The sequence below is a fragment of the Bacteroides sp. OM08-11 genome, assembly GCF_003438665.1.
GTDB classification, from domain to species: Bacteria; Bacteroidota; Bacteroidia; order Bacteroidales; family Bacteroidaceae; genus Bacteroides; species Bacteroides cutis.
In genome coordinates this window covers 587,739-669,410 of sequence record NZ_QSTJ01000002.1, presented here as the reverse complement: position 1 = coordinate 669,410, position 81,672 = coordinate 587,739, and the positions used below count along the sequence as shown (strand labels likewise).

Sequence of the window (81,672 nt, the reverse complement as noted above, 5' to 3'; positions counted from 1 at the left end):
GAACTACAGGATTACTAACTCGTATTAATATGTATATTATTACTGCCGCATAATGATTACAAAATTACACAAAAAAAATATATCTAACAAAAGTTGGAGGATTTTTTAACTTTCCTTAATTCCGCAACACTATAATTTAACTTTATTTATAAGTTCCTGAGCAACAAAAAGTTGCCCAGGATTTTGCCATGTCAGAATTTTCACTTATCTTAGTGTTGCAAAAAGAAAACAAGCAAAACTCTAATATGACATGGCAAAAATACAAATTAAATCTGAGAAACTCACACCTTTTGGAGGATTTTTTTCAATCATGGAGAAATTTGACTCCATGCTTTCACCCGTTATCGACTCAACACTGGGTCAGAGATGCAGCAGTATCTTCGGATATCAGTTCAGCGAGATAGTCCGTTCGCTGATGAGCGTTTATTTCTGTGGCGGCTCATGCGTGGAAGATGTAACGTCACAACTGATGCGCCATCTCTCGTATCATCCTACCCTTCGTACATGCAGCTCTGATACCATCCTCAGAGCCATCAAGGAACTGACACAGGAAAACATCTCCTATACTTCCGACCAAGGCAAGACCTATGATTTCAATACTGCAGACAAACTCAACACATTGCTTATAAACGCTTTGGTTTCTACAGGCGAGTTGAAGGAAATTGAGGAATACGATGTTGACTTTGACCATCAGTTCCTTGAAACGGAGAAGTATGATGCAAAACCGACCTACAAAAAGTTCCTCGGCTACAGGCCTGGCGTATATGTTATCGGTGACAAGATAGTCTATATCGAGAACAGCGATGGTAACACGAATGTGCGTTTTCATCAGGCAGACACCCATAAGAGATTCTTCGCTCTTCTGGAATCCCAGAACATCCGTGTAAATCGCTTCAGGGCAGACTGCGGTTCCTGCTCGAAGGAAATCGTCAGTGAGATAGAGAAGCATTGCAAACATTTCTACATCCGTGCCAACCGATGCAGTTCGCTCTACAATGACATCTTTGCTCTGAGAGGATGGAAGACGGAGGAGATTAACGGCATCCAGTTCGAACTCAATTCCATTCTCGTTGAGAAATGGGAAGGCAAGTGCTATCGTCTTGTCATCCAGAGACAAAGACGCAACAGTGGCGACCTTGACCTGTGGGAAGGCGAATACACTTACCGTTGTATTCTGACCAACGATTACAAGTCATCGACAAGGGACATTGTTGAATTCTACAATCTGCGTGGCGGCAAGGAACGTATCTTTGACGACATGAACAACGGATTCGGTTGGAGCAGGCTCCCCAAGTCATTCATGGCGGAGAATACTGTCTTTCTTCTGCTTACTGCATTGATACACAATTTCTACAAGACCATCATGAGCAGGCTTGACACCAAGGCTTTTGGGCTCAAGAAAACGAGTCGCATAAAGGCTTTTGTCTTCAGATTCATCTCCGTACCTGCCAAGTGGATCATGACAGCAAGGCAATACGTGCTGAATATCTATACTGAAAACCGCGCTTATGCAAAACCCTTCAAAACAGAATTCGGATAAGAATCCTTTCTTTCCGGTTAGAATCTGCGTATTACCTCAAGTCGCATCGTGGGGTAAGGGGATGGTGGCTACATATTGATGTTGTGCTGTTGCTTTTTACTGAAAGCTGCTACTAACGATTCATAAATCTACCCTTAATCGTGTATTGAATGATAGTTGCGGATTTTAGGGTCATCTTTTTTCAGACTCACCGCATAGCGCAGCATGTCTTTCGGGGAATACTGCATATATGCCCATGCCGCCTCTCTGGAACAAAGGCGGTCTCCGGCAAAGCAATTCACACGCGGATGGGAAAGATACTCCAACAACCCTTCGGCATCCTTCTGTTTGAAATTTCGAATGATAATTCGTTCGGTTTCGATATATATTTCCTTGAAAAAGACTTTCTTGCCCTTGACAGTGCGAAGGACTTTCTGCTTGGGTATGAAATACTCTAAGCCATACGTTTCATTAGAGAGCCGATCTTCGGCAGTATTCTCGTTCTTGTAGGCCCGCATGACATACCACAGTATCTTATCCTTGTCCAATACATTCACCATACTGTTTTGACATGTGTTTTTCGAGAAAAGAACGTACTCATGGTTCATCCCGATATGCGTATCGGTCTGTATATCAGCAACTTTCTATGTGTTTCAACTACAATAGTCATCTATTCTCATCTTTCTGAGTCCACCCCCTGCAAAGCCCCTCTTTACGACATAAAAATTCGGTCGGAAAAGGTATGCAAAAGATGTTTCTCTCTTTAAGAGAAATATCGTTTTGCTAAACAGTTGATATTGAGGTATCATTTTATCGTAAAAGACATATTTGCTCAACAATTGCTTGACGGAAATCAACAAATTTTAGCATTTTTGTAAAAAAGTCGCTATATAATTTGGTGAATTGGAGTTATTTTCATATTTTTGCATCCCGAAGAGTTTCTCTTAAAGAGAGAAACACCTTTTTGCTCAACAATCCCCGACTTTTTTATTATAGTTGCGGTATCACACCGCAATACAATAGTTATAAATATTGAAATAAAGGTGCAGTGAGACGCTGCACCTCCTAAAGAGAATTGATGATGAGATTGTTGGCGTTGTCAACGACAGAGGTGTCCAATGAGGAGAGGTATATCTGTGTGGTTTTCTCGGAGTCATGCCCCAATGCCTCGCTGATAGTAGATACGGGCACGTTCTTGCTCTTGGCTATGCTTGCCCAGGAGTGGCGGGCTACGTAGGTGGTCAGGGGTACGGACAGGCCTATCATTTCTCCGATTTTCTTCAACTGCTTGGTGATACGGCTATAGGCATTCTTGTACTGTCTCCAGAATATGGCTCCCTCTCCTTTTGCTATAGGGAGCAGGTAGGGAGAATCATCTGTTTTGTACTTCGCCACTATCTCCTGCATGGCAGGTTCCCATTTGATGTGCAACTGTTGTGAGGTCTTCTGACGGCGGTAAATGAGCGTACTGCCATGCAGATTGCTTGGTGTAAGTTGTGCCATATCGATGAACGACATCCCACGGGTATAGAAACTGAACAGGAACATATCCCTTGCAAGCTCCAAACGGGGGTTCAGACTCAAGTCCAGCTCTTTCAGTTGCTTGATGATTTCCAAGGGGAGTGCCCGCTTGACGGTCTTGTCGATGCCGGTATATACATGCTTGAACGGTGAGGAAGAGATGACCAGTCCGTCATCTACGGCATGATTGTAGATGGTGCGCAGGTTGCGGATGTAGAAAGAGGTGGTGTTGCGGCACAGTCCGCTGTCTTTCAGCCACTGTTCATAGCCTTGTATCGTTGTCCCATCGACTTCCTCCAATGGCACATCGCCTCCTTTCAGGTAACGCTGGAGGCTGTTGAGGGTGGTTTTGTACCTTGCTACCATCCGCTTCTTGCCGATGCGTCTCAGTTTTTCGTTCAACTCCAGCGTATAGCCGATAATGCCATGTAATTCTTTTCCCTCATGGAAGTTGTCAACGACGGTGTCTGCTGTATATGACTGCCCTTCCTTGTCCAACCGTGCAATGACCAACAGCAGTTTCTTCCTGTCAGCATCCAATGTATCTTTCAAGGAAAGAAGATAGGCTTGACGTTGTGGAGTGACGGAAGTTGGCAAAATGATGTTTGAATGGTCCGCATCCCACTCTGAGGAATAGATTCTGTACTCTGTATGGATCTGACGTGCCACACGATTGTGTATCACCTGATAATACAGGCGACCCTCTTTCTCTTGAACAGATGATGTTCTGAACTTTAATTTGATGGATGCCATAATGCTCTGACTTTAACATTGAAATTGCAATTATTACCTTTATATATAATATAAGTGACAGACAAACAGGTATAGGAGGGATGGTGCCTCACCGCTCGGCATACAACAGCTGATATTCCACCCACCTCCGTTTCCTAATGGATGCCACTGCTTTTCCCCTCCATTTGCAATAGCTCAGATAGAGTGGCAGGATGTCCCTGTCGCCACGTTCCAATCGGGTGAGCAGGGACGCTTTCGGGTATCGTCCATTGCCTAACAACTTGGCTGGTCCAATCTGGTACGAGAGGGTGGCAAGCAGATAAGCATCCCTGCCATAACGGGCATATAGGCGCAGGTGCCGGAGGAGGTCTGTCCGTAACAGCAAATCTGCACGCTGACGTGTCAGTGTTTTCGGGAAACGCTCTCCCTTCTGTAGCTGGTGACCATAGCCCACATAGCCCGGTGTGGTCTTTGGGTCGTGCCAACCCTCGAAGTGTTTGGTAATGGCTACCATCCGTTCAAACAGTGCCCTGTCAATGGTTTGGCTTTGACAGGGCACGCTACAGATGGCCAACATGCTCAATAGTACGATGATGTATCTTCTCATTACATTATTTTATATAGGAGGTGCGATGTCTCACCGCACTCTAATCAATATCACTACATCATAGTGCGGAACTGCTGAATCTCTTTAATCATGGCTTTCACGTCCTCCCCAACCTGAACGAAGTTCTTGTAGAGGATGCGCTCTCGCTCTTCTTTCGACTTGAACTTATAGAACTTAGGGAGAGGGACATACTCCGATTCCTCCTTCTTTATTTCCGTCATATCGAAGTCGGTCTTGCAGTAGAACTTGGATGTCTTGAACTCCTCGCTCTCCTGGATGTTCATGCTTCCGTTCATCCCGGTCTTGGTGACTACGAAGTCACGGGCGGTCTGTCCACATATCCAACCTGTGGGCATATCGGAGATTTTGCTTGCAGGCACCAGGCTGTCCATATTCTCATTGAGGTTGATGGAGGTCTTGTCACGGTCGATGGTCACGCCCTTTTTGAGTTGCACTACTTTACCGAAGATGTCACTCGACAGCCATTCGAGGGTTTCCTTGGCTCTTGCCGAACCGCTCACCACATTGCCCACGGTGGTGATGATTTTCTGCATACCCACCTTGCCATAATCGGCTTCCAACTGCGGAAGTTCCTGAAAGCCAAGTGCCACGCTCACCTTGTTGCTTCGGGCTGTGCCTATCAGTCGGTCTATCTTGTGGAAATACAAGGTCGGCAACTCATCGACGATGATGCTGACAGGAACGTTCTTGCCCTGTCCTGTATTCACCCTCGTTACAAGGCGGTTGAGAATCAAGGCATTCAGTGCACCGATGATGCTCTCCATCTCGGGGTCGTTGGCAATGAGCAGATAACTTGGATTCTTCGGGTCACTGACCTTCAGGTCGAAGTCATCGCCGTCCTTGTGGAATATCCAGTAAGATTCCTTGGTGGCGAGACGGGAGGTATAGACACGTAGCGTGCCAATCATACCTTCCAACTGCTCCATGGCTTTGTTGGCAAAGGCAGTCTGGAACGGGCCAAGCAAGGGGGCTACCTCGTTGTCGGTCTGAAGTACCTCGAAGATGGTCTGATAACTCTCATTGAGGAACGATAGGATATGTGGCATGTCGCTGTACTTGCCCAACCAATAAGCGGGCTGCACCTCCGCGCCCGAATGGTCGAACACCCGTCCTGTGGGTATCAGCCTTTTCGTCTTTGGGTCTTCACGCCGCTCGGCAATCAGCATCTTTCCGTCCTTGTCGTAGGGCTCCTTGCCGTAGTTGCAGAAGAAATAGATGCAGGCGGCAAGGAAGTTGACGGCAGAGGTCTGGAAGAACTGGTCGCTGCCACCGCCGCCTTCCTTCTTGCCTTTTTGCAGGGATTCAAGCAGGGTCTCGGCGGTCTCGCTCGCTGCGGCAAGGTTGTTGATGTACTTCAACTGGATGGGGTTCACACGGCGCGAATACTCCACATCCACAAAGTTGATGATGTTGAACTTCATGCCATGGGGCATCTTGCTGTCCTTGGCATTCTTGTTCTTCAAGTAATGATAGTAGAGTTTGGTGGCGAGAGTGGGAAACTTATAGTCGTACACCACCATGGCAAAGCCCTTCTCGCTGTGCTGCCTGATAAACGGCTCGATGATGGAGAAGGTCTTACCAGAACCAGGAGTACCCACAACCCATGTGCCACGGAACGGATTGACGATGTTCACCCATCCCTTGCGGAACTTGCCCTTGTAATAATAGCGCATAGGGATGTTCACGCTGTACTTGTTCTCCTGCAACTCCCTGCATTGCTCAAAGCTCTCATTCTCGAAGTTGAAGCGGTCTTTCAGCAGCCCTTCCTTCAGGAACTTAGAGATATTGTCGAGGGCGATATGCACCAATACGACACCGACGATGGAAGTGAGCATATAGAGCCAAGTGTTCAAACGGAGGGTATAGAAACAGGGCATTATCGAATGACCGAACAGCCATACGGACTGCACAATCAGCAGCACTCCCGACAGCAGCGGATAGAGCACCTGCCTGCGAGCGTCAAACTCCAGATGCTTCTTGTTGCGCGTTCCCACACAGGTGATACATATCAGCAGGAACGTAGCCACCTTGCTATACACGAGGTTGCCGTCATGGTAAATCATCCACCGCTTGATGCGAGTGTGGATATCCGTCACTACGCCGCCCAAGAAGTCCAACTGCTCCGGCTCCAGTGCGTAGGCGAAGAACTCCATCAGGATGGAGACATAAATCACCGCCCTGAATATCTTGTAAAAACCCTGTAACTCTTTGCTTTCTTCCATTTACTTTACGATGATGTTGGGTGATAATGAGAAAAGATGAAGGATGCCACGGTGGACACCCTCCAATCCTCTTATGAGTTTTATTCGTAGCCGTTGATGGTCTTCTCAGACTCTACTGTCCACGGAGAAATAGTTGCAGATATGACCTCCAAGGTGTTGCGTACAGGCTTCAATGAATAGCTGTAGGAATGACCCGCTTTCCACGTGTCGTTTGTGAGGAATACGAAGTTCTCCCCATTGCTGAGTTGCAATGTCATGTCTGGCATAACCTGTGCAGGAACATAAAGCGTATATTCCATGTGGTCACTTTGTGGGTCGCCGAAATAATAGGTCGTCACCGACTCGTCACTGCATTCTACCTTTCCGGTCTTGATGTTGAAAGTACCGCTGTCAAAATAACCGACGAACGTGAGTAGGCTTCCTGCAAAATCATTGGTGGTGAAACCGTATTCTGGTGAGGTATAGACCTTGATGATGACACGCACCATCTGATGGGTGAAGTTCAATGTAAGGCTCGGATTGGCGTATGATGCCGCTCCACTGGCAAACAGAAAATCATTGACCTTCTGCTCACTCTGTACAGCTGCCTCCGGCACTTGGAACTCTATGAGGTCGTTGGTAGGATTTGCCGTATAGGGATAGTAGGCATTGAAGGTGTGAGTGTCTGTGTCCGTGAAAAACACCTTGTTGGCTGACACAAACTGATTCGTGCCGCCGCTTCGGGTGAACTTCATATTGTTGATCATCCCTGTGGAAGAGATGCCAATCATATCATTGAGTTCCCACTGGTTGTCAACGGCTCGTGTGGAAACGGCAGGTTGCAGCATCTCCAGATTGGTGAATACCTGAAGCTGCTTGGTTGATGTGCTGTCGGTCACGACCACAGAACCTCCGCCACCGGGCAGGTAAATCTCATTGACGATGTCTTGGTCACAGGACGTGAGGAGCATGGCTCCAAGTCCCAACATTAGAAACAAATTCTTTTTCATGCTTTTTCTTTTTTAATTGTTGTACTTTGATGATGATACGGGTGATACTCGATGTCTGTATATGGGCTAATCCATAATCGTGATGATGGGTCTCGCCTTATGCGGCTGCCACTTGGGAGTCTCCTGTATGGCACCGCTTCCCAGTGAGTAAAGCCATGCCTTGGCGGTCGCTTGTCCTTCTACCTCCGTTGAAGTCCAATACCAACAGTCATCATCCTCATCGGGGATAGGTGTGCCGCCGCATTTCAGGATGTATGGGTTGATGATGTCCTTGGCATGATAGAGCAGACGCATCTGTGCCACACTGGGGATATAGGCACTTTGCCCGTAACGCCACATGTCGAAGACACGCTCAGCCAAAGGCGACTTCACATCGGTCGTGCCATAAAGGGCAAAAGTGTTCTTGTTGCCGTCGTAGGCGGTGAGGTCACAGGATGTGTCCTGTTCCACACCGATACTGTCAGCAAAGGCTTCGGGAGCGATGTCCCACAGATAGACGGCATATCCGTTTCCCTCCATTTCTTCCCTCTGATTGACGTTGAACACCACTGCAATGGCTTGCTTGCACGATTGCTCGTAGGTTTCGTAGGGCATCACCTTGCCGTCAGTGGTCAAGATATGGGTGACCTTCATGGCTGTGTCGGGAAAGTCCTGATGCTCGTCACAGGCAGTCAGCAACACCGTTGCCGCAACTGCCAAGATTGAAAACAGTTTCTTCATACGCATAGTCATTTTACAGGAAGTTTCACACCCAGGACAATACCCGTTCTGAACAGGTCTTCACCCTTGATCATCACATCGGTCTTCACCTGCCAGAAGAGCTTCCAGCCGTGTCTGAGTGTATAGTTTTGCTCATAGCCGAGGTGGATGCCACCCAAGAACCTGTCAGTATCGCTACCTGCCGATGCTCCTATGCGCATGTTGCCATGGTGGTTGCGTCCTCTTGCCACACAGGGCTTATAGGCAAAGCCGAAACCATAACTGCGGTAGTTGTTCCAAAAACTCTCAGGACAGACATGACCGCACGATGCGCACTCGTTCCACTTGATATATCCGTTTGCAAAATACTCCCACGCATTGTGGTACTTCGTCTCATACTCGTAGGACAGCGTCACGTCCAGTCCTCGCTCATACAGGCATCCGAACCCCAAGGATATGCGGTCGCTATTCTGCTGCGCCATTGCCGGAGTCATGCTTGCCATAAAACAGATGACAACGAGTAAGGTATGCACAAGCCAATTCCTCACTCCTAATTCCTCATTCCTAATTCTCATTATTCCTCCTCCAACAGTATATGGTTAAACGAATCGGCAGACAGCACATCCTCATAGTCGATGCTGAGCGAGATGGTGCGTCCACTTATCTGTTTTTCCGACAGCTCGATGGTCAGCACCTTGTCGTTGGGGAAGGTCATCTTCTTCACCACAATCACGTTGCGATAGCCATACTTGAAGGTCTTCGCATCGTCCAACACAAGAGATGGGGTCAGTTCCACTATCTGCGCATTGGTAGCCTTGCTCTGCTTCTTGTCCGATAGTTTGATGCGCATCTCGTCGATGTCGAAGCGGATGTTGGTCTTGTTCTCCACGGAGAAGTCGATGAAGAAATATTCGCCCACGCTGTAGATGTTGTTCAGGCGCATTACCATGCGGTGCATCTTCGTCGCCACGTTGCGGTATTTGGCAGACGATGACCATATCTGACGTGCATACTTGGTCATGTCGGCAGTGGACAGGCTTACAGCGGGATTGTTGTAGGCATTGCGCTCCGAGCATTCTATTTCCTTATCGGTTACTGCCTCCTGCATCCTCGTGGTATAGAGCAGTGCATACTGCGTGCGGTAGCGTTCCGTCACGATTGTCACTATCGCCAACACCTCACCGTCGGCATACACGTTGTCCTTCGGCTTCAGGCGGATGGTGTTGTTGATGGGTTGGTCGCCCACCACCTTGTCTGTGGATATATCGACAAAGCGGATGGGTTCGGAGGCGGTGATGACGGTGGTCACTTGGTCGTTGACCGTCAGCTGCTCCATCTCCATGTAGGTGGTCTGCGCCTTGGCTGAAAGCACGCTCAGCGAAAGCAATGCACAGACATTCATTTTCTGAAAACAATTCATATTAGTTGATTTTTTGATGTTTATACTCTATGAGCCACCGTTCCCGACAATTCCGTTGTCGGGCAGTGTCTATTTCCTTTTCTCTTTCCCATTTACAAGGTAAACAAACGTCCCATACTTCAGCTTCACTTTGTTCTTCTTGATAGCCTTGCTGATGGCATTGCTTGTCTTCTGGTAGGCATTGGTCACGGCTTGCATTCCCCATTGCGAGAAACTGTTGTTCGCTCCACTCTGGTCGATGTTCATGTTGCTCTGCATAGCACCGCTCGCCACATCTTTCGTGGTCTCACGGAACTGGCTGCCGGGGACATACAGTCCCTCCAGTCCGTCCGTGTCATAAAGCGAAAGCGAAACCTTTATCAGCTCGTCATCCACAAGGATGGAGTTGATGCTACCCTTCACTCGCTGCGAACCGAAACCGCTCATGGTGGCATAGAGGTACGACCCTTTCTTCACCACGGTCTCACCAATCTCAATATCGTCCAACAGTCTCAGCCGCACCCTCGACCCGTCCGTAGCCTTCACGTCCTCGTCAATGATGGCCTTGATGAGCTTTGGCTCATGCTCGTTCTGCGTCAGGGTGTTGAAATAGTCCGAAGTCACCTTCACCTTCTTCACCACCTCCTGTGCCTTGTCCTCCTCGTCCAGTGCCTTCACCGCCTTGCTGTCCTCGGCAATCTGACCTTTCACCTCAATCTGCTCCTTGGGAGGCCCAGCCTGTGTGGTATCCTGGGCCACGGGGGCAACTGCCGCCTGTCCTCTCAGCCTCGCTTCGGCGAGTGCCTTGTTGAGTGCTTCGAGTGCTTCCGCTTCTCGCGCCTTGGCATCGGCCACTTCGGCTGCATCGTCCTTCTCTTCTGCCTGACGGACGAGTTCCGCAAGGTCTTCTTCTGTGTACTTGGATTCATACGCTTCTTTCTCTTCTTCGTTGTCACGCTCAATGTTATCAACAGCCGAATAGTCTGCTATGCGACCATACGACTTCGCCATGTTCTCATACTTGCCACCGATGCCGTCACCATTCTTAATCTGCGCTCCGGGCAGGTTGGGGTTCAGAAACTCGGTGGTCTGCAGGTTCTTGTCCTGCGTTTCCGCCACCTCCGTATTGAACATGTCAAAGACAAAATAGCCTGTGGCAATCAACGGGATGTACACGATGGCTGGCAGCATGTACTTCGGCTGACGGAAGTTTATCTTATCTGTTATTCTCATCGCTGTCTGATTTTGATGTTACTGACTTGTCTCGATTCTCCTCGTTGGTTCGATGCGTCACGGGAGGAGTGATGCAATGGGCTGCATTCATCATCTGCTTCATGCGCCCTTCCTGCCGCTCGATGGCACTTGCAGCCTCCGTCCGATGACCGTAATACCGCACCATCCTGTAGATGTTGATGCCGAAGCACGTGGCGACAAAGCCGAAGACGATGACGAGAAACAGCGTCTTGTGGGCATTGGCAAAGCCTTGCACCTTAGCCGCCGCACGGTCTATCCTCGCGGTCTTGGCAAACTTGCGCCCTGCCGCCACCTCCTTCTCATACCGCTTCTTGTACTTGGGGTCGTTCTTGTCGGGCATATCCTCGCCCACAAGCATCCGTCTGATTCCTTTTACACTCATACCGCTAGGATATTAGAAGTTTGACTTCGACTTCTGCTCAATATCCTTGTTGAGCAAGGTTCTCCAGTTCGTGATGAGCAGTCCATGAGGATTGTTCTCCGTCCTCGGCACGCGCTTCACCTGTCCCGCCGTCACCAATTCACGCATCAGAATATTGCTCCTTCGCTCTATCCTTTGCCTACCGTAGTAGGTGAACTCCATCTTCTCCTTGTTGAACTTGATGCTGTCGCAAAAGATGCTGAACACGGCACTCGTACCCATGATATTGTTGTAAAAGCCCTTTTCCTTCAGCGTATTGTACTGCGCCAAACCAGTTTCATCGACCAAATACATCGCCTTCTCCATCGAATAGCGGATGTACTTGTCATCGGGAGCAAGCGTAAAGAAGTAATGGTGGAACATCTCGATATGGCTCTTTGCCTCCACATCCAGCGTTTCCTCCATCGTGGTGCGGTTCACCAGTATGGGCACGTTGCCGTCCAATACATACACCTTTTGCTGCGCGTCCGTCACCATGCAGCGCGCCGTCCAGATGCTCGACACCGAGATGATGATGCAGCCCATGAGGAACGCAGAGCAGATGATGCCCACCAGCATGATTTTGTTTTCTAAGTTCTTGATTACCATACGTTACTGCTTGTTTGAGGTCTGATTTCTCTTCATTCTCACATATTCACGGTGCAGGATGGTGTATATGTCCTTCTCAACTTCTTCCACCAGTTTGGCGTAATACTTGATGCAAGCCTCTACGTAGATGCCTTCGTATTTCAGTTGGATCCACACCCACCAGATGTCACGTTCACGTCTCCGTCGATTTCTGTAGATTTTGGCACGATGCAAGCGATAACTCAGGTAATCTACCATAGGCACTACATACTCGTCGTTATCCTCAAAGCCTTCTGCCATCTCCTCATACTGTGGGTCGATGTAGTTGTTTTCGGAATTGAAAAACTCTTCCTTTGCACGCTTGTTGGCAAACGCCATGAATTTCTCATCTTTGAGCCAACGCTCAATTTCATTTTTTGCTTTCATTTTTCTTGATGGTTACTTTTATTTGTTTCAATAGGAGGTGCGGTGACTCACCGCACACTCACATGTTATCTCATCACGGTCGCCATGGTTCCCGTAGCCGTCATCTTGGCTTGTTGTGCCACGCCCTCGCCGAAGTTTCGGGTTGAGAAGGCGGTGTCGCCCTCTGGTATCATCCATGCCGCAAGGTCGGGCACGAGGTTCAGGCATTTCAACGCCACGATGCTCGCTGCCATCAGATAGCCTGCCGAGAAGAACGAGTTTTGCAGATAGGCTGCCATCGTCTGCTCACTGGCGGTGATGGCCGTCAGGTTCTCTACCTGTATGCAGAGCACAATATCAAACAGCAACAGGACGTAGAAACCGACGAAGTAGAGCATGGCTCCGTAGAAATGAACTGTCAAATAACGGGTTAGCCACTTCGCCCACGCTCCTTCCCACTTGGGCAGCAACGAAAATGCCCATTGTATTGGACCGAATATAGTGAGCATTCCGAGCAATATCTGCTGACAGTATATCGTCGCCCACCAACCGATGCGGAACACGATCAGGGCTATCAGCATCACTATCTTGTCGATGCCCACCACGGCCCCTGCCGTCAGTGAGGTGAACCACAGTTTGCTGGCATCCTTCTCCATGTTGGTCACTTCGTCCACGCCCGTCTGCTCCATCGTCGCCTCTATCAGGTTGGGGTCTGATGTGCCCTTATGCGCCACGTCTGCCTGTGCCTGGAGGTCAGTGTACATCGAGTCCCTGACATATACAAACTGCTGCACCTCCTCAAACTTGTCGGAAATTTGGGTCGCCTCTGCCTCATAGAGGTCGTGGGTGTAACTGCCGATGCAATTGGGAATATAGGATAGAAAATCCAATACGCACCAGCTGCTGCCGCTGTTGGTCATGCCTGTGTCAGCAGGTGGGTACCACCAACAGAGGATGATGCTCACCACCAAGGGCTTGAACAGTTTCATCACGTCCAACGGTTCGTTCTTCACCATCATCTTGTAGGCCATGCTTGCCGCCACGATGATAGAGAACAGTGCCGCCAATGCCATACACATTTGGAGGATCCACCAGAACGGCCCTTGTGAGCCTGTGAAGGTGGCATCGGTCAGGAACTCGTTGGTCTGGAATATCACATCGTCAATCTCCTCTTCGAGGATGTTGATGCCGAAATCGCTGAGTATGTTGTCTGCCATCAGTGCCTGGTTCTATTGTTGATAATCTCTTTGATAAACTCTATGCCTTTCGGTGTCCATGACAGATAGAAGTGGTAGAAGCAGCGCATCCTGCCTGTGACATATACCGCAATGCCCTTGTCCTGAAGGTCTTCACGCAGTTTCCACATTCCATATTCCTTGGTGATGATGCCTTCCTCTTTGAGGGTCTTCACAATCTTGCCGTAGTAACTTCCGACATATTTGTGAAGCTTTGACATTGAAACTACCTCTAAATCAGATGGCATATAATGCTCATCAACGATGGGTGTCCTGCCGATAACGCTGATTCGCTTCGGCATCCTTGACATCTCCAACTGCCACTTGCCGTTTTTCCTCTTGGCGGCATAGAGACGTAACTGTATTTTTGATATTGATTCCATAGCTATTTCTTTATTTTATGTTCTTTCGATAACAGGAATGACTCCCACGCTCTTCAGTTTCTCATAGAGGAAGCGGCGACCTTTCTGTGTCCATTTGGTGTTCATGCGCACATCCTCCGTACCGTCCTTGTGTTTAATGAGGTAGGTCTCGCTGGTCACATAACCGCAGTCCTTGTAGTCGGCATACAGAATCCACTGCTTGCCACGCTGATACTGGATGTTCATCTCCTTCAGACGTCGGTTGAAGCGGATGGACGACTCGCCATAGTCCTGTGCTATCTGTGTGACCAGGACACTGCTCTTCGTGGCAAGGATGATGTCAAGGTAACTCACCTTGTCCTTCATCTCCGTCACCTCCTGTTGCAGGTCATCCACCTTGGATCCCAACTCAACGATGCGTGTCCTTTGGTGTTCACACTCCTGTTCGACAAGCAGACGCTTTTGTCGTTCTTCCTTCAGATTGACTGCTAACCGTATCAGGAAGTCTGGCTCTGCCAATGCCTTCTCGATGGTCTGCTGTGTCATATAGGCACCATGCTTGCGGATAGAGGGGAGCACCTCCGATGTCACCCACTTGCGGAAACGTTTGGCTTCGGGTTTGCGACTGTCAAGGATGACATCATACAGTCCGTCTTCATTGATAAAGTTTGTAACCTGTTCTCTTCCAAGACTATCCGAGATGGGGTACTTTGAAAGTACATCATCCGAAAGTCGTTGTACCAACTTGCTGGTTTTTAGTCCAAGAACTCTTGCCACATCAGCCAAACAGAACAAGGGTTGCTCTGGTGTTCCTGTGGTTCGGACTGCTCCAAATTCCTCGTTGTTGAAAATCTGAATATCGTTCATATCTCTATGCTGTTTTGTGATTATTTCTTCTCTTCCCTTATTTCTATCTGTTCACACTTTCTTCACCCTCACCGCTGTTGGCATCATCGCCGTCAGTGCCTGTCGAGCTCCTCACGCCCTTCATGTTTTCCTGCCAACGGCTCTTGGCATCGCTGATGATGCTGCCTTTATGTACTACACGGTCGTTGGTGGCTGCCAAGAGGGCGGTAGTCTGGCTTTGGGTGTTGAGCTGCACAAGGTATTTCAGTAGTGTCTCGTTCTGTGTCGTCAGGTCGGCATAGATGCTAAGATACTGCCGCTTTCTCTGTGCATTGGGCATATAGGCATCCTTGGTGGCTTTCACGGCACACTGGTACATATTGTACAGTTCCTCCCACCGACGCTTGTCGTTGATGGTGCCTCCTGTAGGGATGATATGGTCTATGTTCGCCTTCATCTTGTCCAACTGACCGTTGATCTTGCTGCTTTCGGCAAGCCAGGCGAGGTCTATCTGTCGGTCGGCTACGTTCAAGGCTTCCACCTCAGCACGCTTGGTGAGGGCAGAGTCTATCTTCTCCGCATCATCTACTTGGTTGTAGAGGTTGATGCCGGCAAGAGTGCGGAAACCTAACTTGTTCTTCTCTGCCGCTGTCTTCTTATAGTTGTTATGTAACAGCCAATAATAGAACTCAGGGGTGAGAGAACCGCCACCTGTCTCCATCACCGTTATCTGGTTCTGCTTGGAGGAGTCGTGGTTGTAGGTCACGCTCTGGGCTGTGGCTTTGATGGTGGTTGCTACCGCCATGATGAGTATCATTGTCTTCTTCATGTCCGTTCTTCTTTTGTTTACAATCCGTCAATAGTCAAGTTTTCCTGCCACTTTCCATCGGCTGAAGGCATCTTCCAGTATCTCTTCCTTCGTCCTCGTCCGATACACCTTCTCCTTCCAATAGCCCATGCGCAGCTGCACATACCGCCATGTCTGGAAGTAGGCTTGGTTCAGATGTTTTTCTATCAGGTCCAACGAATTGTTGATATTGTCCAACACCATCAGCAGGTCGGAAGTTGAACAGGCTGCCGCTCCTGTGGCATACAACACGAGGTCGTTGACGCTATGGTAGAGTTGGCTTCCTTCGTTGTATATGTTGTCGATGGCTTTCTTGTTGATGCTGATGAGCATCGTGTCAGTCAGTTCGATGTGTTTCCGCTTGATGACCTTATCATTGAAGTCCTCCAACAGGTTCTTGTAGTCACTGATGCGGTCGCTCACCGTCTGGTAGGTGCTCTTCACGTTCAGCACCGTGCGCAACGACTGGTACATCACATCGATGATGTCGAAGGCCCGGGTGTATTTGTCCAAATCCACATTCAGTTCCTTGTATTTGCCCACCTCTTCACTGCTGTATTCATGCAGCAGTTGATTGCTGTACTCCAAAGTGCTGCGTGCCAGCAAGAGGCTGCGCTGCTTCTTGTGGTCGTTGATGTATGCTTCCACCGATACCGCATCGAATCCCCATTGCGCCAAGGCTGTATTGGGGAAGAGGGTAATCAGCAGGAGAGCTATGATGATGGTATGTCTCATTCTCCGTTCCTCCCTCAGTTTTCGTTCTCGTTATCTTCACCATTCCCTCTGTTAGGGTCTGCATTCTCTCTCCATCGCTCGTAGCACTCTTCAATGAGTGTCCTTCTGCGACCTTGGTCTGCGTCGATTGAAGGAAGAATGTCCTTCAGCACGTCAATGATGCTGCGCTTGTAGTGCATCATTTTTTCTAATGATACCAAGTCGGCGTAAATCTTGGTGATACGGCTATCTACTTCACGGGCTATCTCCAGACGGTCGCTCGACCAGAGCAGGTGTATTACATCGTCATTGTCGGCGGTCTGGGTTGCCTCGCTCTTGGCATATTCTGTGGTGATGCTGCACGACGGGAACTCCTGGGCTATCTCCGAGATACGGCTGTTCACCTGCCTCGTCTTCTCCTCGTCAGAGGCATTCGGGTCAAGGGTCAGCACATCCACCACCTGTGTGTCGGTGTATTCCGAGGTCAGCTCCCACGATATTTGCAGTATCGCACGGTGTATCTTGATGCCAAGGAAGTACTTGGGCTTCCTTGCAATGGACAGTGTCGCCTTGAAGGTGATAATGCCGTTGATGTTGGGCATGGTGGCAGTTCGGACGTAGGTGTAGCCGTTCCACGAACCGGCACCTTGCCACGTGAGATTGTAGGCTGACTTCACATCCTGCATGATGGCAGGGATGCGGTAGTAGTCATCGGTGGAGGTGGCATTGTCGTTAGCCGCCTCGCTCTTGGCATTCTGTATGTCTGCCAACTGCTGCTGCCATGTCGCCAATTCCTTCTTCAGGTTGTCTATCTTCGTCTTGTTGACATTATGTTGCTGCCGCAAGGCAGGGGCTTCCTCCACAGAGGCATTGGCTATCTGCGTGAGCAGGTTCCTGTTCTCTGTCTCCAACTGGCTTATCTGCGCCTCCAACAGGGCTATCTTGCTATTCGCCTCACGTTCCTTCTCGTCCAGTTCCGATAGGTCGAGATTATTTTCTGATACGCTTGTCCTCATGGCGCATTCCTTGCTGTGGGCATTGAGCGAACCGCCGCACTCACGGCACTTGTACTGCGTGCTGCCCTGTCCGAGGGTGACACCGTCCGAACAGGTGACGCTGATGGTCACGCTCTCCACGCCCTTCAGTTTGGCGGCATCGGTGGCTTGATAGTAACGGCGTGCGTCACTGCCGATGTAATAGACATAGCCCTCCTCGTTGTCGTTATACTCCGAGAGACGTGCCTGCAACTGACGCTTGAAGGTATTCAAGTCCATGCTGTAGGAGTCGAAGACATCCTCATACACCTCTTCCACGTTGTTCCAGCTCTTGGTAACGTGTATCTCGTAGGCGTAGGCCTTCTTGGTCTGCTTGCCGCCACGGCTGATGATGTACGACGACATCCAATAGTTCATCGTATAGGTGAAGCCGTCGCTCTGGGCGTTGAGCTGCTGCACACGGCTGCGGCTCCATCCGGCATGGTTCTCCGAGTTGGCCAGTATCTGCTCTCGCTGCGTGCTGTTAGGGTAGAAGTTGGGGTCGGAGGTGTTGATACGATACCAATGGTCACCGTTCAGAATACTGTTGTCATCGGTCGGCGGATAGTAGTCACAGAGGCTTACGCTGCCTTGGTCTCGTCGGGCAATGTACCAACGCTGTGTATAGTAGTTGCCCTGCGTCTCGCTCAGATAGTCTGTCATCCACGAGGTGATGTTGTAGTTGGAGAGGTCGAAGAGGGCTGCCACGTTGTCCTCGCCACCCACCAGACTAAGGAGTGTGCTGCCGATGCCGTTCTCTGCCTGTTCATAGAGGTCATGGTAGTTGTCATAGATGTCGATGATTTTACTCACCTTGCCATTGAAAAGGTCGTTGAAGGCACTCTGCTGCAAGAGTGCGCCTGATGCCCCGTTGATACCTGCCGTCGCCAACGATGCTCCCATATTGTAAAGCGTCTCGATGTCGGCGGTGAGGTTCTCCACGGTGAAGTTGCCGGGCACACTGGCGATGTCATCCAACAGCTGCTGCCAATCTACATTGCCTATCTCCGAGAGTTTGAGGATGGCGGCTATCTCTTGGTTGATTTCCAAGAACTGAATGTCGGCAAAGGTCAAGCTACTGTTGGTCACGACACTCTCAAACTGCATACACAGCGACTTTGTGTCGGCGCATATCTTCATCAGGTAACTGCCCCAGTAGAGGGCGGTCTGCGGACTTTTCAGCATCATTCCTGCCACCGTCCATATCTTGGGCATAATCTTGTTCGCCACCATATTGTGGATGCGGCGGTAATAGTAGTTCTCCGTGCTACTGCTCCAAATGCCGAGGTCGGTGAATGCCTTGCGCTCCAAGAACTTGGCAGCGAAGATGCCGGCAGTGGCAACCTCTGCGGCATTGTAGTGCTTCAAGATTTCGCCCACCTGCTCGTTATAATAGCTCTCTGCCATAGCTCCAGCACCGAATGCGGCAGCCATGGCGGCAACGATCTGCTTGTCGTAGTTCACGCTGTAATACTGCGCATGAACCCTTCCCACGACAAGTGTAAGACACATATATATTATAATAAGGTATAAACGTCTCATTGCTTCACTACTTTACGTTTTTACTACTTTCAGTTTCTACTATTCCACTACTTTACTACTTGTAGTATTTACTATTGGTAGTATTCACTACTAATCGTATTTACTACTAATCGTAAATACTACCCAGCCACCGTTCCCGAAAGTTTTGCTTTCGGGCATCTGGGCTTTACGTCTATTCCGGGATTTCCGTTTCCATCAATCAGCCCCCGTGCTCGCCGTGTCAGCGGCGAGTGGCTCCATCGTCCGTCAAATTGAGCACATGCCCCGCCTCATTGACCTTCTGCGCAAATGCCAACGACTTCCCGATGCCACTGGCATCCCAATCTCTGCAATACCGCTCGATAGCCTCCTGATGTCTGCACTTCAGTTCATGCTTATAGAGTTTCAATGCCTCCTTCTCAGCTCGCTCGGTGGTGTAGGTCATATAGCACTCGTGCGGCTCCTCCACACCATACACTCCGCTCGTCGATCCACGTCGGATAAACACCTCACGGAAGAAACTTCTTCCCTCCTTGTTATCCAAGCGGTTGACAGTGAATATCTTCTTGCAATCCACATCCGTCAATCCTAATATCGCCTTGATCTCGTCGAATCGCTCACGAAATTTGCTTTGGTCGAGCAGCATCACCACGTCGGAGTTGTTGATGATGGCTTCCTTCACGATGGGACTGCCGATGATGTCCTGTATCTCCTGTGTCACTACGCCCACGCTCGCCCAGAACTTTCGGGCTGTCTTGTATAGGTACTTGATGTACTCGGCCATCAGCGGCGAGGCGATGGCTTTCCATGCCTCCTCGATGACAAGGCACTTGCGGTTCTTCTTCAGGCGCATCTTCTGCAGGAACACGTCCATGATGATGAGCGTCACGATGGGGAAGAGCTGCTTGTTCTCCTTGATGGCATCCACCTCGAAGACGATGAAGGTCTCGTCGAACAAGGTGCTATCCACGTTCTCGTTGAGAATCTTGTCGTACTTGCCGCCACGGTAGAAGTTTTGGAGCATATAGGCGAAGTTGTCGCAGTCGATGGTGGTGATGTTGTTCTCGATGCAGATCTGGTCGAGACGCTCACAGGCGAACTCATAGAATGAGTCGAAGGAGAGGGTCTTCACGCTCAATGCCATGCGCCGTTCCTCCAGTCCCTTGATGAGTTTCTCCACCTTGTCGTGTATCTGCGTCAGCTCCGTGCCGCGCCGCTTCTCCATGGTGGAGAGGTTTTTTCTCAGTGTCTCCTTCTGTGAGGAAGGATAGGGCTGCACACCGTTGAAATAGAAATCGTAATACTCCGTCACCAACTGCTCCACGACACGGAACTCCAGTTCGGGTATCTGCGTCTCCGAGCCTTTCCATATCAGCAGTATCAGGTTCTTCAGGAAGTCTATCTTCTCAATGTTCAGCTCCCGCTTGCTGATGTTGAAGGGGTTCATGGTGATGGGCTTGTCCTCCGTATAGGCGATGTACTTGCCGCCCACATACTCGCAGAGTCCCTCATACGAGTTACCCGTATCGACCATGACGATGTCGGTGTTCTGCTCCCACAACTGACGCACCACGCTGTTCATGTGGAAGCCTTTATATATAGCATAACATACTGAGCCACAACACTTTCATAAAAACAATAAAATCTAAACGGTACAAATATTGAACAAGGGAAAAATAGTCATTCAAAGCACTCACCAAAGAGAAAAAACTATGACAGGGGCAAAAAGTAGATTTAAGATTATTTATGAAAATATTTTGGACGATTTTGACTGATTGCTATCCAAAGAGCGCATTTTTGGTAAAAAGTACCATTCTCATTATCCATAAAGAGTGAGACAGTCGAAAAAGAAAAAGAGGGGTATGAGTGCCTTGCAGGAGGACTGCAAAAAGGGTCAAAAGTGGGTGTCTTGTACCTTGGTTGTATTTCAGTCGGCATATATGGCTGATATACAATGCAGGTTAATAATTCGGCGGCAATAGAATAGCGTTTGAAAGACGTATTCATTGTTTAGTAGTTTTCCTGATAAAATGTTAAATTTAGGGTAGTTAGATTAGTTTTTCTTCCAATTGTTTGGTTTTTTGGAATTGAATGCCTACCTTTGCATTGACAAATCCCGCTCGCTTCCCATAAGAACAGCGTACCCAGCGGGACATTTTTTAAATTGTAGGTATATGAAAGTTATAAAGAACAAGACAATAGATTTTGCAACCGCAGTTCAGGCTCCCGTCATTAACGGAAATAGAGCTGCACGGACAGGTTATGTCCGTTTGGTTCGCCTTATCACTGACGAGCCTGTTCCTCAACAAACTTCATATACGGGAAAAATTGAGTTGAGGTAGGAATGGCTGTATATACAAAAGAATACGAATCCCAGCCAGAGGCTATTCTTACAAACGTCATTATCTGTCCAGCCGTAGATTTGTCGGCAAACGTGGCTGTTCCTGTTCATTGCCAAGTTGAAAATGTATTGTGGGACACAGGAGCGACCAATACATTGATTTCACAGGAAGTTGTAAATGCTTTAGGGTTACAACCGAAGAACAAGGCTCTTATTTCGAGTGCAGGAGGTGATGTCGAATCCTGGACTTACCTTGTTCATGTTATCCTTCCAACAGGAACAGCAGAGTTGAATGTTCAGGCTCTGCTTAACGACAATTCAGACTATGATGTGGTGATTGGCATGGATATTATAAATTCATGCGACTTCTGCTATACAAACAAAGACGGCAAAAGTACATTCTCCTTATGTCATCCAGCAAAGGAGAAAATCATTCTGAAATAAACCAGCCATAGGCTTTCTTTCAAGAAAGACATGTGCGACAACAATAATGATAGATGTGACATTCGCATCTGTCTTTTGCTTTTTACGCCAATAAGAGGCCATTTCCTTACACAAAATATACGAGATTTGAGCAAGAATTTAGTTAATTATGGTTAAATTTAAGGTTTATACATACTTTTCCATAACAAAATGAGGTTGTATTGAGATTTTCTTTGTACTTTTGCAGCGGACTATTATCGCCATGTTTATAGCCATTGAGGTTAGACGTGTTCTTTCGTGATGGCATACAAGGCAGCCTACGCCGTGCTGAGTATGGCGGAGTCATAATGACAAAGCGGTACAAAGCGGGCATTGGGTGGGAAAGATAGTCCAGACATAATGAAGGCGTTTACTAACGCTCTGTTTAAGACAGTCTGTAATCTAGCAAATTAACAGTTATCATAGTCTTGAGCAAAGCCAACGGTAGATGTCCCGGGTGTGATAATATCGCTCCTGCGGAGACCTGTAAGCACGGATTGTACCTTTTCGGGCACAACAATTGTTTATTATGGTCTCCTAATGGAAATGATTATTCATATCGGCGTGGGCTCTGACGTTGTCTGTTCAACTATGATAGGCAATTGCTAGAGCCTCAGACTGTGGAATAGACAACAGACGTTTCCACGCTCTTTTTATGTCTATATTGCTATTAACGAGCAACGACATATAAGCCGATATGAACGCATTGCTTAATGCGCATACCAAACGAGGTTGCGATTCACCTCCTCACATTGGATTTGCCTCCAATGTCTCCCCCGAAGCCCAAAGCTCACAAACAGGGGTGTCCTCGGAATATGTCCAGCAGGAAGGTTACAACTGGTTTGTTCTTCGTGCTACTTATAACAGGGTAAATGCAGCCGTAGAGAAAGCAAAGAAGAATGATATTAAGACATACGTGCCGATGCACTATGTACTAAAAGTGATTGCTGGGAAGAAGAAGCGAATACAACAGCCTCTTCTTCCCAACTTTCTTTTTATATACGCCACAAGGGAACAATCAGACAGTTTTGTGAAAAAGACAGTTGATGCCCCAATCTCTTTTATAAAATATTATTTGGATAAGACGCTTCCTCCAGAGGCAAACGGTAAAAATCCTCCGCTTATTATACCATACAATGCAATGATAAATTTTATCAAAGCAACAAGTACTGATAGTGAGCATGTACGCATTGTTACAGCGGAACAGTGTCACTATAAAAGTGGAGATAAAGTACGAGTAATAGCTGGTGACTTCAAGGGAGTGGTTGGAAAAGTTGCCAGAATAGCAGGACAACAAAGAATTGTTGTTGAGATCTCGGGATTGTGCCTTGTCGCTACTGCGTATATTCCTACTGATTTTATTGAGATTGTCAAATAATGCCGAAAGGCATATTGTTTAATTTAAATTTTTTATTTTATGAAGAAAAATGGTAAGAATGAAGAACTTCAGTCTCGTCGTGAGTTCTTTAAGAGAGCCGCTAAAGGTGCTCTGCCTATTTTGGCTGGTGCAGCTCTCCTGTCAAGTCCTATCTTGTCAGAAACTGCAAATGCAATGTCATGCGCAGGATGTAACAACCGTTGTATGAACAGTTGCTTCAACACATGTCATGGTACTTGTAGCAGAACTTGCTCCGGTACTTATAAATAAAGTTAAATCAAAGTGTTGCGGAATTAAGGATGACAAAAAAGAAATTGCCCGTTCGTTTTACGGGTCAGCACTTTACTATTGATAAAGTGCTAATAAAAGATGCAATAAGACAAGCAGATATAAGTAATCAGGATACGGTTTTAGATATTGGGGCAGGCAAGGGGTTTCTTACTGTTCATTTATTAAAAATCGCCAACAATGTTGTTGCTATTGAAAACGACACAGCTTTGGTTGAACATTTACGAAAATTATTTTCTGATGCCCGAAATGTTCAAGTTGTCGGTTGTGATTTTAGGAATTTTGCAGTTCCGAAATTTCCTTTCAAAGTGGTGTCAAATATTCCTTATGGCATTACTTCCGATATTTTCAAAATCCTGATGTTTGAGAGTCTTGGAAATTTTCTGGGAGGTTCCATTGTCCTTCAATTAGAACCTGCACAAAAGTTATTTTCGAGGAAGCTTTACAATCCATATACCGTTTTCTATCATACTTTTTTTGATTTGAAACTTGTCTATGAGGTAGGTCCTGAAAGTTTCTTGCCACCGCCAACTGTCAAATCAGCCCTGTTAAACATTAAAAGAAAACACTTATTTTTTGATTTTAAGTTTAAAGCCAAATACTTAGCATTTATTTCCTGTCTGTTAGAGAAACCTGATTTATCTGTAAAAACAGCTTTAAAGTCGATTTTCAGGAAAAGTCAGGTCAGGTCAATTTCGGAAAAATTCGGTTTAAACCTTAATGCTCAAATTGTTTGTTTGTCTCCAAGTCAATGGTTAAACTGTTTTTTGGAAATGCTGGAAGTTGTCCCTGAAAAATTTCATCCTTCGTAGTTCAAAGTCGGGTGGTTGTCAAGATGATTTTTTTGGTTTGGTGTCGTCTTTTTTTAAGCTGCCGCATAACGGCTGGCAAATTGGCGATGGAGCCGACTTTTAGCACAAATGTTGAATAGAATTACTAATCTTCAACATTGCACAAAAGTTCAACCTCAAATCCGCAACTACGCGCCTAAATGATACAGAAGCGAAAAGAATCTGCATCGTTAGTAAAAGGGGGCACAGTGCAGTCACCATAAAGACATATAAATGCCCCTTACCCCACCATGCGACTTGAGGCAATACGCAAAATCACGACCATAAGTTGTCGGTGTCATCCAAAGTCATTCTGGGTAAGTTCCTTTATGGCTCTGAGAATCGTGTCGGCACTGCATGTGCGAAGTGTCGGATGAAGCGAGAGATGGTACATCAGATGAGTGGTGACATCCTCTATGCATGAGCCGCCACAGAAATAAACGCTCATAAGCGAACGGTTTCGTTAAGCCAGATGAGCAATGATGAGCTTGCTCGGGCATTGTCATGGCGAGAAACGGTCGGATAAAATCCAACGGATGATTTCGCTGTATTGATAACCATACAGCCTGCATCTCATACCGAGGGTTGAGTCGATTACAGATGAGAGATTGGAGTCAAATTGCTCCATTATTGAAAAAATTCCTTCAAAAGGAGAGAGGTTCTCAGATTTTATTGCTACCTTTGCCATGTCTGTCGGGTTTGATACATATTTTGATTTGCAACACTAAGATAGGTGAAAAATCTGACATAGCAAAATCCTGAGCAACTTTTTGTTGCTCAGGTACTTATAAAATAAGTTAAACTAAAATGCTGCGGAATTTAGGATATCTTGAAGAAGAACGTAATGAACAAATTAGAAAAGAAAATGAGAGACGATTCCAACAAGAGCAACAAAGGATAAACAATCAACGTCTTCATGAGATTAATGAACGTAATCGCATTGCTTTAGAACGGGAAAATGCGAGGAGAAGAGCAGAGGAAAAAAGAAAAGCGGAACAAAAGCGAAAAGAAACCAGTCGCACAAACACAAATGTTCCTCCGTCGCAACCGAAGAATAATCGTTGGTCAATAGGCTCTAATCCAACTCTTCTTCCACGAGCAACCTCATCAAAAACAGCAACTACAAAAACAAACTCATCTAATAAAACCGATGGAAAAGAGGGAAAGTAAGTAATCTTATTGCAAAATGAATTGTATATGCAGTCAATCGCCAGTCGGTTGGCTGCATTTTTTCTGTGTGCAAGGATGGTCTATTCGCCACCGATGGAGGGGCGGTTAGCACCGCTCGCCTCCAGATAGTCGTTTACTGCGTCACGCATGGTGAACTCTCTCATGCCTGTCTTTGCCCAGTAGATAAGGGCATCAACAGCGGCTTTTCTTGCCTTGCTGTATTCGTTGTCTGTCATGATTCTGATGTTTTGAGTTTTCTAAAAAAGTGTGATGCATATCCAAATGGTGATTTCAACAAAGATGATAGACCAACTTAGGAAAGCCAAGCCGAACATCCAGGCATAGGTGCTACCGTTGAAGTATGCACCCTCCTCGATATTGCGGATTCGTTTAAGCTCTTTCTGCTGGTGAGTGAACAGGTCGTTTATCCGCTTCTCATGCTCGTCAAGGGCTTGCTTGAAAGCAGAAATGGCGGTGTTGTTCCGCTTATCCAACTGGGCAACTCCTTCATCGTTGATGCCGACTTTGAGGTTGCTCTGCTCTGCCTTGACTATGGCATGGCATATACTATCCACGATGTTGTCCGTGCTCCTGTGGGCAGCCATAAGTGCCACTTTCGTTGATTCCAACCTCCGATAGGCATTGCCCAGTTCCTCCTTTGCCTCATAGAGTGCTTTCTTGGCTGATTCAATCTCTTTCAGGGTCACTTTGATTTCTTCCTTGCCACTCTCGATGTTCTCGTCCTCCTGCATCTGATTGTACAGGTTAAGCACATCCTGTGTGGCATCTTTCTTGTTTCTTCCCATACCGTTCTTGTTTGAAAAGTTATCGTTTCATGCCTCTCTTTATCGGCTTGCAGAGTGTGTTTGCTTGCATTGCGCAACGTCTTGCCCATTCACGGTCATCATCGTCCTTATCACGTCCCCAGCCACTGCCAGGACTGCCACCGCCACCACATGACTCAGACATCGATGTGGCAGCATCAAGGTAGTTCATGAAGAGCAGCATGGCTACATTCAGAATGTCAGTGTGGCTTGCGGATCCATTCTCGGGAACTTCGATACAACTGTTCATCGTGTCGTAAGCAGTTCTCGGCATGACTATGCTGAAACGCTCACCATCGACTTCAATAATCTTTCTCAATCCGGCAGGAAGGTCAGGTTTGGCAACATTGCTTGTACGAGACAGACCACCTTGCGATGCCGTATTTCTGCTGTCCAATGTGGTAGCGTTTGAAACAGAAGGAGAAGGTCTTTGACCAACTGCAACAGGTGTTGGCTGAGGGTGCAGCTTGCGGAAGGTATTCCCGATTTTCGATGCGGTGAGATTCCTTCCTACACCCAGTTCGGAAGCCTTGATGGTAGTTTTTCCGAACTTGAAGCGGTAGCCATGCACCCTGCCTTGACCATTCTTGTCACGGATAAGCTCGATGTCATATCCCTTTGCCCTCAATCGGTCGGCATATTCATCCCAATCAAAGAACGGCATTGAACGCAGCACATCCATACAGGCTTTGGTCACCTCTGCAATGCGTTCCTGACGAATATCCATGGCATCCTTCCAACCATGACGCTGATTGATGGCTTTCGCAGCCATCACGGCACGCTCACCGATGAACTTCACATCATTGAGATTACCGTCCATGTCGATGCGGTTCACCACCAGATGCAGGTGGGGAATGCCACTCTTGGAGTCACGGTGAAGGGCGGCAAAATATTGGGAGTTGGCTATGTTGGTCGGCTTGACCGAAGTTGCAGCCTTGCCTTTCTTCTTGCCGATGTGGTTCACCTTGGAGATACCATCCATCTCACGAATGAACTCGTCAAGGAATCTTCTCCAGTCCTCCATAGTCCAGTTACGTGCCTCCTCCTCAGATGGGGAAAGCTCAAAGCGGATGGACGTCAGTTCGATGGGCTTCTTGGCATACCTCTGCTTGAACATGGACTGATGCAGCACCATCTCGTCCCACATGCCCATCGGCGGCAGACCCTCGCTGAGATGGTTGGTCTTGACGATGTCCGCGCGATTGTTTTTGGTTGCGTAATTGGTCATTGCCTGACCATGCTGAATTGCTGACGCTTTTGCTATCATAACATATCCAAGAATTTGTCTCTAATGCGGCTCAATTCCTCTATCAGGGTGTTGATGCCTTGAAGCCAACGTTCCATGAAGTCGGCTCTCTTGAAGAGTTTTAGTCTCTCGGTCTGTGGCAGGGCATGAAGCGCATTGCGCACATAAACCAGTTCAGACCTTGCCCCGATTAAGCCCTTCAAGGCTTCCTCCTGCTCTGCGGTCATGGGTAGGGATGGCTTGTGTCCGATGCCTAAGTCATGAAGATATGTGCTCTTGCTCCTGCCTGACAGTCGGGCATTATGTACTACCAAGTCGTAGTGTTCTTCTGTGAAACGAACGTCAATGTGTCTGGTCTTCGGAGGTCTCTTCCTTGAGGTTTTCTCCGTGTTGTTATTCTTGTCTTTTGTCATTGTAGATGGGGTTTATAAAGTTTATACTTGATATAACAGGACAGCCAATGTGAGCCTGCGAACATTCAAGAATGCCAGTAGGAAGCGGTGGGCGAAGCGAAACCGTCTGACACTGGTACTTCTTGTTTAGACCTCCGAAAAAAAACTACGGCTAATAGAGGTAGCGGCTTCTGGATAGCTTGCCTGTCGGGAACGTCAATAGTCGAAATAAGGGAAAAGTAGAGATGACATCATGAGTGACTTGGGGTGATATGCGCGCCATGTCTCTCCGTGTGATCCTCGCATCGTCCTTCATGGGGCGGTGGCTGCAAGAGGTTGCCCTCGTCATCATAGACAGGAGACGGCAGCAACTCAATGGGTGATGCCCCTTCTCCTTGATTGCAGTCATCTTCTGACGGCTGTCCAACCTCATACTCAAAATGGTCATCACCTTCCTTTTCCCTTTGTTTGAAGTCTTGTGGTATCGGAGAAGGATCTGAAAGTCCATCCCCGATAACATGAGAATTAACGAAAGGGGAAGAGGTATTATAAGAGGCAGGAACATGGGGCTGCAGAATGTCAGTAGTGGCAGGATTGACGCTGCTGTCTTTCTGCTGACCTATGCCATTGGAAAGATTGCCTTCCGAAGAGCAAGCGGTATCGGATGGGACATTGGACACCGATTCCTCTTGGGTGGCGGAAGTCACGGATTGACGGTTGTAGAAGGGGTTCTTGATGGCTTCCTTGATGCCGTCAACGTACCAGAAGGCGATGCATAGTATCGTATGTATGGAGGTGCGGTTGTTCCTCTCGGTTGAGAGGATGCCCACCTGATTGAACAGTTCCACCACCTTTGCCGCTGTCTTGCGGTCACACTTCCAAAGGGCAGACAGTTCAACGGTTGAGATGGCAAACTGCCCGATGGAGAGTGAAGCGGAGAAGCCTGTCTTCTGATAAACACTTGGCTTGGTGGAAGCCATTGATACAAAAGTGTCGAAGGCAGTCATGCGGTGGAAACCCTGCCTGTCATCCTTTAAGAAATCGAGCTGTTCCTTGGTCAGCAGGATTCCGTATTTTATGCTTTGGTTACTCATCTTGAAAAACGGATTATAAGTGAAACGGATTACTCAGCAAAGAAAGAATGAATAGTTTCTCTTTTCCCTTTCGTAAAAAGTAGATTACATGATTCTCTTATCCGTCATGTCATTCTTTCCCCATTAGGAATTTTCTCATCCTTGTCCCTCTTCATGGAGGCAGGCTTGTTCTTCTTGCTCTTCTGTAACATTGCCAGATGAGCCTCGAAGTCTGCCTGTTCCTCCTGGGTCGGTTCGTAAGGCTTGTCCCAAGAGCCACCTGACTCAATCCACTTTATCAACTGGTCTTTGAAGAAGTAGAGCGTGTTGCCTCTCTTGTAGAATGGGATGCGTCTTTCAGATGTGTAAGCATAGAGCGATGAGACCTTCTTTCGGACGAAGGCACTTGCTTCTCTGATGTCCATAAGAACATGGTCATTCTCGCACGGAACATTGCCTATTCTCTGACCAATGTCATCAAGACGAGTCATCATCGTATTGACCTTGGTCAGAAGTTCGCCAACTGCAGTGGGCAGCTGGTCGAACGATAATGATTTGTTTTCTTCCATTTGTTATCCTGATTATTTTATTCACTTATGTCTGGTCACTCTCTGCTTTGGTTGGCATCTTGAGAGAGATACGTTCTGCTGCATCACGTTTAAGCTCGTCCACCACATCGGCATACACCTGAGTAGTGGCAAGATTGCTATGGGTAAGCAGCTTGCTCACAGTGTAGATGTCCGTTCCCTCTGCCAACTGCAAGGTGGCAAAGGTATGACGGAAGCAGTGGAAGGTGATGTGTTTCTCGATGCCGGAAGCCTTTATCCACGGTTTGAGATACAATGCCACTGTACTGTTCGTGAGATTCTTGAACACCTGTCCAGTGCTTCGCTCGCCACAGAGCTGCAAAGCCTCTTCGCTGATAGGCAGGATTGCAGCGGTGGAAGTCTTCTTTGTGATAATGTCCATTCCCCAGCCGCCATCAGCCAACTTGACGATATTCTCCCACTGGAGTCTGATGCAGTCAGAAAGGCGAAGACCTGTAAGGCAGGAGAAGAGACCTGCACGGCGAAGGACATCACTCTTGCAAGGAGTCTGAGACAACTGCAACAACTCTTCCTTGGTGAGGAACTGCCGCTTGTTGCCATGAGCCTTGGCACGCACAAGTTTCTTGGCGATATTCTCTTTGAGCAGTCCGTCCTCGTATGCGATGGCAAGGATGCACTTCAACTTGGTAAGGTTGTTGTTGGCTGTTGTTCCCATCATGCGCTTGCCGTTGTGCATACAGGCATCCGACAACAGGTAGTCGAGGAATCCCTGGCAGTACGGAACGGTAAGGTCGCAGAAGCGGCACTCGCCATGCGTGTAATTGTGGAAGTGCATGTAGGCGGTTGCCCAGTTCTGGCTGCTGCCACGCTCAATCATGAGGTTCTTGAAATATTCCAAGAAGCTCTCCTTGCCCTTGTTGCGGTCGAGGAAGCCATACTCCTCATTGATGATGGACTCAGTCCTGCGGCACTTGATGATTTCCGCTTTCTGAATCATACTTTTGTTGTACTCCTGCTGAAAGCGTTCAACAGGGTTGGTGTAGATGTAAAGACCAAGGTACTCCCTGCGTGAGAGCTTGCCTGTCTTCGGGTTGCGGATTGGAGGATAGAAATCCAGATAGAGGGAAGTCTGTCCGTTCTTGATAGGTCGTTTCCGCACGGTGACCTTTGTACAAATGTTTGTCATATTGTTACTATTGTATTATTGTTTATGATATATATCTGTGGATGCGAATAGCCTTCGCTGCAACGCTTTAACTCTCAAATCCGATGCAAAGTTAGATTGCCGTGAAAAGAGAAAAGCAAAGATGGCTTCAAATACAGCCAGAATTTAACCTGAATTTGCTTTTGAGTATGATTTTACGCTCAAAATCAGACTAAAAGCAGGTATTGGATGCGTTTTTTGTCTTATATCCGTTACTCTGCGTTGTGGGTTTGTTTCGACCGACATGGATGGGTGCTGCATAGCAATTGCAACGGCATGGGTCGTATATGAGTTTGTTTGAACCATCTCTTGACTTGTGTCTCACTTCCGTTTTGCCTTGGTCGTAGTACTGCTTTTCTCTGCCTTCTTGCGTGCAGCCTCCCAGTCTGCTTTCAGATAGTAGTTGGCTCTTCCGCCTTTGAACTTTCGGATTCTCACTCCATGGGTCTCCGCAAATCTGCGTACCTGTGTCTTGCCTAATCCGTAGAGTTTCATGATGTCGAAGCAGGTGTACCAGTCATCGGAAATGTTCTTACCCTGTTCTTCATTATAAAGCCCGATAACCCTTTCCACGTCTTCTTTCTTGAAGCAGGTCGTTCCCCATGCGTGAACTGACTGGAGTTGGTAACGATTGCGGACTTCATAGAATCTTCCATACTTGATATTAAAGGTGCTCAACACCTCTGCCATTGTGTAATGGGTGTCGTGGGTTACTCCATCAGGTGCTCTTTCACCAGCCCTGGGAGTCTTGCGACACTTTGCCAACTTGTTGACTGAGCCAGTCTCGGCATCTTTTAGCCTCTGTGCTTTCTTGGACGTTGCTCCTTCTAACGATAGGGAAGAAGGGAGAACCACCTGATAACCTTGTCCCTTGGCTATTTCAAGAAGGTCTTGCAAATAGATCCTGGTCATGCGTGTACCGAAATTTACGGCTCTTAGCCTGCCTTGACGAATAAGACTGCGTACTGTCTTGACGCTGATGCTTACTGCCTGCGCTGTTTCCTCTACGGACATCAGCACGATTGGAATGCGAGTTGTAGTATTCATTTTTACCGTTATTTTTGAATTTTGCAGTGACTCATGGGGGATGGTCCTTGACGGAAACTTTTAAGAGGAAACAAGGGGAAATAAGAGGAAATAAGAACCCTCATTAAGAACCGTGTGTCCCTCTGCCCATGGTACAACCGTGGTACAAAATTACTATAAACGGATGAAACTCGCAATAGGCGGTTGGAGCGTTATGTTAATGAATATGTATTGAAAATGAGCTATTTATGACGTTTCTCTAAGTTTTGTTTGGAGTTCTTTTCGATGCGTTTTAGTCCATATGACATGCATGTGGAACGACTTGCCGCTGCCCGAAGGACCCAAACAAAAAAAGTTCGAGTTGTCGGTCAGCTTCTCCTTTCCCTCCTTTCCTGTGATGTCGATGGCTACGGGCACACCTTGGCGGTCGGTATAGTATATCTTCAGCGGGGTGTCCTCATTATGCACGATGCGCTCCTTGTACATCAGACAGGTGGCGGCATCGCCGAGGGTGAGGAATCGGTCGTAGTCGGCATTCATGCCATAGCAGTTGCCGGGGAAAGAGTTGACGAACAGCTCCAACTGGTTGTAGGCCCGCTTGCTGATGTGGATGCCCATGCGCGAGAAGGAGTTTTCGAGATGGTTGGTGCATTTCTGTATGTCGGTGTCGCCGCTCACTGCCACCACGAGGTTGTAGTGGGTATAGACGAGCTGCTTGCTCTCACGGGCTATCACCTCCTGCACACGCTTGATGTCCTCTACAGCCATCAGGTTGCTGGGGTTGGGCATGGAGGCATGGCGGTTTTTCTTCTTGTCGAGTAGGGCAAGCTCACGCTTCTGGTTGGGCACGAACACCATCTGGTTGAACACCACGCAGTCGGCTCCGGGCACGCTATCGACGATGCTCACGAGATCAACGGGCATACTGGTGTTGTTCACCTCGATATTTGCGTAGGGACGGATGACCGACGGCAAGTTGGCATAATCCACATCCACAAGGCTATACACCTTGCAGCTACGGTCCCCCATGCCGATGGTCTCGTCATCGACCTTGAAGTTGGTCATCGACACCACCTTGTCACGGAAGTTCATGGAGAAGAAACGGTCCACATACTCGCAGGCTTCCGTTTTGCCGAGGAATCGGGACTTCACGCCGGCATCCCTCAGCTGGTCGTGCACCTTGCGTATCTTCACCAAGAAGTCACGCCATTTCTTGTTGTCGAACGACATCAGACGGCTCTTCTTGTTCTCCTGTGTGATGGTGAGGTAGCAGACGCTGTCGGTAAAGGGTCTGCCGTTGAAATAGCGGAAGTAACTCTCGCTCAGGAACTCATGATTTCCACCGTTCTCTTCCTTGAATGCCTTCCTCACAAACACGTCCTGCTTGTGCAGCGCATAGCCTTCGCCCAAGGTCTGGGCAAGGGCGGCGAAGAGGTGGGTGAACTCATAGTAGGCCTCGATGTTGGCGGAATACTTCTGCACAGGGTTCTCCATCTTCAGAACAGCGGAGTATTCGCCCGTCTTGGTATAGAGCACGCCGATGCCATCCACTTCCTCGATGGAGAAGTAGATGTCCTGGAAGATGCGCTTGCGCTTCCCTCCCGTGCCGAATGCCTTGACACTGATGGCCATGCCCACGCAGATGGCTGAGAATATGAGTATGATGTATAGGGTCATTGTTCTTTTTCTTTTTTAATCGCAAAAAGGCGGGCGCACCCTCATGCGTGATGCCCCCACCTCCATTCACTTACAATCATTGATAGCTTTCCACTTGGACATAATGGATTCTCTTTTTTGTTTTACACTTTCTTTGAATAGGCATAGATGAATATGCCGTTGTCACTCTTCTTGCTGTGCAAGCCCTTGCGCTGCTTCATGACGATGAGAACGCCACCGACAGCTACGGCGAGGACTAGCAGCACGAGTCCTGCCACGAAACCGAAGATGCAGTAGCCGAGGATGAAACCCGCAACGGCTCCTCCTGCGGTGGCTGCCGCCCAGTAGATGTAGCGTCCCTGCAACCCGAAGAACTCCAATGGACGTTGCAGTCCCTTGAAAATGGGATAATCCGGAAAACGCTCTTGCTTTGTATCTGCCATAACTGTCAGTGTTTTAACGTTCTACATACTCACAATCTCACGCTGCGTTTAACCTCCAATGCCGAAGAACAGAGGCAGTGCCTGGGCTGCTGCAATGAGGAAAATACATGCGCCGACGACCATCATGATCTTCTTTTTCACGTCCTGTTCCTCGTTGTTCATGGCGATGTAAACGCTTATGGCTCCGACAATTGCAACGACACCTGCAATGGCATAGCAGAGCTTCACCACGATAGGTACATACTTGGCAATCTCCTCCGTCACTGTGGTAAGCGCGGTCGTTCCTGCCGAGTAGTCGCCGGCTGCGTTCTGTGCCATTGCTGCGGTGGTGCCGACAAGCAACATCAGGGCGAGCGTTTTCATGCGCTGTGAAGAGAAGAATCCCTTCACCTTCTTGTTAATCCTTTCAAACATTCTTTTTACCTTTTAATTTGTTACACTTTGAGTTATCTTATCTCGTATCACCTGTATCTCAAATCTGATAACCGAAGAAAGCGGGGAAGACGATGGTCGCTCCTATGAGGAACAGGCAGGCTCCCACCAGCATCATGATGTTCTTCTTCACTCCTTCTTCGCCCGTATTCATCTTTATATATATCTGCAAGGCGCTGACTATGACCACGATGCCCGCCACTGCATAGCACAGATAAACGATATAGAGCATCATCGTCACGGCATAGTCATGGGCACTCGCAAGTGCGTCCGCTCCCCAGCTGTAGTCCACGTTGCCACACTTAGCACTGGCCAGAGCTGGGGTTAAAGCGGCATATAATGATAGAAATGCACTTCTTGTTTTTGACATCATATCTCATTATTGAGTGATTCCACCTTGACCATGTCACGTCCATTGTGACGAAGACCGCGGGCGATGATGGTGTTGTTCAATTCTTCCGAATACATGGGGTCGGAATAGGTGGTATTCACTTCCTCCATCTTCTTCTCGATTGCGCTTTGTATCTTTTCAAGCACATGAGGCTTGCTCTCTTCCGCAGTGGCGGCTGCCTCCTCTGTAGGCTCTGCAAGCTGCTTCTCCTCGTAGGCTGTCTCATATTGGTTGTCGCCTACGCTGAAACCACCGTCGCTCTCGCTGACCGCTATCGACTCTTCCTCGTCGGTCATGTCACTGACATCAAACGACTCGCCCTGTGACTTCTCGTCCTTGGGCTTTCCGTACAGATCCTGCACGATGATGACCGTATAGTAGATGACATAGATTATGGTCACGACAATGGCGAATATTACAAATGACTTCATATTTTCAAGTTTGATTTTACTATGGTTTGGCTTATTGCCGATGCAAAGGAACTACCTTTTCTTCAATCTTAAACCGAAATGACTTTCCGCGGAGCCAAATCTTAACTCTAATTTTGATTACACTCGCAATCATACTCAAAAATCAAACTCGAAAGGCACAAAAAAAGCCCTTCCGATAGGGAAGAGCTTGTAAAGAGGGTGGATGAAAAAAATGTGGATGGCTATATGGTCAGGTACTTGCCATGGGAGAAGTCCTGATGTTCGTTAGAGAAAACATAGCCCAACTGGTTGGACAAGCATTGGGTGTTGCCTATCCTGGCATCGATGTTGGTGTGCGAATGTCCGTATATCCAATAGTCTATGCCGCTATCGGTGATATAGTCCTCCAACTCTACGGTGAACGCCACGTTTGCCTTGCTGCCTTGAAACTTTGGGTGGAGCATACGGAACGATGGTACATGATGGGTGACAACAATCTTATGGGCTGCTTGCGAATATGCCACTGCATCCTTGATAAAGGTGAGGCAACGTTCATGCTCAGCATTGAATTGGGCATGGGTCATCAGCTCACCTTTATATAATATACGGCGGAAGTCGCTTATCACTTGCTCGGTGAAGTAAGCGTCCTCCAAAGGAATCCTCGACCAAAGGGTGGAGAGGATGATGTCGGTGTCGCCAATCCTCGCAATACCGTTGTAGTGGCTGAATACATTGGGACGTACCTCCAAGAGATAGCCGTCGGGCAGTGTCGCCACATCATAATATTTGTAGAACTCATGGTTGCCCATGCAGCAATGCACCTCCTTGTAGTTCTCCGATGCCCAGTCCCAAAAGGGATGCTTGGAGTAGTTGTCATCGCCGAGATAGCCGATGTCGCCGGCAAGCAGCAGTATGTCGCCCGTCACCTCCAAGGGGTGGGCTTTCAGATACCGCCAATTGTCGGCAAACTCCAGATGCAGGTCGGATGCGTATTGTATCTTCATATTGGTCATGCTTCTATAAACAATTCATCCAGTTGATCTAACAGTCCGGTCACAAATGCCTCGTCTTGACCGAGTGACTTTGACAATGGTTCTGCGAGAGTTGACCAGTCGGCTCTGATGGAGGCGACAAACTCCCTTATACATGCCACTATTGAAGCAGGAGCCTCAATGTTGTCCTCAGTCATTATGACCACATTTTTCAGGATGTCCGAACGGTGCTTCTTGATGTCTTTGGTGTTCACATGCTTGCCGTCCCGCTTGTCTGCCATGAGATTTAGGTAGGCTCTTGCCTTCAGTGCTATCAAGGCAGCGGAATTGGCATGGCGTATGCCATCAGTCAGTTGGCTGTGTGCGATAGTAAAGTGATAGTAATCATCGTCCATGATGATGGCACTAAGACTCGACACATCTTCATCGGTCGGGATAGGTTCTATGACAAATCCCTTTGGCTCTCCAAGCACGTCGGGGTGGCGTGACAGCAGTTCTATCATCTCGGGATAGCCGTCTTTACCATCAAGGAAACGATACATTTCATACCTTGGTGGCTCACCAGCCTCCTGTTTCCTCTTTTCAGGTCGATAGCCAGCCTCCCGCACAAACTGCCAGAAGCGATTGGCGAAAGCCTCGGTCATGTTCTCTACGATGACTATCATGTCGATGTCGTGTGTGGCGCGTGGACGCACCACGGTATTGGTCATGGTGATGTCACAGGCTGCTCCGCCTATCACCACATAGTTTTCTGAGTATTCCGCAAATGCTTCACGGAACTTGACTAATCCTTCCATTTCTGTTCACTGATTATTCGTTCTACTTCTTTTTCTACTCTCGGATCATCATCATCTCTCAACGAAAGGACAAGGGAAAGGCGATCAACCCACTGGCTTTTGTCGCCCATTTTGCTGACAACAGGGTATTTCCATACCTCTATGATATAGTTGCCGTCATAGATGTTGGGATTCTCCATGACATCAGCCGACTTGACGGCACGATATTCCTTGCTTGTCATCATTATCATCTCTTCCCGGTCACGATTAAGCATGGAATAATGTGCCAGGGCATTGATGCCGCATACGGGGTATTCCGCATCCAAGCGTATGTCATCGCAAAAGATGCGGTTCTCCACAGGTGACAGCAAGACGTTCTGAGCCTTGTCCCACAGTTCCTTGCCCTTCAACTCGAAGTGTACCACCTTGCTGCGCTGTCCGTTCTGAATCTTTTGACACAGTCCTACATCTTCAAGACAGGTGACACCCAACGTGACGCTTTCGTAAGAATATGGAAGCAACGGTGCAATATCCCTTGGCGACATTCCTTCAATACTGCCCACCTGTAGGTGATAGAGTAGTATGTATTGCGCCACAGGGGTCAATACTTCGGCAATCTTCCTGTTGCTTGTCTTCTCCAATGCTATGATGCCTGGCAGATGGGCATATTCCTCGGACATGACAAAGAAGACTCCTTTGTCTGCCAGTCTGTGTCGCTCGTAGGTGGGTCCGGGCGCAAGGATAAACACCGCAGGCAGTCCCAGGGCTTCGGTCAACCGCTTGCCCGTGATGGCGCAAGTCCGTGGAGAGGGATTGCCCTTCTTGGGCTCAACGAACAGCAGGGGCGTGCCTTGGTATGTGCCATCATAGAAACGGTATGAGAGTTTCTCGCCAACCGTGATGCCTTTCAGGCTTTCCTTGGCACGAGGTTCCACCTCAAAGCGTCTGCCCAATATCCTTATTTCTTTTTTCAATTCCATTCTGCTACATTTTAATAATGTATTAAAACGATGCAAAAATAAGGATAATAATTGAGAATCAAGCATGTTTGGGCGAAAAAGTGCAGATTTGATATGTAATTTCAATGCATTTGAGCCATTTTTGCATCAAATGATGGTGTTTTCGTCTTTATAATGTCATTCAGATGCCGTTCGTTTCTTCCTCATCAGATAGTCGTTGACATCCTTGTAGTCGGCATATCTGAAGGACTCGTCCGTCACCCTGTACTCGAATACATTGCTGATGCTCTCAACCGTCTTGCGTCCTGCCTGGTCGTTGTCGAGGAAGCAATGGATGTGGGTGTAACGGTCAAGGTAATGCAATGCCTGTTTGAGGTTGGCGACTGAGTTCAGTATCATATAGTCGCAAGGGCTTTCAACGACAAACCATCGGTCTTGCTGTTTAACGAGGGTCATATAAGCAAGGAAGTCCATGAAGCCCTCAAAGACCAGACAACCGTTTTGCCACTCGTTGAACGTATGGGCAAGCAGGGTGATGTCCTTATGCCCGATGCAGCCCTTGAAATAGGGATTGCGCACCTCATGTCCTTCACTCAGATTGCCAAAGGCAATGCCATAGTAATGTTTTTGCTCAACCTTGTAGTGTATCTCCCTGCAATACATCCTGCCAATGGTGATGTCTATCCGTCGGCTACTGAAATAGGACAGCAGAGAATGGTTGCTCAGTGGGAGCAGCTTCACATCGTTCATCTTGGTTGTCGTGTATTCCTTGGCTGCGATAGCGGTCTCGATTGCCTTATCCACAGTGGCAATACTCTTGGACGCAAGGTAGGCAAGGGCATCGGAAACGGATTGTTTGTTATACATACGCTTTACCAGCTCCACAAGGTCACCGCCCTCCTTAATGGCGTAGTCGTACCACAGGTTCTCCTTCTTGCTGACCTTGAACGATGCGGTCTTCTCGTCCCTGAAGGGTGACAGATACCAGTAGGCATTGCCCTTCTTCTTTTTCAGCGTTACATTCTCCTTGTCTAAGAAGTCTATAATGCTCAGTTTCTTCGATTGTTCAATATTCATTGTACTTTCATTTGTTCGGTTTTACTTTGTCCATGGAAACAGTTTACTTTACCCTTTCTCCTATATAGGCACACCCGTAAACTAAACCATTTGCTAAACTACTTTTCCGCTTCCCAATTCAGCCTCCGATTTCGGTTTACTTTGGCCTTATTTCTTATATATAGGTACGGACGTAAACTAAACTGGTTTCTGAACTGTTTTTATTCCTCTTCATGGAACAGGTCAATCTCGGCAGGTGTATATCCGAAATAGTAATGATTATCCCGCTTCACTATGAGCTTTTGCTCGTTAATCAGGTATTTCAGCATTTTGATGATGACGCTTCTGCCACGCTTAAAGCCAATGTCTGCATAGGCTTGCGTTAATTCCTCCACCATGCGATCGAATCCTTTGATAGGTTTCTCCTTGAATGCAGCCGTCAGCGCCTCGTTATGCTGTTCGGATGTCAAGTCTTGGTAAGTAAACCTTGACGGTTGCTTGTCACCTTCTTCCTTCTCCGGCGTGTGCTCGACAATCTCTGGCAACCCTTCCTCATTGACTGTAAAGGCAAACGGCTTGAACTCCTTCTCACGGATGTGCATCGCCTTCACCTCGCTGATGTCGGGATTGGTGGTGCTCTTGGTGATGACAAGCACCGTCTCTGCCTTGTTGTTCATCTCCGTACCGATATGCCCGCGCACGTTATTGTCGCCCTTGTTCTGATGCAATACGCAATGGATGTGCAGGTCATACTTTGATGACCATTCCATCATCTTGTTGATGACCTCGACCGATTCTCCCGCATTGTTGATGTCGAGAAGCAGGTCTCTGATTCCGTCGATGATGACCAGTCCATAGCTTTGGTCTTGGGCAAGCGCATAGTCTATGACCTCTATCCTGACGGAGGGCGTGTACTCTCTCAGACAGATAAAGTCAAGGTTCTCGTTGTCGATGCTTGTAGGTAGACCAGCGAGCTTCAGGATGCGCTCCAGCACATTATGGCAGTGATAGCGGCTCTGCTCCGTATCTACATACAGTATCTTGCGTTTCCCCTCTGGCAGACTGGCGCGATAGTTCAGTACCTTGCCGTTGGCGAGGGAAGCGGCTACCAAGGCAGACACGTTGAAGGTCTTTTTCGCCTTTGCCTTACCAGTAGAAGCACTGAAGTTGCCCAATGTGGCTATGCTGGAATTATCAACCCATATAATCTGAGGAGGTGTTTTATAAGTATCTGTTGCCTTTATCAACGATTCGCTCAATATGCGATTGAGACGCTGTACTCCTTCCTCTTTTGAGTTAGGCTGTACATGTTTGTTATTTTCTTCCATTTTCATTCTTTCGGATTATCAATTTCTATTTTCGTTACCATTCCAATGACCTCTTGTTTGTTTTGGAGCAGCCACTTGTCGATTTCTTCTCTATTAAAATACAGCATTTTTCCCCTTGGCTTATAGTGTGGAACTTCTTTTGCGGCTGTAAGTTTGTATAGCAGGCTTTCAGAAACACCAATATACTTACATGCTTCGTCAAACCCCAAGACGGTTTTGGTCTGCTTGACCATCTTCTCCAATTCCTCGATTCGCTCTATTAGTTTGTCAATAGGTCCCAAAGCCTCCAAACTGTCTTCTATTGCGACAATTCGCTCATAGAGTCTAAAATGTCTTTCATTCATGTGTCACGTACCTTAATTAAATTGTTTACAGACAGTAGCACGGTTATATTAGCCGTCTATTCTTTCTTTGTGTAGATAGTACATATTCCTCTGCTTCTCTTTGAATCTCGTTCTTCGATTTGCCCTTGGTTCCTTGAAGCCATTCATCTATCTCAGATTTGAGGAACATGATGCGTTTGCCTCTCTTGTGAAACGGTATTTCCCGATTGCTTGTCCAGCAATATATGGTATGCTCTACCGGATGTGTTGGGAGATAAGCACATAATTCAGCAACCGTAAACCATGTTTCTTCTTTTTCTGATTGAACAAGTTCATATATACCATCAATCTTGTCTTCTAATGATGACAGCTTTTTCAGTACCCCCGTTATAGCGTTGGGAATATCTTCAAATCTTATACTATTTTCTTCCATGCTAATTATTTTTTATGATTTTTGATGCAAAGTTATGGGGAGACTGTCACTAAATAGAAAAAGTAACGTGATAGTAAGGCAGTATCAACCAAACTATCACGTTTTTACTTTCATTTAGCAGAATTATTGTGATTTATTCCTCTCTTAATATCTGTTCGATGGATTTGCAGATGGCATATTGACTTGCTGTCATGGAAACGTTTCTTCTTATCCTTGAAAGAGAAGAGGAAAGACAACTTGAAGTTATGAATTTCTCTGTTCCATCCTTTTTGATACTGGTTAAGAAGCGACCTTCTCCCATGACATATTGCCAATTATTGTTTATCAAATGGTATTGAGCCATAGCGTCAAACAGTACGGCTACATTACGTACATTCTTTACACGGATAGATGCGTCCAAGTCGCACTTGAATAGGCGACACAACTCGCTACGCACATCACTGTTGTCGGCAAAATCAAATATGTCGTGACTTTGGACAAGTTCTACCAACAAATCCATCTGTCTGTCTGACAATTGGCATCCCAAAGTGAGGATGGACGATTTCTTTCGGGTAAGGATTGGCAGACCAGTACCCACATGTTGAAGAAACAACTCAATAAGTTCCTGCTTGGAATAATCTTCTTTTTTCTTGATTATTGACACACACTTAGAGTCTCTAAACAAAGTACCAATAATGCCAATTGCCATCTGTCGCGAGTTCTTACAACGTGCACAATCACAGTCAATATATTGGTGACTGCGCTCAAATAGTTCTATGAAGTACTCTGTCTTCATATGATTCTTTTCAGCTTGAAGATACCAACTTCTTGCGATCTCAAACAACTCATACAGTTCTCTGTAGAAGTCTTCTGTACACTCCACATGTTTGTGGACACGCTTGCTCTCTTCAAAAAGAGAGAAGCCAAAAAAGGCTGTCTTTTTTCATTTTTATCTGTTTATTGTTATAAATGTTTGGTTTCCACGAAAGGTTAAAGTGCCAAAACAATAGCATCATTACATAGAATGTTGAAAATGAAAGGCACTAAAAACCACCTGTACAATAAAGGACTTATTGATACAAGTGGTCTTCTATACTAAGTGCTTACAAATGATAATCACTATTCATCTATGTCCAACTTAAAAGCTTCTGTAGCTTCATCTTTCTTCTTGTCAATTACTTTTGCGTAGATTTGCGTGGTTTTTACATTGGTATGCCCTAACATTTTGCTTACGGTATATATGTCTGTACCGTTAGCCAATTGTAACGTTGCATAGGTGTGGCGGAAGCAATGAAAGGTGATGTGCTTGGTAATCCCTGATGCTTTTACCCACCGTTCCAAAGGCCTAGATATCCATGAAGGGTCAGGCAGTCCGGCAAACACCAACAGTTCTCCGTCTTTCTTGCGCTCACCGCAAAGATTGTATGCCTGTGGCGATATAGGCATGTATTCAACGCCCTTAGTCTTCTGCTGAGTGAAATTGAGACGGTACCCACCATTGTATTCTTCAACCTCTGACCATTTAAGCTTTTGAATATCGCTATGTCGCATTCCTGTCAGTGCAGAGAACAAGGCTGCCCGTTTTAGTATATCATCACACGGAGTCTTTGCCAATATATTAAGTTCTTCCAGTGACAGATACTCTCTTCGAGCACTCTGAAACATGATATTTTTAGCCTTGGCAGCAATATCACAATTCAGATAGCCATCCACGAAAGCTTGTTTGAGTGCCGCCTTGAAGATAGAGAAGTACGTCGATGCCGTATTCCTTGAAATAGTTCCTTTCTTAGAACCACCCTGCGGTGCCTTTATCAAGAAGGAACGGAATGCCTCAATATACTTCATGTCAATCTGCGAGAACTGTATGTAGTCACACTTGGCAAACATTGACAACAGTGTGTGCAATCTGCGCCAGTTGACAACTATCGATTCTGACGCAGTTTCCTCTCTTTCTTTGATTAACTTCTCAATATACTCCAGAACATTGCATTTTGAGCGTTCGCTTTGTTCTGCCATTTCCATTTGCTGGTCAGTAAAGAGAGCCATGTTGTCGTACTCTTTTTGACGCAGGACTCGAACGCCATCCGCATAAAGGCAAGTTTCCATATCTTGCTTGGATTTACACTGAATAACGCCATTGTCATCTCGCTTGGGCTTGTACTTTATTCTACCAGCAACGGCTCGCTCGCTTCGTCGTTTATCCCATATAGGGGTAGTAATAGACCTCCTGAGATATTCACGCACTCGTTTGGGTTTGTCATTTCCCGTCTCATAAACAGGATAAGCTTCAAGATAGATGAACCACTCATCTCTCCACTCACTTTTCTTTAATTTGACGGAGACTTTAGTATAATCTAATCTTTTCATAATGGTTTTATATCTTTATAAAGTTTGTCTATTGATTCCTTGTGAGCATACACATAATTACCGATTTGCCGGGTCGGTATTGAGTATTTTCGTATATGAGCATACACGGTGCTGTCATCCAGATGAAATTTCTTGGAAATCTCACCTATTGTATAGCAATCCTCTGGTTCCATGCGGTACATGGTAACTGGTTTCCTTGGCTTGGTGTCAAGCGGAGACTGTCTTAACGGAAACAGATTCATTAGTTCTCCTTTGCATACAAGTCGTATTCCTTTCTCTGGCTCAATGAAGGAAATCTTTTTCATGTAGATGAGCCTATAAATGGTTGAGCGGCTTGCACCAAACATAGCATACGCTTCCGTTATGCTGATATACTCTTTAGACTTGGGCATATTGCTTACAATCTTGTCCAGTTCAAGTTGGCGTTTTTCTTCATCATGCTTACGCTTCCACGCCACCTTGGAGCATTTGGGTGAACAATACCAGGACTCCAAAGTCCTTGCGAAGAACTCTTCTCCGCACACAGGACATTTCCGTACTATCTTATACTTTGCTACTGCCATAATTCATTCATTTTGTAGTTCTTAATATCTATTCTTCTCATCATATCTACTTTTTCTTACAGGTACAAATAAGGTACAGATGTTTATAATAATAACGCAAAGATAGCAATATTATTGTGTACGGCCAAAAACAAGAAAAGCGTGTAACTCATTGAGCTACACGCTTTCCATTTGATATTGTATTCTTATTTCTCTATGTGCTTATTTCACCTCCTCAAAGTCAGCATCCTGTACATTATCACCATGCTTGCTGTTATCCTGAGCACCACCTTGTTGTCCGGCATTCATATCAGGACCGGCTTGTGCACCACCCTGAGCACCACTCTGAGCATACATTTCAGCACTTGCAGCTTGGAAAGCCGTATTCAATTCTGCCATAGAAGCATCGATAGCAGTCAAATCCTGTGCCTTGTGGGCATCTTTCAACTTCTGCAAAGCAGCCTCAATCGGGGCTTTCTTATCAGCAGGCAACTTATCACCTAAATCCTTCAATTGATTTTCAGTAGTGAAGATCATTGAGTCTGCCTGATTCAACTTATCAATCTTTTCACGTTCTTTCTTATCTGCTTCAGCATTAGCTTCTGCTTCTGCTTTCATCTTTTCAATTTCTTCCTTGCTCAAGCCACTGGAAGCTTCGATACGGATTGCTTGTTCCTTACCGGTAGCTTTATCCTTGGCAGATACTTTCAAGATACCGTTGGCATCGATATCGAATGTTACCTCAATCTGAGGAACACCACGACGTGCCGGAGCGATACCTGTCAGGTTGAACTGACCGATTGACTTATTCTGGGCAGCCATAGGACGTTCACCTTGCAGTACGTGGATGGTAACTTCCGTCTGGTTATCGGCAGCTGTAGAGAATGTTTCACTCTTCTTGCACGGAATGGTTGTGTTAGCTTCAATCAACTTAGTCATTACACCACCCATTGTTTCAATACCCATTGACAACGGAGTAACGTCCAACAAAACAACACCCTTGATTTCATCCGTCAAAACAGCACCCTGTACGGCAGCACCTACAGCTACCACTTCATCAGGATTTACACCCTTGGAAGGAACTTTTCCGAAGAGCTCTTCAACCAATTTCTGTACAGCCGGAATACGGGAAGAACCACCAACAAGAATTACTTCATCAATATCAGCATTAGTCAGTCCCGCATCACTCATAGCTTTCTTGCAAGGTTCAAGACAAGCCTGGATTAAGTTGTGAGACAAAGCTTCGAACTTAGCACGAGTCAATGTCTTAACCAAGTGCTTGGGCACACCCCCTACCGGCATGATGTACGGTAAGTTGATTTCTGTACTGGTAGAAGAAGACAACTCAATCTTAGCCTTTTCTGCAGCTTCCTTCAGACGTTGCATAGCCATCGGATCTTGGGTCAAGTCTGCACCTTCGTCATTCCTGAATTCCTGAACCAACCAGTCAATAATTACCTGATCGAAGTCGTCACCGCCCAAGTGAGTGTCACCATTAGTTGACAAAACCTCGAATACACCACCACCGAATTCGAGAATAGAAATATCGAATGTACCACCACCAAGGTCGAAGACAGCAACCTTCATATCCTTGTGTGCTTTATCGATACCATAAGCCAAAGCGGCGGCAGTTGGTTCGTTCACGATACGTTTTACTTCCAGACCTGCAATCTGACCGGCTTCTTTAGTAGCCTGACGTTGAGAGTCAGAGAAATAAGCAGGAACAGTAATAACAGCTTCTGTCACTTCATGTCCCAGATAATCTTCGGCAGTTTTTTTCATTTTCTGCAAAATCATTGCAGAGAGCTCTTGCGGAGTATAAAGACGTCCGTCGATATCTACACGTGGAGTATTATTATCGCCTTTCACTACTTTGTAGGGCATGCGGGTTACTTCTTTCTGTACCTGATCCCAGTTTTCGCCCATCAGACGTTTGATAGAGGATACTGTACGAGTCGGATTTGTAATAGCCTGACGTTTGGCAGGATCACCTACTTTACGTTCGCCACCGTCAACGAATGCTACTACGGAAGGAGTAGTACGTTTGCCTTCACTGTTTGCAATTACTACAGGTTCGTTACCTTCAAAAACGGCAACACAAGAGTTTGTTGTACCTAAGTCAATACCAATAATTTTTCCCATGATCGTTATTATTTTATTATTATTATTCTTAAATAGGTGTCTGTCCCATCGGCAGACGCCAATAAAAAGACAAACGTCGTGCCAAATTGTTCAGGACACGCTCTAATTTATGTTTATGACAGTTTGTCTGTCAGTTTGGCAGAAGGAAGGCTGCATTTTCTGTCGGAAATTACCATTTGTTAATTTTCATTCCACACAAAAGCTCTACTTTTGCCGACCGATTAGTAAAAGAGAGAACAATACATGGGTAATAAATGTATGCAAGGAACTAGCCTTACCCCTTATAACGGAAATGATTGGTTTTCACTTATTAATAAAACAAGAATTATGGAAAAGATGAGAGACAGTATCGACTTCAAGAACACGGACATTGCAACATTATTCCGCAAGTTATTGCTCCCTACTGTTTTGGGAATGATTTTTTCAGCATTGTTCGTCATTACGGACGGTATATTTGTCGGTAAAGGTATCGGGAGTGATGCCTTGGCAGCTGTCAATATCGTGGCACCGTTATGGCTGTTCTCCACGGGTGTCGGATTGATGTTCGGCGTAGGTGCATCCGTAGTGGCATCTATCCATTTGTCGCATGGCAAGGTTAAGGTGGCACGTATCAATATCACACAATCGGTTGTTATATCTTCCTTGCTGCTGATGTGTACTTCCACTATCTTCTGTATTTTTGCCCCGCAAGTAGTACAGCTACTAGGCGGTTCGGAACGGCTTACTCCTCTGGCAGTAGAGTATATGCTTTGGTTTGTCCCTTTCTCACTGTTCACAGCACTGCTCAATTCGGGAATGTTCTTTTTGAGACTCGACGGTTCACCCAATTATGCAATGATGTGTAATGTGGTAGCTGCCATCCTGAACATCATACTGGATTATCTGTTCATTTTCCCCTTTGACTGGGGAATGCTCGGAGCTGCGTTGGCAAGTGCCATAGGTACCACAGTAGGTGCCTTGATGATAGTATTCTATCTGATACGTCCCCAGTGCACACTTCGTTTCTATCCTGTAAAGCTCAGCCATAACAGCATGAAACTAATTGGACGTAATATTGGTTATATGTGCCGTTTGGGTTCTTCGGCTTTCTTGTGCGAGATAGCCATTGCCTGCATGATGTTCGTAGGTAACCAGGTATTCATCCACTATCTGAAAGAGGAAGGGGTGGCCGCATTCAGCATTGCCTGCTATTTTTTTCCTATTATATTCATGGTTTACAACGCTATTGCCCAATCGGCACAACCCATTATCAGTTATAACTACGGCCTACAACGGACACAACGGGTACGTCACACGTATTTGCTTGCCTTGAAAACCGCCATCATTTGCGGTACTTGTTTTGCACTGGTTACAATATTCTGCAGTAGCGACATTGTAGCTATGTTCATTGACCGCAGCTATCCAGCATACGACATTGCCGTAGAAGGATTGCCGCTATACGCTACGGGGTTCGTGTTTTTTGCCGCCAATATCGTTTCCATCGGATATTTCCAAAGTGTGGAACGTGCAAAGTATGCTACCGTGATTACCCTATTGCGCGGTTTCATCTTGCTGACCGCCTGTTTCTACGGCCTGCCTCTTTTGATAGGTAATACGGGTATTTGGCTGGCTACACCGCTGGCAGAATTACTGACTACCTTCTTTATACTGATCATTTATATATATAGCAAAAAGAAAAAGAAGGAAAATTCGCTATCTTTGTCGCATGGAAACCATGATAAAGAAATTCTGCAAGAAGTATAAGTTACCTGAAAAAAGCCTGTTCGAACTTCTGTTTCACATGAAAGAAGTAAATTTTTCCAAAGGGGAACTTATTGTTGAAACGGGAACGCGAAATTCGAACTTTTACCTTATAAAGAAAGGCATATGGCGTGGATACTATCTGGCGGAAGGTACAGAAAATTCCCTTTGGTTTGTCGGCCCGGGAGAAGCAGGGTTCTCCTCGTGGGGTTATGTAAATGGAGAAGTTTCTCAGATCAATATCGAGTCGGTAAATAATAGTACTGCATACTGTATATCCAAGACCGAACTAGAAACACTTTTCTCCCGTTCTATCGAGATGGCAAATATCGGCAGACAAATTTTTGAACGTGAAATTTTGTCTGTAGACATTTCGACACTCGCTTATGGCGCTCCACCAACAGCCAAAGAACGATATCTGACGCTGATGGAAGAAAACCCCGAATTATTGCAGGACGTACCGTTAAAGTATCTGGCATCTTATTTGTACATCACTCCGCAATCACTAAGCCGTATACGAGCCGGGTTAAGAAAAAAATAGTCGCTCGTCACAGAAAAGGCTCTTAACAGATATCATCTGCAAGAGCCTTTATTTAAAAAGAATATTTTTACAAGAAAATAATCCTTATTTTTTCACCAATACCATCACTAAATTATTATCGGCATCATAAAAGCCGATGCCACCTCCCGCTAACTTACCAAAGGATTGAACAGAGTTCAAGGCTTGCATCACACGACTTTCTACTGTCATATCAGGGCATGCCATCATAGTACTGATGACCTGCGGGAAAGAGATGGAAGAGGGATTTTCGGCGTTCGTTTGGAAACCACCGTTGATTAAATTACACCCGGCATTGCCATGCAAACTCTTTTCTGAAATATTAAATTCAATAAACGGCTGTTTTTCCATACCTGTAGGAATAGCTACACCACCGGCTTCACTGATCATCCATTTTCCATTCAGTTCGGACAAACCCACTGCTGTTTCCTTTTTCTGTAGCACGATAATGGGGCGCTTTGATGAACCACACAGAGCGATATTCTCTTTGCCTAATTTCTTATACTTCTTTACTTGTCCCAAAGCAGTCAATATATTATTTTCTACCGTCATATCGGGACACGCCATCCGCGTGCTGGCCAAAGCGCCAAGATCAATCATCCCAGGTTTTGCATTGACATCAAAAGAGCCCATCATGCGGTTACAGCCACTGTTACCAAACACCTTTCCAGTCTTTGTATCAAAACCTATATAAGGAAATTGTTGTCCCGGAGCGGGAACTACCGCAGTACCATTAATTTCAATAATATTCCATTCTCCACTAATAGAAGAAATCGTAGCGGCATTCTTGGTCGAAGCACAAGATGACAAGCCTAACAACACACTTGCCATACAAAGAGAAACAAATACTTTTTTCATTGTTATTCGTTGTTTAAGTTAATTTTTTCGAGGGCAAATATAGTGTAAACTACTTGCAGAAACAAATTTATTCGCATAATGATGATACGGAGACTATATTTGCAAACCTATATATATGTGAAATAACCAAAATATGAACAGTTTGTTTGAGAGTAGAACTACTTTCTCCAAAGTATTTAGTAAGAATTTAATGTATATCTGAGAATTAAATCCTATATTTGCTCACCAAAAAAATTAATTATATCAAATCTTTTGTAAGTAAGAAGAAATGGGTAAAGTTCTTATTATCGGTGCAGGCGGTGTAGGTACCGTCGTGGCACACAAAGTGGCTCAAAATCCTGATGTGTTTACTGAAATTATGATTGCCAGCCGTACTAAATCCAAATGTGACGCTGTTGTGAAAGCCATTGGTAACCCTGCCATCAAAACTGCCCGGGTAGATGCAGACAATGTGGATGAATTAGTGGCACTCTTCAATAGCTTCAAGCCTGAAATCGTTATAAATGTAGCCCTCCCCTATCAAGATCTCACCATCATGGAGGCCTGTCTGAAAAGTGGCGTTAATTATTTGGATACAGCCAATTATGAGCCTAAAGATGTAGCTCATTTCGAATACAGTTGGCAATGGGCTTATAAAAAGCGTTTTGAAGATGCCGGATTAACAGCTATTCTAGGATGTGGTTTCGATCCAGGAGTCAGTGGCGTTTATACAGCTTATGCAGCTAAACATTATTTTGACGAAATTCAATATTTGGATATTGTAGATTGTAATGCGGGCAATCATCATAAAGCATTTGCTACCAATTTCAATCCGGAAATTAATATTCGTGAGATTACACAAAACGGACGCTATTACGAAAATAACGAATGGATAACGACACAGCCATTAGAAATTCATAAAGATCTGACTTATCCTAATATAGGTCCGCGTGACTCTTATCTACTTTATCATGAAGAATTAGAATCTCTGGTAAAGAATTTTCCGACCATCAAACGCGCCCGTTTTTGGATGACTTTCGGACAAGAATACTTGACACATTTACGTGTTATCCAAAATATTGGTATGGCTCGTATAGACGAAGTAGATTACAACGGAGTAAAAATTGTTCCATTGCAATTCTTGAAGGCTGTTTTACCCAATCCTCAAGATTTAGGAGAAAATTACGAAGGTGAAACTTCCATCGGTTGCCGCATACGTGGGCTAAAAGATGGAAAAGAACGTACATATTACGTATACAATAATTGTAGTCACCAGGAAGCCTACAAAGAAACCGGCATGCAGGGAGTAAGCTACACTACCGGTGTACCTGCTATGATTGGTGCAATGATGTTCCTAAAAGGTATTTGGAAGAAACCGGGGGTGTGGAATGTAGAAGAATTCAATCCCGACCCATTTATGGAACAATTAAACAAACAAGGCTTACCGTGGCACGAAGTTATTGATGGAGATTTAGAGTTATGATAAATATAGGAGATAAAGCCCCTGAAATACTGGGTACTAACGAAAGAAGTAAAGAAATCCGCCTTAGTGACTATAAAGGGAAAAAAGTTGTACTGTACTTCTATCCTAAAGATATGACTTCCGGATGTACGGCTGAGGCATGTAACTTACGCGACAATTATTCAGAACTGCGACAAGCCGGATATGAAGTAATAGGAGTAAGTGTAGACAATGAAAAGTCGCATCAAAAATTTATTGAAAAAAACAATCTTCCTTTTACTTTAATTGCCGATACAGACAAAAAACTCGTAGAGCAATTCGGCATATGGGGAGAAAAAAGTATGTATGGACGAAAATATATGGGAACCTTCCGTACGACTTTCATCATTAATGAGGAAGGGGTAATAGAACGTATCATTGGTCCGAAAGAAATAAAGACTAAGGAACACGCCTCACAAATTTTGTGACATGTAAATTGTTAAATCGAAAATATAAAGATGGCAAAAAAAGACGAATTGAATTTCGACAACGAAAATAAGGCAGCATCAAGTGAAAAGTTGAAAGCTTTACAAGCTGCCATGGACAAGATAGAAAAAAGCTTTGGTAAAGGTTCTATCATGAAAATGGGTGATGAAAAGATAGAAGATATCGAAGTAATCCCTACCGGTTCTATCGGGCTTAATGTAGCGTTGGGCGTAGGCGGATATCCTCGCGGACGTATCATCGAAATTTATGGTCCTGAATCTTCCGGTAAAACGACATTGGCAATCCACGCCATTGCTGAAGCACAAAAAGCCGGTGGTATAGCTGCATTTATCGATGCAGAACATGCATTCGACCGTTTCTATGCCGCTAAGTTAGGAGTTGACGTAGATAATCTGTTTATTTCACAGCCGGACAATGGTGAACAGGCATTGGAAATCGCTGAACAGCTAATACGTTCATCTGCTATTGATATTATCGTAGTAGACTCTGTAGCTGCTTTGACTCCTAAAGCCGAGATTGAAGGGGATATGGGCGAAAATAAGGTTGGATTGCAAGCTCGACTTATGTCACAAGCTTTACGCAAACTGACCTCAGCTGTCAGCAAAACTCGTACTACCTGTATATTCATCAACCAGTTGCGTGAAAAGATTGGTGTTATGTTTGGTAACCCGGAAACAACAACCGGTGGTAACGCTTTGAAATTTTATGCATCCGTACGACTTGATATCCGTGGAAGTCAGGCTATCAAAAACGGTGAAGAAGTACTGGGCAAACAGACCAAAGTAAAAGTAGTAAAAAACAAAGTAGCCCCCCCCTTCCGTAGAGCAGAATTCGATATTATGTTCGGTGAAGGAATATCCCGGACAGGTGAGATCGTAGATTTGGGTGTTGAAATGGGAATTATCAAGAAAAGTGGTTCTTGGTTTAGCTACAATGATACCAAATTAGCACAAGGACGTGATGCAACCAAACAGGTCATTGCTGATAATCCGGAACTGGCTGAAGAGTTGGAAGGACTTATTTTTGCAGAACTGAAAAAAGATAAATAACCACAAAACACAAATGGTGGACAATAAGCAATGATTGTCCACCATTTATTATTTTTTCTCCCTCATATCTTTTATTTCCAGGTTTTCCAATTGTTTATCAAATTAAACGCTTCCAAACTTTAGTATCAGCTAATTCTATACCTGGAATATGATAGACATTCCCATTCAATCTCGTATTTTGGTAGAGCATGATGTTCTGGATATCCTTTAAAGTCATTTCTCCCTCCAAATATACACATTTCAAAGTAGCGGTGCCATCAATAATTATTATCAACCCTTTTACTTTATCTCCTTTCCGGTTAATATAAAATTCAGAACTGGTAACTGTACTTTTCTGTTTCATCAACAACTCGTATTTGGAGTCGTATACCAATACACGAAATTCTTTCTTCAAATTGAGTTTTAAATTACTATCCATTGTAGAAAGTATGTATACACTATTCAATTGTCCGGCCACCTTACCTATATAGATATCTTTCGTAAAAAAATTTGGATTCATATCTATCATTGCCTACGAAATATACGAATGATATTCCTTTCACATCATTATATGTATTAAACAAATCTTTCTGTGCCTGACATAATACAGGCAACATTAACAGTAAACCTGCCCAAATCATTTTCATTGTTCTCATACGTATTTCATCTTTTAAATTCTTTGATTACCTCCTTATTTATCTTTCTCACATCTTTCTACGTTTCATTGACCTACTCTATACCGTTATTCGAGTTCGCAGAAACTTCCAACAGAGTAGCTTGAAGCACTTCGTAAGCATCCTGGATCCTGGGGATCAGAGAATGTATCTTCCGGAGTAGGTGGACACACATCATGTTTCCAGAGTGTAACTATACGTTGCCGCTCTTCTAGCAACTGGGTAATAATATGTCTTATTTGTCTTGCTTCATCTCGAAGTTCCAGATTATCTACCGGTTGAATATCATGTACAGCATTCAGTTCAACAGTCTGTCTATTTAATATATACTTACTCGAACGAAGTAAATCAAAATACATATTTTTTACCAAAGTAACACTGAATGCTTCAGAATTATTAATGACTGTCAGTCCCTCCCGTTTAACCCACAGTTTCAAGTAAGCCTCCTGTACTAAATCTTCCGCATCGGCTGCATTCTCCAATAGCTTATAAGCTACAAAATACAACTCACGATGATTAGGTAGGAACTCTTTTTTAAACTTTCAGCGTCCATGAACCTTTCTAATCTATTTATAATGCTTCTATTTGATAGACGTAAATAAAAGAATTTTGTTACACAAACAACAAAAATAAAGAAAAATATATGCCTTAAATATGAATTAATTATTCAATTTTTTATTTATTATATATTCACCTTTTATTTGTCAAATAAATAATTTTATAATACTTTTGTCTCAATAATCAAATAAGATTTAAAACCATGACACTGGTAACCTACATACTCATTGCAATTCCAGTTTGTATATTGGGAATTGCAATATGGACATATTGTGATTACCAAAAGTTTAAACGAAAAAAAGTATTACGCAAATAAACTAGCTATGACTGCTCAATATATAAAAGAAAACTTGGATAAACTACGTTCGTGGTATATCGTATTAACCAAACCGCATTCCGAACAAAAAACAAAGATTATATTAGAGAAGCAGGGTATAATTACGTATCTTCCATTTACTTCTATTCGTCGCCAATGGAAAGTGTCTACAAAAAAAATACACATCCCAGCTATGGCGAGATGTGTATTTATATATGCAACCAATGAGGAAATACAAATATTGAAAAAGCAATATCCTGTCCTTCCTTCGGAGGTCATTGTGAGGTAATATCAATGATTAAACTAAACCAGGTACTAAATACTTAGTCAAAAGATAACCACCTACCACTAACCAAATGTAGAGTAAGAAAGCCAATACGAATGGTTTTGCTCCAGCCTGCTTGAACTTGTCTATACTTGTATCAGTACCTAATGCTGTCATTGCCATTGTAAGCATGAATGTGTCAATATATTCAATTGTTCCATTCAAAGGGATATCTTTCACGGTTTCTGCACCGCACAAATATTGTAAAAAAGAATTAAGACAGATTATACCAATAAATCCAAATGCAAACCATGGAATTGTAATTTTACTCTTAACTACTTTTCCATCAGCATCGTACTTTTTACGCCCAGCCAAAGCAAGACTCATAATAACCAATACAGGTGCCAACATCATAACACGAATCATTTTTGTAATCGTTGCCGGTCCGGCAATACCTAACATATCAGTTGGATCCATTGCATTGCCAGCACCGGCAACGTGAGCCACTTCATGCAATGTACTGCCTGTATAAATGGCTACTCCCATATCGCTCAACCCACTCAACATACCGGCACGATACATAATAGGATAAAGAAACATGGAAATTGTACCAAAAATCACAACGGTAGATACAGCAATAGCTGTTTTATGCCCCTCGCACTTTATGACAGGCTCCGCACCCAATACTGCAGCAGCTCCACAAATAGCACTACCGGTAGAGGTCATCAAAGCCGTATCTTTATCAAGTTTCAATAATTTACCCAATCCGATACCAATAAAGATAGTACCTGCAACTATAATCGTATCAATTACGACAGCCGGTAAACCAACCTCTGCAACTTGGGTCAAGGTCAAACGGAAACCATATAAAACGATACCCGCACGCAAAATCTGTTTTGTACAAAACTTAATACCTGGTACCCAAGTTTCCGGCAAATGGTTCCGTAAACTGTTGGCATACAACATGCCTAAGATAATACCTACAATCAGAGGACTAAACGACAGACTTTTCACAAATGGAATTTCAGCAATATAGAAAGCTGAAAAAGAGAATAAGGCAATCAGTAAAATACCATGCATAGTATTGCCTCTGTTTCCGCGATTGAACATAGATCTTAATTTAGAGTTATAATATCAATTCTTTTACGGTCGCAAAGGTACGCTTTTCTATTACGTCATCCTATTTAAATCTTATTATGTATTATAACGGAAAGTAATAATACAATCTCACAATTTACTGTTATGATGCATCGCAAACTGCATAAACACCTGTGCTAATCCACTATCTTGTCCTTGTGGCTGTGCAAAACTGAAATCACGAAGCATCGGCATTCCCTTTATCTCAACAACCCGTAATTGCCCTGAATAGAGTTCACGAGTGATGGAACGGACAGAAACAATACCGAGACAATCAGTATGTTCTAAAAATAATTTAATACTTTCCGTACTTCCCAGATAGATCAACACTTGAAGGGAAGCTAACTTGATATTATGTTGAAGTAAAGCACGTTCAAAAACATCCAATGTACCCGAACCTCTTTCGCGAAGCACTAAAGGCAGGTTCAGCAATTCTTCCGGAGTAATCTCGTCTCCTACAGGAAGTTTACTTCCTGTACGAATTACAGCTACCAACTCATCTTCCAGAAACGTTGTATACTTTAGATTAGGCAAACGAAAAACGCCCTCCACCAATCCTAAGTCAATATTATGTTCCTGTAGGGCCGTTTCTATCTCTCTGGTATTACCATTTGTCAGCGACAGGCTGATATGGGGAAATTTCTTTATGAAACTAGCTAATAACGGGGGCAATACATATTGGGAAATTGTACTACTAGCACCTAGTTTCAACCCACCTTTATATTCGTTATGTAACAAATGCATTTCGTACTCCAACCTTTTGTAATCTTCCAAAATTCTCTCACAATGCTCCAGTAATAACTTTCCCGACTCCGTCAGACAAATTTTACTTCCCTGCCGGTCAAATAAACGAGTTTGATAAGTAGACTCTAACTCTTGTATATGTTTGGTTATAGCAGGTTGACTGATAAACAAATCTTGCGAGGCTTTGGTAAAACTCAAATTCTTCGCTACCGATTGAAACACTTTTAAACGGAAATCACTCACAGAAGTAGTAGATTAGAGATAATTAATAAAAATTACAATTCTTCACCCTTAATGCCCAAAGCTGTCATCAATGGATATCCTAACATTTTCCACAGATATCCTACCGGAGACACAGGTTCTTCCATTCTAAACTGAATAATATCTTTTTCAGACTCATTCCCCTCGGTCATCCTATCAATGTACTCTTTCAATATATCCTCAACATCTTCACCATATTCTTCATTAAAAGATACCACAACCATTTTCTCCACATCAGCGGAATTCAAGATTATTCGCAACAAATCAAGAAACAATTCACCCCGAGACACAAACCCCTCTGAAGGAACAGCCATAAAACTAAATTCACCCAATGAACCTCTGAAAGCAACTCCATCCAGCTCCTGTTTCACATCACATGGCATACAATGATGTAACTCTTCCGATTCCTTATCATATAGCAACAATATTTGCACATCATTTTCACCCTCTTCTATACCAGCATCCATAGCCAAATACATCGCGAAAAGAGCTAAATCAATCTTCTGTAGCGAACGCTCTAGTTTACGTTCAAAATAATTCTTTAAATCATTTATTACAAAATTCAGATAAGCGACATCTATCACCATCACTGTTTCGGAAAGTTTTATCTTGTTATCTTCCATAACCATACTCTTTATTGAGGGAGTAAAGGTACGAAAAGTTTTTCAGATAAAAACTATTTGCTGTAAATCAGCCATTTTGACATTCATTCTCTTCTCTTAACTGAAATTTTGGCGTAAATCTACCGTTGGCAAATCTTTTGCGCCCATTAAGGTGTTATTGAGAAAGTAAAAAATAGAAAGGAGAACAAAATATGAACTTTAACAATTTTACCATTAAAGCGCAAGAGGCTGTACAAGAAGCAGTAAATTTGGTACAAAGCCGAGGGCAACAAGCTATCGAGCCTGTACATCTGCTTCAAAGCGTAATGAAAGTAGGTGAAAACGTCACCAACTTCATCTTTCAGAAACTAGGCATGAACGGCCAACAGATAGCTCTTATTCTTGACAAGCAGATAGATTCACTACCAAAAGTTACAGGTGGAGAACCGTATTTGAGCCGCGAGACCAACGAAGTCCTTCAAAAGGCTACCCAATACTCGAAAGATATGGGTGACGAATTTGTTTCGTTGGAACCTATAATATTGGCATTACTGAACGTGAAAAGTACCACTTCCACCATTCTGAAAGATGCAGGAATGACGGAGAAAGAGTTACGGGAAGCAATCAATGAGTTACGAAAAGGTGAGAAGGTAACTTCCCAATCCAGTGAGGATACTTATCAGTCTTTAGAAAAATATGCCATCAATTTGAATGAAGCCGCCCGAAACGGTAAACTTGATCCAGTCATTGGACGTGATGAAGAAATCCGTCGTGTATTACAAATTCTAAGTCGACGTACCAAGAATAATCCCATATTAATAGGCGAACCGGGTACAGGTAAGACTGCTATTGTAGAGGGACTAGCACACCGTATTCTACGTGGTGATGTACCCGATAACTTAAAGAATAAACAAGTCTATTCATTGGATATGGGTGCATTGGTAGCAGGAGCCAAATACAAAGGCGAATTTGAGGAACGTCTGAAAGCAGTAGTCAACGAGGTAAAAAAATCGGAGGGAGATATCATCTTATTTATTGATGAAATCCACACGTTAGTGGGTGCAGGTAAGGGTGAAGGCGCCATGGATGCCGCCAATATCTTAAAACCGGCTTTGGCACGTGGTGAACTGAGAAGTATCGGTGCCACTACCCTTGATGAATATCAAAAGTATTTTGAAAAGGACAAAGCACTGGAACGCCGTTTCCAAATCGTGATGGTAAATGAACCGGACACATTGAGTACTATTTCTATTCTGCGTGGTTTGAAAGAACGTTACGAAAACCATCACCATGTACGAATTAAAGATGATGCCATCATTGCTGCCGTAGAGTTAAGTAACCGTTACATTACCGACCGTTTTCTGCCGGATAAAGCCATCGACCTGATGGATGAAGCCGCTGCCAAATTACGTATGGAAGTTGATTCCGTGCCGGAAGAATTGGACGAGATTTCTCGCAAAATTAAGCAGTTGGAAATTGAACGTGAAGCCATCAAGCGCGAAAATGATAAACCGAAATTGGAACAAATCGGTAAAGAACTTGCTGAACTAAAAGAACAAGAAAATTCACATAAAGCCAAATGGCAAAGCGAAAAGACTTTGGTCAACAAGATTCAGCAAAACAAGATTGAAATAGAAAATCTGAAGTTTGAGGCCGAAAAAGCTGAACGTGAAGGCGATTATGGAAAGGTTGCCGAAATCCGTTACGGTAAATTACAAGCATTGAATCAAGAGATTGAGGACACTCAACAGAAACTTCATAAAATGCAGGGTGACAAAGCCATGATTAAAGAAGAAGTTGATGCAGAAGACATTGCTGATGTAGTATCCCGTTGGACAGGCATACCTGTCAGCAAAATGCTGCAAAGCGAAAAAGAAAAGCTGCTTAACTTAGAAGAAGAATTACATGAACGAGTTATCGGTCAAGACGAAGCAATTGAAGCTGTTTCTGATGCAGTACGTCGTAGCCGTGCAGGTTTGCAAGACCCGAAACGTCCGATTGGTTCATTCCTGTTCTTGGGTACTACCGGTGTAGGTAAGACAGAATTAGCTAAAGCCTTAGCTGAATTTTTGTTTGACGATGAAACCATGATGACACGTATTGACATGAGCGAGTACCAAGAGAAACATAGTGTTTCCCGCTTGGTAGGAGCTCCTCCGGGATATGTCGGTTATGACGAAGGGGGACAATTGACTGAAGCTGTACGCCGTAAACCCTATTCTGTCGTTCTATTCGATGAAATTGAAAAAGCACATCCCGATGTATTCAACATCTTGTTGCAGGTATTGGATGACGGACGTTTGACTGACAATAAAGGACGTACGGTAAATTTCAAGAACACTATTATTATTATGACCTCCAATATGGGTAGCGGATACATTCAAAGCCAAATGGAAAAATTAAACAGCTCCAACAAGGAAGAGATTGTAGAAGAAACCAAGAAGGAAGTAATGAATATGCTGAAGAAAAACATTCGACCTGAATTCCTAAACCGTATTGACGAAACTATCATGTTCCTGCCATTGACGGAAACGGAAATCAAACAAATTGTAGCTCTTCAAATCAAGAGTGTACAGAAAATGTTAGCAGGCAATGGTGTGGACTTAGTATTAACTGATTCTGCCATAGACTTTTTAGCCAATGCAGGATTTGATCCTGAATTCGGTGCTCGTCCGGTAAAACGTGCCATACAACACTATTTATTGAATGATTTATCCAAAAAGTTATTGGCACAGGAAGTAGACCGTAACAAACCTATTGTAGTGGAAGCCAATACAGCAAAGAACAGATTGATATTCAAAAATTAAGGTACACAACAAGAAGTTAACATCATTGGTTATAAGAAGTTAACTAAATACATAATAACAAGTTAACTAAATACGAACAAGGAAGTTAACTTATTATGATGTACAATGTTAACTTCTATAACAGCATAAAAAACACTTCAAGAAAAGTACGAACGGCTTTTCATATTATCCGGGGTTATCCAATTATCTTTATTGGATAGCCCTATTTTCATTATATACCTACAAGTTATATCCATATTCAAAAAAAGTCACACGATTTCTGCTCTATTTTTCGGTTTCATGTTTATTGTTCAACAACACAATCAAAAAGAAAAGATCCCGAGAAACACTTTGTATAGCGATTAACTATACGGATATTTCTCGAACGACCGATATGACCGCTTAAGTCCATAAAGCACCACTTGACATGACTGAAGAAAAACGTAAAAAACTCAAGGCAACGGATAAACTGCAGAAATATTTTTTACCTCACCATGATCGTTCAACGTCCACCTTATCCTGTTTTTATGATCAATCTCAACAAGTTTGGGCTGAGATTTATCTCCGCTGTGCCCGTTCCAGTTACATATCAAAATTCGTCCTTTACGATAAACGCAAGATTCCGCAACGAAGAGTAAGGATACCCCCCGGATATCATCTGATGAAATTGTGCGAACTACCTGCCAGATATTAGTGTCCACTTCTACCAATTTATGTCCGTCACCACAGGCAACAAGCAACTTTCCATCTTTCAGTTGCTTAATGCTAAACAGAGTTCCACCTATTTGTACTTGATTGATAATCTTTCCAGTAGCATCAATTTCTATCAAATTTCCAGTAGCAAATAAAGGAACCAGATACGTACCGTATCTGGTTTTTTCTATTTGCCTGAACTGGTTATGTACGCGCTTAATACCGGTTTCAAATTGTATTTCTTTTAATGGATTACCCTGGCTATCCAATTCGACAATACGCGCAGGATGCCCACAGATAGCAAGTAAATAACCGCCGGAATTGAGTTGAGTAGCGGTAAACAACTCTTCTTCACGTACCTTCACTTCATAGTCCCACACAATTTGTTGTGAAGGAGTGATGAGTCTGGCTCCCGAAGTATAGGCATACAGAATGTTTTTTTCTTTGGTCAACTCCACATCATTACAGTCTTCTCCTTTCCCTAAAAGATGTTCCCAGTCCAGACAACCGGTTCGTTTATCCACCACAGCCACTTTATTCCACCCGCATCCTGCAATCAACAACTTCTCTTTTCCATATTTCCGAAAAAAGGAAAACGAAGTATCTTGCCCCTGTATTTGTATGGAACAGGCATACAAGTACAGAAGGCATATAAAGAAAAATAGATAGTTACGTCTTTTCATACAATCATTCTGTCATTACAACCCGGAAACCAACATTATATACTTTTTGATAATCACGATAAGGAAGGCGGAATGAAGAAGTGTTACGGAAGGGGCGATCATACCACGAACCACCACGGGCTACACGCTTTTCGCCAGTAATAGCCACATCATTCCGTCCATCATCTGCCCGATAAGGATAGGGTTTATAAACAGAACGAGTCCACTCCCAAACATTGCCGTGCATATCATATACCCCCCACGGATTAGCGATGTATCTTCCTACCTCTTCAGATATGAATCCACCATCATTATAGGTAGTATCACGTGGAATCCAATCATCGTATTGGTTGGGATTGGGTATGATTCGTGCACTTTCATAGAACTTATAAGCAGTACAGGCAGCAAATTCTTTTAAACGGATGTCACCCATGTTGGCATAAGGAGAGAAATCTACTCCCAAATTACCAAACCAAAAATCGGTATTACTTCCTGCACGACACGCCCACTCCCACTGCGCTTCGTCAGGCAAGGAAAAATGCATACCCGTCTTTTTAGACAACCATTCACAAAATTCCATCGCCTGTTTCCACGAAACACGGACCGCCGGCTGTTCTTCACCGTTCATAGAGTATCCTCTACGTCCGAACTGATAACCATGACGATGTTCATCACGACTGTCGTGCGTGGGATCGAAAGCACGAAACTGACGATTGGTAATCTCAAACTGCCCTATCCAGAAAGGCTTCTCGATAGTAACGGCGGTTTGTGGCATTTCATCTGTCTGACGAGTACTTCCCATGATGAATTTACCAGCAGGTACTTTGATGAGTTTCAAGTTTATACCTTTGGATATTTCTAAAGTCATCTGATAGTCATTCATCTGGTTAGATTGCATATTCAGTACTTGTTTTCCCGGTATTGGCCACCCCTTAAGCAAAGTATCACCTTTTTCTACCATAACTTTTACAGGAGCCCGGAATTCAATATCATCCGGTATCTCAGGAAGCCACTCCAAGTCCTGTTCCGGTGCACCGAACATATCACGATACAAGGCACGGAGTTCACGGCTTTGCTTGGTTCTGTCGTAAGTTGCAATATCACTGCGTCTTCCATGGAACGGCGCATTAAAATCAATCCAACAAGCCAATTTGGTAATAGAAACTGAATCAAGTTTCACATTATGATGACCTTTATTAAGTAACTGTATCAACTCTGTCTGGTCGGCATGTACATCCATGGGAACAAGCATATGCATATCACTTTCAATACCAGGACGACGTACATAACGATGAAGGTCGACATAGGATTTAGTAAAATGTCCGCCATAGGAGGAACTGGCTCTACCTGAGATCTGAGAACTCCAGTCAGTAATCCATTTGTCTCCTTTCAAATAGGGACGACCATTATTTTCACTGTCATGGCATCCTACGCAATAACGATCCAGAACAGGTTGTACCTCATGGCGATAACTAAATCCACGTTCCCTTCCCTGCCATTGCAGTATGGATTGAGGAGCTTTGTCGGACACTTTCGTTTTACGTGGAATGACAATCATATTACGATCTTCGTGACAACCTATACAAGAGAGTACTTCACCTGGCATAGCCGTAAACCAACTACGCATCACTTGTAGAGCTTTTCCTTCAGCATCAAGCGGCTGAATAAAGAGTGGAGTATTGGCAGGTACTTTAAATAGAGCTGAACCGTCTTCTTCTATATCGGCTTCACCTACAATACGTTTGATATCCCATGGTCCATCCATGCCGATGGTTCCCAACAGCCCGCCCTGCTTCCAGGGGCTGAAGTCGTAAGTACCGATACGAAGTTTCTTCACACTGCCACGGGGAATATCTTTCAGCCCGCCACCGATATAAATGTCCTGAATGAAAATAGTAGCATCTTTAGCTTCCGGTGTCACCATATTGGGAATAACAGGAGGGGTACGACGTTTCTCAACCAATACCGGAGACAAATAAGCCACCTCTTCTTCTTCTGTAATAAGTGTCATATTATCGAAAGTGTCTACCAGATAAATTCCCCATAACGAATTGGGGGTAGCTTTCATTGCAACAAGATAATAAGTATCATTCAATGGCCAAGGATGTAGAAAGCGCGGCCAACATCCATCTGCCTGACGATCTCTGATTTCGGCTTGTACTTTCCGACCCGAATAGGGAATTTCACCGATAACGCCGTCCACTTCTTGTCGCCCTTTACTGGTATCAATGAGAATGAGCCGTCCACTACGAGGTATACTGTGATGCCCTGTAACAATACCCACCATTGCCGACGAACTTCCGGGAATGGGACGTGCATCGAAGTAAGATGTAGGAAAATAGGAATTGGAACCGTAATAAGCACGTTGATTTGTACCGTCAGGATTCATTGTGAACATGATACGTGAGTTTGAATGTGGAATATCGGCATATTCCCAACGTTGGTACAAAATCATCCCATTATCCATAACTACCGGTCCCCAATTGCTATCCTGATCATAAGTAAGTTGGCGAGTATCTCCGGTAGCAGGATCATAACGAAAAAGTCCGCACATATGGCTTCCTCCGTCCGTACAAGGCAATCCTAGGAATGTACCGGTAGAACAAAAGATATAACTCCCATCAGGGGCATAACACCCATCAAAGGAATCGAAATCACGATAACTTTCGGGAGTAAGTTGTTTGGTTGCCCCATCTTTCAGGTTCAACTCGAACAAATGCCAGTGATTATTGGTACCTATGGAAGAATACATCAACCTTTCACCATCAAAATGAGGCTCCGGATCGGAAATGATAACCCCTTCAGTTGGTCTATACAATGTTTTATATTGTATTTTCCCCGGAATGATATTCAATGAAACGAATTCATTATTCCAGTCCTTCGAAGGATGGGGGATTGCAAAGTTATTATGAAAATTAGCCGGAACAATTCCCAAATCACCCCGAATAGCAGTACGTGCCTTATTGCCCAATATACGACGGATAGTAACAATCTGTTTTCCCTTTATCAACGGATTGGCCAATAAAGTTGCATCCAACGTATTCAATATTTCTTCTGCTTGCCGGATTGCTTTTTTGTCACCTTTTGTTATTCCTTCAATCAGAGATACTCGATTATCCTCAAGTGCCTTGATAGCTTCCTCCCAACCTTTGGCAGGTTGATAAGCAAATTTATGTGTCTGCTGAAGCGAACGGACAGTGGCCCGGAATTTCTCCGGCTGATAAAATTTCAAACGATATTCCAATCCTTGTGAAAAAACGGAAGAAGTAATGCTACCTAATAACAACAGATAAATGAATAAACAAAAGTGTCTCATAGTATTACGTGTTTTATATTATTGATTTTGCAAAAATAAACGATATAACGCTTTCTACTGACATAAAAGTTTGTGCAAAACTTTGCAAAAAACGATATTTCCAATCGGAATAATCATATTTTTGCTAAATTATCAGTTTATTACCCGGAATATGAAGATACTAAACGAAAAAAACACACTCTCTTTACAAATGCTTTATGCAGGTTATCATATGGCTGGTAAGGAATGGTGTTACAAGAATGTCATCAGTCCTTTTTCCCGCATGTATCTGATTGACGAAGGAGAAGCGGCAGTGTATATGAACAAAAAAAAGTATTATATATCAGCAGGAGAATTATTCATTATCCCAAAATTCACTTTTCACATGTACGAGTGCGACAATTTCATGAATCATTATTATATATGCTTTTTTGACCAACTGATAGGCGGACAAAGTCTATTCGATAATACTCAAATCCATTACCAACTTCCGGCAAACGAAATGGACCGTATGCTCATGCTCCGTTTCATAGAACTGAACCCCAACTGCGCTATACAAAATCCCGATCCCAAGACTTATGACAACATACCGGATATCTATACGATAAATCAAAATAAAGTGAATTATAATCTGAGTCAGGAAATAGAAAGTAACGGTATTTTATTACAGTTGTTTTCCCGTTTTCTTGGAAATACACAATTATTGGAATCTAAATCACGGAATCAATATGAACGACTAACGGATATCTTCAGTTATATTGATAATCATTTATATCAGAATATTCATGTCAGCGATTTGGCAGAACAAATGTGCTTGAGTTCTGATCATTTTACCCGCATATTCAAACAAGTAAGCGGCATGAGCCCCATTCAATACATACAGGCGAAACGGATAGAGCGTGCTCAAACACTATTACTGGCGTCCCGGTTGAGCATCAAAGAAATTGCTGAAACTGTAGGTATACCCAACCTTTCACAATTTTCAAAGTTATTCACCAAAGAAACAGGACATTCTCCACGGGAATACAGAGACAATATCTGACTTAGCAAAAGATATCATAATTCTCCCAAAAGATACTTGAGGTTTTATCTTCTTCTTGTATAATACAATAATTCCAAATACAAATTACACGGATTTCGCTATTTTTATTTATTCTGCGAAATCCGTGTAATCCAATCTAAAAAGAGTACGTCAAGAGTTTCCGGACATTCACTCTCCGTTTTTTATCATATTTCAAAACTAACGTTTATTCCGCTGTCTCTGTTTCTTCTTTATCGGCAACATCTTCAAAGTCAATACCACTTGCCACAAGCAGATTATACCATGAAATCAATTTTTTGATATCCGACGGATAAACACGATCACGATCGAAAGCAGGTAACACCTCTGCCAAATAAGAGCGTAAGTCATCGGCTGTAGCTTTCTTTAGATCCATAGTTACAACAGCCCCATTTTCTTTCTGCTTTACAGAAAGCAATACATCTTTCAAAGGTACATCTTCAGTATCTGTATACATAGCAATATCGCCTAAAGAAATAATTTTCTCATTACCGTAAGCAGGAAAACGTTTCTTGTCCACAAGCGATTCTACAATCAACATATTCTTTCCCTGAGAAATAAGTTTATACAATCCCGGTTTACCGGAGATAGACAAAATAGTCTTCAACATAGTATATTCTTTTTTTGTAATTAGTAGTTATTTTTTCGGTGAGCAAAGATAATGCAAGCCAAAGACAATACAAAATAAGCTCACCTATTTTTATTGTGAAAGCGATGTCTACCTTATCTAAAGTTAGGAATTATTTTGAGACAGCGAAGTGATTAACTCCAAAACCTGAGGAATTAACGGTGTTTCACCATCATTCATTATCACAAAATCAGCCAACATACGTTTTCTTTCATCATTCATTTGGCTACAAATACGTTTTTCTACCAATTCGCGTGTAGAAGCATCCCGCTCTATTGCACGTTGCAAACGTATCTCCTCAGGAGCATATACCATCACAACCGTATCCACTTCCACCGAAAAACCGGCTTCAATCAGAATTGCAGATTCTATACCTAATATCGAAAATTCATTCCGCTGCCGTATCCATTGACGAAAGTCATCCTTTACCCGGGGATGAATGATATCATTCACCTGTCTGGCATGTTCCGCATCCCCAAATAAATAAGTGGCGAGCAAAGGCTTATTTAGCTCACTGTTCCTATACACCTCTTCCCCCAGTAAAGCTTTCAATTCCTGCCGGATACGAATATCCGTTGTCATTAACCGTTTAGTTTCAATATCTGATATATAGACAGGAACTCCCATTATCTCCAACAAATGGGATACCACACTTTTTCCACTACCGATACCACCGGTAACACCTATCTTAATTGACATATTTGGGAGAAACTTGTTCTATAAGAAAATCGACCTGCTCCGGATTAAAACGTATCTGGCTTACACCTTCAGGAATATTTCTCAACCTTACAGTATATTTATCCGAACCAAGACGCAGAAGTTCTTCATAAGAAACATTAAGATGGAAATCGCTTGCCGTAATCCGACGAAAATTGCTAAGCCCAACCTGGAAAGTAACTTGAACTTTCGAAGGAAAAGCACGAAGTACCTTATCCGCAGGAAAATTTATACCACGCAGAGGTACCTCAACAGTCTTCTCCGTATAAATATCCACAGGGAGTATCATTTCAATAGAAGCGGGAACAAACTTGACTCCTTTCCGAGTAAGCAAAGGCACTTGCTGTTTCAAAGTATCTGAAATATTTTCTAATTTCATCTGACGCGTATAAGCGGCAGTTATCGTATCCAGTACCCCAGCAGGAGCATATACCAGAACAGAATCCGGTTTAAAAATCGTATCGGATAGATAATACTGGCGTCCTGCACTTACACTACCTTGCAACCTCACCGGTACCAGTTTAGATACCCCCGTTGAATAAATATATTCCAATGTATCAGGCTTCATCGAAACCAAACGGGTAGAAACATTCAATTGACTAAGAACTTTCTTTTCAAACTCCGATGCATATACACGTACATGGTTATTGCTTCCGTTATAATCAGAAAACTCAAGAGTTATCGGATAAAAACTTTTACCTAACATATAATTAAGTAATACAGTTCCTTTATCTTTTACCTTTATACGTAGTTCAGCAGCTGGCTCCGACGTAATAACTGTGTTATTAGGCACTCCCTTAAGACGAACGGGAATAGAAAATTCAGTTTCATAGTCATTGTTCAAAGTTTGCAATAACCAAAATCCTCCGGCAACAACGAAAAAAAATAAAAAAACAAAGAACTCTCTACTCTTTTCACTGAGCAGAAAGTTCTTTATTTTTCGAGTTATATTCAAATAAATATGTTTTATGTTCCTACGTTCAAACATAGGCCTTCATCCCTATTTATTTAGCAGCCTGGCTACTGTTTGCATCAGCAGCTGCGGCAAAAATAGAATTTTTATCAATATGGATCTTAACGTTAGAAGCAATCTCAAGCACTACATCATTATCATTGATTTCTTTGATGATACCATGAATACCACCAGCAGTAATAACTTTTTGATTTACCTGAAGAGATTTGCGGAAATTTGCAATTTCTTTCTGCTTTTTATTCTGTGGACGAATCATAAAGAAATACATAATAACAAACATTGCTATTAACATTATCCACATCATGCTACCACCACCTGCGCCCATACCTGGAGCTGCTCCAGAAGTTTGCAAGAAGAATACAGTCATTAAATTCATAAATGTTCAGTTTTAATTTTTATTATTCAACAAAGGTATCAGTTTTTAGCCAACTTGCCCTCTTTTTTCAATTCCTTAACTATTCCATCCAAAGTACCGTTAACGAAGCTACCACTCTTTGACGTACTATATACTTTAGCAATATCTACATATTCATTTAACGAAACACTGACCGGAATGTTCGGAAAGCTCAAAATTTCCGCTAATGCACATTGCATAATTATTACATCCATAAAAGCGACACGATCCAAATCCCAATTACGTGTATTTTCACTGATAAGATGACGATAATAATCGCTATTCAAAATAGCACGGCGGAACAAACGACGAGCAAATTCCTGATCTTCATCATCTTTGAACTCAGGCAATAACTCTTGATTGGCTCCATTCTTTTCTTCAAAACGCTTAATCGTTTTCAGCACAAAAGTATCTACAATCTCCTTATCATCATTCCAATAAAGACTTTGATCTTCAAGTAATACATCCAATGCTTCATTACCAAAAATATACGTCTTATATATCTTTCTCCACAATTCACGGTCAACTTCATAAGACTTATCCGAAGAAGCCATGTATTCCTTATATATATCAGAAGCAACTATTTCTTCATACAACCCTTTGACAAAATCTTCATCATTGGCCCAAGTACGTTTTTGGTTAGTGATAAAATCCATTAACTGCTTATTCACTTCCAATTGAGAAATAAACTTGTTTTCTACAAATCTCATGTTAGGATACAGCTCCTCGGCCGTAGGAGCTAATTTAGCTTTTGCCGCATCAATGCGCTTTTGTGCGTAGTTCGTCAAAGCTATCATCAGCATAAGCAAGTAGTTGTAAAGATCATAAGCCTTGGACAGGCTAAAGAATAATTCCTTCTCCGCTGAGTCTAAATTTTTACTACCGTTCTGATAATAAGCATATACAATCTGTATAATCTTAAGACGAATAAGAACTCTGTTAATCATAATTATAAAGTAAATACTGGTGTTTTAACGAGTTGCAAAAGTATGCATTTTTAATGAGTTTACATAAATAAATCACATTTTTTAATGTAGATAAGCATTATCCGAGCTTTTTCTTTTGACAGTTTAAAAAAAATCGTCAATTTTGGACCCGATAAGCAAAGCCATAAATGACGAGCTACAAGTTAACATCAAATTGAGACCTATATTATATGGAAGACTTTAAGAAGAAAACCGGAATGGATATGAACGACAAAGAGATTGTATTTTCCCAATCCATTAAGGCCGGCAAACGCATCTATTATTTAGACGTAAAGAAGAACAGGAAGGATGAAATGTTCCTTGCTATTACTGAAAGTAAAAAGGTGATAATGGGTGAAGGAGACGATTCCCTGGTAAGTTTTGAAAAACACAAGATTTTTTTGTATAAAGAAGATTTTGATAAATTCATGAATGGTCTGCAACAAGCTATCAGCTTTATCCAAGAGCAACAAGGTTGCTATGCTCGAGATAATGATAGCGAAAGAAAAACAAGTAGTGAACCATCGGAAATAGCAAACAAAGAAGGAAAAGAATCTCCATTGACCGGCGAAATCAAAATTGATATTGATTTTTAAGAGCCAACCCTTTGATAATTCAAAAAGAAGCTGTAATTTTGCACCGCTTTTTGCAACATCGTGTGGTTAATCGCATCGTGTGATGGTGAATTAAGCAAAAACATACTTAATTTAGAGTAACACAATTTTTAAAGAAATGAAATCAATTGAAATCAAAGGAACTGCAAGAACTATTGCAGAACGTTCTTCAGAACAAGCTAGAGCTTTGAAAGCTATTCGTAAAGACAACGGTGTACCTTGTGTACTCTACGGAGCAGGTGAAAATATACATTTCACAGTACCGGCAGAAGGATTGCGTAACTTGGTTTATACTCCGCACATCTATGTAGTAGACTTGGTTATCGATGGTAAAAAAGTAAACGCTATCATGAAAGATATCCAATTCCATCCGGTAAAGGATACTATCCTGCACGTTGACTTCTATCAAATTGATGAAGCTAAACCTATCGTAATGGAAGTTCCGGTACAGTTGGAAGGTTTGGCTGAAGGTGTAAAAGCCGGTGGTAAATTGACTCTGCAAATGCGTAAATTGAAAGTAAAAGCTTTGTATAACGTAATTCCTGAGAAATTATCAGTTAATGTTTCTCATTTAGGCCTAGGTAAGACTGTAAAGGTCGGTGAATTAAGCTATGAAGGTTTAGAATTACTGAATGCCAAAGAAGCTGTTGTATGCGCAGTTAAGTTGACTCGTGCGGCAAGAGGTGCTGCTGCAGCTGCTGCAAATTAATCAGTACTTCTTTAGTAAGAAAATATTCGGAACGCGGATTAACGCAGGTGACGCAGATTTTATATCCGCGGACTACTGCGGTAATTCGCGTTCTTTATTAAATCACAAATCATTATATAATGAAATATTTAATTGTGGGATTGGGTAATATAGGACCGGAATATCATGAAACTCGCCATAATATTGGTTTTATGGTAGTAGATGCATTAGCAAAAGCAGCAGGTACAACTTTTATTGACGGACGTTATGGTTTTACTACTACCATATCCATCAAAGGTCGCCAACTATTGTTATTGAAACCTTCTACTTTTATGAACCTTAGCGGTAATGCCGTACGCTATTGGATGCAAAAAGAAAATATTCCGTTAGAGAATGTATTGATAGTAGTAGATGACCTGGCATTACCTTTTGGTACATTACGCCTGAAAGGTAAGGGAAGTGATGCCGGGCACAACGGCCTCAAACATATCGCTGCAACCTTAGGAACACAAAGTTATGCTCGCTTACGTTTTGGTATCGGTAACGAATTTCCTCGTGGAGGACAGATTGACTATGTACTCGGACACTTTACTGACGAGGATTTAAAAACAATGAATGAATGTCTGGAAACTGCCGGTGAAATCATAAAAAGTTTTTGTTTGGCAGGAATTGATATCACAATGAATCAGTTTAATAAGAAATGAGTGAAGCAAGAATAGATAAATGGATGTGGGCTGTACGTATATTCAAAACTCGTACTATAGCTGCCGAAGCTTGTAAAAAAGGACGTATAAGCATTAACGGTACACTAGCCAAAGCTGCCCGTATGATAAAACCGGGAGATGTAATACAAGTACGGAAACCACCTATCACTTATTCTTTCAAAGTGTTACAGCCCATTGAAAAACGCGTGGGAGCCAAACTTGTTGCCGAAATGATGGAAAATGTAACCACTCCTGATCAATATGAACTATTGGAAATGAGTCATGTCAGTGGTTTCGTTAACCGAGCAAAGGGAACTGGACGCCCCACTAAGAAAGATCGACGCACTCTGGATGAGTTCACTACTCCGGAATTTATAGATGACTTTGATTTCGACTTCGACTTTGAAGAATAATACTCAAATAGTATCAAATTATGAGCGAAAAAATAATAAAATGGGGATTTATCGGTTGCGGAGAAGTGACCAAATATAAAAGTGGACCTGCCTTCCAGAAAATAGACCATTCCGAAGTAGTAGCAGTGATGAGTCGAGACGTCTCTAAAGCCAAAGCATATGCCAAAGAAAGAGATATTGCTAAATGGTATGACGATGCGCAAGAATTGATTGATGACGAAGAAGTAAATGCCGTATACATCGCTACCCCTCCCTCTTCACATGCGACATACGCTATTATGGCAATGAAAGCGGGAAAACCGGTATACATAGAAAAACCAATGGCTGTTACCTACGAAGAATGTTGCCGCATAAACCGTATTTCACAAGAGACCGGAGTACCCTGTTTCGTGGCTTACTATCGTCGTTATCTTCCTTATTTTCAAAAAGTCAAATCTTTAGTAGAAGAAAATGCGATAGGAAATATTATCAACATTCAGATCCGTTTCGCCCAACCTCCACGAGACCTAGATTACAATAAAGAGAACTTACCTTGGCGTGTACAACCTGATATTGCGGGAGGCGGTTATTTTTACGATCTCGCTCCTCATCAGATAGATATCTTACAAGACATGTTCGGTTGTATACTCAAAGCCAATGGATACAAGAGTAATCGCGGTGGACTTTATCCGGCAGAAGACACATTGAGCGCCTGTTTCCAATTTGATAATGGATTGGTTGGTAGTGGTTCATGGTGTTTTGTTGCCCACGAATCAGCCCGTGAAGACCGTATCGAAATTATAGGCGATAAAGGTATGATTTGTTTCTCTGTATTTACCTACGATCCTATTGCGCTACATACAGAAAGAGGAAGAGAAGAAATTCCCGTAGAAAATCCAATATACGTTCAGCAACCACTTATTCAGGCTGTAGTAGACCATCTACTAGGAAAATCCGTTTGCAGTTGCGACGGCGAAAGCGCTACTCTGACAAATTGGGTAATGGATAAGATACTAGGAAAACTATAAATTAGGTATAAACTATAAAGCATTAATCACTATACCATAATTCCATATAGTTTATACCTTATAGTTTATACTTGACTTTACACCTAATCAAAGATTTCTTTTTATCGCTTCGATCAGTTCCTCATACTCCTTATCCGTCAGATATACCTTTCCCGGATTCATTTGGAAAACGCCCCCATAATCAGGACCATCTACATATTTCGGAGCCAAATGGAAATGGAGATGAGAAAGCTTATCTGAATAAGCGCCGTAATTGATTTTTTCCGGGTTAAATGCTTTTTGCATAGCACGTGTCACAAGGACCACATCAGCCATAAAAGCATTACGTTCTTCGTCACTTAATTCATTCAGGTCATTAACATGATCTTTGTAAGCCACCAAGCAACGTCCACGATAAGTTTGTTCCTTAAAAAGGAAAACACGCGACACACTCAACTGCGCAATCTCAATCATCAGATTGTGCAATGTTTCATTATTCTGACAATACAGACATTCTTTCGGATCACTTTTCATAATATTCTTTTTATTAACGTTTATGTTTACGAAACAAATATAACTTTTTCCACTGTATTACATGTCTACTATTTCATCATTTTTACCAACTAATTGATATACATCATCATTTTCGCCAACTATCCAAACGACATCACCTTCTACAAAAGGCTCATGAGGATCAGGGGCATGTAGAGTTTCTTCTCCTCTTTCCACACCGGCTATCAAGCAATGATATTTTTCGCGAATACCGACTTCCTTCAACGTTTTACCCAAGAATGGCGAGTTCTCATCTATTCGAAATTGACGTAATATCATCGCACTTTTCTCTACCACATCCGTATCCATTGAAGAAACCTTACCCATTTCATCACCAAATACATTCAATTCTTCATCTGTGGCAATAACTTGAATTTTATCCTGAGGGAAAAGGCGTACAGAAGCCCCTGGAATATTAATTCGTTTCCGCCCACGAAGAATAGATACGACATGCACACCATATTTTTTACCAAAATTCAATTCTGCTAATGTTTTACCTGCCCAAGCCGATTCGCCGGGAATTTCATAATCGGTCAGATGTAAATCACGAGAAAGCAGACGTCCTGCATACTCTGGTTTTTTCTCTCCCAAGTACTCTGCACGCATATCCCTAGAACGCAAATTCTGAAAGAAAGTCCGTTCTATCATTATAGATTGTTTTTTCAATTGACGAGAAAGTATCATTACAATAACCAACAACACCGCAACTCCTAAGACCAAACCAACAGAGACCTTAAACAGTCCGCCAATAACAAACATTACAAATGAGACCGCCAACAAGATACGTAGTACAATTGTAGCCACCAAAGGGGCGCGATTTCCCCTGTTATCATGCCAAAGTGTAACAAACTCTACCGAATGATTCTTTTTAATCATAATGGCACGAAGGAAAGGAGCAATAAACAAAATAATAATAAAAGCAGCCAACAATGAACCCCACACTCCGGGCAACGCATCATGGCACAACGGCACCAAAAAACGGAAGGCAATGGCTATCACTGCCACACTTATAATAGAATAGACCATCGTGATACGTACCAAAGCAAATATCAGTCTCTTCCACAAACTCTCATGATTCATTGTCTGCGTTCCAGAAGCATAGCGCATCAGGAACTTCCGCCATTTCTGCGGCAAATGTACATCAACAAAGTTCGATGCCGGCTCCGCTAAACGGATCATATATGGAGTAAGAAAAGTGGTAATTACAGATACCGCTACCACAATAGGATATAAGAAATGACTTGTAACATGCAAAGATACTCCCAAAGAAGCAATAATAAAAGCAAATTCACCAATTTGCGTCAAACTGAACCCACATTGCATGGCTGTCTTCAACGGTTGTCCAGCCAATAGTACACCTAAAGTCCCGAATAATGACTGTCCAATAATTACAGCCAATGTTATGATGACAATAGGACCTGCATACTCTACTATCATAGCCGGATCTACCATCATCCCCACCGACACAAAGAAAATGGCACCGAACAGATCTTTCACTGGTTTTACCAAATGTTCTATACTTTCCGCTTCCACCGTCTCTGCTAGAATAGACCCCATAATGAAGGCACCAAACGCCGCAGAGAAACCGGTATGTGCCGCCATGACAACCATTCCGAAACAAAGCCCCAACGAAACGATCAACAACGTTTCTTCGCTCATCAGTTTACGGCATCTCTTCAAGAAAACAGGGATCAGATAAATCCCCACTACAAACCAAAGGATAAGGAAAAACAGCAGTTTTGCAATACTACCTAACATTTCCGTACCCTCAAAGTTATTACTCACAGCCATGGTAGACAGCATGACCATCAAGACTATCGCAAGTATATCTTCCAAAATCAGCACGCTCAACACCAATCCCGTGAATTGTTTCTTACGCATTCCCAGGTCATCAAATGCCTTATAAATAATGGTTGTGGAAGACATAGCGATCATACCTCCCAAAAAGATACAGTCCATCCGCTTCCAGCCAAAAGAGGTTCCAACCGTTATTCCCAGCAATATCATACAAAATATAATAGTACAAGCTGCGATAATAGCCGATCCTCCCACCTTGACTATTTTCTTGAAACTGAACTCCAACCCCAAGGCAAACAAAAGGAAGATAACGCCAATATCCGCCCAAGTCTGTATATTTGCCGTATCCATCACCGAAGGGGTATATGCCATGTGCGGACTGGCAAGAAAACCTGCCACGACATATCCCAAAACCAATGGCTGCTTTAGTTTCTTAAATAACAGCGTCATGATGCCGGCACAAATCAAAATCAAAGCCAAATCGGCTATCAAAGGAGCTAAATGTGACATAATATTTGCTCAAATGTATTTTTGGTAACAAAGATACAACAAATAGAAGTAAAATTTTATATCACTTCAAAAGTTAACCGATTATTGGCATAAAAAACTTTTTTACCTAGCCTTATATTCCTAATGTTTCCTGTATTTCAATTTTTTGTTCATCCATCAAATTCTTCAGATAAGCCTCATACAAATACTTACCTATAGAAGAATTCACAAGTTTCACAAGCTGTTCCATGATAAAGAATAGAGAAATCAGACTTAACGTCATCTACATTTTTATCGGATAAGTCACGGTCACTAAATTGGTCGATAGCCACCAATACCTCCATCATCTGTTTATTCTAAAAAGTATTGCCTACATAAACACGAAATGTCCACAATGAAAGACAGACAAATTACAGCACATTTAATTGACGAAAAATTTCTTTATTTAATTAGAAATACCTTATTTTGTACGATTTTATATTTTGGCATGAAAGACGATACCAACATTAATAAATAAAGTTATGAAGATTTCACACATTGAACATTTGGGCATTGCCGTAAAAAGCATTGAAGAGGCTCTGCCATACTACGAAAACGTATTAGGCTTGAAATGCTACAACATTGAAACTGTAGAGGATCAAAAAGTAAAAACCGCTTTTCTGAAAGTGGGTGACGTAAAGATCGAGTTGCTGGAACCGACTTCTCCCGAAAGCACCATTGCCAAATTTATCGAAAAAAACAATGGTAACGGTGGTATGCACCATCTGGCATTCGCTGTGGAAGATGGAGTAGCCAATGCGCTTGTTGAAGTGGAAGAAAAAGGTATACGCCTCATTGATAAAGCACCTCGTAAAGGTGCCGAGGGTTTAAACATCGCTTTCTTACATCCTAAATCAACTTTGGGTGTATTGACTGAACTTTGCGAAAAGCCGTAAACGACAGGTAATATTAATCGGAATAGTTAATAATTAAATCGGAAATAATAAGATGAGTAATCAACTTGAGAAAATTAAAGAGCTTATAGACCGCCGTACGGCAGCACGTCTGGGTGGTGGTGAAAAAGCGATAGCCAAGCAACACGAGAAAGGAAAATATACAGCTCGCGAACGTATAGCTATGCTTCTTGACGAAGGTAGTTTTGAAGAAATGGATATGTTCGTTGAACATAGGTGTACAAACTTTGGAATGGAAAAGAAACACTATCCCGGTGATGGTGTGGTTACCGGATGCGGTACTATCGGAGGACGTCTGGTTTACATTTTTGCTCAAGACTTCACTGTATCTGCTGGTTCTTTGTCAGAAACCATGTCCCTGAAGATTTGCCATATTATGGACAAAGCCATGAAGATGGGAGCGCCTTGTATTGGATTAAATGATTCAGGTGGTGCACGCATCCAGGAGGGTATCAATGCTTTAGCTGGTTATGCCGAGATTTTCCAACGTAACATTCTTGCTTCAGGTGTTATTCCGCAAATCTCTGGTATATTTGGTCCTTGTGCCGGTGGTGCCGTTTATTCTCCAGCTTTGACTGATTTCACATTGATGATGGAAGGAACTTCTTACATGTTCCTCACAGGCCCAAAAGTTGTGAAAACTGTAACGGGTGAAGACGTTAGCCAAGAAAACCTGGGTGGTGCAAGCGTTCACTCTACAAAATCAGGTGTCACTCATTTTACAGCTCAAACCGAAGAAGAAGGTTTAGCACTTATCCGTAAGTTGTTGGGTTACATTCCACAAAACAACCTAGAAGAGGCTCCATACACAGATTGTACAGACCCAATTGATCGTTTAGAAGATTCTCTGAACGATATTATTCCTGATAACCCGAATAAGCCTTACGATATGTACGAAGTTATCGGCGCTATCGTAGACAACGGTGAATTCCTCGAAATCCAGAAAGATTATTCCAAAAACATTATTATTGGTTTTGCACGTTTCAACGGTCAGTCCGTGGGTATTGTAGCCAACCAACCTAAATATTTGGCAGGTGTTTTGGACAGTAATGCATCACGTAAAGGTGCACGTTTTGTTCGTTTTTGCGATGCTTTCAATATTCCTATTGTGTCATTGGTAGATGTACCAGGATTCCTTCCGGGAACAGGTCAGGAATATAATGGTGTTATTCTGCACGGTGCCAAATTGTTGTATGCTTACGGTGAAGCTACCGTACCTAAAGTTACTATCACTTTACGCAAGTCCTACGGTGGTTCACACATCGTGATGAGCTGTAAGCAACTCCGTGGCGACATGAACTATGCATGGCCTACTGCTGAAATAGCTGTTATGGGTGGTGCAGGCGCTGTAGAAGTTCTGTACGCACGTGAAGCCAAAGAGCAAGAAAATCCAGCTCAGTTTTTGGCAGAAAAAGAGGCCGAATACACTAAGCTGTTCGCTAATCCTTACAATGCGGCTAAATATGGTTATATTGATGATGTCATTGAACCACGTAATACACGTTTCCGTATCATTCGTGCCTTGCAACAACTACAAACCAAGAAACTGACTAACCCGGCTAAAAAGCACGGAAATATTCCTCTTTAATTCAAAAACTTAAATTTATGAATAAAACAAAAATTGGAATATTCCTTTCATTGATGCTAGTGTTGGGGTTCTGTTCTTCTTGTGGAGAAAAGAAATCGAACGCCAAACTGTTGTTGAATGAAGTGCTAATCGATAATGAAAGTAACTTTCAGGATGACTACGGTGTACACAGCGCATGGATTGAAATATTCAATAAATCGTATGGTAGTGCCGACCTTGCAGGCTGCTATTTGAAGTTCAGTAGCCAACCTGGTGATACCGCTACATATTTCATCCCGAAAGGTGACGTACTGACATTGATAAAACCCCGTCAGCATGCATTGTTCTGGGCTGACGAGGAACCTAATCGTGGAACTTTCCATACCAATTTCAAGTTAGATACTTTGAATGCCAACTGGATTGGTTTGTATGACTCCGGTAAAAAATTGCTTGACCAGATAACAGTACCTGTCGGCTTATTAAAAGCTAATCAGTCTTATGCCCGTATCAGTGACGCATCCGAAGAATGGGAAGTAAAAGGAGAAAGTGCTGACAAATACGTTACCCCAAGTACCAACAACCAAACCATCAACAGTAATGCCAAGATGGAAAAGTTTGAGGAACATGATAGTGCCGGGATTGGTATGGCTATCTCTGCCATGAGTGTAGTATTCTGCGGATTGATTCTTCTTTATATCTCTTTCAAAATTGTGGGTAAAATATCTGTCAACCTCAGTAAGCGTAACGCCATGAGAGTAAAAGGTATCACTAATAAACAAGAAGCCAAAGAGAAACAATTAGGAGAAGCTCCGGGTGAAGTATTTGCCGCCATTGCAATGGCTATGCACGAGATGCAAAGCAATGTACACGATGTGGAAGACACAGTCCTTACTATTACTCGTGTAAAACGTAGCTATTCACCATGGAGTTCCAAAATTTACACATTGCGTGAAACTCCTCAGAGAAAGTAAAGTCACCCTTTAAAAAATAAAATGATGAAAGAATATAAATATAAAATTAACGGTAACGTATATAAGGTTACCATTGGAGATATTGAAGACAATATCGCTCACGTAGAAGTGAACGGTACTCCTTATAATGTTGAAATGGAAAAAGCTCCTAAAGTAGTTGTTAAACCTGTGGTACGTCCAGCGGTTACAGCTCCGGCAGTACCTCCAACTTCGGTAGTAAAACCGGCTACAGCCTCTACCGGAAAATCTGGTGTGAAGTCTCCATTGCCAGGTGTTATCCTTGATATCAAGGTTAATGTCGGTGATACCGTGAAAAAAGGTCAGGTCATCATCATTCTGGAAGCCATGAAAATGGAAAACAACATCAATGCCGATAAAGACGGAAAGATTACCGCCATCAATGTTAATAAAGGAGATTCTGTTCTCGAAGGTACCGACCTCGTAATTATTGAATAATATGGGAGAATTTATCACATTTTTAGGAAACAACCTTGCCGACTTTTGGACCTATACGGGCTTTGCCAATGCAACAGGCGGACACGTGATAATGCTTCTGGTAGGTTTGTTTTTCATATACTTGGCAGTTGCCAAGGAATTTGAACCGATGTTATTGATTCCGATCGGTTTCGGTATGTTGATCGGCAATATTCCTTTCAATATGGACGCCGGATTAAAAGTTGGTATCTATGAAGAAGGGTCTGTACTCAACATTTTATATCAAGGAGTGACTTCCGGTTGGTATCCTCCACTCATTTTTTTGGGTATCGGTGCCATGACGGATTTCTCCGCATTGATATCGAATCCCAAATTGATGTTGATCGGTGCAGCCGCACAGTTTGGTATTTTCGGTGCTTACATGACAGCTTTGGCTATCGGGTTCGATCCGATGCAAGCCGGTGCTATCGGTATCATCGGTGGTGCCGACGGTCCAACAGCTATCTTCCTTTCATCTAAGTTAGCTCCTAATCTGATGGGGGCCATCGCGGTATCGGCTTACTCATATATGGCCCTGGTACCAGTGATACAACCTCCTATCATGCGTCTGCTCACCACCAAGCACGAACGCCTTATTCGTATGAAACCGCCGCGTGTTGTTTCTCATACAGAAAAAGTAATGTTCCCGATAATCGGTTTGTTACTCACCTGTTTTCTCGTTCCGTCCGGTTTGCCCTTGCTTGGTATGTTATTCTTTGGTAATTTACTGAAAGAAAGTGGTGTAACCCGTCGTTTAGCAAATACAGCCAGTGGTCCACTAATTGATACAATCACAATTTTGCTAGGTCTTACAGTAGGTGCTTCGACCCAAGCATCTGAATTCTTGACTACAGATTCATTATGGATTTTCGGTTTGGGTGCCTTCTCGTTCATCGTTGCTACAGCTTCCGGTGTACTCTTCGTGAAGATATTCAACATCTTCCTGAAGAAAGGTAACAAGATTAATCCATTAATTGGTAATGCCGGTGTATCCGCCGTACCCGATTCCGCACGTATCTCTCAGATAGTAGGTTTGGAATATGATCCGACAAACTATCTGTTGATGCATGCTATGGGTCCAAATGTAGCAGGTGTTATCGGTTCTGCAGTAGCCGCCGGTATTTTGCTAGGATTCTTGATGTAATTCATTCTGAATTAAAAAATCTCAATATGAAACGCTCTTCTATTATGGAAGAGCGTTTTTTTATCCGTTAATCTATTTAAAAATACCTACGATAATTTCGTAAACACATTCTTTTTAGTAACTTGCACCCATATTAGCAATTCATTAAAGTTTATATGGCATGAAAAAACTTTTTATCTCTCTAGGATTATGTGTTTGCTGTTCTTTCCTGATAGCACAAAACACAAACCCAATTCAAGATGCAATGGTAAACTACGATTACGAAACCGCCTTATCACTTATTAATCAAGAAGAGCCTACCATCCCTTTGCTTTACCAAAAAGGGAGAGCCCTCAAAGGATTGGGCAACAACTTGGAAGCACTTGAAGTATTTCGAAAAATAGTAGTACAGGACTCTTTAAATCCACGTGCATACATTGAGGTAGCCGAATGTTATAAAAGCCTGGCTAAACAAAATCAAGCATTGGATTATTACCAAAAAGCACTCATCCTGAACCCTGACAACAAATATACACGTATTCAATATATCAACTTATTGCTAAATTTACAAAAATATCAGGAAGCATTGGGAGAAAGTAGTTTATTAACCGAAAAAGACAGTTCTGCCATCGCACTACATTTACAGGCACAAAGTTTTGAGGGAACCAATCAGCCACTTCCAGCTGCAGGTTGCTACTCAATCATTCAAGAAAAATATCCGGATGATTTTCTATCAGCAGCCAAACTAGGTAGTCTCTTTATAGGAGGGAAATATTATGATGAAGCAATCGAAACTACTGAAAAATACCGAAAGATAGACTCTACAAATATTGCCGTAAACCGTCAAAATGCGCTGGCTTACTGTTTGAAAAAAGACTACTCTACCGCTATACAACGCTATGAATATCTAGTAAACCAAGGAGACAGTTCATTCCATACCTGTTATTACTTAGGTATCAGTTATTATGCAAAAGAGAACTATTATGGTGCACATGACATGTTAGAGATAGCCAGAAAATATGACCCTCAAAATGTCAATCTATTATATTATCTGGGACGCTCTTGCGCCAAAACATCATGGAAGGAACAAGGGGTCGCTTATCTGCAAGATGCCATAGAACTTTCCGTACCTAAGGATAGTAGTATGATACGACTTTATATAGGAATGACAGACTGCTATAAAATGGCGTTCATGTTTAAAGAGCAGATACAATCCATTAAAGAACGTTATGAAAAATATGACCGGAACAATCATAAACTGCTTTACGACCTTGCTTTTGTCTACTATTATAGCTTAAAAGATACTCCAAATGCTATACGCAGCCTGGAAGCCTTCTTAAAAACACGTTCTTTACAGAACAAAGAACAGGAACCTGAAACAGATGATGCAGGAAATGTCATTCTAGGCACAACCAATTATTATAATGCCGCAGAAGCCTGGTTAAAAGATATCAGGGAACATAAAAAAACAGAAGACTTCTTCAAGGGTAAAGTACCTGAGAAAAAAAATAATCTTAAAGCTACCAACAGATAGTGAAAACGTTTGCATAAAGTATATAAATGATTATGACGG

Annotated in this window: 81 protein-coding genes and 5 pseudogenes; 26 read left to right on the top strand and 60 right to left on the bottom strand. The window is 43.6% G+C overall.

The window, feature by feature from the left end:
* The first annotated feature begins 250 nt into the window (after positions 1 to 250).
* Positions 251 to 1,540 carry an IS1380-like element IS612 family transposase gene (locus DXC10_RS06640; RefSeq protein WP_053329121.1) on the top strand — a complete coding sequence of 430 codons (1,290 nt, stop codon included), beginning with the start codon at positions 251 to 253 and terminating at the stop codon, positions 1,538 to 1,540.
* A gap of 170 nt (positions 1,541 to 1,710) precedes the next feature.
* On the opposite strand, the pseudogene DXC10_RS16500 reads toward DXC10_RS06640, so the two are convergent.
* From DXC10_RS16500 to DXC10_RS06540, 19 genes and pseudogenes are all read right to left on the bottom strand, one after another.
* Positions 1,711 to 2,079 (bottom strand): annotated as a pseudogene (locus DXC10_RS16500) (N-acetyltransferase); the annotation flags it as partial.
* A 505-nt stretch (positions 2,080 to 2,584) separates the two neighbouring features.
* Positions 2,585 to 3,793: a putative resistance-associated DNA invertase gene (locus tag DXC10_RS06625; protein WP_005816149.1), complete on the bottom strand. Its 1,209-nt coding sequence runs from the start codon at positions 3,791 to 3,793 to the stop codon at positions 2,585 to 2,587.
* 88 nt (positions 3,794 to 3,881) lie between these two features.
* Positions 3,882 to 4,379, bottom strand: coding sequence for a hypothetical protein (locus DXC10_RS06620; protein ID WP_005816141.1), 498 nt, complete (start codon positions 4,377 to 4,379; stop codon positions 3,882 to 3,884).
* A 53-nt stretch (positions 4,380 to 4,432) separates the two neighbouring features.
* Complete coding sequence (locus DXC10_RS06615) at positions 4,433 to 6,622, bottom strand: type IV secretory system conjugative DNA transfer family protein (RefSeq protein WP_005816140.1); 2,190 nt, start codon at positions 6,620 to 6,622, stop codon at positions 4,433 to 4,435.
* Between the two features lie 80 nt (positions 6,623 to 6,702).
* On the bottom strand, positions 6,703 to 7,572 hold the full coding sequence (locus DXC10_RS06610; RefSeq protein WP_225483410.1) for a fimbrillin family protein: 870 nt from the start codon (positions 7,570 to 7,572) through the stop codon (positions 6,703 to 6,705).
* A gap of 105 nt (positions 7,573 to 7,677) precedes the next feature.
* Positions 7,678 to 8,331: a hypothetical protein gene (locus DXC10_RS06605; protein WP_005816136.1), complete on the bottom strand. Its 654-nt coding sequence runs from the start codon at positions 8,329 to 8,331 to the stop codon at positions 7,678 to 7,680.
* 8 nt (positions 8,332 to 8,339) lie between these two features.
* Positions 8,340 to 8,885 (bottom strand): hypothetical protein, encoded by a 546-nt coding sequence (locus DXC10_RS06600; protein WP_005816135.1) that lies wholly within the window; start codon positions 8,883 to 8,885, stop codon positions 8,340 to 8,342.
* Positions 8,885 to 9,730: a conjugative transposon protein TraN gene (traN, locus tag DXC10_RS06595; RefSeq protein WP_005816133.1), complete on the bottom strand. Its 846-nt coding sequence runs from the start codon at positions 9,728 to 9,730 to the stop codon at positions 8,885 to 8,887. The genes DXC10_RS06600 and traN overlap by 1 nt, the downstream gene beginning before the upstream one ends.
* A gap of 69 nt (positions 9,731 to 9,799) precedes the next feature.
* Positions 9,800 to 10,942 (bottom strand): conjugative transposon protein TraM, encoded by a 1,143-nt coding sequence (traM, locus tag DXC10_RS06590; RefSeq protein ID WP_005816128.1) that lies wholly within the window; start codon positions 10,940 to 10,942, stop codon positions 9,800 to 9,802.
* Positions 10,926 to 11,345, bottom strand: a complete 420-nt coding sequence (locus tag DXC10_RS06585; RefSeq protein WP_005816127.1) for a hypothetical protein — start codon at positions 11,343 to 11,345, stop codon at positions 10,926 to 10,928. The genes traM and DXC10_RS06585 overlap by 17 nt, the downstream gene beginning before the upstream one ends.
* Positions 11,346 to 11,357: 12 nt before the next feature.
* Positions 11,358 to 11,972: a conjugative transposon protein TraK gene (gene traK, locus DXC10_RS06580; RefSeq protein ID WP_117710608.1), complete on the bottom strand. Its 615-nt coding sequence runs from the start codon at positions 11,970 to 11,972 to the stop codon at positions 11,358 to 11,360.
* A gap of 3 nt (positions 11,973 to 11,975) precedes the next feature.
* Positions 11,976 to 12,377, bottom strand: coding sequence for a hypothetical protein (locus DXC10_RS06575; protein WP_005816123.1), 402 nt, complete (start codon positions 12,375 to 12,377; stop codon positions 11,976 to 11,978).
* Positions 12,378 to 12,442: 65 nt separating this feature from the next.
* Entirely contained in the window at positions 12,443 to 13,573 is a 1,131-nt protein-coding gene (locus DXC10_RS06570; RefSeq protein WP_117710609.1) for a hypothetical protein, read from the bottom strand.
* Positions 13,573 to 13,974: a hypothetical protein gene (locus tag DXC10_RS06565; protein ID WP_005816121.1), complete on the bottom strand. Its 402-nt coding sequence runs from the start codon at positions 13,972 to 13,974 to the stop codon at positions 13,573 to 13,575. Before DXC10_RS06565 ends, DXC10_RS06570 begins: the two co-directional genes overlap by 1 nt.
* A gap of 15 nt (positions 13,975 to 13,989) precedes the next feature.
* Positions 13,990 to 14,820 (bottom strand): phage antirepressor, encoded by an 831-nt coding sequence (locus DXC10_RS06560; RefSeq protein ID WP_005816120.1) that lies wholly within the window; start codon positions 14,818 to 14,820, stop codon positions 13,990 to 13,992.
* 43 nt (positions 14,821 to 14,863) lie between these two features.
* Positions 14,864 to 15,628 carry a DUF5045 domain-containing protein gene (locus DXC10_RS06555; protein ID WP_005816119.1) on the bottom strand — a complete coding sequence of 255 codons (765 nt, stop codon included), beginning with the start codon at positions 15,626 to 15,628 and terminating at the stop codon, positions 14,864 to 14,866.
* A gap of 27 nt (positions 15,629 to 15,655) precedes the next feature.
* Positions 15,656 to 16,381 (bottom strand): hypothetical protein, encoded by a 726-nt coding sequence (locus DXC10_RS06550; protein ID WP_117710610.1) that lies wholly within the window; start codon positions 16,379 to 16,381, stop codon positions 15,656 to 15,658.
* Positions 16,382 to 16,395: 14 nt separating this feature from the next.
* Entirely contained in the window at positions 16,396 to 18,936 is a 2,541-nt protein-coding gene (locus DXC10_RS06545) for a hypothetical protein (protein ID WP_005816117.1), read from the bottom strand.
* Positions 18,937 to 19,156: 220 nt separating this feature from the next.
* Positions 19,157 to 20,509, bottom strand: a pseudogene (locus tag DXC10_RS06540) (TraG family conjugative transposon ATPase); the annotation flags it as partial.
* A gap of 580 nt (positions 20,510 to 21,089) precedes the next feature.
* On the opposite strand from DXC10_RS06540, the gene DXC10_RS16305 reads away from it, so the two are divergent.
* The 5 genes from DXC10_RS16305 to erm(F) all read left to right on the top strand — a co-directional run bounded on the left by DXC10_RS16305 (position 21,090) and on the right by erm(F) (position 24,196).
* Positions 21,090 to 21,257 (top strand): hypothetical protein, encoded by a 168-nt coding sequence (locus DXC10_RS16305; RefSeq protein WP_153877556.1) that lies wholly within the window; start codon positions 21,090 to 21,092, stop codon positions 21,255 to 21,257.
* 2 nt (positions 21,258 to 21,259) lie between these two features.
* Complete coding sequence (locus tag DXC10_RS06535) at positions 21,260 to 21,700, top strand: retropepsin-like aspartic protease (RefSeq protein ID WP_048316574.1); 441 nt, start codon at positions 21,260 to 21,262, stop codon at positions 21,698 to 21,700.
* Between the two features lie 715 nt (positions 21,701 to 22,415).
* Positions 22,416 to 23,096 (top strand): UpxY family transcription antiterminator, encoded by a 681-nt coding sequence (locus DXC10_RS06530; protein ID WP_049129570.1) that lies wholly within the window; start codon positions 22,416 to 22,418, stop codon positions 23,094 to 23,096.
* A gap of 39 nt (positions 23,097 to 23,135) precedes the next feature.
* Complete coding sequence (locus DXC10_RS06525) at positions 23,136 to 23,366, top strand: hypothetical protein (protein ID WP_075316814.1); 231 nt, start codon at positions 23,136 to 23,138, stop codon at positions 23,364 to 23,366.
* 29 nt (positions 23,367 to 23,395) lie between these two features.
* Positions 23,396 to 24,196: a 23S rRNA (adenine(2058)-N(6))-methyltransferase Erm(F) gene (erm(F), locus tag DXC10_RS06520; RefSeq protein WP_075316813.1), complete on the top strand. Its 801-nt coding sequence runs from the start codon at positions 23,396 to 23,398 to the stop codon at positions 24,194 to 24,196.
* Between the two features lie 325 nt (positions 24,197 to 24,521).
* On the opposite strand, the pseudogene DXC10_RS06515 reads toward erm(F), so the two are convergent.
* Positions 24,522 to 24,902: pseudogene (locus DXC10_RS06515) on the bottom strand (hypothetical protein); the annotation flags it as partial.
* Between the two features lie 119 nt (positions 24,903 to 25,021).
* Between DXC10_RS06515 and DXC10_RS06510 the strand changes: the two are divergent.
* Positions 25,022 to 25,384 (top strand): hypothetical protein, encoded by a 363-nt coding sequence (locus DXC10_RS06510; protein WP_053078087.1) that lies wholly within the window; start codon positions 25,022 to 25,024, stop codon positions 25,382 to 25,384.
* An 80-nt stretch (positions 25,385 to 25,464) separates the two neighbouring features.
* Here the strand turns inward: DXC10_RS06510 and DXC10_RS16300 are convergent, their stop codons facing one another.
* The 24 genes and pseudogenes from DXC10_RS16300 to dnaK all read right to left on the bottom strand — a co-directional run bounded on the left by DXC10_RS16300 (position 25,465) and on the right by dnaK (position 45,926).
* Positions 25,465 to 25,620 (bottom strand): hypothetical protein, encoded by a 156-nt coding sequence (locus DXC10_RS16300; protein ID WP_153093198.1) that lies wholly within the window; start codon positions 25,618 to 25,620, stop codon positions 25,465 to 25,467.
* Between the two features lie 21 nt (positions 25,621 to 25,641).
* A complete protein-coding gene (locus DXC10_RS06505; protein WP_048317548.1) occupies positions 25,642 to 26,190 on the bottom strand; it encodes a hypothetical protein in 549 nt (182 codons plus the stop codon).
* A gap of 19 nt (positions 26,191 to 26,209) precedes the next feature.
* Positions 26,210 to 27,355 carry a relaxase/mobilization nuclease domain-containing protein gene (locus DXC10_RS06500; RefSeq protein ID WP_231109653.1) on the bottom strand — a complete coding sequence of 382 codons (1,146 nt, stop codon included), beginning with the start codon at positions 27,353 to 27,355 and terminating at the stop codon, positions 26,210 to 26,212.
* Positions 27,356 to 27,471: 116 nt separating this feature from the next.
* A complete protein-coding gene (locus DXC10_RS16495; protein ID WP_228117327.1) occupies positions 27,472 to 27,681 on the bottom strand; it encodes a hypothetical protein in 210 nt (69 codons plus the stop codon).
* Between the two features lie 416 nt (positions 27,682 to 28,097).
* Positions 28,098 to 28,940 carry a hypothetical protein gene (locus DXC10_RS06490; RefSeq protein WP_117710692.1) on the bottom strand — a complete coding sequence of 281 codons (843 nt, stop codon included), beginning with the start codon at positions 28,938 to 28,940 and terminating at the stop codon, positions 28,098 to 28,100.
* Between the two features lie 104 nt (positions 28,941 to 29,044).
* A complete protein-coding gene (locus DXC10_RS06485) occupies positions 29,045 to 29,488 on the bottom strand; it encodes a helix-turn-helix domain-containing protein (protein WP_117710691.1) in 444 nt (147 codons plus the stop codon).
* Between the two features lie 25 nt (positions 29,489 to 29,513).
* Positions 29,514 to 30,653, bottom strand: coding sequence for a site-specific integrase (locus DXC10_RS06480; protein WP_117710690.1), 1,140 nt, complete (start codon positions 30,651 to 30,653; stop codon positions 29,514 to 29,516).
* A gap of 339 nt (positions 30,654 to 30,992) precedes the next feature.
* Positions 30,993 to 31,718 carry a helix-turn-helix domain-containing protein gene (locus DXC10_RS06475; RefSeq protein WP_048317560.1) on the bottom strand — a complete coding sequence of 242 codons (726 nt, stop codon included), beginning with the start codon at positions 31,716 to 31,718 and terminating at the stop codon, positions 30,993 to 30,995.
* Positions 31,719 to 31,949: 231 nt separating this feature from the next.
* Positions 31,950 to 33,374 (bottom strand): annotated as a pseudogene (locus DXC10_RS06470) (conjugal transfer protein TraG); the annotation flags it as partial.
* Positions 33,375 to 33,496: 122 nt separating this feature from the next.
* Entirely contained in the window at positions 33,497 to 33,796 is a 300-nt protein-coding gene (locus DXC10_RS06465; protein WP_005816074.1) for a DUF4133 domain-containing protein, read from the bottom strand.
* 48 nt (positions 33,797 to 33,844) lie between these two features.
* Positions 33,845 to 34,210, bottom strand: coding sequence for a DUF4134 domain-containing protein (locus DXC10_RS06460; protein WP_007837354.1), 366 nt, complete (start codon positions 34,208 to 34,210; stop codon positions 33,845 to 33,847).
* 58 nt (positions 34,211 to 34,268) lie between these two features.
* Positions 34,269 to 34,601 (bottom strand): DUF4134 domain-containing protein, encoded by a 333-nt coding sequence (locus DXC10_RS06455; RefSeq protein ID WP_005812854.1) that lies wholly within the window; start codon positions 34,599 to 34,601, stop codon positions 34,269 to 34,271.
* The gene (locus tag DXC10_RS06450; protein WP_005812857.1) at positions 34,598 to 35,050 is read right to left on the bottom strand and encodes a hypothetical protein; all 453 of its coding nucleotides are present in this window, start codon (positions 35,048 to 35,050) and stop codon (positions 34,598 to 34,600) included. The genes DXC10_RS06455 and DXC10_RS06450 overlap by 4 nt, the downstream gene beginning before the upstream one ends.
* A 221-nt stretch (positions 35,051 to 35,271) precedes the next feature.
* Positions 35,272 to 36,042 carry a metallophosphoesterase gene (locus DXC10_RS06445; protein ID WP_007837351.1) on the bottom strand — a complete coding sequence of 257 codons (771 nt, stop codon included), beginning with the start codon at positions 36,040 to 36,042 and terminating at the stop codon, positions 35,272 to 35,274.
* A complete protein-coding gene (locus DXC10_RS06440) occupies positions 36,039 to 36,665 on the bottom strand; it encodes a hypothetical protein (protein ID WP_229077372.1) in 627 nt (208 codons plus the stop codon). Before DXC10_RS06440 ends, DXC10_RS06445 begins: the two co-directional genes overlap by 4 nt.
* Positions 36,666 to 36,805: 140 nt before the next feature.
* Positions 36,806 to 37,777 (bottom strand): hypothetical protein, encoded by a 972-nt coding sequence (locus DXC10_RS06435; RefSeq protein ID WP_005812863.1) that lies wholly within the window; start codon positions 37,775 to 37,777, stop codon positions 36,806 to 36,808.
* A gap of 156 nt (positions 37,778 to 37,933) precedes the next feature.
* Positions 37,934 to 38,833 (bottom strand): toprim domain-containing protein, encoded by a 900-nt coding sequence (locus tag DXC10_RS06430; protein ID WP_005812865.1) that lies wholly within the window; start codon positions 38,831 to 38,833, stop codon positions 37,934 to 37,936.
* 200 nt (positions 38,834 to 39,033) lie between these two features.
* A complete protein-coding gene (locus tag DXC10_RS06425) occupies positions 39,034 to 40,140 on the bottom strand; it encodes an AAA family ATPase (protein ID WP_005812867.1) in 1,107 nt (368 codons plus the stop codon).
* A gap of 2 nt (positions 40,141 to 40,142) precedes the next feature.
* On the bottom strand, positions 40,143 to 40,484 hold the full coding sequence (locus tag DXC10_RS06420) for an AlpA family transcriptional regulator (RefSeq protein ID WP_005812869.1): 342 nt from the start codon (positions 40,482 to 40,484) through the stop codon (positions 40,143 to 40,145).
* Positions 40,485 to 40,527: 43 nt separating this feature from the next.
* A complete protein-coding gene (locus DXC10_RS06415; protein WP_004320284.1) occupies positions 40,528 to 40,896 on the bottom strand; it encodes a helix-turn-helix domain-containing protein in 369 nt (122 codons plus the stop codon).
* Between the two features lie 133 nt (positions 40,897 to 41,029).
* Positions 41,030 to 41,671 carry a hypothetical protein gene (locus tag DXC10_RS06410; RefSeq protein ID WP_005812872.1) on the bottom strand — a complete coding sequence of 214 codons (642 nt, stop codon included), beginning with the start codon at positions 41,669 to 41,671 and terminating at the stop codon, positions 41,030 to 41,032.
* 323 nt (positions 41,672 to 41,994) lie between these two features.
* Positions 41,995 to 43,242 carry a site-specific integrase gene (locus tag DXC10_RS06405; protein WP_022231470.1) on the bottom strand — a complete coding sequence of 416 codons (1,248 nt, stop codon included), beginning with the start codon at positions 43,240 to 43,242 and terminating at the stop codon, positions 41,995 to 41,997.
* Positions 43,239 to 43,805: a hypothetical protein gene (locus tag DXC10_RS06400; protein WP_005812876.1), complete on the bottom strand. Its 567-nt coding sequence runs from the start codon at positions 43,803 to 43,805 to the stop codon at positions 43,239 to 43,241. Before DXC10_RS06400 ends, DXC10_RS06405 begins: the two co-directional genes overlap by 4 nt.
* Positions 43,806 to 44,006: 201 nt before the next feature.
* Complete coding sequence (dnaK, locus tag DXC10_RS06395; RefSeq protein WP_117737528.1) at positions 44,007 to 45,926, bottom strand: molecular chaperone DnaK; 1,920 nt, start codon at positions 45,924 to 45,926, stop codon at positions 44,007 to 44,009.
* Positions 45,927 to 46,253: 327 nt separating this feature from the next.
* Between dnaK and DXC10_RS06390 the strand changes: the two genes are divergently transcribed.
* Complete coding sequence (locus DXC10_RS06390; protein ID WP_101543456.1) at positions 46,254 to 47,669, top strand: MATE family efflux transporter; 1,416 nt, start codon at positions 46,254 to 46,256, stop codon at positions 47,667 to 47,669.
* Positions 47,632 to 48,207 (top strand): Crp/Fnr family transcriptional regulator, encoded by a 576-nt coding sequence (locus DXC10_RS06385; RefSeq protein WP_101543172.1) that lies wholly within the window; start codon positions 47,632 to 47,634, stop codon positions 48,205 to 48,207. The genes DXC10_RS06390 and DXC10_RS06385 overlap by 38 nt, the downstream gene beginning before the upstream one ends.
* Before the next feature lie 84 nt (positions 48,208 to 48,291).
* On the opposite strand, the gene DXC10_RS06380 is transcribed toward DXC10_RS06385, so the two are convergent.
* The gene (locus DXC10_RS06380; protein ID WP_117737527.1) at positions 48,292 to 49,083 is read right to left on the bottom strand and encodes an META domain-containing protein; all 792 of its coding nucleotides are present in this window, start codon (positions 49,081 to 49,083) and stop codon (positions 48,292 to 48,294) included.
* Between the two features lie 268 nt (positions 49,084 to 49,351).
* Here DXC10_RS06380 and DXC10_RS06375 point away from each other — a divergent pair, with 268 nt between their 5' ends.
* Genes DXC10_RS06375 through recA form a run of 3 tightly spaced genes read left to right on the top strand, consistent with a single transcriptional unit; the run spans position 49,352 to position 52,059 of the window.
* Entirely contained in the window at positions 49,352 to 50,545 is a 1,194-nt protein-coding gene (locus tag DXC10_RS06375; RefSeq protein ID WP_101543170.1) for a saccharopine dehydrogenase family protein, read from the top strand.
* Positions 50,542 to 50,991, top strand: a complete 450-nt coding sequence (bcp, locus tag DXC10_RS06370) for a thioredoxin-dependent thiol peroxidase (protein ID WP_187120669.1) — start codon at positions 50,542 to 50,544, stop codon at positions 50,989 to 50,991. Before DXC10_RS06375 ends, bcp begins: the two co-directional genes overlap by 4 nt.
* 30 nt (positions 50,992 to 51,021) lie before the next feature.
* Positions 51,022 to 52,059, top strand: a complete 1,038-nt coding sequence (recA, locus tag DXC10_RS06365; RefSeq protein WP_101543169.1) for a recombinase RecA — start codon at positions 51,022 to 51,024, stop codon at positions 52,057 to 52,059.
* A gap of 97 nt (positions 52,060 to 52,156) precedes the next feature.
* On the opposite strand, the gene DXC10_RS06360 is transcribed toward recA, so the two are convergent.
* The gene (locus DXC10_RS06360) at positions 52,157 to 52,558 is read right to left on the bottom strand and encodes a DUF4252 domain-containing protein (protein ID WP_370448202.1); all 402 of its coding nucleotides are present in this window, start codon (positions 52,556 to 52,558) and stop codon (positions 52,157 to 52,159) included.
* A gap of 339 nt (positions 52,559 to 52,897) precedes the next feature.
* A pseudogene (locus DXC10_RS06355) lies at positions 52,898 to 53,265 on the bottom strand (RNA polymerase sigma factor); the annotation flags it as partial.
* A 328-nt stretch (positions 53,266 to 53,593) separates the two neighbouring features.
* On the opposite strand from DXC10_RS06355, the gene DXC10_RS06350 reads away from it, so the two are divergent.
* Complete coding sequence (locus DXC10_RS06350; RefSeq protein WP_101543167.1) at positions 53,594 to 53,875, top strand: transcription termination/antitermination NusG family protein; 282 nt, start codon at positions 53,594 to 53,596, stop codon at positions 53,873 to 53,875.
* Positions 53,876 to 53,884: 9 nt separating this feature from the next.
* Here the strand turns inward: DXC10_RS06350 and DXC10_RS06345 are convergent, their stop codons facing one another.
* The 3 genes from DXC10_RS06345 to DXC10_RS06335 form a co-directional block, all read right to left on the bottom strand.
* Positions 53,885 to 54,961, bottom strand: coding sequence for a YeiH family protein (locus DXC10_RS06345; protein WP_101543166.1), 1,077 nt, complete (start codon positions 54,959 to 54,961; stop codon positions 53,885 to 53,887).
* Between the two features lie 117 nt (positions 54,962 to 55,078).
* Positions 55,079 to 55,975, bottom strand: a complete 897-nt coding sequence (locus DXC10_RS06340; protein WP_101543165.1) for a LysR substrate-binding domain-containing protein — start codon at positions 55,973 to 55,975, stop codon at positions 55,079 to 55,081.
* 32 nt (positions 55,976 to 56,007) lie between these two features.
* Complete coding sequence (locus DXC10_RS06335; RefSeq protein ID WP_187120668.1) at positions 56,008 to 56,616, bottom strand: DUF6621 family protein; 609 nt, start codon at positions 56,614 to 56,616, stop codon at positions 56,008 to 56,010.
* Between the two features lie 191 nt (positions 56,617 to 56,807).
* On the opposite strand from DXC10_RS06335, the gene clpB reads away from it, so the two are divergent.
* A complete protein-coding gene (gene clpB, locus DXC10_RS06330; protein ID WP_101543163.1) occupies positions 56,808 to 59,402 on the top strand; it encodes an ATP-dependent chaperone ClpB in 2,595 nt (864 codons plus the stop codon).
* A 431-nt stretch (positions 59,403 to 59,833) separates the two neighbouring features.
* On the opposite strand, the gene DXC10_RS06325 is transcribed toward clpB, so the two are convergent.
* A complete protein-coding gene (locus DXC10_RS06325; RefSeq protein WP_101543162.1) occupies positions 59,834 to 60,757 on the bottom strand; it encodes a hypothetical protein in 924 nt (307 codons plus the stop codon).
* 4 nt (positions 60,758 to 60,761) lie between these two features.
* Complete coding sequence (locus tag DXC10_RS06320) at positions 60,762 to 64,052, bottom strand: SUMF1/EgtB/PvdO family nonheme iron enzyme (RefSeq protein WP_117737524.1); 3,291 nt, start codon at positions 64,050 to 64,052, stop codon at positions 60,762 to 60,764.
* A gap of 151 nt (positions 64,053 to 64,203) precedes the next feature.
* Between DXC10_RS06320 and DXC10_RS06315 the strand changes: the two genes are divergently transcribed.
* Positions 64,204 to 65,073, top strand: coding sequence for an AraC family transcriptional regulator (locus DXC10_RS06315; RefSeq protein WP_233519881.1), 870 nt, complete (start codon positions 64,204 to 64,206; stop codon positions 65,071 to 65,073).
* Positions 65,074 to 65,278: 205 nt separating this feature from the next.
* Here the strand turns inward: DXC10_RS06315 and DXC10_RS06310 are convergent, their stop codons facing one another.
* The 5 genes from DXC10_RS06310 to nusB all read right to left on the bottom strand — a co-directional run bounded on the left by DXC10_RS06310 (position 65,279) and on the right by nusB (position 68,750).
* Entirely contained in the window at positions 65,279 to 65,701 is a 423-nt protein-coding gene (locus DXC10_RS06310; RefSeq protein WP_101543450.1) for a DUF5606 domain-containing protein, read from the bottom strand.
* Positions 65,702 to 65,824: 123 nt separating this feature from the next.
* The gene (coaE, locus tag DXC10_RS06305; RefSeq protein ID WP_101543160.1) at positions 65,825 to 66,418 is read right to left on the bottom strand and encodes a dephospho-CoA kinase; all 594 of its coding nucleotides are present in this window, start codon (positions 66,416 to 66,418) and stop codon (positions 65,825 to 65,827) included.
* On the bottom strand, positions 66,408 to 67,424 hold the full coding sequence (locus DXC10_RS06300; RefSeq protein WP_101543159.1) for a CdaR family protein: 1,017 nt from the start codon (positions 67,422 to 67,424) through the stop codon (positions 66,408 to 66,410). Before DXC10_RS06300 ends, coaE begins: the two co-directional genes overlap by 11 nt.
* A gap of 16 nt (positions 67,425 to 67,440) precedes the next feature.
* The gene (gene yajC / locus DXC10_RS06295) at positions 67,441 to 67,785 is read right to left on the bottom strand and encodes a preprotein translocase subunit YajC (RefSeq protein WP_101543158.1); all 345 of its coding nucleotides are present in this window, start codon (positions 67,783 to 67,785) and stop codon (positions 67,441 to 67,443) included.
* A gap of 38 nt (positions 67,786 to 67,823) precedes the next feature.
* Positions 67,824 to 68,750 (bottom strand): transcription antitermination factor NusB, encoded by a 927-nt coding sequence (gene nusB, locus DXC10_RS06290; RefSeq protein WP_101543157.1) that lies wholly within the window; start codon positions 68,748 to 68,750, stop codon positions 67,824 to 67,826.
* Between the two features lie 209 nt (positions 68,751 to 68,959).
* Here nusB and DXC10_RS06285 point away from each other — a divergent pair, with 209 nt between their 5' ends.
* The 5 genes from DXC10_RS06285 (at position 68,960) to DXC10_RS06265 (ending at position 72,194) form a co-directional block, all read left to right on the top strand.
* Complete coding sequence (locus DXC10_RS06285) at positions 68,960 to 69,364, top strand: PUR family DNA/RNA-binding protein (RefSeq protein WP_101543156.1); 405 nt, start codon at positions 68,960 to 68,962, stop codon at positions 69,362 to 69,364.
* A 136-nt stretch (positions 69,365 to 69,500) separates the two neighbouring features.
* The gene (locus tag DXC10_RS06280; protein ID WP_101543155.1) at positions 69,501 to 70,091 is read left to right on the top strand and encodes a 50S ribosomal protein L25/general stress protein Ctc; all 591 of its coding nucleotides are present in this window, start codon (positions 69,501 to 69,503) and stop codon (positions 70,089 to 70,091) included.
* Positions 70,092 to 70,210: 119 nt separating this feature from the next.
* Complete coding sequence (gene pth, locus DXC10_RS06275) at positions 70,211 to 70,774, top strand: aminoacyl-tRNA hydrolase (protein WP_117737523.1); 564 nt, start codon at positions 70,211 to 70,213, stop codon at positions 70,772 to 70,774.
* Entirely contained in the window at positions 70,771 to 71,187 is a 417-nt protein-coding gene (locus DXC10_RS06270) for an RNA-binding S4 domain-containing protein (RefSeq protein ID WP_117737522.1), read from the top strand. Before pth ends, DXC10_RS06270 begins: the two co-directional genes overlap by 4 nt.
* 20 nt (positions 71,188 to 71,207) lie before the next feature.
* Positions 71,208 to 72,194 (top strand): Gfo/Idh/MocA family protein, encoded by a 987-nt coding sequence (locus DXC10_RS06265; RefSeq protein WP_101543152.1) that lies wholly within the window; start codon positions 71,208 to 71,210, stop codon positions 72,192 to 72,194.
* Positions 72,195 to 72,281: 87 nt separating this feature from the next.
* Here DXC10_RS06265 and DXC10_RS06260 read toward each other — a convergent pair whose 3' ends face one another.
* The 3 genes from DXC10_RS06260 to DXC10_RS16295 form a co-directional block, all read right to left on the bottom strand.
* Positions 72,282 to 72,707, bottom strand: a complete 426-nt coding sequence (locus tag DXC10_RS06260; protein ID WP_117737521.1) for an HIT family protein — start codon at positions 72,705 to 72,707, stop codon at positions 72,282 to 72,284.
* Between the two features lie 57 nt (positions 72,708 to 72,764).
* A complete protein-coding gene (locus tag DXC10_RS06255; protein WP_117737520.1) occupies positions 72,765 to 75,032 on the bottom strand; it encodes a cation:proton antiporter in 2,268 nt (755 codons plus the stop codon).
* Between the two features lie 188 nt (positions 75,033 to 75,220).
* Complete coding sequence (locus DXC10_RS16295) at positions 75,221 to 75,358, bottom strand: hypothetical protein (protein ID WP_158557822.1); 138 nt, start codon at positions 75,356 to 75,358, stop codon at positions 75,221 to 75,223.
* Between the two features lie 174 nt (positions 75,359 to 75,532).
* Between DXC10_RS16295 and mce the strand changes: the two genes are divergently transcribed.
* The 6 genes from mce to DXC10_RS06225 all read left to right on the top strand — a co-directional run bounded on the left by mce (position 75,533) and on the right by DXC10_RS06225 (position 81,633).
* Positions 75,533 to 75,946 (top strand): methylmalonyl-CoA epimerase, encoded by a 414-nt coding sequence (gene mce / locus DXC10_RS06250; protein ID WP_101543149.1) that lies wholly within the window; start codon positions 75,533 to 75,535, stop codon positions 75,944 to 75,946.
* 52 nt (positions 75,947 to 75,998) lie between these two features.
* Positions 75,999 to 77,552, top strand: a complete 1,554-nt coding sequence (locus DXC10_RS06245) for an acyl-CoA carboxylase subunit beta (RefSeq protein WP_101543148.1) — start codon at positions 75,999 to 76,001, stop codon at positions 77,550 to 77,552.
* A gap of 17 nt (positions 77,553 to 77,569) precedes the next feature.
* Positions 77,570 to 78,502, top strand: coding sequence for an OadG family transporter subunit (locus DXC10_RS06240; RefSeq protein WP_101543147.1), 933 nt, complete (start codon positions 77,570 to 77,572; stop codon positions 78,500 to 78,502).
* 24 nt (positions 78,503 to 78,526) lie between these two features.
* The gene (locus DXC10_RS06235) at positions 78,527 to 78,958 is read left to right on the top strand and encodes a biotin/lipoyl-containing protein (protein ID WP_101543448.1); all 432 of its coding nucleotides are present in this window, start codon (positions 78,527 to 78,529) and stop codon (positions 78,956 to 78,958) included.
* A gap of 1 nt (position 78,959) precedes the next feature.
* On the top strand, positions 78,960 to 80,120 hold the full coding sequence (locus tag DXC10_RS06230; protein ID WP_101543146.1) for a sodium ion-translocating decarboxylase subunit beta: 1,161 nt from the start codon (positions 78,960 to 78,962) through the stop codon (positions 80,118 to 80,120).
* Positions 80,121 to 80,280: 160 nt separating this feature from the next.
* On the top strand, positions 80,281 to 81,633 hold the full coding sequence (locus tag DXC10_RS06225) for a tetratricopeptide repeat protein (RefSeq protein ID WP_117737519.1): 1,353 nt from the start codon (positions 80,281 to 80,283) through the stop codon (positions 81,631 to 81,633).
* Positions 81,634 to 81,672 lie beyond the last annotated feature (39 nt).

Excerpts from the sequence above, each read along its gene's own strand:
- DXC10_RS06230 (WP_101543146.1), top strand. The coding sequence starts at position 78,960 with ATGGGAGAATTTATCACATTTTTAGGAAACAACCTTGCCGACTTTTGG.
- traM (WP_005816128.1), bottom strand. The coding sequence starts at position 10,942 with ATGAGAATAACAGATAAGATAAACTTCCGTCAGCCGAAGTACATGCTG.
- yajC (WP_101543158.1), bottom strand. The coding sequence starts at position 67,785 with ATGAATTTAATGACTGTATTCTTCTTGCAAACTTCTGGAGCAGCTCCA.
- DXC10_RS06490 (WP_117710692.1), bottom strand. The coding sequence starts at position 28,940 with ATGAGTAACCAAAGCATAAAATACGGAATCCTGCTGACCAAGGAACAG.
- DXC10_RS06625 (WP_005816149.1), bottom strand. The coding sequence starts at position 3,793 with ATGGCATCCATCAAATTAAAGTTCAGAACATCATCTGTTCAAGAGAAA.
- DXC10_RS06505 (WP_048317548.1), bottom strand. The coding sequence starts at position 26,190 with ATGGGAAGAAACAAGAAAGATGCCACACAGGATGTGCTTAACCTGTAC.
- DXC10_RS06445 (WP_007837351.1), bottom strand. The coding sequence starts at position 36,042 with ATGACCAATATGAAGATACAATACGCATCCGACCTGCATCTGGAGTTT.
- nusB (WP_101543157.1), bottom strand. The coding sequence starts at position 68,750 with ATGATTAACAGAGTTCTTATTCGTCTTAAGATTATACAGATTGTATAT.
- DXC10_RS06260 (WP_117737521.1), bottom strand. The coding sequence starts at position 72,707 with ATGAAAAGTGATCCGAAAGAATGTCTGTATTGTCAGAATAATGAAACA.
- DXC10_RS06315 (WP_233519881.1), top strand. The coding sequence starts at position 64,204 with ATGAAGATACTAAACGAAAAAAACACACTCTCTTTACAAATGCTTTAT.
- DXC10_RS06235 (WP_101543448.1), top strand. The coding sequence starts at position 78,527 with ATGAAAGAATATAAATATAAAATTAACGGTAACGTATATAAGGTTACC.
- DXC10_RS06425 (WP_005812867.1), bottom strand. The coding sequence starts at position 40,140 with ATGGAAGAAAATAACAAACATGTACAGCCTAACTCAAAAGAGGAAGGA.
- DXC10_RS06375 (WP_101543170.1), top strand. The coding sequence starts at position 49,352 with ATGGGTAAAGTTCTTATTATCGGTGCAGGCGGTGTAGGTACCGTCGTG.
- DXC10_RS06605 (WP_005816136.1), bottom strand. The coding sequence starts at position 8,331 with ATGAAGAAACTGTTTTCAATCTTGGCAGTTGCGGCAACGGTGTTGCTG.
- coaE (WP_101543160.1), bottom strand. The coding sequence starts at position 66,418 with ATGTCAATTAAGATAGGTGTTACCGGTGGTATCGGTAGTGGAAAAAGT.
- DXC10_RS06510 (WP_053078087.1), top strand. The coding sequence starts at position 25,022 with ATGCTGCGGAATTTAGGATATCTTGAAGAAGAACGTAATGAACAAATT.
- DXC10_RS06485 (WP_117710691.1), bottom strand. The coding sequence starts at position 29,488 with ATGGAAGAAAACAAATCATTATCGTTCGACCAGCTGCCCACTGCAGTT.
- DXC10_RS06460 (WP_007837354.1), bottom strand. The coding sequence starts at position 34,210 with ATGTTTGAAAGGATTAACAAGAAGGTGAAGGGATTCTTCTCTTCACAG.
- DXC10_RS06410 (WP_005812872.1), bottom strand. The coding sequence starts at position 41,671 with ATGAAGACAGAGTACTTCATAGAACTATTTGAGCGCAGTCACCAATAT.
- traK (WP_117710608.1), bottom strand. The coding sequence starts at position 11,972 with ATGGTAATCAAGAACTTAGAAAACAAAATCATGCTGGTGGGCATCATC.
- DXC10_RS06270 (WP_117737522.1), top strand. The coding sequence starts at position 70,771 with ATGAGTGAAGCAAGAATAGATAAATGGATGTGGGCTGTACGTATATTC.
- DXC10_RS16295 (WP_158557822.1), bottom strand. The coding sequence starts at position 75,358 with ATGATGGAGGTATTGGTGGCTATCGACCAATTTAGTGACCGTGACTTA.
- DXC10_RS06380 (WP_117737527.1), bottom strand. The coding sequence starts at position 49,083 with ATGAAAAAAGTATTTGTTTCTCTTTGTATGGCAAGTGTGTTGTTAGGC.
- DXC10_RS06415 (WP_004320284.1), bottom strand. The coding sequence starts at position 40,896 with ATGGAAGAAAATAGTATAAGATTTGAAGATATTCCCAACGCTATAACG.
- DXC10_RS06600 (WP_005816135.1), bottom strand. The coding sequence starts at position 8,885 with ATGAGAATTAGGAATGAGGAATTAGGAGTGAGGAATTGGCTTGTGCAT.
- DXC10_RS06440 (WP_229077372.1), bottom strand. The coding sequence starts at position 36,665 with ATGACCGAGGCTTTCGCCAATCGCTTCTGGCAGTTTGTGCGGGAGGCT.
- DXC10_RS06310 (WP_101543450.1), bottom strand. The coding sequence starts at position 65,701 with ATGTTGAAGACTATTTTGTCTATCTCCGGTAAACCGGGATTGTATAAA.
- bcp (WP_187120669.1), top strand. The coding sequence starts at position 50,542 with ATGATAAATATAGGAGATAAAGCCCCTGAAATACTGGGTACTAACGAA.
- DXC10_RS06585 (WP_005816127.1), bottom strand. The coding sequence starts at position 11,345 with ATGAGTGTAAAAGGAATCAGACGGATGCTTGTGGGCGAGGATATGCCC.
- DXC10_RS06550 (WP_117710610.1), bottom strand. The coding sequence starts at position 16,381 with ATGAGACATACCATCATCATAGCTCTCCTGCTGATTACCCTCTTCCCC.
- DXC10_RS06345 (WP_101543166.1), bottom strand. The coding sequence starts at position 54,961 with ATGTTCAATCGCGGAAACAGAGGCAATACTATGCATGGTATTTTACTG.
- DXC10_RS06480 (WP_117710690.1), bottom strand. The coding sequence starts at position 30,653 with ATGACAAACATTTGTACAAAGGTCACCGTGCGGAAACGACCTATCAAG.
- DXC10_RS06455 (WP_005812854.1), bottom strand. The coding sequence starts at position 34,601 with ATGATGTCAAAAACAAGAAGTGCATTTCTATCATTATATGCCGCTTTA.
- DXC10_RS06435 (WP_005812863.1), bottom strand. The coding sequence starts at position 37,777 with ATGGAATTGAAAAAAGAAATAAGGATATTGGGCAGACGCTTTGAGGTG.
- DXC10_RS06560 (WP_005816120.1), bottom strand. The coding sequence starts at position 14,820 with ATGAACGATATTCAGATTTTCAACAACGAGGAATTTGGAGCAGTCCGA.
- DXC10_RS06360 (WP_370448202.1), bottom strand. The coding sequence starts at position 52,558 with ATGAATCCAAATTTTTTTACGAAAGATATCTATATAGGTAAGGTGGCC.
- DXC10_RS06325 (WP_101543162.1), bottom strand. The coding sequence starts at position 60,757 with ATGAAAAGACGTAACTATCTATTTTTCTTTATATGCCTTCTGTACTTG.
- DXC10_RS06620 (WP_005816141.1), bottom strand. The coding sequence starts at position 4,379 with ATGAGAAGATACATCATCGTACTATTGAGCATGTTGGCCATCTGTAGC.
- DXC10_RS06400 (WP_005812876.1), bottom strand. The coding sequence starts at position 43,805 with ATGGCAGTAGCAAAGTATAAGATAGTACGGAAATGTCCTGTGTGCGGA.
- DXC10_RS06390 (WP_101543456.1), top strand. The coding sequence starts at position 46,254 with ATGGAAAAGATGAGAGACAGTATCGACTTCAAGAACACGGACATTGCA.
- DXC10_RS06500 (WP_231109653.1), bottom strand. The coding sequence starts at position 27,355 with ATGTGGGACGAGATGGTGCTGCATCAGTCCATGTTCAAGCAGAGGTAT.
- pth (WP_117737523.1), top strand. The coding sequence starts at position 70,211 with ATGAAATATTTAATTGTGGGATTGGGTAATATAGGACCGGAATATCAT.
- DXC10_RS06525 (WP_075316814.1), top strand. The coding sequence starts at position 23,136 with ATGAAGAAAAATGGTAAGAATGAAGAACTTCAGTCTCGTCGTGAGTTC.
- DXC10_RS16305 (WP_153877556.1), top strand. The coding sequence starts at position 21,090 with ATGAAAGTTATAAAGAACAAGACAATAGATTTTGCAACCGCAGTTCAG.
- DXC10_RS16300 (WP_153093198.1), bottom strand. The coding sequence starts at position 25,620 with ATGACAGACAACGAATACAGCAAGGCAAGAAAAGCCGCTGTTGATGCC.
- DXC10_RS06285 (WP_101543156.1), top strand. The coding sequence starts at position 68,960 with ATGGAAGACTTTAAGAAGAAAACCGGAATGGATATGAACGACAAAGAG.
- DXC10_RS06570 (WP_117710609.1), bottom strand. The coding sequence starts at position 13,573 with ATGGCAGACAACATACTCAGCGATTTCGGCATCAACATCCTCGAAGAG.
- mce (WP_101543149.1), top strand. The coding sequence starts at position 75,533 with ATGAAGATTTCACACATTGAACATTTGGGCATTGCCGTAAAAAGCATT.
- DXC10_RS06420 (WP_005812869.1), bottom strand. The coding sequence starts at position 40,484 with ATGAATGAAAGACATTTTAGACTCTATGAGCGAATTGTCGCAATAGAA.
- DXC10_RS06300 (WP_101543159.1), bottom strand. The coding sequence starts at position 67,424 with ATGTTTGAACGTAGGAACATAAAACATATTTATTTGAATATAACTCGA.
- DXC10_RS06610 (WP_225483410.1), bottom strand. The coding sequence starts at position 7,572 with ATGCTCCTCACGTCCTGTGACCAAGACATCGTCAATGAGATTTACCTG.
- dnaK (WP_117737528.1), bottom strand. The coding sequence starts at position 45,926 with ATGGGAAAAATTATTGGTATTGACTTAGGTACAACAAACTCTTGTGTT.
- DXC10_RS06575 (WP_005816123.1), bottom strand. The coding sequence starts at position 12,377 with ATGAAAGCAAAAAATGAAATTGAGCGTTGGCTCAAAGATGAGAAATTC.
- DXC10_RS06245 (WP_101543148.1), top strand. The coding sequence starts at position 75,999 with ATGAGTAATCAACTTGAGAAAATTAAAGAGCTTATAGACCGCCGTACG.
- DXC10_RS06555 (WP_005816119.1), bottom strand. The coding sequence starts at position 15,628 with ATGAAGAAGACAATGATACTCATCATGGCGGTAGCAACCACCATCAAA.
- DXC10_RS06405 (WP_022231470.1), bottom strand. The coding sequence starts at position 43,242 with ATGAAAAGATTAGATTATACTAAAGTCTCCGTCAAATTAAAGAAAAGT.
- recA (WP_101543169.1), top strand. The coding sequence starts at position 51,022 with ATGGCAAAAAAAGACGAATTGAATTTCGACAACGAAAATAAGGCAGCA.
- clpB (WP_101543163.1), top strand. The coding sequence starts at position 56,808 with ATGAACTTTAACAATTTTACCATTAAAGCGCAAGAGGCTGTACAAGAA.
- DXC10_RS06545 (WP_005816117.1), bottom strand. The coding sequence starts at position 18,936 with ATGAGACGTTTATACCTTATTATAATATATATGTGTCTTACACTTGTC.
- DXC10_RS06475 (WP_048317560.1), bottom strand. The coding sequence starts at position 31,718 with ATGAATACTACAACTCGCATTCCAATCGTGCTGATGTCCGTAGAGGAA.
- DXC10_RS06385 (WP_101543172.1), top strand. The coding sequence starts at position 47,632 with ATGGAAACCATGATAAAGAAATTCTGCAAGAAGTATAAGTTACCTGAA.
- DXC10_RS06265 (WP_101543152.1), top strand. The coding sequence starts at position 71,208 with ATGAGCGAAAAAATAATAAAATGGGGATTTATCGGTTGCGGAGAAGTG.
- DXC10_RS06335 (WP_187120668.1), bottom strand. The coding sequence starts at position 56,616 with ATGGAAGATAACAAGATAAAACTTTCCGAAACAGTGATGGTGATAGAT.
- DXC10_RS06640 (WP_053329121.1), top strand. The coding sequence starts at position 251 with ATGGCAAAAATACAAATTAAATCTGAGAAACTCACACCTTTTGGAGGA.
- DXC10_RS06615 (WP_005816140.1), bottom strand. The coding sequence starts at position 6,622 with ATGGAAGAAAGCAAAGAGTTACAGGGTTTTTACAAGATATTCAGGGCG.
- DXC10_RS06450 (WP_005812857.1), bottom strand. The coding sequence starts at position 35,050 with ATGAAGTCATTTGTAATATTCGCCATTGTCGTGACCATAATCTATGTC.
- DXC10_RS16495 (WP_228117327.1), bottom strand. The coding sequence starts at position 27,681 with ATGACCGCAGAGCAGGAGGAAGCCTTGAAGGGCTTAATCGGGGCAAGG.
- DXC10_RS06350 (WP_101543167.1), top strand. The coding sequence starts at position 53,594 with ATGACTGCTCAATATATAAAAGAAAACTTGGATAAACTACGTTCGTGG.
- DXC10_RS06430 (WP_005812865.1), bottom strand. The coding sequence starts at position 38,833 with ATGAATATTGAACAATCGAAGAAACTGAGCATTATAGACTTCTTAGAC.
- DXC10_RS06280 (WP_101543155.1), top strand. The coding sequence starts at position 69,501 with ATGAAATCAATTGAAATCAAAGGAACTGCAAGAACTATTGCAGAACGT.
- DXC10_RS06565 (WP_005816121.1), bottom strand. The coding sequence starts at position 13,974 with ATGGAATCAATATCAAAAATACAGTTACGTCTCTATGCCGCCAAGAGG.
- DXC10_RS06240 (WP_101543147.1), top strand. The coding sequence starts at position 77,570 with ATGAATAAAACAAAAATTGGAATATTCCTTTCATTGATGCTAGTGTTG.
- DXC10_RS06320 (WP_117737524.1), bottom strand. The coding sequence starts at position 64,052 with ATGAGACACTTTTGTTTATTCATTTATCTGTTGTTATTAGGTAGCATT.
- traN (WP_005816133.1), bottom strand. The coding sequence starts at position 9,730 with ATGAATTGTTTTCAGAAAATGAATGTCTGTGCATTGCTTTCGCTGAGC.
- DXC10_RS06465 (WP_005816074.1), bottom strand. The coding sequence starts at position 33,796 with ATGGCAGATACAAAGCAAGAGCGTTTTCCGGATTATCCCATTTTCAAG.
- DXC10_RS06225 (WP_117737519.1), top strand. The coding sequence starts at position 80,281 with ATGAAAAAACTTTTTATCTCTCTAGGATTATGTGTTTGCTGTTCTTTC.
- DXC10_RS06255 (WP_117737520.1), bottom strand. The coding sequence starts at position 75,032 with ATGTCACATTTAGCTCCTTTGATAGCCGATTTGGCTTTGATTTTGATT.
- DXC10_RS06535 (WP_048316574.1), top strand. The coding sequence starts at position 21,260 with ATGGCTGTATATACAAAAGAATACGAATCCCAGCCAGAGGCTATTCTT.
- DXC10_RS06530 (WP_049129570.1), top strand. The coding sequence starts at position 22,416 with ATGAACGCATTGCTTAATGCGCATACCAAACGAGGTTGCGATTCACCT.